This window comes from Streptomyces sp. NPDC049627, assembly GCF_044465645.1.
In the GTDB taxonomy this organism is placed as follows: domain Bacteria; phylum Actinomycetota; class Actinomycetes; order Streptomycetales; family Streptomycetaceae; genus Streptomyces.
In genome coordinates, this window is sequence record NZ_JBITLW010000004.1 from 1 (window position 1) to 115,343 (window position 115,343).

Below are 115,343 nucleotides of genomic sequence, written 5' to 3' on the forward strand. Positions count from 1 at the left end.
CGCGGCAAGGCCGGGGTCACCCGCTATGAGGTCGACAACCTGGGCCGGGTGATCGGGCAGGCGCAGTCCGATGCCGCGCAGGCCGGCTCCAATCTGGTCACCAGTATCGATGCGCGGGTGCAGCGGGTGGCGGAGTACGAGCTGAACGAGGCGATGAAGAAGGCCCGCCAGGTGTGGGACCGCAACACCAACGAGCGGTACAAGGCCGACTCGGGTGCGGTGGTGGTGATGGAGGCCAAGACCGGCCGCATCGTGGCCATGGCGTCCAACCCGACCTACGACCCCAACGCCTGGGTGGGCGGCATCTCCGCCAAGGACTACAAGAGGCTCACCGGGAAGGACTCCAACTACCCGCTGCTCAACCGCGCCATCCAGGGCCAGTCCGCGCCCGGCTCCATCTTCAAGGTCGTCCCGACGGCCGCCGCGGTCAACGCCGGCTACTCCTTCGACGGCCCCTACGAATGCTCCAGCTCCTACTCCATCGGCAACCAGGTCTTCACCAACTTCGAGTCGGAGGACCACGGCCCGATCAGCCTCGGCCGGGCCCTTGAGGTCTCCTGCGACACCGTCTTCTACCGGCTGGCCCACGAGGAGTGGAAGCGTGACGGCGGCTCCAGGCCGAAGAAGCACCCCAACGACTGGTTCTACAAGACGGCGCACCAGTTCGGCCTCGGCGCGGAGACCGGCATCGACCTGCCCAACGAGGTCTCCGGCCGCATTCCGGACCGCCAGTGGAAGCAGGCGTACTGGAAGGCCAACAAGGACGCCTGGTGCAAGTACGGCAAGAAGGACGGCAGTTATGCCGAGAAGATCGCCTACGAGAACTGCCTCGAAGGCAACCGGCTGCGCGCCGGTGACTCGGTGAACTACTCCATCGGGCAGGGTGACACCCTGGTCACCCCCATCCAGATGGCGACCATCTACGGGGCGATCTCCAACGGCGGCACCCTGTACGACCCGACCGTCGGCAAAGCCGTCATCAGCGCCGACGGCAAGTCCGTCCAGGAGATCAAACCCAAGTCGCACGGCAGACTGCCGATGACGAAGCAGACCAGGGACGCGATCGACGCAGCCCTCGCCGGGGTCGTCACCCGCGGTTCGGCCGACTGGCGCTTCGTCGGCTGGCCGCAGGACAGGATCCCGCTGCACGCCAAGACGAGCACGGCCGAGGTCTACGGCAAGCAGACGACGTCCTGGTTCGCCACGTACACCAAGGACTACGCGGTCGTCATGACGATCTCCCAGGGCGGTACCGGATCCGGCGCCTCCGCCCCGGCCGTCCGCACCATCTACAACGCGCTGTACGGCGTCCAGAAGGACGGCTCGATCGACGAGCGCAAGGCACTGCTGCCGAAGCCGCGGACGAGCCTGCCCGAGATCCGGCCGGACGGCACCATCGCCGCACCGAAGGGCTGACGGCGCGCGCACAGGACTCGTCCCCGCCCTTCACCCGCTGCTAGCCTCCCTCGGAAACCGGTTGCCGTCATGTTGCCGCCGGTTCCCCAGGGGGCAGGGCGCGGGTGCCCGGGAGAGGGACGAGGCAAGGATGACCAGGAAGAGCGAGGACGCGGGGCGCAGCACCATCCGGGACGTTGCGGCCCGAGCGGGGGTGTCCGCGTCGACCGTCTCGCGCGTGCTCGGCGGCGTGTATCCGGTGAGCTCGACGACGCGTACCCGCGTGATGCGGGCGGTGCGGGACCTCGACTACGTCGCCGACGCGCGCGCGAAGGCGATCGCGGGCGTCGGCACGCCCACGCTGGCGTTCGTGCTGGAGGACATCACCGGGCCGTCGTTCGCGCACATGGCGCACGGGGTGGAGCGCGAGGCCCGACGGCTCGGGCATCTGTGCCTGGTGTGCACGACGGAGGGCGACGTCCAGCACGAGGTGGAGTTCGTCGAGATGATGCGCGCCCAGCGCGCCGCCGCGGTGATCCTGGTCGGCGGCTCCGCCGACACCCCCGAGTACCGCGAGCGCACCCGCCGTATGGCCGACTCGCTGGCGTCGGCGGGCTCCCGGCTGGTGCTGTGCGGGCGGCCGCCGCTCGGCCCCGGGGCGCCGGTGACCGTCATCGAGTACGACAACGAGGGCGGGGCCTACGCCCTGGTCGCCCACGTCCTCTCGCAGGGCCACCAGCGGGTGCTGTTCCTCGGCGGCAAGCCCGACCACACCACCGCCCAGGGCCGTGAGCGCGGCTATCTCGCCGCCCATCGCGCCCGCGGCCTGGACCCCGACCCGGCGCTGCTCCTGCACGGCGACTTCACCCGCGACGCCGGGCACCGTCTGCTGCGCGAGGCCCTTGAGCGGGGGCTGGAGTTCACGGCCGTGGTGGCCGCCACCGACATGGTCGCCGCGGGCGCGCTCACCGCCCTGCACGAGGCCGGTCTGGACGTTCCCGGCGACGTCTCTCTGGCCGGCTACGACGACATCCCCTTCGCCCGTGACCTGCACCCGGCCCTGACGACGGTCCACGTCCCCTACGAGGAGCTCGGCCGTCTCGCGGTACGCACCGCACTCGGCCGCACTCCGGAGAGCCCGGACGAGCATCTGCTGCTGGGCACGCATGTGGTAGTGCGGAACTCCGTCGGGGTACCGAAGGTCTGACGGTTCACCCACCGCGGCCGGTCGCGGCGCTCGTGGCACCGCGACCGGCCGCGGGATCGGACCGTCCGGACCCGACCGTCCGGGTCCGATCGCCTCAGGAGACCTCGCCGTCAGGGCTGGACGGGCTTGCCCCGCCCCCAGCCCCACGCGAGCCGGTCGGCGCCGGACTGGTTGGTGGTGGCGAGCCACGGGCGGGCGGGGTCACCGATCAGGGTCTGCACCGAGTAGGTGTCGTCGGTGCGCAGGCCGGGCCAGTAGACGGAGCCCATCTTCAGCTCACGGAAGGTGTCGGTGACGGCCTGGATGAAGTTGACGGAGTTGTTGGACGGCGCCGGGTGGTTGTAGTCGAGGCCGGTCGTCATCGGGGCGCCGAACTCGTCGGCGACGGTCCGGCTCGCGCAGTCGCCGATGCGCTCCTTCAGGTCGGCCACCCACTGGTCGTAGGTGGCGTACTCCTTCCAGAACCCGTAGTGGTGCAGCGACAGGTAGGTGCCCTTCAGGCGCGGGTCGGCGCAGACGGAGGTGACGTGGTCGTTGTAGCCGGCGCCGCTGACGAAGACCCGGTCGCGGGGGACGGACGGGTAGGTGTCCAGCCACTTCGCGGCTATGTCGGCCCACTCGGTGTCGGTGTAGCCGTGCGGCTCGTTCATCGGCTCGAAGGAGACCCGGGCGTTGCCCTTGTAGGCCTTGACCACCGTGTCCCACATGGGCCAGTAGGTGGCGGTGTCGTCGATGAAACCGTCCTTGCGGTCACCGGTGCCCTCCCAGTAGGACACGATGACCTTGAAGCCCTTGGCCGTCGCCGCGTCGATCACGCCCCGGTACGACTTCCAGTAGGAGCCGTTCACGGTGTACGGGTTGATGGGCAGCCGTACGGTGTTCGCGCCGAGGTTCGCGCGGAAGGCCGAGATGATCCGGCTCGACTTGGCGTAGGTCTGGGCGTAGGTGTCGGAGGTCGACAGGCCGGACAGCTGCAGGGTGTCGTCGGCGAAGTTGTCACGGGGATCGGCCCAGTTCACGCCCTTGAACTGGGTGGTGTCGCCGCTCGGTGCGGCGGAGGCGGGACTGCCCGCGAGGGTGGTGCCGCTGATCGCGGCGATCGCGACCGCCGCGAAGGCGGCACGCAGCCGGGGGTGAAGCGGTTTCTCGAGGGGGTCTTGCGCATCAGCTGGCCTTTCGGAGATGACGGCACCCGGCATGATGTTTACGTAAACATGAGGGACACGAGGCCGCGTCCGCTCCTCGGATCAGGGAGGCTCGCTGGGGGATGTTTACGTAAACTTCAGGGCGTCGGAATCGTGGCATCCGCCCCCACGACCGTCAAGGTTTCCCCCGCGTAACATCCCTGGGCGGGCGCGGTGACGCGCACCGGGAACGAGAGGGGGGTGAGGGAACGGTGGAGCTGAGCGAGCACGAGCCGGCGGTCTCCGTGCCCGCGGGCGGGGGTGCCCAGCGGGGCGGCTCCGGAGTGCCCGGCGAGCGCCGCAAGCAGCGGGTCTCCATGGCCGACGTCGCCCGGCTCGCGGGGGTGTCGTCGCAGACGGTGTCGCGGGTGTCCAACGGTCATCCCGGCGTGATCGAGGCGACCCGTGAACAGGTGCTCGCGGCGATGCGGGAGCTGGGCTACCGGCCCAACAGCGCCGCACGCGCCCTGCGCTACGGCCAGTTCAACACCATCGGCGTGATCCTGTTCAGCCTGTCGTCGACGGGCAACAGCCGCACCGTGGAGGCCATCGCCACGCACGCCGCGGCGGAGGGGTACGCGATCACCCTCATCCCGATCGACGTGCCGACCCAGGACAACGTCCTCGGGGCGTTCACCCGGATGGGAGAACTGGCCGTCGACGCCGTGATCGTGATCATGGAGATCCATCTGCTCGACGCCGGGACGGTGCAGCTGCCCCCCGGTGTGCACGTCGTGGTCGTGGACTCCGACGCCGGGGACCGCTACAGCGTGGTCGACACCGACCAGGCCGACGGTGCACGCAAGGCCGTCCGGCATCTGCTCGACCTCGGCCATCGCACCGTCTGGCATGTGGCGGGCCCCCGGACGTCGTACGCCGGCCAGCGCCGGACCGAGGCGTGGCGCGCCGTCCTCGAGGAGGCCGGGCGCCCGGTCCCGCAGCCGCTGCGCGGTGACTGGTCGGCCGAGTCCGGCTATGCGGCCGGTCTCTCGCTGGCCGATCGACCCGACTGCACGGCCGTGTTCGTCGCCAACGACCAGATGGCCCTCGGACTGCTGCGCGCCCTGCACGAACGCGGCCGCTCCGTCCCCGAGGACATCAGTGTCGTCGGCTTCGACGACCTCCCCGAGGCCGCCTTCTTCGTGCCGCCCCTGACCACCGTCCACCAGGACTTCGCCGAGGTGGGCCGCCGCTGCGTCCAGAACGTCCTCCGGCAGGTCCGCGCCCAGGGCGGCGCCCGGCCCGGAACCGATCTCGTCCCCACCAGCCTGGCGATCAGACGCAGTACGGCGCCGCCCCGGAGCTGACTCAACGGACGGCCGCCCCTGCCCACGGCAACCGGTTTCAGAGGCGGTTCCGTCCGTTCAGTCCGTGGGAGCGAGCGAGCAGACCGCGTACACGTCGAAGGTGGATGCTCCGCCGCCGTCACCATTTCGCGCTGCTGCGCGCCGGCTTCGCGGCGCGGACGGGCCGGCCGCACCCGTCCGTGGCATCCCGTCCGAAGGTCACCGACGGAATGTCGAACACCTCACAGGCTCTGTCCGTGCCGGCGGACCGCACCGGGGAGGCGCAGACGCCGTACGACCGACCGCACTTCCGCACCCCGCGGGGGCGAACCGTCGGCCAGGGCCGGTGCGGGTGCGGACTCCTCGGGCGGGACGGCCGCGGCCCACAGGGCGAGCTCGGCGTCGCGCGGGCCGTATGCCGTACGGGTCGCGCCGTCGCCGAAGATCCGCACCGGATGCGACTCGTCCCATGCCTGCCACCCCGGGTCGCCCTCCGCCGCGAACCGCACCCACGCCCGGTGCATCTCGTCCGCCAGTTCCTGCGGGGCGCCCTCGCCGGCCAGTTTCCGGGACTCGGGAACCTCTCCGGTGTCGAAGACGAAGCCGAGCTCCAGGGCGTGGCAGGCGCCGAGGTCGGGCAGGTTGGAGGGCCAGGCGAACTCGTACACGTACGACGACCCCGGGCGGGCGTCGGCCAGGCGGTGCAGCGGGAGGCGCAGCAGGTGGTCGGTGACCATCTGGCCGACGATCTCGGCGGTGCCGGCATCGGGGTGCAGGGCGCGGTAGCCGCGGGGCACGTCGGCCCCGACGTGGCAGCGGGCCATGGCGCCGGCCAGGGCGACCGCGCCGAGCCGGTCGACGCGCTCCAGGAGACCGCCGGGGACCAGCCACAGCCGGTACTCGTCACGGGTCCAGCCCGTCATCAGGTCGACGCCCGAGGCGGCGTCGCCCTCCGTGAGCGCCTCCAGCGGGTCGCGGGGGACGAGGTCGCCGTCGACGACGATCCCGAAGGCGGGCCCGCCCACCACGGGACTGCTGAGCCGGCCCACGTCGGCCTGGGTGCGCAGGAGGAGCTCCCGGTCGACGCCGGCGAAGGCGGCGGCGGTGGCGGGGATCTTCAGCCGGTTGGCCATACGGCGCGCCATCCGCCGTACCTTGTCCCGCTCGGCGGCCTCGGGCGGCCCGCTCTGCAGGATGGCCCGCCGGACCAGGCCCTGGGCCTGCGGGGCGGCGAGCAGGGCGCCGATGCTGATCGCGCCGGCGGACTGGCCGAAGAGGGTGATGCGGTCGGGGTCGCCGCCGAAGGCCGCGATGGAGGCGTGGACCCACTCCAGGGCGGCGAGCTGGTCGCGCAGGCCGGGGTTGGCGGGGGCGTCCGGGAAGAGGCCGTAGCCCTCGATGCCGAGCCGGTAGTTGACCGAGACGCAGACGACGCCGTCACGGGCGAAGGTGCGCCCGTCGTACACGGGCACGCCCGAGGAGCCGCGGGTCAGGGCGCCGCCGTGCAGCCACACCATGACCGGGAGCCGGGCACCGGGGCCCGGCTCGGGCGTCCAGACGTTGAGGTTGAGACAGTCGTCGCCGGGCACGACGGGGTCGGACAGGTACTGCGCGAAGGCCTCGGAGTACGGGGGTTTCGGCGGGGTCGGCCCGAAGGCCCCGGCGTCGCGCACGCCGTCCCAGGGTTCCGGCGGCACGGGCGGCCGGAATCTGTTCGGACCGAACGGGGGCGCCGCGTAGGGGATGCCCCGGAACACCGCGACGCCGTGTTCGTACCGGCCCCGTACGGCACCGTACGGCGTGCTCACCTCGGGGTCTGCCTGGACTGCCGTCATACGTCCACCAGCCTCCTCACCGCGCTCGTGCACCGTGAAGATCAGAGCACCTCATTGTGGCCCGTTATTCCGGTGCACGAGCGGGTGTGAGGGCTATTTGGCGTACATCAGCGTGCCGAAGCCCAGCTGGTCGTAGCCGCCGCTGGTGGAGCCGTAGTCACCGCCGCCGCCCTCGGGGGCGACGACGTTGTAGTACATCTGCGAGATGTACCTGTCGTCCAGGTACAGGCGCCGGTTGTAGTGGAAGTGCAGCATGGCCCAGACCGGGCGGACCTGGCCGCGGCTGCCGGATCCGATGACCGTCTGCGACTGCTGGGCGCAGTTCTGGCCGCTGCCCCAGGTATAGGTGGTGTAGGGCACGTTCATGCCCAGGTTGTACTTGGCGACGTACTGGGCGGCCTTCATGAAGCGGCGGCCGTCGTAGGAGTACAGGTCGTCGCCCTGGTTCCAGGCCATCTCGCAGAGGGCGCCCATCTGGCCCATGCCCATGACGGCGTGGCCCTGGTCGCGGCCGGACTCCTGCCACTGGCCGAGGTCGTAGCCGTCCACGTTGCCGTGGAGGAACGGAACCGCGTGCCGGATGGAGCCGTTGCCCGCGCCGGTCTTGAAGTAGTTCACGGCCTGGTCGTACTTGGCGGCGTTGTCGGTGAGGATCCCGATGGCCATGATCGAGGCCATGGTGCACAGGTCCCAGTTGGCCCAGTAGTTGGTGACGCAGGCGTCGTTGTGGCCGGTGAGGAACTGGTTGTTGAGCGGGTAGAAGACCCTGACCATCATGTTTTGGGCCGCCGCGAGGTCGAACCCGCGGTAGGCGCGCATGAGTTCGCAGGCGTTGGCGAACTGCCAGCCGTAGATTCCGGCGGCGAGGAACCGGTCCGCGTTGCCGGTGATCGACCTCAGGGTCCTCGACCAGGCGTTGAGGATGGTGGCCGCGCACCGGGCGTTGGCCTCGGTGCCGCCGACCTGCCAGCGCAGGGCGTTCTGGTAGGCGGCGGCGATGTCGTGGTAGAGCAGGCCGTAGTTCTGTCCGGTGCCGCCGCGGATGACGGTGGCCTGGGCGCGGGGCGTCCAGGTGGACTGCGCATGGGAGTTGGCGGTCAGCCGCCGCCAGCCGGACAGCCAGGGGTCGTCGCCCGCGGCGACCCTGACCCTGGCCCGGTTGATGTCACCGGCGTTGTGCAGCATGCCGGGGTGGGTGAAGGTCGCGGGGGCCGCGTCCGCCGTGGTGGCGACGGCCGCCGTGGTGACGGCGGACGCAGCTCCCAGCGCGACGGCGGCGGTGAGTCCGCCGGCGGTCTTCAGCAGACCGCGGCGGCTCAACTCGGCGGGATGGTGGTGCTGGTGGGGGGAAGTGCGGCTCATGGTCGTGCACTCCAATCCGTGGGGGGATCAGTCGGTGCTGATGCTCACCTCGTCGAACTCGGTGGTGCAGCGGGCCAGCGGGTCGCGGGAGCAGACCACGAGGCCCACGTAGTAGGGGGCGTCACCGAACCCGGGGATCTCGCCGGTGGCGAGGGTGGTCCAGGTGGCGCCGTCATCGGTGGACAGGGCTGCGGTGAAGGCGGTCCCGGCGCGCTTCAGCCGCAGCAGGGCGGGAAGGGTGGCTGCCCCGTTCCCGGTGAACGCCGACCGCCCGGCGACGGTCGTACGCAGCATGAGCTGCGCGCTGGTCCCGCCGGTGACGATCGCCCCGGCGGCCTGGTCGAACGGCGACAGCGACTTGGCCATCAGCAGGCCCACCCGGTCGGCGCTCACGCCCGTGCGGGAGAGGAGCCGGGCGGTGATCTCGCAGTCTCCGGTGACCGGACGCCGTACGAACTGTCCGGTCATCGCCTGGTTGTTGACGGTCAGGTCGGCGCCCGCGCCGCGCACGGTGAAGGTGCCGTCGGCGTAGGACGTGCTGCCCGGGGTGCGGATCGCGACCACGCCGAGCGTGCCGAAGACACGGTCGTCGAGCACCGGGTCGCCGAGGTCGCCGTAGGTCCAGGGGGCGGGCGGGGGTGTGCCGACGGTGAGGGCGAGGGGGGCGGTGCCGTCGCCGGATGCGTTGCCCGCGCCGGTGGTGACCGTGAAGGTGCCCGTCTCGTGGGGTGTCCCGGATATCAGGCCGGTGCGCTTGTCGAGGCGGAGGCCGTCGGGCAGGCCGTCCGCGGTGAACCGTACGGGCTCGTGCGAGCCGCGCAGGAGGTGGCGGAAGGGGACGCCCTCGTTGCCGAACGCATCGGTGGCGGAGGTGAGTCGGGGCGGGCTCGGCGTCGGCATGGGTGCGGAGGCCGGGGCGGAGAGCGGTCCGTGGCCGGCGCGGCTCGTCTTCGCGACGGCGTAGTGGTACGTCGTCCCGGGGGCGCCGGTCGCGTCGGCGTACCGGATGCGGGCGCCGAAGCCGACGGGGCCGACGCCCGTCGCGATCGTCTCGTAGGGCCCGTCGGCGCTCGTGGCGCGCAGCACCTTGTAGCGGGCGGACAGGTCCGGGTCGGTCCAGGCCAGCTCCACGGCGTCGGCGCCGGTCGCCGCGTCCAGGCCGGTGGCGGTGCGGGCCGGGCGCGGCGCGGACCAGATCTCGCCCGCCGTCGCGGAGGTCACGCTGACGTTGTCGAAGGCGCCGGTGCCCGTCTCGGCGTAGGCCTCGTCGACGCCGAGGCAGGAGGTGAGGACCAGCCCCGCGTACGCGGTGCGGCCCAACTCGACGTCACTGCTGCCGACTTCGGTCCAGCGGATGCCGTCGGGTGAGATGGCTCCGGTGCAGCGGCGGCCCCTGCGTGTCACCCGGACCCAGTAGGGCGCCCGCAGCCGGTAGCCGTCGCCCGCGCCCTCGACGTACGGGGCCTGAAGCGGGGTCGCCGACTCGGGCAGCGTGCCGAGGTCGGAGATCGGGAAGGACGCGTCGACGGTGATCGCCTGCTGCTGGGAGGGCGGCACGGGCGTACCGCCGGTGGCGGAGATGCCGGCTCCGGCCTCCGGCCGTACGCTCCACACACCGCTCCAGGTGTGCAGCGGCAGGCCCTGGATCAGCATCGAGGCGTGCGCGGCGTCCGCGTCGAGCGAGTCGCGCAGGGTGACGCCGATCTTGGAGTACTGCGAGCTGAGCGGGAACACGATCCGCGCGGTCACCGCACCGTCGCCGGACAGCGGAAGGTGGACCGAGCGGTAGGTGTCGGCGGTGCCGGAGGCTTCCAGCACGAACCGTTCGCCGTCGAAGGCTGCGGAACCGGGGATCCGCACATCGCCGATGTCGCGGGTGGACCAGGGCTCGGGGAGGGCGGCGGTGGCGGCGACGAGGCTCGATGCGGTGCTGGTGCCCCGGGAGTTGGCGGCGGTGACCGTGTAGTAGTGGGTCCGTCCCCCGCGTACGCCGGTGTCCGTGAACTCCGGCTTGTCGCTGACGCCGATCTCCTCGTACGGCCCCTGCGGCCGCGTGGCCCGGCGGACCGTGTACGTCGTCGCCCACGCGGACGGCAGCCACGCCACGGTGACCGAGGTGCCGTCCCCCACCGCGGTGACGCCGGCCGGAGCCGTCGGCGCGGTCGGCGCGGGTGGCTTGGTCCCGGCGAAGGTGAAGGTGCCGAAGCCGGGCAGGTCGTCGTTGCTGCCCTCGACGACCCGGGCGCCGCCGGTACCGCGGAAGACGGCCGCCCTGGTGCAGGGGGTGTCGAGGCCTCGGACGCCGGCGTAGTGGGCGTAGTACATCTCGTAGGCCGGGGGCAGGGTGCCGCGGACCTTGTCGGAGACGGTGGTCTTGATGTACTTGCCGGTGCGGTCGAGGTCGGGGGTGAAGGGGACGTCGCCGCCGAGGTTGTACCCGGCCGCGTACTCGGCGTTCGCGAGGATGCGGTTGTCGTCGAAGCCCCACAGGTCGACGCCCTGGTTCCAGGCGACCTGCGCGGCGTCGCCCATCAGGCCGACGGCGAGCTGCTCGTGGCCCTGGTCGCGGCCGGACTCCTGGCCCTGGCCCGCGTCCGTGACGACGCGGCCCCGGACGCTGCCGTTGCCGGCGCCGGCCGCGGCGAAGCGCAGCGCGTCCTCGAAGAGGGTGGGCTCCTCGCAGAACACGGCGATGGCGAGGATGGACTGAATGGACGTCAGGTCCCAGTTGCCGTTGGCGTAGAGCATGTAGCCGGAGACCGCCGGATACCAGACGTTCAGGAACGACTGCTCGCAGCGGGCGATGTCCTGCTCCGCCCAGCCGTCGTAGTCGCTGTGCCGCAGCAGTTCGGCCGCGTTGACGAACTTGAAGGCCTGCAGGCCCGCGCCGAGCGGGCCGTCGGCGCCCGTGATCATCGTCAGGGAGGACGACCAGGCGTCGAGGATGTCCCGGGCCTTGTCGGCGTGGGCGCGGTTGCCGGTGACGCACCACATCAGGGCGTTCTGGTAGGCGGCGGCCGAGTCGGCGACGGCCTGGTTCTGGAAGTTGGTGGGGCCACGGCCCCAGGAGGTGATCCGGCCGGTGTTCTGGACGGCGTACGTGGACTTCGAGCGGGCGTGGGCCGCGAACGCCAGGTAGCCGTCGTAGATCGGCGACTCCTGGGCGGCGACCGCCGCCTTCATGCGGGCGAGATCGGCGGCGCTGTGCAGCAGCCCGGGGTGGGTGAAGGCGCGGAGCCGGGTCTTGCCGTCCTGGGCCCGGGCCGCCGCCGCTGAGGCGGACAGCAGCCCGCCGCCGGCCGCGGCCACGAGGGCGGCCGCTCCGAGGAAGGATCGTCTGCTGAGTGGAAGCACGGGTGACTCCATGGTTCTGAGGGGGCGCGTCACGCGTGCCGGACGGTGAGCGTGAGGGTCTGGGTGGCGGTGCCCACGCTGTTGGCGGCCGAGACGGTGACCGTGAAGGTGCCGACGTTGTCCTTGGCGGTGCCGGAGATCAGACCGGTGGCGGTGTCGATGTCCAGGCCCTTCGGCAGGCCTTCGGCGTCGAACGACGTCGGCAGCTCGGAGGCCGTGATCAGGTGGTTGAAGACCTGGTTCTTGGTGGCCGTGGCCTGGTCCGGGCTGGTGATCTCGGGCGCGGCGGTGGACGTGGCCTCGGTGGAGTTGAGGAACCGGGTGTTCAGCACATGCTCGTTGGCGTAGCCCGGCATCATGTCGGTGAACTTGTACCAGCCGGGCTTCTTCATGCCGTTGCCGATGAACCTGCCGTTGATGACGAGGTTCTGGAAGGTGACGTTCTTGATCGCGTGGTCCGCGTCGTAGCCGACGAAGACGGACGGGGCGGCGTGCGTGCCGGTGTAGGTCAGGTTGCGGATGTACACGCCGTCGATGCCCCGGCCGACCGAGGTGTTGTACGACTTGTTGAACATCACCCGCATGTTGAGCAGCTGGCCCCGGCGGAAGTCCTCCACCCGGATGTCCTGGGCGCGGACGTTGCGGACCAGGTTGCTGTCACCGGGGTTGAGCGCGATGCAGCCCTGGTAGTCCATCTGCGGTTCGCGGTGGTCGAGGATGTCGATGTTGCTGAAGACGAGGTTCTCGATCGTCTCCGGCTTGTCGGTGTTGCCGTGCGTACCGACGTTGACGGGGTGGGCGACGTCCGCCCAGAGGGTGGAGTCGCGGACGGTGACGTTGCGGCAGTCGCCGTAGTAGTCCCAGCGGTGGGCGTAGATCGCTATGCAGTCGTCGGAGTTGCGCATCCAGACGCCCTCGATGAGGACGTCCTCACTGGAGAAGACGTCGATGCCGTCGCCCCACTGGCCGTGGCTGTAGGAGTGCAGGTTGCGGATGGTGACCTGCTTCGACTGGCCGACGGTGCAGGCGTAGCCGCTGCTCGGGTTGAGCACCGTGATGCCGTCGATCTCGATGTTCCTGGAGTACTGGAGCAGGACACCGCTCGGCGAGTTGTACAGCACACCGCGGCCGGTCAGCCGGGCGTTCTCCACGCCCACGAACTCCACCCGGGAGGTCAGCACGGCGCCGCCGGCCAGGTAGACCGTCTTGCCGCTGGGCACCTTCACCACGTTGTCGGTGGTCTTGTGCAGGCCGGGACCGAAGTAGATGACGTCCGGGTCGTCGGGATCGGGGGCGTTCTCCTCGACCGGGTTGGCGTGCAGCTGCAGGTTGTCGAAGAGCTCGCCGTCGATCTCGAGGGAGAGGTTGCGCGGCTCGGTGAGGGTGAAGGTCACCGTGGCGCCGTCCACCGTGAACTCGGTGCCGTACGACAGCGGGCGGATCCGTGCGGAGCCGATGGCGCCCTTGGTCGAGGTGACGGCGACCTCGACGGTGCCCTCGAAGTCGAAGGTGGCGACGGAGGAGTTGAAGACCGGGCCGCTGCCCGTGTCCGCGTTGATCTGCTTCGCCCTGGCGCGGTAGACGGGCACCGTCTGCCATGCGCCGCCCCGTGTACGGGCCTTGACGGAGAAGCTGGAGTTGGTCGGGACCCCGCTCGGGATGGCGTGGACCAGCAGTTTGTCGGCGGAGGCGGGAGTGTCGGAGGCGGGAGCGCCGTCGGCTCTCGCGGTGCCGGTCGCGGCGCCGATCAGGGAGTACGCGGCGGCGGTGGCGCCCGCGGCCTGGAGGAGAGTGCGCCGGGACAGTCCGGTGCTCTCGGAATTGTTCATGGTGCGGTCCCTTCAGGGGCGGGCGCGTTAGCAACCGGTTGTCATGCAGTGGGGCAGAGCTTCTTCCTGTCCGGAAACCGCGTCAAGAACCTTGACGGACTTTCGAAAAGAATGGGTGACCACGGCGACTGCGCACCTGCTCGGAAGCATCACCGCTCCTGGCGACGAGCCGTTGACAGATGTCCTGGGGCCGCGGCGTGAAACCGGTTGCCGGTCGTCGACCTTGCCACCCTCAGGGTCCTCTTGATGGCGGGAAAACGCAGTAACCGATTTCGCCACCGCGCGAGTCAGGACATACGCGCCGAGGCCCAACGGGGCCGCCGTGTCGCGACTCCATGCCGTCCACGCCAGTGTCCGCGCCGGTGTCCGCGCCGCCATAACTGCCGCGTACGCGGCGGAAACGACTCCACAGAGCCTGCATGCGCACAACCCGACCAACCGATTGACCGGCCGTTCGCCGCAGATCTACGGTAGAAGGCGCTTTCTGAAAATGTTTCTGCCTGCCCCCAAGCCCGTTAGGAGAGTCATGCCCAGCCCCCTGCCACCCAGGGCCGTGTTCGCCATGGATCCAGTGCACCTCCCCCTGCTCTTCCCGGCATCGCTCATGTCCCGGCTGAGGAAGACCGCCGACCTCGACCCCGAGCTCGTCGTGCAGGACTTCGCCGACCCGGCGTCCGCGGCCGCCCTGTCCGAGGCCGAGGTGCTGATCACCGGCTGGGGCTGCCCCCACCTCGACGCCGACGCCGTAGCCGCCGCGCCCGGGCTGCGCACCGTCCTGCACGCCGCCGGCTCGGTCCGCACGCTGGTCGGAGAGGCACTGTGGCAGCGGGGCGTCACCGTCTCCAGCGCGGTGACCGGCAACGCGCTGCCGGTCGCGGAGTACACGCTGGCCATGATCCTGCTCACCGGGAAGGACACCTTCACCCACCGGGAGCGCTTCCGCACGACACACGCCTATCCGACCCACGCCGAGACCGCGGCCACCGGCAACGTCGGCCGCCGGGTCGGCGTCATCGGGGCGTCGCGGGTCGGCCGACGACTGCTGGAACTGCTACGGCCGTTCGACTTCGACGTGCTACTGCACGACCCGTACGTCAGTGCCGCCGAGGCCGCCGAGCTGGGGGCCGAACTGCTGTCGCTGGACGATCTGCTGCGGCACAGCGACATCGTCAGCCTGCATGCGCCGGACATCCCCGAGACGTACCGCATGCTCGACGGTGACCGGCTCGCCCTCATCCGGGACGGGGGCGTGCTGATCAATACGTCGCGGGGTGCGCTGGTCGATCCCGGGGCGCTGACTGATGAGCTGGTGTCCGGGCGGCTGCACGCGGTCCTTGACGTGACCGAGCCGGAGCCGCTGCCTGCCGGGTCGCCTCTGTATCACCTGCCCAACGTGTTTCTCACGCCGCATATCGCCGGGTCGCTGGGGAACGAGCTGGAGCGGCTCGGGCGGATCGTCGTGGAGGAGCTGGAGCGGCTGGTCGCGGGGGTGCCGTTGGTTCATGAGGTACGGCGGGCCGATCTGGCTCGGGTTGCGTGAACGGGATGTGGCTGCGGGGGCTTGGGGCTGGGGTGCCGAATGTCTGGCTCGGTCGCCTGCGGGGCGCCACATGCCGGTGTCGAGAGACCGATCGTGCTCAGCCCTTCGGGCCTCCGCGCGTTCGGTCTCTCGACACCGGCGCGCCCCTTCGGCTCCCTCGCGGCCGGTGTCGTCGGCCCGGTGCAGGTTGGTGGGCACTCGCCCGGCGTCCTATGAAGACGGTGCGGCCGGACGGGACCCGCCCGACGTCCCATGGAGACAGTGCCGCTGGGTGGCACCCGCCCGACGTCCCATGGAGACAATGCGGCCGGACGGGCACCCGCCCGACGTCCCATGAAGACAATGCGGCCGGACGGGCACCCGCCCGACGTCCCATGGAGACAATGCGGCCGGACGGGTACCCGCCCGGCGTCCTATGAAGACGGTGCGGCCGGACGGGACCCGCCCGGCGTCGTACGGGCACAGTGCACGGGGCGGGCACCGCCCCGCATCCCGCGGGCCCAGTACACGGGCGTGCGCACCGCCCCGAATCCCGCGGGCACCGTGGGCCGGGATGGGCATGGGATACGGTTTCCGTATCAGTGGGGGCGTGTTTTCCGGCCGTATGACTCGGCACCGGTCCCCCGGGCCAGGTGGCCGCTCCTCCGGTGAGGCAGGCGCGACGGTGAAGGAGCCGCAAGGGTGAGTCAGCGCAAGGCGTCCGGCGATGCCGGCCGGGCCACCATCCGGGATGTCGCGGAGCGCGCGGGCGTCTCCGTCGCCAGCGTGTCCCGTGTGCTGTCCGGCAACTACCCGGTGTCGGAGGACCTGCGCCGCAAGGTGATGAAGGTCGTCCGGGACCTGGACTACGTCACCAACGCCCACGCCCGCTCCCTGGCCGGCGGCGGTACGCCGACGGTCGCCATCCTCATCAACAACATCACCGGCGCCGCGTTCGCCCACGTGGCGAAGGGCGTCGAGGGTGCCGCCACGCTGCGCGGCTGGCTGTCGCTGGTGGGGACCACCGGTGACGATCCCGAGCGGGAGCTCGCCCTGGTCAACCTCATGCGGCAACAGGGTGTCGCCGCCGTGGTGCTGCTCGGCGGGGCGTACGACTACGACGAGTACCAGCTGCGCATGGCCCGGTTCGCCCGGTCGCTGGACGCGGCCGGATCCCATCTCGTGCTGGTCGGCAGGCCTCCGCTGGAGGGGGACGTGCCCGCGACGACGGTCGACTACGACAACGAGGGCGGCGCCCATGCCATGGCCAGCCATCTGCTGTCCGCCGGGCACCGCAGGGTGCTCGTGCTGCCGGGGCATGCCGAACTGACCACCGCGCAAGGGCGGTTGGCGGGAGCCCGGCGGGCCTTCGAGGCCTACGGGGTGCCGTTCGACCCGGGCATGGTGCGGCACGGGCCGTACGACTACGAGCACGGGTACGAGGCCGTCGAGGAAGTCCTGCGCGAAGGGCTCGACTTCACGGCCGTGCTCGCGGGGACGGACGTGGTCGCCGCCGGCGCCATGCAGGCGTTGCGCGCGGCGGGCCTGCGGGTGCCGGAGGACGTGTCCATCGTGGGGTACGACGACATCCCGCTCGCCTCCCAGCTCACACCCCAACTCACCACCGTGCATGTGCCGTACGAGGAGATGGGCCGGGTCGCGCTGCGCGCGGTCGCCGACCGGCGCGAGGGCAACGGAAGTCGCCGTAAGGGCAGCGACGGCGAGCATGTGGTGCTGGGCACCCATGTCGTCGTACGCAACTCCGTCCAGCCGCCTGCCCAGCGCACCTAGCACGCACAGGGCTTCGGTCTCGCTGCGGCGTCGGTCTCGCTGCGCGTGTTTTCGTAATCGGTTTCCGCGTCATTCGCCCGCCTGCGCGGGCCCCCTCAGGAAGTGCGCCTGGGGCTCCTCAATGTCAGCGAAAGCGCCTGTGACCTGCGACTTTCTGCCGCAGGTCGAGTGCGGCCGACGCCCGGCCGCCGACCACCCGACAGACACGCCGGCGTAACAAATTTCCGCGCACCTCTTGCTATGAGCCAAACCCTCGGCCTACCTTCCCTGCAACCGCTTACTACAGCTTCCGCTTGGCCGACCCCCCGCAACGCGAGCCGATGGTTTCCGGCCGCCGTTCCTGGCCCGCGCCACCGAGCCGCCGCTGTTCTCATGAACGCTCTCATTCCGAAGGATCACGGTCAGATGAACTTCACCAGCCCCCGGAGAAGGTTCGCCTCCGCCGCCGTCGCGGGAATCGCTCTGACAGGTCTGCTCACCGCCTGCGGCGGAAACGACTCCCAGGACTCGGGGTCGGGGTCCAACGGCTCCGGCCCGGTCACCCTCGACTTCTGGGGCTGGGCCAACGGGCAGGAGGCCGTCGTCAAGGCGTTCAACGCCTCGCACCAGGACGTCCGGCTCAAGTACACGAAGGTCACCGATCAGCTGACCATGCAGAAGCAGCTGACCAACGCCGTCAAGGCGGGCAACGCGCCCTGTCTGCTGCAGAACACCGGTGAATACGTGACCAGTTGGGTCTCGCAGGGTGCGCTCGCCGACATCACGCAGTACGTCGAGGGCGAGAAGGACGAGTTCAACGCCGGGTCGTGGGCCACCGGGCAGGTCCAGGGGAAGGTGTACGGCGTGCCGACCGCCTCGGCGCCCGCCTTCACCATCTACCGCACCGACATCTTCCAGAAGTACGGCCTGAAGCCGCCTGCCACCTGGGACGACTTCATCGCCGCCGGCAAGGAGCTGAAGAAGCACGACATCAAGATCACCAACTACGCCGGTGAGGACCCGAGCACCCTGGAGGTGCTGGCCATGCAGGCCGGGGCGCACTGGTACAGCATCGACGGCGACTCCTGGAAGGTGAACTTCCAGGACGCGGGCACCCTCAAGGCCGCGAAGGTGATCCAGGAGATCATCGACAATGATCTGAACTCGAAGCTGTCGTTCGCGGACTACGCCGCTGTGCAGCGCAACTACGACAACGGCGGCACCGCGACCCGGCAGATCTCCACCTGGCAGATGTCCGGCATGGTGCAGAACTTCACCAAGTCCTTCGGCGACTGGGCGCTGTCACCGTGGCCGGCCTTCGAGGGCGAGGCGGCCAAGACGCCGGCCGGGACCAATCAGAGCGGCAATCTGACGCTGGTCAGCGAGCAGTGCAAGAACAAGGAGCAGGCCGCCCGGGCGGCGCTGTGGATGTCCACCGACCCGGAACCGGTCAAGATCATGGCGAGCCCGGAGACCGGCAGCGGTGTGATGCCGGCGCTGGCCGACAGCGACTCGTACGTCTCCGAGGCGGTCTCCGAGAAGCTGCTCGGCAAGAACTACGAACCGGCGAAGAAGATCGTGACGGACAGCCTGGGCACCGTCACCACCGACTGGACCTTCGGGCCGAACTGGACCGCGATGTTCACGGAGATGCAGGACCAGTGGGCCCAGGTCGTCAGCAAGAAACAGAAGGTCACCGACCTCCTGGCGCACATGCAGGAGTGGACGGTGGGCGACCTGAAGCAGCGCGGCATCAACGTCAAGGGCTGAGGCAGAGTCGATGATTCGCTCCCAGCGCTGGAAGGGTGCCGTCTTCACGGTGCCCTTCCAGCTCGGCTTCGTCTTCCTGTATCTGCTCCCGATCGGCTACGCCGTCTACCAGTCGCTGTTTCTGCGGAAGCAGTCCGGGCTGGGGCTGAGTGGCGCGACCACGGAGTTCGTGGGTCTGGAGAACTATCAGAACGGGCTCACCGACTCGGCGTTCATGACGTCGATCCTGCGGGTCGTTCTCTTCGCCTGTGTGCAGATTCCGTTCATGCTGCTCGTCAGCCTGGTGCTGGCGCTGTTCCTGGACGCGGTCAGCGCCAGGGTGGCCGGGCGGTTCCGGATCCTGCTGCTGGTGCCGTACATGATTCCCGGCGTGGTCGCGGCCATCGTGTGGATCAACCTGTACAGCCCCGAGGTGGGTCCGCTGACGCCGATCGGTGAACTCTTCGGGTTCGACTGGAACTTCTTCGCGCCGTCCATGGTGTGGCCGGCCATCGGCAATCTGCTGACCTGGCACGGCATCGGCTACAACATGGTGATCATCTACGCGGCTCTGCAGGGCGTGCCCCGCGAGCTGTTCGAGGCCGCACGCCTTGACGGTGCGTCCGAGATGAGGATCGCGCTGAGCATCAAGATCCCGTTCGTGCGCGGGGCGCTCGTCCTGACCGCGCTGCTGTCGATCATCCAGATGCTGCAGATCTTCAATGAGCCCGCGCTCTTCCGGAACGTGACCCCGCAGACCGTCAGCGACAGCTTCACCCCGATCATGATCATCTACAACCAGGCGTTCAACGCCGGCAACTACCACTACGCCGCGGCCCTCTCGGTGCTGCTCGCCCTGATCCTCGGTGTGGCGTCCTTCCTCTTCTACCGGCTGACCTCGAGGGAGGCGGACTGATGGCGCTGACGGAAAACGTCAAGGAGAACGGCGCGGAAACGGCCGCCGTGCCGCCGCGCGGACGCACCGTGCGACGGCTCGCCGGCCCGGACCCCGCCTCCCGTTCGCGCGGCGGCCAGCGTTTCCTCCTGCTCGGTCTGGTCCTGGCCAGCGCCTACAGCCTCTTCCCCGTGTACTGGCTGATGATCGCGGCGACCAAGGACCGCGTGGGCCTGTATCAGAGCAACGGGCTGTGGTTCTCCGGCTGGCACCTGTGGGACAACCTGCAGCAGGTCTTCACCTACGAGGACGGCATCTTCCTGCGCTGGACCGCCAACTCGTTCCTGTACGCCGGTGTCGGCTCCCTCGGCGGCACGCTCATCGCGCTCGCCACCGGCTACGGACTCGCCCGCTTCGACTTCCCCGGGCGGGGCGCGGTGTTCGCGTGCGTGGTCGGCTCCTTCCTGATCCCGATCGCGCTGCTCACCCTGCCGCTGTACCTGCTCTTCTCGGCGATCGGCATGGTCGACACCCCCTGGGCGATGCTCATCCCCTGCCTGATCAACCCGTTCAGTGTCTACCTCGCCAAGGTCTACACCGAGGCCACGATCCCCTTCGAGCTGCTGGAGGCGGCCCGTATCGACGGCGCCGGTGAGGTGCGGATCTTCTTCAGCATCGTGCTGCGGATGATGACGACGGGCGGTGCGACCGTGTTCCTGCTGGCCTTCGTCAACACCTGGAACGCGTTCTTCCTGCCCCTCACCGTCCTGCGCGGCGAGGAGAACTGGACCCTCAACCTGGGTCTGTACAACTGGTCCGGCAAGCGCCTGGAATCGGGGATCGATGTCACCAGCCTCGTGCTGACCGGCGCCCTGCTGTCGATCATCCCGATGGCGATCATGATGGTGGCGATGCGGCGTTACTGGCGGACCGGTGTGACGCTGGGGGCCCTCAAGTGACCCGGCTGCACAACCCGGTGATCCGCGGCTTCGCCCCGGATCCCTCCCTGGTCCGGGCCGGCGAGTGGTACTACGTGGCGACCAGCTCTTTCGAGTGGTACCCGACGATCCCGGTCCACCGCTCCCGCGATCTGGCGCACTGGGAGTACGCGGGCCACGTCCGGGGCGCGGTCCCCGGTGACTCGCTGGCCGGTGTCCCCGACTCGGGCGGCATCTGGGCTCCGTCGCTGAGCTGGGACGGTGAGCGGTTCTGGGTGGTGTACTCGGTGGTGCGCTCGGTGGGCACGCCGTACTTCGACGCGGACACATACGTCAGTACGGCCACGACGATCGACGGCACCTGGACGGCGCCGCGCCGCCTCCCCAGCCACGGGTTCGACCCCGCGCTCTTCCACGACGAGGGGCGGCTGTGGCTCCTCAACCTCCAGAACGACCACCGCCCCGGCGGCCGCCGTTTCGCCGGGATCGTGCTGACCGAGCTCGATCGGGAGACACTGGCCCCGGCCGGCGGCACCCACCTGCTGCTCCAGCACGAACGGCTCGTCGAGGGGCCGAAGTTGGTGCGCCGGGACGGCTGGTACCACCTGCTGCTGGCGGAAGGCGGCACGGGTTTCGAGCACGGGGTGCGCATGGCGCGCAGCCGGAGCATCACCGGCCCGTACGAACTCGACGACCTGCCCCTGCTGACGTCGCGCGACGATCCGTCGCTGCCGTTGCAGAAGGCCGGTCACGGTGAGCTGGTCCGCACGCCGGCCGGCGAGTGGGTGTTGAGCCATCTCACCGCCCGTCCGTTGCACACGCCGGACGGCCCGCGCTGCACGCTCGGGCGGGAGACGGCGATCCAGGCGGTGAGGTGGGACGCGGAGGGTCGTCCGAGGTTGCGGCACGGGGGTTCGCATCCTGCGGTCGAGGTCGACGTACCGACTGCGGTCGAGGTCGACGTACCGACGCGTCCCACCGATCCGGAGACCCGCCTCGCCGACGAGGCGGAGCCATGGGGCTGGCCCTGGAGCAGCCTGCGCGGATACGCCGACCCTAGCTGGGCCGACACCACCGCCCGCCCCGGCTGGATCCGGCTGCGCGGGCGGCACGGTCCCGAGTCCCGCTGGGCGCACAGTCTGCTCGCCCAGCGCATCACCGAGCACCGTGCGGAGGCCGAGGTCACCGTGGCGGCGCGGCCGCGCACGTTCACGCAGGCCGCCGGTCTGGTGCTCTGGTACGGCACAGAGGCGTATCTGAGCCTCGACCTCACCTGGGCGGAGCCCGAGGGCGAGGAGCAGCACGGGCAGCAGTGGCGAGGGGGCGGCCGTACGGTGCTCAGCCTCGTGGAGCGGGAGGAGTCCGGCACCCGGCAGGCGGCCGTCGTCGACGTCGACGCGGAAGGGCCGCTGACGCTCGGCGTGACGATCGACGCCGGCGAGGCGCGGTTCTGGTACGTCCTCGGGGGCGTCCGGGTGCCCGTCGGGCCGCCGCTGGACTTCACCAAGCTCTCCGACGACTACGGCTCCAGGTTGCGCTTCACCGGGTCGATGGCGGGCATCCATGCCGTGGACCTCGTCGACTCGGCGTTCACGGCCGACTTCACGGGATTCCGCCTGACCTGCCGACGGCCCTGAGCCTGTTCGAGGTTTCGAAAGGCGAAGCCCGTGCGGACCGTGCGAACGCCGTCCTCTTCCGGACTCCTTGCGGTGAACCTAGGGTAGGAAGCGCTTACTGTTTCCGCGCTGGTCGAAAACTTTTCATGGCCCTCGGGCGGGCCGGAGAGGTGGTTCCCGATGGTCCGTACGGGCAGTGCGAGCGTGGCGGCCGGGCCGACCCTGGCGGTCGTGGCCCGCGAGGCCGGGGTGTCCGTGCCGACCGCGTCGAAGGTGGTCAACGGCCGTGAGGACGTGGCCCCCGAGACCCGCCGCCGGGTCACCGAGGCGCTGGACCGGCTCGGCTACGTCCGCAGACCCCGCTTCGACGCGGCGAAGACGCCGGGCCTGGTCGACCTCGTCGTGCACTCGCTGGACACCTCCTGGTCGGGCGCGGTGCTGCACGGGGTGGAGGCGGCGGCCCACGACGCGGGGCTGGAGGTCGTGGTCTCCGCCGGCCTGACCCGCACCCGGGGCGGCCGCCCGGAGCGGGGGTGGCTGGACAAGCTCACCGCGCGCGGCTCGTCCGGAGTGCTGTTCAATCTGGCCGAACTGACGGCGTCGCAGTACGCGTGGCTGGAGCAGCACCGCATCCCGTTCGTGATGATCGACCCGGTGCTGGAGCCTCCGCCGGGTGTGGTGTCGGTGGGGGCGGCGAACTGGCACGGCGGGGTGACGGCGACCGAGCACCTCCTGGCGCTCGGCCACGAACGCGTCGCCGTCGTCGCCGGTCACCAGCGCAAGATGTGCAGCAACGCCCGGGTGGCGGGCTACCGCTCCGCGCTCGCCTCGGCCGGGATACGGCACCGGCCCGAGTACGTCCGTCACGCGGGCTTCGACGAGAGTGTCGCCCACCGCCGCATGCTGGACCTTCTCGACCTGCCCGAACCGCCGACGGCCGTCTTCGTCTGCTCGGACCGGATGACCCTCGGGGTCTACCAGGCGCTGGCGGAGCGGGGGTTGAGTGTGCCGGACGACATGAGCGTCGTCGGCTTCGACGACCTGCCGGAGGCCCGCTGGATCAGCCCGGCCCTCACCACGGTCCGCCAGCCGCTGTCGGAGATGGCCGCGACGGCGCTGCGTCTGCTGGTGCGGATGATGGACGGGGACCGGCCGGAGAGCACGCGGACGGAGCTGTCGACGCGGCTGGTGGAGCGGTCGAGCACGGCCGGTCCGCGCGACCGGTCGCCCTGCTGAGTCTCCCTGGCCGCGTGTGCGTCCCGTCGTTCGACCGAGAGGGTGGTCGACGCGACGTTCGTCCCGTATGCCCTGGTAGTGACACTTTCGCCTGCTAGCTTCCCGATCTGTCAGGGGGGTCCGGGGGTACCGAGCCGAGACACCGGGTCTGGGCTGTGACGTGAGGCGAGGGTGACGGGTATGAGCGAAGAGCCGGACAGGCCGGTGGTGGCTCCGTTCAGGCGCAGGGCGTTCCTGGCGTCGGCTGCTGTGGCGGCGGGAGCTCAGGCGGCGATCGCCGGTGACGCGCAGGCTGCCGCGGTGCCGGCGGAGGGGCCGCCGGCCGCGCCCCGGCTCGGGGCCGTGGCCCGTCTGCTGGCCGTTCCCGAGCAGGATCGCGGAGTCCAGTGGATCAGGTCGGCCCTTCAGATCGCCGTGGGGCTCGAACTCGCCACCATCCCGCCGTACTTGTGCGGCTGGTGGTCAGTCAAGGACCGTCGCAGCGAGGTCGCGCGGATGATCCGGCGGATCGTCGGCGACGAGATGTACCACCTGAGCATCGTCTGCAACCTGCTCACGGCCGTGGGCGGACGGCCGCAGATCAAGGCGGCCGCGCCCGCCTTCCCGGGCCCGCTGCCCGGCGGTGTGCGGGCCGGGGTGACCGTCTATCTGGCGGGCCTGACCAAGCCCTTCGTGCGCGACGTGATGATGGCGATCGAGGCCCCGGAGGAGCCGCTGACCCGGAACGCGCAGGCCTCGCCCACCGTCGGCGAGTTCTACTCCGGGGTGTTGCAGGCGTTCCGGATGCAGGAGCCGGAACTGATGGTGCGGGGACAGTTGTCCGAGTACGTCGGTGGCGACGACCTGCGGCCGGTCGAGACCCTCGACGACGTCGAGCGGGCCATCGAGATCATCAAGGAGCAGGGCGAGGGCACCGACAGCTCCCCGGCCGATCCCTTCGAGGACGACCACCCGGCGCACTACTACGCCTTCGGCGAGATCTATCACGGCCGGGAACTGCGCGAGACCGACGACGGCTGGAGGTACGTCGGCGCCCCCGTGCCCTTCCCCGACGTGCGCCCGATGGCCCCGGTCCCGGCCGGCGGCTGGCCCAACCCGCCGGTGGCCGTGCAGCGGCTCCTGTACCGCTTCGACGCCACCTACAGCACCGTGCTGGACCGCCTCGACGACGCCTGGGCCGGCGGCGGCCACCGCACCCTGAACACGGCCGTCCACGCCATGCGCGCACTGGAACACCCCGCCGTGGAACTGATGGAGACCCCGATCGCCTACGCCCCGCACACCACTTACGGCCCGCAGTTCCGCACGCTCCGCAGGCCGCGCCACTGAACGTGGCCGGGTGAGGCCGACCATACGGGGCGAACCCCGGCGCGGGAGGAACGCGCCGGGGTTCACCACGTCCGCGGCACAGCCACCGGACGCAGCACCATGCCCGGGTCCTCCCAGGCCGCCGTCATGGCGAACGGAAACCTGTCGGCCTCGAGGCACAGCTCCACGTCTTGCGGATGGATCCCGCGATAGCCACGCCGCACCCCCTCGGCGAGGTCCTCGGCGGCGGCGGAGTTCCTCGCACGGCCGAGGAACGGGGCAGCGTCCACGGCCGGTGCGGTGACCTTCGCGGCGATGTACTGAGCGCACGCCATGTCCTCTTCGGCCCGTCCGTCGCGCCCGGTGATGACGAACGTCACCTCGTCCGGCTGCCGCTGCCGCAGAAAGCTCGCGGTCGATTCCGCCACGACGAAGCTCGCGCAGAGCAGCACCTGCGCGTCGGCGACCGCGAGTGCCCCCACGGTGCCGGCGGTGGTCTTCTGCACCACTGTGCGGCCCTGTACGTCGAGGGATCCGAGCATGGCCGGGGAGTTCGCGAGATCGAACCCCGGCACGGGCGGGCCGTCCTGGAACGCCAGCCAGCCCGGATGGCCTGCCTTCAGGTCCAGCGCCTGGGCCAGTGAATCGACGAAGACGATCTTCTCGGCCCCGCCGGCGAACGCCCAGGCCGCCACGGTGAAGGCGCGCATCACGTCGATCACCACCGCGACGGCAGGGACCTCGGTGAGCTCTGCGGTGCCGGCGAAGATCGGACGCATGTCCCCATCGTGCCGTCTCAGGGCGCGACCGCGCTCCGGCCCCGTTTCGCCGACCAGGTGATCCCGCCGAGCAGGTGCGCGCGGAAGTCCGGGTCGTCGTACGCCTCGGCGGCATGGCCGAGAGCCGTGTAGAAGACGCGTCCCGAGCCCTGCTCGCGGCACCACACCAGCGGGTGATCAGCGCCCATGCCGCCTCCGTCGTACGACGACTCGTCGGCGCGGGCCAACACCCGTACCGCACCACGCGGGTTGGTCCGGAAGTCGTACCACTCGTCGGCGAAGTCCCATACGGCGGGAAGGTGCCGGGTGGCGGGGTGGTCACGGTCCTCGACGACCGCCTTGCCGGGCTGGTACTCGGGGTGCCGGTCGAACCGCGCGCCCAACAGCTCGCCGTAGTACGGCCAGTCGTACTCGGTGCAGGCCGCCGCGTGCACGCCCACGAAGCCGCCGCCCGACTCGACGTACGCGGCGAGCCGCTCGCGCCCGGCGGCGGTGAGCACCTCGCCGCTGGTGGAGAGGAACACGACGGCCGCGTAGCCGTCGAGGGGATCCTCGAAGGCCGCGGGGTCCTCGGTGTGGTCCACCTCGAAGTCGCCGAGCGTGCGGACGGCTTCGACGCCGGCCGGGATGGATGCGTGCCGGTAGGCGGTGGTGCGGGTGCAGACGAGGAGCCGGGCGGACATGGGGTCGAGCCTAGGCGAGCCGGAGCCGGGGTCCTACGGCTGCCGGTGATCCGAAAATTTCGGCCGCCGGGTGGGCGACCCTTGCCGCTCGGGCCCGTCCCTGCGATGGTCCAACATCCCGGGCTGTTGGGTCGGTTCACCCCCGTGCGCACCCCGAACCGCCGCGACAATGCGCGCATGACCCATGACTGGCAGCAACAGATCCGCGCGCTCCACGCCGAGTTGATGCGGCGCGACGACCCCGCTGCCCTGGTGCGAGAGGCCGACGCGGTGGACGCGTCTCTGCGCTATCCCGGGTTCGCGCTGCGGGGGCCGGTGTTCGGGGTCGCCGTGCAGGATCCGGCGGTGGGGCCCGAGTGGCGGGTGCTCAAGCCGGTCGTGAACGGGATGCCGCAGATGTGCCGGGACTCGTTGAACACCTGTCTGTGGTTCCGCGCGAAGGACGACACCGACGATCCGGCCGTGCGCCGTGAACTGCTCGCCGCCGTGGACGTGCTGGACGGCAAGGCGGTGAACGAGGTCGAGGCCTGCGGGATGCGGTACCGGATCGTGCGCGGGGACGAGTTCACGCGCTGCGACGGCAACGACCGGCTGGAGCCGCCCCGGCCCACCGACCCGGAGCCCGCCGAACGCACCTGGGAGCTGCGCGCCGACCACACCCCCTCCCCCGACCTGGACCTGGTCCTCGACCCGGACCCCACGGGCGACGGGCCCATGGCGGGCGCCATGCGGGCGGGGCTGCGCGGCTTCGCGTACCACGGCGTGCGCTTCCCCGCCGACGTACGCCGTGACTCGGAGCGGGCGGTCCGCTCACACCCGCGGGTCGTGCTGCTGCCCACCTGTTTCGGCGTGGTCGAGCGCGAGCGAACCGGTTGGCAGCCGGCCCTCGCGCTCCAGGCCACTGCGCACGACGCCCGCCGCGTGCTCCATGACGCGATGGTCGAGATGTGGCCCATGCTGTACCGGTTCGACGACGGGAAGAGGGCCGTGTACGAGAAGGCGGCCGAGGAGTTCCGGGCGCTGGAGCGCGCCGACGAGGCCCGTGTGGCAGGGCGGACGTTCCGGATCTGCCGCGTCGAACGCATGGTCCGCATGGGCCCCGACGGCCCGGAGCCCCCGCGCCCCTCGGACGTCGACGAATACGGCCCCATGAAGATCCACCCGACGCTGCTGGAGGACGGAACCGTCGTCTTCGACGAGTGATCGCGGATCCATAACGGACCGTCATATCCCTTTTGACGCACAGGTGTTCCATAATCCGGGCCGCTCTGCATAGCCTCGGCAGCGATGAACGCCATCCCCCCGCTTCTCGACCATCTCGTCCTCGCTGCCCCCGACCTGACCGCCACGGTCGCCGACTTCGCCCGGCGCACCGGCGTGACCCCCGCCCCGGGCGGGGTGCATGTCGGGCTCGGCACCCGCAACTACCTGGTGTCACTGGGCGGCACAAGCTATCTGGAGATCATCGGCCCGGATCCGGAGCAGACCGCGCCCGGGCAGCCCCGCCCCTTCGACGTCGACGGGCTGACCTCCCCGCGCACGGTCACCTGGGCCATCAGCCCGCCCGACCTGGACGCCGCCATCGCGGCCGCCCGGGCCCAGGGCTACGATCCCGGGCCCGCGCAGGCCATGAGCCGCCGCAGACCCGACGGCACCCTGCTTCAGTGGCGGCTGACCGACGGCGACGACGCCCATCCCTCCGGCCTCGTCCCCTTCCTCATCGACTGGGGCACCTCGGTCCACCCCACCGCGTCGGGCCTGCCCACCACCCCCCTGCTGTCCCTCTCGGCGACCGCCCCCGAGCCGGAGGAGATCCGGCCCCTGCTGTCGGCCCTCGGCACCGACCTCGCCCTCACGACGGGACCGGTGGGGATGTCCTTCACGGTGGACACGCCGCGTGGTCCGGTGACCTTCCGCTAGGGCTCGATGCCTTCCGGGTGTCCGATTCCTTCAAGACCGGCCGCTCCCCGGCTGCCTACGGTGGCCGCATGACTCCACGATTCGACGCCATCGGCCTCGTCGTCTCCGACATGGCCGCCGCTGTCGCCTTCTACCGCCGCCTCGGCTTCGCCTTCCCCGAGGGCGCCGAGAACGAGCCGCACACCGAGGCTCCTCTGCCGGGCGGACTGCGGCTGATGCTCGACACCGAGGACACCGTGCGGTCCTTCCTCCCGCAGTGGCAGCCGCCCACGGGCAGCGGCCGGCACGCACTGGCGCTGCGCTGCGCCGACCCGTCCGAGGTCGACGCCGTGTACGAGGAGCTGGTGAGCGCCGGCCACCACGGCGAGCTCAAGCCGTGGGACGCCTTCTGGGGCCAGCGGTACGCCACCGTGCACGACCCGGACGGAAACGGCGTGGACCTCTTCGCGCCGCTAGCCGCCCCGCCGGCCGAGTAGCTCACCGAGCGGCAGGCCCGCCAACTCCTTGACGTCCCGGGCGAGATGAGCCTGGTCGGCGAACCCGGTGCGGGCCGCCGCCTCGGCGAAGGGAACTCCGCGCCGCGCCAGGGCGAGCGCGCGCTGCAGCCGCAGGATCCGGGCCAGCGTCTTGGGACCGTAGCCGAAGGCGGCGAGCGACCTGCGGTGCAGCTGGCGTGCGCCGAGCCCGAGCTCATCGGCGGTCGCGGCGACCGGGCGGCCGGCGTGGAGGGCCTCGACCAGCCCGGTCAGCAGGGGGTCCGGCGGGGCCGCGCGTTCCAGTACGACGTCTTCGAGCGCCGTCGCCGGGTCGGCTGCCGTTGCGAGACGGCCCTGCAGTCGCCGTACGTCCGCGGCGGGCCACAGCTCGGTCAGCTCCACACGCCGGTCGCGCAGTTCGTACGCCGGCACACCGAGGAACGCGGGCGCGGCGCCCGGGTGGAAACGCAGCCCCACCCAGGTACTCGGCTCGCTGTCGATGACGTACGCGCGCGTGTCGGGCCCGGCGACCAGCAGCCGTCCCTCGTTCCAGAGCAGGTCCATGCATCCGTCGGGCAGGACCCGTCCGGAGCCGGCCCCGGACAGGGTGTTCGTCCAGACGACGGCACCGGTGAGCCGGGACGGCCGCTCCGCGTACATGTAAGCCAGGCTACGTGTCACGGTCCCCCCTCCACCCGCCCCCGATGCTCCTGCGGACTCACCCCGTACACCCGCTTGAACGCACCGGACAGAGCGAACGCGCTGCCGTACCCGACCCTCCTCGCGATCGCGTCCAACGTGTCGTCGGTGTCACGTAACGCATCCGCCGCCAGCGCCAGCCGCCACCCCGTGAGGTACGTCATCGGCGGCTCGCCGACCAGTTCCGTGAAGCGCCGGCCGAGCGCGGCCCGCGACACCCCCGCCTTGGCGGCGAGGGAGGCGACCGTCCAGGGGTGCGCGGGATCGTCCTGGACCAGGCGGAGGACGCGTCCCACGACCGGGTCCGCCAGTGCCCGGTACCAGGCGGGGGCCTCCGCCTCCGGACGGGAGAACCAGGCCCTGAGCGCGGCGATGACCAGCAGGTCGAGCAGGCGGTCCAGGACGACCTCCTGGCCGGGTTCGTCGCGGACGATCTCCTCCATGAGGTACGGCGTGAGCGGGCAGTCCCACACGTCGGCGGTGAGCGACAGCAGTGGCGGCAGGGCGTTCAGCAGCCGCCCGCTGATCTCGCCCTCCCACAGATACGTACCGATGAGCATCACGGCCGAGCCGTCCAGCCGGTCGCCCCAGGTCCGCACGCCCAGGTCCATGGAGCCGTTGAGGGAGCGTCCGTCCGGGTAGCGGCATTCGGCGCCCGGCAGGATGAGGGCCTGGGGCGGGGTCGCCGGGTCGTCGGCGCACAGGTACGGGTCCGGGCCGCGCGCGATGGCGAGGTCACCGGCCCGCAGCCGCACCCGCTCCCCCGTGTCCGGGACGATCCAGGCGTCGCCGCGGACCATGACCATGATGGTGAGCGGGGCACGGTCCTCGATGCGGACGCACCAGGGCGGTTCGAAACACGCGCGGATCATGAAGGCGCCACGCGCGCGTGGACCCTCCAGCAGGCCTGCAAGGGCATCCATGGCGTCAGCGTAGACGCGTGCGCATGGGAATGAGCCGTTCAGCGATGGGCCGCCCGGCCGCGCGACCGTTGACTGGAGGCATGACGCAGAACACGACGAAGACGCAGACGACCGTGGTGGTGACCGGGGCCTCGGGGCGGACCGGGAGCCGGGTGGCGGGGGCGGCACGCGCGGCCGGGCTCACGGTACGGGCCGCCTCCCGCGCGCAGGGCTTCGACTGGGAGGACCCGACGACCTGGGCGCGGACCCTGCGGGGCGCGGACGCGGCGTACCTGATGTACCCGTCCGACGTCGGCTCCCCGGCGGCGGCCGAGGGCGTCGGCGCGCTCGCCCGGGAGGCGGTGGGGCTCGGGGTACGGCGGCTGGTGCTGCTGTCGGCGCGCGGCGAGGACCAGGCGTTGCCGACCGAGGCGGCGCTGAAGGCGTCCGGTGCGCAGTGGACGATCGTGCGGGGCACGTGGTTCTCGCAGAACTTCAGCGAGGGGCCGCTGGTGGAGGGCATGGTCAACGGCGAGCTGGTCTTCCCGGCGGCTGAGGTGAAGGAGCCCTTCGTCGACGTGCGGGACATCGCGGACGTCGTGGTGGCCGCGCTGACGTCCGGGGACCGCTATGCGGGGCGGACGCTGGAGCTGACCGGGCCGCGGCTGCTGTCCTGGCGGGAGGCGGTCGCGGAGATCTCCGGGGCGGCGGGCCGCACGATCACGTACACGCCGGTTCCGACGCGGGCGTACGGCGAGGCCCTGGCCGGGTTCGGCGTCCCGCCCGAGGAGGTCGAGCTGCTGATCGAGGTCTTCGAGACGCTGATGGACGGCCGCAATGCCCATGTCACGGATGACGTCCGCGAGGTGCTCGGCCGTGAGCCGCGGGACTTCGCCGACTTCGCGAGGGAGGCCGCGGCGGCGGGGGTGTGGCAGGCCTGAGTGTCCTCAGGGGGCTACGAGTCCTCCGGCTTGTGCGGGGGATGCGTGCTCTTCACGTGGGTGCGCAGGCGTGAGGACACGTCCTCCGGCGGCAGGAAGCGCGTCCACCGTTCGGGGAACTCCGACGGCATGTCCGGGTCGTCGGGATCGTGCTCGTGGGCGGCGGCCGTACGGGCCACGTACTCGGCGACCTGGGCCTCGCGCAGCCGCTCGTTGGCGGCGCGGGCCGCGGCCGTCGCGGCGGCCGGCCAGACGCGGTCGATCGCGGCGTTGACCGCGGCCCCGACGAGCACGGCGAACGCGGACACGCCGATCCACAGCAGCACGGCGACGGCGGCGGCGAGGGAGCCGTAGATCGTCGCGCCCTCGATCGTGTTGGTGAGGTAGATGCGGAGCAGGAAGCTGCCCAGCACCCACATGCCGAGGGCGACCAGCGCGCCGGGCACGTCCTCGATCCACGGGGAGCGGACCGGCACGGACACGTGGTACAGCGTCGTCAGGAAGGCGATCGACAGGACGATCACCACGGGCCAGTACAGGACCTGCACCACCGTCTCCGACCAGGGCACGATCCGCACCACCGCGTCCGGCCCGGCCACCATCAGCGGCAGCGCCACCGAGCCGATCAGCAGGGCCGCGAGGAACAGCAGGAAGGCCACGATCCGGGTCTTGACGATGCCCCGGACGCCGTCGAGGCCGTACATCACGGTGATGGTGTCGATGAAGACGTTCACCGCCCGCGACCCCGACCACAGGGCGAACAGGAAGCCGACGGAGATGACGTCGGGGCGGCCGCCCTTCATCACGTCGTCCAGGATCGGCTGGGCGATCTGGCGCACGCCCTTGTCGGACAGGACGGTGCGTGAGGCCTCCAGGAGGTTGGTCTCCAGGCTGGAGATGGTGTCGGTGCCGGTCCAGTCGTCCACGTAGCCGAGGAGGCCGATCATGCTGAGCAGCAGCGGTGGCACGGACAGCAGCGTGAAGAACGCGGCCTCGGCCGCGAGACCCAGGATTCGGTACTCGATGCAGGAATTGACGGTGTCCTTGAGCAACAGCCAGGCGGTCCTGCGCTTCGACACGTTCCGGTAGAGGACACGCGCCCGATGGAGACGGCCGGAGGTCGGCTGGGGGGGTTCACTTGCTGGCTGCACGACCTAAAGGTATCCGTCGTACCAAGTCGGACTCACCCCATGGGGCGCAGGGGGCGGTCCTGTGGTGGTCTGCGGCGCCGCGCGGGTAGGTTCGCAGACATGGCAGGCAGCACCCACAGCGTGACCAACCAGCCCCCGCCGCTCGTCGGACACGACGTCTTCACCACAGACCGGGCCCTGGTGGCGGCGGTGGAACGGCATGTCACCCCCGAGCTGCTGGACGAGGTCCGAAGCGAACTGGCGGCGCTCGGGCGGACCTGCGGCTCGGCGCAGGTGCAGGAGTGGGGGGCACTGGCCAACGACAACCCGCCGCGGCTGCGCACGCACGACCGCTACGGCCGTCGTATCGACGAGGTCGAGTTCCATCCGTCCTGGCACCGGCTCCTCGGCAAGGGCGTCGCGGCGGGCCTGACCGCGGCCTGGACCCGGCCGGGCGGGCACGTGCGGCGGGCGGCCGCCTTCCTGCTGTGGACGCAGGTCGAGGCGGGCAACGGCTGCCCGCTGTCCATGACCCACGCGGCGGTCCCCGCCCTGCGCACGGACCCCGAGCTGGCCGCCGAGTGGGAGCCACGGCTGACGTCCATGATCTACGACCGCGAGCTGCGGCCCGCCGGGCAGAAGGCCGGGGCGCTGTTCGGGATGGGCATGACGGAGAAGCAGGGCGGCAGCGACGTCCGCGCCAACACGACGGCCGCCGCCCCGCTCGCCGAGGACGGCACGTACGTGCTGACCGGGCACAAATGGTTCTGCTCGGCGCCGATGTCGGACGGCTTCCTGGTGCTGGCGCAGGCCCCGGGCGGGCTGACCTGCTTCCTGGTGCCGCGCGTGCTGGACGACGGCAGCCGCAACGTGTTCCTGATCCAGCGGCTCAAGGACAAGCTGGGCAACCGCTCGAACGCCTCCGGCGAGGTCGAGTTCGACGGGACGTGGGCCCGCCGGGTCGGCGAGGAGGGGCGCGGGGTGCGCACCATCATCGAGATGGTGGCGGCGACCCGGCTCGACTGCGTCCTGGGGTCGGCGGGGCTGATGCGGCAGGCCGTGGCGCAGGCGGTCCACCACTGCACGTACCGGGAGGCCTTCGGCGGCAGGCTCGTCGACAAGCCGCTCATGCGCAACGTCCTGGCCGACCTGGCCGTCGAGTCCGAGGCGGCGACCACTCTCGCGCTGCGCCTCGCGGCCGCCTACGACGACGGCGGCGAGCAGGAGCGGGCACTGCTGCGGATCGCGCTGCCGGCCGCCAAGTACTGGGTGACCAAGCGGTGCACGCCGGTGGCGGTCGAGGCGTCCGAGTGCCTGGGCGGCAACGGCTACGTGGAGGAGTCCGGGATGCCCCGGCTGGTCCGCGAGTCCCCGCTGAACTCGATCTGGGAGGGCGCGGGCAACGTCCAGGCCCTGGACGTACTGCGCGCGCTGCAGCGAGAGCCCCTGGCCCTCAACGCCTACCTCCAGGAGATCGGCAAGGCGCGCGGCGCCGACCACCGCCTGGACACCGCGATCAAGTCCCTGCTGACCGAACTCGCCGACCTGGAGGACATCGAGCCCCGGGCCCGCCGCCTGACCGAACGCCTCGCGCTGGTCCTCCAGGGCTCCCTGCTCGTCCGTTTCGCCCCACCGGAGGTGGCCGACGCATTCTGCGCGACCCGCCTGGGCAACGACGGAGGCCTGGCCTTCGGCACTCTGCCGTCAACTCTGAACCTGGCGTCGGTGGTGGATCGGTCCAGGCCGCAGGCCTGACCGAGGGGCGCGGGGAACTGCGCGACCAACCACAACCGGCCCGCAGACGCCAACGCACCTCAAGAGGCACCCCCCGACGCGCAAACGCGGCCAAGCCGCCGGAGGTGGGTGGTAGGGGGTGGTGCTGCGCCGACACGGCACCACCCCCACTGGCCCGTTCGAGGCCGCGAACGCCGCTCGGGACGGCGTCGCTCAAGTTTCAACCAGTCCGGAGCGGTTCACCAGGGTTGCAAGGGGTTGCAACTCACGGCCGTCTCTGGGCGGACTGGCCCCCTCCGCCCGAGCTGGACGGCACTATGAAACACATAGTCAGGATGAGACCCGTTCTCCCCGGAGGGACCCTTGGCGCTCTCGCCGACGGACGTGACGCAGCTGGCCGCAGTGGACTCGGCGCGGGCGGCGCGGGTACTCAGCGACGTCCGTGCCGCCAAGCTCTCCGGACAGCGCACGCCCGTCGCGCCGCGCCCGGTGATCGAGCAGTCCTGGGAACGCATGCTGCGCAGCGGAGTCGATCCGGACCATGACGTCCGGTCCGGGCTGCTCTCCCGCGAGGAGGTGCAGCGGCGCCGGGAGTCCACCGCGCTCAGACATGTGCTGCCGGTGCTGCGCGAGGGGTTGCTGTCGGTCGCGGACGTCGCCCACCACATCATGGTCGTCGCCGACGACGAGGGCCGGGTGCTGTGGCGGGAGGGCAACTCCGCCGTGCTGCGCAAGGCCGACGGACTCGGGTTCGAACTCGGCGCCGACTGGCGGGAGAGCGTCGTCGGCACGAACGGAGTGGGTACCCCGGCGGTGGTCCGCCGGCCCGTGCAGGTCTTCGCCTCCGAGCACTTCCAGCGCTCGCAGACGTCCTGGACCTGCACGGGCGCCCCGATCACGGATCCGCGGGACGGCCGGCTGATCGGTGTGGTCGACATCAGCGGGCCGCTGGAGACCATGCACCCGGCCACGCTCGCCTGGGTCGACTCGGTGGCCAAGCTCGCCGAGGCCCGGCTGCGCGAACTGCATCTGACCTCGCTGGAGCGGCTGCGCGCGGTGGCGGCGCCGGTGCTGGCCCGGCTGCCCGGGCGGGCCCTGGTGGTGGACCGGGACGGCTGGACCGCCGCGGTGACCGGAATGCCGTACCCGAACCGGATCGCGCTGCCCAAGTCCCTGGCGCCGGGCCGCCGGTGGCTGCCGCCGCTCGGCCCGTGCTCGGTGGAGCCGCTGGCGGGCGGCTGGCTGCTGCGGCCCGCCGACGAGCCGGTGCCGGCCGGGGAGACGCGGATCGTGCTGGACCTGACGCAGCCACGCCGCTGGTCGGTGACGGTGTCCGGCGGCGCGGGCTCCTGGAGCCATGAACTGAGCCCGCGGCACGCCGAGTTGCTCTACCTCCTGGCCCTGCACCGCACCGGCCGCAGCGCGGCGGGACTGGCCGGGGACATGTTCGGCGACGCGGGCCGTACGGTGACGGTGCGGGCCGAGATGTCCCGCGTACGGCGCTATCTCGGGGCGTTCCTGGAGCACCGGCCGTATCGCTTCCGCGAGGATGCGGAGGTCGAGGTACTGCTGCCGGACGACCCACGCGAGCTGCTGCCGCAGTCGACGGCGCCTGCAGTGGTGCGGGGGCGTTTTTCGGCCCAGGCCCGTTGAGGGCTGGGTGTGCTGTGACGCCTGTACGCCACAGGAGCTTTGCCGTCGGACGGCTGCGGGTCCTATGTGGCTTGTCGCGCAGTTCCCCGCGCCCCTGAAGGACGCGGCAGCGGACCGGCGTCGAAGGAACCGTCTTCCGCATATTTGCGGGGTCTTCGTCCGCGAGGCCGCCCACCTGCCGTAGCATCCCTCTACGGGCCACCCCACCTGCCCCTTTGGTCAACGCTCAGACCAATGGCGGCAGTTGGCTCGCCTCGGGAGGTTGTGATGAAGCACCGCGGCAGACACCGTCGACGCAAGCAGGGCCGTGCGGTACGCGCGTTCCTGGCCGGAACCGCCCTCGCCCTCACCGCCGCCGCCACGATGATCAGCGCCTCACAGGCGACGGTCGGCGACAACCCCGGGGCGCTGGAGCCTCTCACCAGGGCCGCCGAGATCCGTGCGCTCGGCCTCCGGGAGCAGCCGGTCCCGCAGGCCGCGCTCGACGAACTCGCCGCCGGGATGGGCAAGCCGGTCGGTGTCCGTGCCGTCCTCGAGAGCGCCGACCGCAGTCTGCGGCCCGCTTCCGGCTGTACGGCCGGCGAGCGCACGGCGCTGCCCGTCGCGCCGGCCGCCACGCGCGCGTACTGCTGGGACGCCGCGGACACCCGGGCCTGGCGGGCGGGCGCCGTCACCACGTCGGGGGACGCCGACGACGACGGCTGGTGGAACGACAACCGGGTCCTGCTGTCCGGGTGGAGCCAGGGCACCGCCGAGCGCGGCCTCGCCCGGGTCGCCTTCGTCGACGCGAACGACCTCAACCACCTGCGGTACGCCTCCGCCCTCCTCGTCGTCCCGGTGGACGGCGGACACGACTACCGCGCCCTGCCGTCCCGTCTCTCCGGCATGGTCTGGTACCAGGACAAGCTGCTGGTGACCGCCGCCGACGGGCTGTACGTGTACGACATGAACCGCGTCCAGCGCACCACGGTCGACAGCCCCGAGGTCGGCCGTGTCGCCGACGGCTGGTCGGCGCGCGGCCAGCGCTTCGTACTGCCGGCCGTCGCCTCGTACCGCCTGACGGGCGGGGGCGCCGCTCCCCGCCTCGGCACCGTCTCCCTCGACCGCAGCACGGCGCCCGACAGCCTGGTCGCGAGCGAGTGGACGCCGGCGGACAGCGACGAGCACGCCCGTCTGTGGCGCTACGACTTCAGCAAGGACCCGGCCCGCCCCGGCCTGCTCGCCACCGACGCCACCGGAGCCGTGCCCGCGGTCGAGGCGTACGAGACGGAGGCGTCCGGCATCAAGGGCCTCCTGTCGCACCGGGCGGCCGGGGCGAACCGCGCCGACTGGTACCTGGGCCGCACCCCGGGCACCACGGACCGGCAGGGCAGCCTGTGGCGCCAGGACACCGAGGGCGCCGAGGCGACCCGCTGCGGCTCGGAGAACGCCCCGCGCTGCTGGGGCGTCCAGGCGGGCACCCTGTCGTACTGGGAGGCGACCGGCGAGGTCTGGTCCCAGTCCGGCCGGATGCTGTTCGCGCTACCGCTGCGTTCGATCGACTCGGCACTCGACTGAGGCACCCCGGCTGAGGCGCCCCAAAGGGGCGCGGGGAACTGCGCGACCGGCCACGACGATCCCCGCAGACGCCGACGACACATCGCCGGCACCTTCTGTCGCGGCAATCCCAGCCACCGAGGCACCCCCAGCGGAGCGCTCGGGCACAGATCGACAGATCGGCCACCCGGATGATTCCCTGACCGACATGCCCAACATCCCCGTGACCACCTGGTCCCTGGAACAGACCTCCCCCACCGACCTCCTCCCGGCCCAAGCCCCGCAGGGCGACGTACGGATCGTCCGGGCCGAGGTACCTTCGCCCGAGTTCAGCCGGTTCCTGTACGCCTCCGTCGGCGGCGACATCCAGTGGATCGACCGGCTCGGCTGGACGTACGCGCGGTGGCAGGAGCATCTGGAGCGGCCCGGGGTGGAGACGTGGGTCGCCCACGACCGGGGGACGCCGGCCGGATACGTGGAGCTGGAGCCGCAGGACGACGGGGTCGTGGAGATCGTCTACTTCGGCCTGATTCCGGCCTTCCGCGGCCGGCGCATCGGCGGCCATCTGCTGTCGTACGGCGTCGCCCGCGCCTGGGATCTCGCGGACCGCTGGCCGGGGCTGGCGCAGACGAAGCGGGTGTGGCTGCATACGTGCAGCAAGGACGGAGAGCACGCCATGGACAACTATCTGCGGCGTGGCTTCCGGCTCTTCGACACCAAGGTGGAGGAGGAGAGCGAGGTGGCCGCGCCCGGTCCGTGGCCGGGGGCTTACCCTGGCTGACCAGGGCAGAAACGGCCGATTCGGGCCATGTGACCGACGACACCCTTGTCTCGAACTTCGGGACAAGGGTGTCCGCATGACGGACAAAGCTGGACTGTGTCCAGATCGCCATGACACGCTTCCGTCATGTCTGGAACTGGAATTGCCTTGGTGAGTCGGCGGCACGTCGACCTCGGCCGCATGTCCAGCGCCATCTGTCCGGCGCGCTGAGTGCATTCCCTCTGCGCCCGACACTCCCCCTTTTGTCTGATCCCGCGCAATGACGCGCATGTCTGCCCATGCGCCCGTACGCGCAGGTCAGAGCCGCATTCCCGCCTGTCCCGAAGGACGTAACAACCATGGCCGCCACCCCGCAGAAGCCTGCCGCCGCGACTCCCCGCCGCAAGGTGAGCCGTCACCGCGGTGAGGGTCAGTGGGCCGCGGGGCACTACACCCCGCTCAACGGCAACGAACAGTTCAAGAAGGACGACGACGGTCTCAATGTGCGGACACGCATTGAGACGATCTACTCCAAGCGCGGCTTCGACTCGATCGACCCCAACGACCTGCGCGGGCGGATGCGCTGGTGGGGGCTCTACACCCAGCGCCGCCCCGGGATCGACGGCGGCAAGACGGCCATCCTCGAGCCGGAGGAGCTGGACGACAAGTACTTCATGCTGCGGGTGCGGATCGACGGCGGTCGCCTCACCACCCAGCAACTGCGGGTGATCGGTGAGATCTCGCAGGAGTTCGCGCGCGGCAGCGCGGACGTCACCGACCGGCAGAACATCCAGCTGCACTGGATCCGCATCGAGGACGTGCCCGAGATCTGGGACCGGCTGGAGGCCGTCGGGCTGTCCACCACCGAGGCCTGCGGCGACTGCCCGCGTGTGGTCATCGGCTCGCCGGTCGCCGGTATCGCCGAGGACGAGATCGTCGACGGCTCCTGGGCCATCGACGAGATCCACGAGCGCTACATCGGCAGCAAGGAGTTCTCCAACCTGCCGCGCAAGTTCAAGACGGCGATCTCCGGCTCCCCGCTGCTCGACGTGGTGCACGAGATCAACGACGTCGCGTTCGTCGGTGTCGAGCACCCCGAGCACGGCCCCGGCTTCGACCTGTGGGTCGGCGGCGGCCTGTCCACCAACCCCAAGCTCGGCGTCCGGCTCGGCGCGTGGGTGCCGCTGGAGGAGGTCCCGGAGGTGTGGGCCGGTGTGGTCGGCATCTTCCGCGACTGGGGCTACCGCCGCCTGCGGACGCGCGCCCGGCTGAAGTTCCTCGTCGCCGACTGGGGCGCGGAGAAGTTCCGCCAGGTGCTGGAGGACGACTACCTGCAGCGCAAGCTGGCCGACGGCCCCGCGCCCGCCGAGCCCGTGGGCCGCTGGCGCGACCACGTCGGCGTGCACCGGCAGCAGGACGGCCGTTTCTACGTCGGCTTCGCCCCGCGCGTCGGCCGCGTCGACGGCGCCACCCTGACGAAGATCGCCGAGGTCGCCGAGGCGCACGGCTCGGGCCGGGTCCGGACCACCGTCGAACAGAAGATGATCATCCTCGATGTCGAGGAGGCACAGGTCGAGCCGCTGGTCGAGGCGCTGGAGGCGCTGGACCTGACCGCCAAGCCCTCCCCGTTCCGGCGCGGCACCATGGCCTGCACCGGCATCGAGTACTGCAAGCTCGCCATCGTCGAGACCAAGGCCCGCGGCTCCCAGCTGATCGACGAGCTGGAGCGCCGCATCCCGGAATTCGACGAGCCGATCACCATCAACCTCAACGGCTGCCCGAACGCCTGCGCCCGTATCCAGGTGGCGGACATCGGTCTCAAGGGACAGCTGGTCCTCAACGACCAGGGCGAGCAGGTCGAGGGCTTCCAGGTGCACCTCGGCGGCGCCCTGGGCCTTCAGGCCGGGTTCGGCCGCAAGGTGCGCGGTCTGAAGGTCACCGCGGAGGAGCTGCCGGACTACGTCGAGCGTGTGCTGAAGCGGTTCCAGGCGGAGCGCGAGGACGGCGAGCGGTTCGCCGCCTGGGCCGCGCGCGCCTCCGAGGAGGCCCTCTCATGAGCGAGCGGGCCGCCCCCTTCTACTGCCCCTACTGCGGCGATGAGGACCTGCGCCCGAGTGAGGCCCTTCAGGGCGGTCACGGCGCGTGGGAATGCGCGGCGTGCAACCGGGCCTTTCAGCTGAAGTTCCTCGGGCTGCTCGCCCGGGGTCTTCGGCACAGCGACGCAGGGGGTAACGAGATATGACGACGGCTCAGGAAGAGCGCACGACAGCGGATCTCAAGGCGCTCGCCGAGCAGGCGGGCCGTGACCTGGAGGACGCCTCCGCGCTGGAGATCCTCCAGTGGGCGGCGGACACCTTCGGCAAGCGTTTCTGTGTGACGTCCTCCATGGAGGACGCGGTGGTCGCCCACCTCGCCTCCCGTGCGCTGCCCGGTGTCGACGTCGTGTTCCTAGACACCGGCTACCACTTCGAGGAGACCATCGGCACCCGCGACGCGGTCGAGGCCGTGATGGACGTCAACGTCATCACGCTCACCCCGCTGCAGACGGTCGCCGAGCAGGACGCGCAGTACGGCCCCCGGCTGCACGACCGCGACCCCGACCTGTGCTGCAAGCTGCGCAAGGTCGAGCCGCTGGAGCGAGGGCTCAAGGGCTACGTGGCCTGGGCGACGGGTCTGCGCCGCGACGAGTCCCCGACCCGGGCGAACACCCCGGTCGTCGGCTGGGACGAGAAGCGGCAGAAGGTGAAGATCTCCCCGATCGCCCGCTGGACCCAGGACGACGTGGACGCCTACGTCGCCGAGCACGGCGTCCTGACGAACCCGCTCCTGATGGACGGCTACGCGTCCGTCGGCTGCGCCCCCTGCACCCGCCGTGTCCTGGAGGGCGAGGACGCCCGCGCCGGCCGCTGGGCGGGCCGCGGCAAGACCGAGTGCGGGCTGCACGGATGACCGCGCACGCCTTCGAGGCGGACACAGGACTTCACACGGCGTCCACAGCTCCCGCTGCTACTGCTGTGACGGAAGCGACCACTGCGACCCAGGAGAACCACGTGACGAGCGGAGCCACCGTCTGGCTCACGGGTCTGCCGAGCGCCGGCAAGACCACCATCGCCTACGAGCTGGCCGGCCGGCTGCGCGAGGAGGGCCACCGCGTCGAGGTGCTCGACGGCGACGAGATCCGCGAGTTCATCTCGGCGGGCCTCGGCTTCAGCCGCGAGGACCGGCACACCAACGTGCAGCGCATCGGCTTCGTCGCCGAACTCCTCGCCCGCAACGGCGTGCTCGCCCTCGTCCCGGTCATCGCGCCCTACACGGACAGCCGCGACGCGGTGCGCAAGCGGCACCAGCAGCACGGCACGCCGTACGTGGAGATCCATGTGGCGACGCCCGTCGACGTGTGCTCCGTACGCGATGTGAAGGGTCTGTACGCCAAGCAGGCCGCGGGCGAGCTCAAGGGGCTCACCGGGGTCGACGACCCGTACGAGGAGCCCGAGTCGCCCGATCTGCGCATCGAGTCCCAGAACCAGACCGTGCAGGAGTCCGCGGCGTCCGTGTACGCCCTGCTCAGCGAAAGGGGTTTGGCATGACGACCACCGTCGCCACGGTGAAGGGGGGCGAAGGGGGCACGGATTCCCCGTACGCCCTCTCGCACCTGGACGCGCTGGAGTCCGAGGCCGTGCACATCTTCCGCGAGGTCGCGGGCGAGTTCGAGCGGCCGGTGATCCTGTTCTCCGGCGGCAAGGACTCCATCGTCATGCTGCACCTGGCGCTGAAGGCGTTCGCTCCGGCGGCGATCCCCTTCTCGCTGCTGCACGTCGACACCGGGCACAACTTCCCCGAGGTCATCGAGTACCGGGACCGCACGGTCGCCAAGCACAACCTGCGGCTGCATGTCGCGTCGGTGCAGGACTACATCGACCGCGGGGTGCTCAAGGAGCGCCCGGACGGCACCCGCAACCCGCTGCAGACGCTGCCGCTGACCGAGAAGATCCAGAGCGAGAAGTTCGACGCGGTCTTCGGCGGCGGGCGGCGCGACGAGGAGAAGGCGCGGGCCAAGGAGCGCGTCTTCTCGCTGCGGGACGAGTTCTCGCAGTGGGACCCGCGCCGGCAGCGGCCCGAGCTGTGGAACCTGTACAACGGCCGCCACGCGCCCGGCGAGCACGTCCGTGTCTTCCCGCTGTCCAACTGGACCGAGCTGGACGTCTGGCAGTACATCGCCCGCGAGGGCATCGAGCTGCCGGAGATCTACTTCGCGCACGAGCGTGAGGTCTTCAAGCGCGCCGGTATGTGGCTGACGGCCGGCGAGTGGGGCGGGCCGAAGGACGGCGAGAGCGTCGAGAAGCGGCTCGTCCGCTACCGGACCGTGGGCGACATGTCCTGCACGGGTGCCGTGGACTCCGACGCGGTGACGCTGGAGCAGGTCATCACCGAGATCGCCGCGTCCCGGCTCACCGAGCGCGGCGCCACCCGCGCCGACGACAAGCTCTCCGAGGCCGCGATGGAAGACCGTAAGCGCGAGGGGTACTTCTAAGCATGAGCACGACGACGACCGAGGAGCTCTCGGCCACCACCCTGCTGCGGTTCGCCACCGCGGGCTCCGTCGACGACGGCAAGTCCACCCTTGTCGGCCGGCTGCTGCACGACTCCAAGTCGGTGCTGGTCGACCAGCTGGAGGCCGTGGAGCGCGCCTCGGCGAGCCGCGGACAGGACGCCCCCGACCTCGCGCTGCTGACGGACGGCCTGCGGGCCGAGCGGGAGCAGGGCATCACGATCGACGTGGCGTACCGTTACTTCGCCACGCCCCGGCGCCGGTTCATCCTCGCCGACACGCCGGGCCATGTGCAGTACACGCGCAACATGGTCACGGGCGCCTCGACGGCCGAGCTGACGGTGATCCTGGTCGACGCCCGCAACGGCGTCGTCGAGCAGACCCGCCGGCACGCGGCGATCGCCGCGCTGCTGCGCGTGCCGCACGTCGTCCTCGCCGTGAACAAGATGGACCTGGTCGAGTACCAGGAGTCCGTCTTCGCGGCCATCGCCGAGGAGTTCACGGCGTACGCCACCGAGCTGGGCGTCCCGGAGGTCACCGCGATCCCGATCTCGGCGCTCGCCGGTGACAACGTCGTGGAGCCGTCCGCCAACATGGACTGGTACGGCGGCCCGACCGTCCTGGAGCACCTGGAGACGGTGCCGGTCACCCACGACCTGCGCCACTGCCACGCCCGGCTGCCCGTGCAGTACGTGATCCGCCCGCAGACCGCCGAGCACCCGGACTACCGGGGCTACGCCGGCCAGATCGCGGCCGGTTCCTTCCGCGTCGGCGAGTCGGTGACCGTGCTGCCGTCGGGCCGTACGTCGAAGATCTCCGGCATCGACGTGCTGGGCAAGCCGGTCGACGTCGCCTGGACCACCCAGTCGGTGACCGTCCTGCTGGAGGACGACATCGACATCTCGCGCGGTGACCTGCTCGTGCCGACCAAGGACGCTCCCGCGACCACGCAGGACATCGAGGCCACGGTCTGCCATGTCGCCGACGCCCCGCTGACCGTCAACCACCGGGTGCTGCTCAAGCACGGCACCCGCACGGTCAAGGCGATCGTCAAGGACATCCCGTCCCGGCTCACGCTCGACGACCTGTCCCTGCACCCGCACCCGGGCCAGCTCGTCGCCAACGACATCGGCCGCGTGAAGATCCGCACCGCCGAGCCGCTGCCCGTCGACTCCTACGCCGACTCCCGCCGCACCGGCTCGTTCATCCTGATCGACCCGGGTGACGGCACCACGCTCACCGCGGGCATGGTCGGCGAGTCGTTCGCCTCGCCGGAGCCGGTCAAGGACGAGGCCGAGGACGACGGGTGGGACTTCTGACATGACGTCCCACGACTACTACTCCACGTTCGCGAAGGAGGGCGGCCGCGTCGGCAGCGGCGCCCTCGGGAGCGGGCAGGGCGGAGTGCCGCGATGTGTGCGCTGACCCGCGCGCACCGCATGCGCGCCGCTCCGCACGAACCTGCCGACTCCCCGGCCACGACCTGACACGGGCGTGCGAGCCGGGCCACCGAGAGGAACACCTCCCGTGCCTGCCACCCCCGCCGTGCGACGGCTCCTCGCCGTCCTGGTCTCGCTCCCGCTGCTCGCCCTCGCGGCGTGCGGCTACGGCTCCCAGGCCAGGGAGAACACCGAGCAGGCCATCGCCGGGGCGCCCAAGGTGGACGGGCTGGACTCGGTGAGGATCGGCTACTTCGGGAACCTCACCCACGCCACCGCGCTGGTCGGCCGGCAGGAGGGGATGTTCCAGAAGGAACTGGGCGGGACGAAGGCGGAGTACGCGACGTTCAGCGCCGGTCCCTCCGAGATCGAGGCGCTGAACTCCAAGTCCATCGACATCGGCTGGATCGGCCCCTCCCCCGCCATCAACGGCTACATCAAGTCGAACGGCCAGAACCTGCGCATCATCTCCGGTTCGGCCTCGGGCGGGGTGAAGCTGGTCGTCAACCCGGAGAAGATCAAGTCCCTGAAGGACGTCAAGGGCAAGAAGATCGCCACGCCGCAGCTCGGCAACACCCAGGACGTGGCGTTCCTCAACTGGGTCTCCGAGCAGGGCTGGAAGGTCGACGCGGAGAGCGGCCAGGGTGACGTCTCCGTAGTCCGCACCGACAACAAGATCACGCCCGACGCCTACAAGTCCGGCTCGATCGACGGCGCGTGGGTGCCGGAGCCGACCGCGTCCAAGCTGGTCGCCGAGGGCGGCAAGGTGCTGCTCGACGAGGCCGACCTGTGGCCCGACAAGAAGTTCGTGATCACGAACGTCATCGTGTCGCAGAGCTTCCTGAAGGAGCACCCGAAGGCCGTGGAGGCCGTGCTGCGGGCCTCGGTGAAGACCAACAAGTGGATCGCCGACCACCCGGAGCAGGCGAAGACCGCGGCCAACGCGCAGCTGAAGGCCGACACGGGCAAGCCGCTGCCGGCTGACGTCATCGATCCGGCGTGGAAGTCGATCCAGGTCACCGACGACCCGCTGGCGGCCACGCTCGGCACGGAGGCGGAGCACGCGGTCAAGGCCGGTCTGCTGCAGAAGCCGGACCTGACCGGCATCTACGACCTGGCACCGCTGAACAAGGTCCTCAAGGCCGAGGGCGAACCCGAGGTCGACGACGCCGGTCTCGGCGCGAAGTAAGGCACCGATTCCGATGAGTTCCCAGGAGGTGACGACCGTGGCAACCGCCCTCGCCAAGGCCGCCGACACGGATGCGTCCGTGGAGCACGCCGCGCGCATCGAGCATGTCTCGAAGTCCTTCGCCGGCCCCGCCGGGCAGCAGCTCGTCCTCGACGACATCACGCTCGATGTCGCGCCCGGCGAGTTCGTCACCCTCCTCGGGGCGTCCGGCTGCGGCAAGTCGACCCTGCTGAACCTGGTGGCCGGTCTCGACCGGCCCAGCGCGGGCAGCATCACCACCGACGGCCGGCCGGCGCTGATGTTCCAGGAGCACGCCCTCTTCCCGTGGCTGACCGCGGGCAAGAACATCGAACTCGCGCTCAAGCTCAGGGGCGTCCCCAAGGCGGAGCGACGCGGCCGGGCCGAGGAGCTGCTGGAACTCGTCCGGCTGAAGGGCGCGTACGGCAAGCGGGTGCACGAACTCTCCGGCGGTATGCGCCAGCGCGTCGCCATGGCGCGGGCCCTCGCCCAGGACAGCAAGCTGCTGCTGATGGACGAGCCGTTCGCCGCGCTCGACGCGATCACGCGGGACGTGCTGCACGACGAGCTGACCCGTATCTGGCGGGAGACGCAGCTGTCCGTCCTGTTCGTCACGCACAACGTGCGTGAGGCCGTCCGGCTCGCGCAGCGCGTCGTGCTGCTGTCCTCCCGTCCGGGCCGGGTCGCCCGCGAGTGGACGGTCGGCATTCCGCAGCCGCGTCGCATCGAGGACGCCGCGGTGGCGGAGCTGTCCCGGGAGATCACCGAAGAACTGCGTGGGGAGATCCGCCGTCATGGCCAGCACTGAGACGAACGCCGCCCCGAAGGACGGCAACGATCTCGCCGGACTCGAAGCCGGGCTGGACGCCCTGGAGACGGTCCAGACGAGCCGTACGCCGTTCCGCAGGACGCTGACGCAGAAGATCCTGCCGCCGGTCGTCGCCATCGCCCTGGTGCTGGCCGTCTGGCAGTTCCTGGTGTCGTCCGGGGTCGCCGACGACCCGACCAAGCTGCCCGCGCCGGCCGACGTGTGGGGCGAGCTGCGCACGGCGTGGCTTGAGGGCACGCTCCACGAATACGTCTGGACGTCCGTCTCACGCGGTCTGCTCGGCTTCCTGTTCGCGCTGGCGATCGGCACGCCGCTGGGTCTGCTGGTGGCGCGTGTCCGTTTCGTGCGGGCGGCGATCGGGCCGATCCTGTCGGGTCTGCAGTCGCTGCCGTCCGTCGCGTGGGTGCCGCCGGCCGTGATCTGGCTGGGCCTGAACGACCGGATGATGTTCGCGGTGATTCTGCTCGGGGCGGTCCCCTCGATCGCCAACGGCCTGGTGTCGGGCGTGGACCAGGTTCCGCCGCTGTTCCTGCGAGCGGGCCGCACGCTGGGCGCGACCGGGCTGAAGGGCACCTGGCACATCGTGATGCCGGCCGCGCTGCCGGGCTATCTGGCCGGTCTGAAGCAGGGCTGGGCCTTCTCCTGGCGGTCCCTGATGGCCGCGGAGATCATCGCCTCCTCCCCCGACCTGGGTGTGGGCCTGGGCCAGCTCCTCGAGAACGGCCGCAACACCAGCTCCATGTCCATGGTCTTCTTCGCCATCCTGCTCATCCTGATCGTCGGCATCGCCATCGACCTGCTGATCTTCAGCCCGCTGGAGCGGTGGGTGCTGCGCAGCCGCGGTCTGCTGGCAAGGAGCTGAAGTCCTGTGTCCACGAAGCCGGTTCTCCTCGTCATCGCCCACGGCAGCCGTGATCCGCGGCATGCCGCGACGGTGCATGCCCTCGTACGCCGGGTGCGGTCGCTGCGGCCGGACGTGCGGGTGGAGACCGGCTTCCTGGACTTCAACATCCCGTCGGTGCAGGGGGTGCTGGAGTCGCTGGCGGCGGAGGGTGTCCGGGACGTCGTGGCTCTCCCCCTGCTGCTGACACGCGCGTTCCACGCGAAGGCCGACATCCCGGCGGTCCTGCGGGCGGCACCGCCGCAGCTCCGCATCCGCCAGGCCGAGGTGCTGGGACCGTCGCCGCTGCTCCTGTCCGCGCTGGAACGGCGGCTGTACGAGGCGGGCTTGACGCCCGCCGACAAGTCCTCGACCGGGGTCGTGCTGGCCTCGGCGGGGTCCACCGACCCGGAGGCGATCGCAGTGATCGCAGAAATCGCGCGGGAGTGGCGGCACACCGGTTGGTGCGCCGTGCGGCCTGCGTTCGCCTCCGCTGGTTCTCCCGCGGGGTTCCCCCGCACCGAGGACGCGGTGCGTGCGCTCCGCGAACTCGGCTGCGAGCGGGTGGCTGTGGCGCCGTACGTGCTGGCTCCCGGCTTCCTGCCGGACCGCATCGCGCGCGGGGCGGCCGAGGCGGATGTGCTGGCGGATGTGCTGGGGGCGGCGCCCGAGGTGGCGCGGGTACTGCTGGAACGGTACGAGGCTGCCGGGGTGCCGGTGCTGGCGGCGGTGGGGGCCTAGTACCTCCGGCGGTTGGGTGCGGGTGCGCCTCTCGGCGCCGGTCCGCATCAACCGACGCCGCGCCGGGGCCACGCCGGCGGCAGCCAGGTCGCGGCTGGTCAGCGCCCGCTTCGATTCGGAAAAACCGCCTCCCCCAGGCGTAGGGATCTGCTGGGATGGTCCCTCGAAGAGCTATCGGGGGAGCGGCGCACGTGGCGGGACGCGAGTTCGGGCATCACCTGGGGCTGCCACGGGCACTGTCCGGGCTGCCGTTGAGCCCGCTCGTCCCGGGTTACGCCGAGCTCGCCACCGCGCAGCACGCGGCCGGGTTACGGCACCTGGGCGAAGCGCTGCTGCCACCGGGCAGCGGAGGGTTACGCGTGCTCGACGGGCTGTACATACCGTCCGGGCCGCGCGGTCGGCGGCGCGTGGACGGCACGCTGCTGGACGACCTCGCCCGCGCCGGCACCCCGACGGCCCCCGTCGCGGCGCTGCTCGCCGAGCTGCACCGCCGTGATCCGCAGGCGCCTCGCAGGGTCGTGCTGTATCAGTTGATCGGTCTGCTGCAGGAGCGGGATCAGGGTGAACGCCCACGTCTCGCCCTGGAGTCGGGGGTGCACCCGGACGAGGTGGCGGGGTTGGTGGCGGCGGCACGGCTGCGGTCCACCCTCAGCCGGCAGCAGCGCGACGCCGCCGAATCCCTCGCCGATGCCTGGGCACGGCACCGGCTGCACCGGACCCGGGCCTTGCTGGACCGGTTGCCGCAGGAGCGTACCGATCCGGCGCTGGAGGCGCTGCGGGGCGCGCTGGCCGTCCGGATGGGCGCTGTTGAGGCTGCCCTGCGTGCGGCCCGGGAGGCCGAGGGACGCGGGGACTCCGAGCGGGCGGCCGAGGAGTTGCTGCGCGCACTGTACGAGGCCGTCGACGACCGGCGGGCCCTGCGCGGGCTGGTCCGGCACCACGGGGGCCGGTCCGGGCGGCGGACTCCCCTGCGCGCCGAACTCGGCGCGGACCACGTCGCGTTGACCTGGCCGAAAACGGAAGCGGAAACGGATCCGGATACGGGCACCGGCACGCGCACGGGTACCGGTACGGACACGGGAGGCGACGGCGACTGGCTCGTTCTGTGCCTGTACCGGGACGGGCGCGGTGTCCCCAAGGTCCGCGAGGTGGCGAGGCACAGTGGCGGGACCGGGACCGCGCGGGACGCCGCCGTCGCACTCGGCGCCGTCGTTCGGTACGCCGCCCTCCCGCTGCGCGACGGACGCGTGGCCGGGCCGCCGCTCGTCTCGCGCCGGGTGCTCGTCGCCCCGGAGGTGGAGGGGCTGACGCTCAGGGACGGGCCCGAGCGGATCGAGGGCTCCTGGCGGCGGCCGAGCGGCGCCGCGGAGGTGACGGTCGAGCGGACCGGGCCGGACGGGAGCAGCGAGCAACTGCCGTGTCGGGAGGACGGGTTCACGGCCACCGGGCTCGCCGTCGGCGACCACGCCATCCGCGTCGTCTGCCACTACCGGGCGCCCGGTGGGGCCCTGGTCCCCTCCCCCGGCGTCCGCGCCACCCGTACCGTCCACCCCTGGCCCGAACCCGTCCGGACCCTCACCGCGCGCCCCGACGGCACGGCCCTGCGGTTCGACTGGACCGGCGCGCGGGGCGCCGACGTCCACCTGGTCCGGTGGCCCGGCGAGGCACCGGCCCCCGGCAGCGAACTGCGCACCGACCGGCTCCCCGCCCGGCTCGACCGGGCCGGCGTGCTGGATCCGCCGCCCGCCGGGTTCACGCGGGTTGCCGCCGTCGCCGTGGTCGGTGAGCGTGCGCTCGCCGGTCCCGTCGTCGACGTCGAGGTGCTGCGCCCGGTGACCGGGCTCACCGCCCAGCGGCTCCCGGAGGGGCAGGCCGCGGTCACGCTCGACTGGCCCGACGAGATCGGTCATCTGCTCGTGAGCTGGGAGGCCCCGCACGGGCAGGCGGGTGCCGGTGGGCGGCGTACCGTCACCGCCCACGCCTACCGTCGCGGCGGACTGCGGCTGCCCGTCGGCCCGGGCGGCGTACTGATCCGGGCCTCGACCGCTCCGCAGGCGACCGGCGCCGTCGTCGTACCGGCCGTGGCAGCCGAGGTCGTACTGCCGCCGGACACCACGATCGGGTACCAACTCGTGCGCCCGCCACGCCGGTTCCTCGGCCGTGGCCGTGCCGTGCTGCGCGTCACGCTCTCCGCCCCCTGCGGCCATACGGGCGTCCCCGAGTTCGTGTGCGTCGCGCGCAGCGGCACCCTCCGCCCGCGCAGCGCGACCGACGGCACCACCGTGCTGCGCGTCCCCGCCACCGATCTGACCCGCCACGGCACGGTCGAGCAGGAGCTGCCGGCCGCGCCCTGCCCGGCCCCGTACACCCTGCGCGGCTTCCTGCTGGGTGAGCACGCGGGCGCCGTACGCCTCGAAGAACCGTCCCCCGCGACCCTGGTGGTGCGCTGAGTCATGACGACCGTGATCTGCCCCTACTGCTTCGACCGCGCGTCCGCGGCCAAGCTGCCCTACCGCTGTCTGATGACGCCGAGCGGCGTGCGGGGCGGCACCCCGTGCGGCCCCCGACGCGACGACATATGGGCGGGGTTCATGGGGCCCGGCGTGCCCCCGGCGGCCCGGATGCGCGGCCCTGTCTTCACCCCGGCCCGCAGGATCCCCGCGCTGGGCGGCGGGCGGCGCGGCGGCAGCAGCGTGCCGTGCCCGGACTGCGGGGTGCCCACGCCGGTGCGGGTCTGCCGGGCCTGTCACAGCGATCTGCCGAGCGACTACTGCGACCAGGACAGCCGGATCATCGCGCTGGTCGGCGCGAAGGCCTCCGGCAAGAGCACCTATGTGTCCGTACTGGTCAACGAGTTGAACCAGCGTGTGGGGCAGGCCTTTCACGCCTCGCTGGCCGCGATGGGGCAGACCACCCAGCAGCGGGACAAGGAGATGGCCGAGGACCTGTACGAGCGGCTGCGGCTGCCGGACGCCACCCGCCCGGCCGCCCTCGGCTTCAACGACCCGCTGCTGTACCGGCTCAGCGTGCCCAGACGCGGCCGGCCGGGCTCCGGCACCCGGCACACCACGCTGGTGTTCTTCGACGCGGCGGGCGAGGACCTCGCGGGCGCCGAGGCGATGGACCGCTACACCCGCTATCTCAGCGCCGCCGACGGCATCGTCCTGCTCGTAGATCCGCTCCAACTCGGGTCGGTGCGGGACCGGTTGCCCGTGCACGACGGTCCTCCGCTGCCCGTCGTCGAGACCCCGCCGCAGCAGATCGCAGCCGACCTGGCCGCCCAGCTGCGCGCCCACGGCAAGGGCGGCTCCCGCGGCCGGGTGTCCACGCCGATCGCGGTCGCCGTCACCAAGACGGACATGCTCAAGTCGCTGCTCGATCCGCACTCGCCGGTGCTGCGCAACGCACCGCACACCGACGGCCGGTTCGACGAGGACGACCGGCTCGCCGTGCACGAGGAGATCCGCTCGTTGATGGCCGACTGGGACTCGGGCGCACTCGTACGGCAACTGGAGCTGGACTTCGCCGAGTTGTCGCTGTTCGGGCTGTCGGCGCTCGGTGCGCCGCCGCCCGCCGAGGCGCCCGCGGACGTACCGAAGTCGGGGCCGCAGCCGGTGCGGGTGGAGGACCCGCTGCTGTGGCTGCTGGCCCGCCGGGGGCTGCTGCCCGTGCGGTCCACCGCGAAGGGACGCGCGGGGAAGGGACGTGCCAAGTGACCCTCGCCCAACTGCACTACACCTCGGCGCCCCCCGGACCCGACGGTTCGGGGTTCCGGTTCACCGCGGTCAGTGCCGGCCTCCCGCAGGGGCTGCTGCGGGAGGCCGAGCAGCTCATCGGCTACGAGCCCCCGCGCGACTTCCCGGCCCGCCCTGATGCCGAGCAGCTCAAGAGCTTCCCGAAGGCCTTCGGCTTCTCCGAACTCGCCGACGGCAGCCGCCTGTTGAGCCGTGCGGTCTACACCGGGGCGGACTACAGCGGTCGTTGGGGCAACTTCCACGCACACGCGCTGCATCTGCCGCCGGGGGCCCGGCTGCCGGACGGTGCGCTGCCGATCACGGCCTGGGAGTCGCCGCGCTGGGCCGACAGCACGCCGCCGGGCGGCCGTCCCGTTCCGATCGACCGCTTCGAGCCGTCCGGGCTGCTCCGCAGGGACGGCCTGATCGCGTTCGCCGTGTCCCGGTCCGACCGCCTGGCCGCGTTCTTCGCCGATCTGCGGGCGCTGACGGAGGACCCCGACGCCGCCCAGATCGTCCTCGTCGAGCACGACAGCGCGGACGTCGCCCAGTGGATCGCGCTCGCCTGCACGGTCCTGCCGCGCGAGCAGGCCCACCGGCTGACGTTCACCACCTACACCCGCCGTCCACAGCAGGCCCGCCAGCAGATCATCGGCGTCCTGCCGTCCTGCGAGCCGGTCGCCCACGACCACCGCTACCGGGTCCACGACTGTACGGCCGGGTCGGCGCCGGAACGGGTGGCACAGCCGGACACGGACGCGTGGGCCGGGATCTGCGCGCAGATCTGGTGCGCCGGGCGCCCCGACCTGTTCCGCGACACCTCCGCGGAGACCGGGCCACTGGCGGTGGCCGCGCTGGTGGCGGGCGTCGAGCTGGACACGGCAGGGCGTACGGCGGCTGCGCGGTGGGCGGTCGACCACGCGGCCACGCTCGCGGACGACAGGGTGACGGCGCTGGTGGGGGCCTTGTGCGAGGGGGGCGCGCACATCAGCGACCGGGAGGCGCCCGCCGGTGGCGAACCGGCCGCGCTCGCCGCCCTGTTGGCCCGGCTGGAGGGCCGGCTGCCGAGCGTCGTGACCGCGCCCCTCGCGGCGCGGGTGCTGGTCTCGGCCGTACGGGAGCGCGGGCCGATGCCCGCGTTGCGTGCCGGGTCGCTGACGGCGGAGGCCCAGGCGAGGCTGGCCCGGGAGCTGGCGCCCGCGCTGCGGGCCGGGATCGCCGACGAGCGGGAACCGGCCACCGGCCGCCCCCTGGCCCTGCTGCGGACAGCGGACCTGCTGGACATCGACTGCCAGGACCTGCTTCCGGAACTGGCGGGACGACTGGCCCGGGGCCTGGTCGCGGAGCCCTCCGCGGGCACGTCGGGTGGGCCGGCCGAAGGAACTGCCGGGAACGGGGCGGGCGACGCGTCGTGGTACGGCGCTCGGCCCCCTCTGACCGACGGCTCCGCCCGGACTCCCGGCGGCAGTTCCGGCCGCGGCGGCCCCGCCGACCGCGCGGATCGCACGTCGGCCACCGGCGCCGGTCGTCCCACGGGCGACGTCTGGTGGAGCCAGGCTCCGCACGACGGCGCCGGCAGGACGCCGGCCGGCGGTTCGGGCCGCACTCGGTCCGACCATGTCGGTGGTACCCACGCCGACAGTCAGGGCCGTGCCTCCGCCGACGGCCCGGGCCACCCGACAGCCGACAGCCTCCACCCCGCCGCCACCCTGGCGGGCGACCCGCCCGCGCACCCCCCGTCGCCCTGTCCTCCCGCTCTGCTCGACGCCGTGCAGGAGCACCCGGCCCTGCGCATCGCCCTGTTCGGCGCCCTGAACGCGCTGGCCGCGGCCGATCCTCCCCGTGTGGCGCGGACGCTGGCCGGGGTGGGGCTGCCCGTGGAGGGGGAGACCACGTTCCCGCATCTGCGGATGTGCGTCATGGCCGGCGAGCCCGGGGGCGGGCCGGGCGGTGACCGGCTCGGCCGGTTCCACGGTGTCCTGCGCACCGCGGGCGTGTCACCGCACGCCGACACGGCGGTCCTGCGCACCGCGCTCGGGCTGGTGTGGTCCGGCGAGCTGCCGACGGGCCAGGAGGGGAGCCTGCTCCTCAACCAGCTCGGGTCGGACATCCACCGCGCGGCCGGCACCCGGGACATACTGATCGACACCGCGCTCGCCGCGCCCCCGGACGACCCCGACGTCCCCGTGCTCGCCGTCGACCTGCTGCGCTGCTTCCCCACGGAGCTGCGGCCCGGGCAGCGCGCGGCCCTGCTCCTGCTGGAGTTCGCCGGTCTGCTCGGCACCGACGGTGAGGGCGAGGACTGGGTCGGCCGGGCGCTGGCGCTGCGGGACGGCGCGGCCGAACCCGTTCCGGAGACGGTGATGGAGCGGGTGTTCGACGCCCTGGCGCGGCGGCTCGTCCTGGGGCCGGGGCCCGAGAGCGAGCTGTACCCGTTGGCCAGGGCGGCCGAGCCGCGGCTGCTCGCGGCGTACGAGCGGGTGGGCCGCTCGGACCGGGTGGGCGACCGGCTGCGGACGGTGCCGTCGTATGCCGCCGCCTGCTTCAGTGCGTGGAGCGCCTTCGCGGGGACCCGCCCGGAGTGGGACGAGACGCGGACGGCCCTGCTGACGAAGGTGCTGCGGCCGATCGTGCGGGCGCTGCCCGCCGAGGACGTCACCGCGATCGAGGAGGCCCTCGGCCGCACGGGCCGCGGCAGGCTGGACGCGTTCCGCACCTGGAACCGGCCCGGCGCCCTGGGCCGTCTCGCCGGCCGCCTGTCCGGGCGCGGCCGCCGCGGCACGGACCATCCGCAGGTGTGGTCCGGGGACGTGGAACCGCCGGCAGAAGGGCCGCGCCGATGAGTCCCGTGAACACGCTCACTCTGTCTCTCCCGCTGTTCCTCCTGCTCGGTTCGTCCCTCGCCCTCGCCGTCGGACTCTGCCTCTTCCGCCTGCTGTGGCATTTCCTCGGCAGGGGCGTCGGGGCCGTCTGGCGGGGGCTCGGGCCGTGGCACGCGGGGCAGCGGGACCAGCGGGTGCCGGGGGTGGGGGCCGGGGAGCCCGCGCATCCGGGGTACTGGTGGCGGCAGATGTGGGTGGACGCCGTCTCGGCCGCCGGGTACGGGATGCGGGTCGTCTGGACCGCTGTCCGCGACCCCTGGATGGGGCGCTTCGTACGGAACCTGTTCCACGGGCGGCGCCCTTCGGGACTGCGCGGCAGCTCGCCGGTGTCCCGGTTCCTGCTGGTCGTGTCCGTCGCCCCCGGCGTCGCCCTGGGCGCGCTGCTCGGGGCCGCGCTCGCCACCGTCGTCCTCGGCGTCGTCCATGCCGTGTTCGCGCTGCTGCTCGGGCTGGTCTGGCTCGGCTGCGCGGCGGCGGTGCCGGTGCTGCGGGGTGTGGAGCGGGGGTGGCTGCTGGTGCGCGGGGTGCGCGTCAAGTGTCCGTATCCCGGCTGCTATCGGGCGGTGCCGCTGGCCGTGCACCGATGCCCGAACTGCCGGGCCGAGCATCGTCTGCTGCGGCCGGGACGGTACGGCGTCCTGCGGCATGTGTGCGGATGCGGGCACCGGCTGCCGGCGGCCCGGCTCTCGGGCCGCGGGAAGCTGACCGCGCTGTGCCCGCACTGCGCCCGGCCCCTGCCGAAGACGGCCGGTACCACCCGGGTCGTGCACGCGCCGCTGGTCGGCGGGACGTCGTCGGGCAAGACGATGCTGATGGCGGCGATGGTGGAGGGCCTGCACGCGTGGGCGCGGCGCGGCGATCTGACCGTCGCGTACGCCTCCGCCGAGGACAAGCGCACGGCCACCGACCTCAACCAGGAGCTGAGGCAGGCGGGCTGGGCCCACGCCACAACCGGGGGCCAGCCGCGTGCCCTGATGCTCACCGTGACGCGCGGGCGGCAGCGCCGGCTGCTGTACCTGTACGACCCGATGGGCGAGTCGGTGAGCGACGCCGAACGCGTCCGCGCCCAGCAGTACTTGGCGCACGCGGACGGCATCGTGCTGGTCGCCGATGTGCTGGCCGACCCCAAGGTGCGCGGCAGGCTGAGTGACGAGGACGCCCGGCGGGCCGGGGACGCCCGCCCCTCGCCGCAGGGGCCCTGGGAGACGTATCAGCGGCTGATCGGCGAGCTCACGGCGCTGGCCGGCCGGCGCGGGCGGCTGTCGGTGGCGGCGGTCGTCACCAAACGGGACGTGCTGGACCAGCTGAGCTCGCTGCCCGTGGCCGGTGCGCGGATCGACGGCTGGCTGGAGGAGATCGGCCTGGGCGGCCTCGTACGCGCCCTCGGGCACGATTTCCGCTCGGCGCGCTACTGGGCCGTCAGCGCCCATGCCGCCACCGGGACCGGCCCGCTGGAGCCCGAGCAGCGCAGGGCCGCCGAGCCGGTGCTGTGGCTGCTCGCGGCCTCGGGGCTGCGGACCGGGGCGCTGATCGGGCCGGACGGCGGGACGGGCGGCAAGGAGCGCAGGCTGCGGCTGCGCGGCACCGGCGAGAAGGAGAGGAAGTACAGCACGGCATGAACCAGGTGACCGGACCGATCGGGCGGGGACGGCGCATGGCGGCGGGCCTGTTCGTCGCCTCGCTCGTCCTGACGGCGGCCGCCGTGGCCCTGCTCGCGCTGTGGCTGCTGCCCTGATCGACCATCAAGAACATCAAGGGATATCGACCACAGGAAAGGACAAGCTTCAGTGAGTGACATTCCCGGCGGGCCCATGGCGAACCGGCCGGTCCACTTCATCTGGCTGCTCGACTGCTCGTACTCGATGCAGGGCGAGAAGATCGCCAGACTCAACTACGCGATCAGGGAAGCGATTCCCGAGATGCGTTCGGTGGCCCACGACAACCCTGCCGCCCAACTGCTGCTGCGCACCGTGACGTTCTCCACGACGGCCCAGTGGCACCACCCGACGCCGGTGCCGGTCGACGACTTCACCTGGCAGGACGTCGAGGTGGACGGCATGACCAACCTCGGCGAGGCACTGACCCTGGTCTCGCGGGAGCTGCAGAGCCCGCCGATGCCGCAGCGGGCGCTGAAGCCGGTGCTGGCGCTGGTGTCGGACGGGGTGCCCACGGACGACTGGAAGGCGGGGCTCAAGGCGATCGACGCGACGCCGTGGGGCCGTAAGGCGGTGCGGGTCGCCATCGCGATCGGCGCCGACGCGGACCGCTCGGTGCTGCAGGAGTTCCTCGGCAACCCCGAACTGCAGCCGCTGGACGCCAACAGCCCCAAGCAGCTGGCGGCGGCGATCCGCTGGGCGTCGACCGCGGCGGTGAAGGCGGCCTCGCAGCAGATGGCGGCTTCGGCCGACTCGGCCGTGAAGCAGCCGTACGCGCCGCCGGTCCTCGACGACGACGATGACGACGACGTGTGGTGACACTCGGGGTGCGGCGCTGGGAGACGCTCGGCGACAGCGTCCAGGGGGTCAACAAGCAGCACAACCAGGACTGGTACGACTGCGCGGGCACCGGCTGCGGCGACGACCCGCTGGTGCTGGCGGTGGCCGACGGGCACGGGTCGGCCGTGCACGCGCGCAGTGGGCTCGGTGCGCGGTTCGCCGTGGACCGGTTCCTGCTGCGGGCGGCCGAGTTCGGGCGGGCCGCCCGGGACTGTCACGAGCCGGGGCGCCTCGCGCGCCTGATGACGTACGCCCGGGACGACTTCCCGCGCGCACTGGTGCACGACTGGCGTCAGGCGGCCCTCGGGCACTGGGACCGGCACCGCCCGGTCGCCGACGACGGGGCGCGGGAGCCGGAGCAGGACGAGAAGCTGGAGCTGTACGGCACCACGCTGATCGGCGCGGTGCTCACGCCGTGGCTGTTCGTGGCGTGGCAGATCGGCGACGGGGACCTGGCGGTCGTCGAGCACGACGGGGCGCTGCGCCGGCCGCTGGCGACCGGCGAGGAGGACCTCGGCGACGAGACGGAGTCGCTGTGCGGTCATGAGGCCTGGCGTGCGGTGCGGATGCACTGGGCGCCGGTGTTCGACGAGGCGCGGGTGCCGCGGCTGGTGGTGCTGTCGACGGACGGGCTGTCGAAGAGCTTCGCCTCGGCGGACGGTTACCGGGAGTTCGTCGCGGGCCTGGACGGGCGCCTGGCGGCCGAGGGCAGCGACGGGGTGCGGGGCTCGCTGCCCGGGTGGCTGCGGCAGGCCTCGCAGTACTCGGGCGACGACACGACGCTGGCGGCGGCGCTGCGGCCCGTCGGTCCGGTGGGCGAGAGCACCGGGCCCATGGAAACGGAACGGAAGACGGAGACGTAGAAGATGAGCGGCATGCTCGACAGCGGGACGCGGCTGGCTGCGGAGAACGGCGACCAGGTCGAGATCATCGACATGCTGGGCGCCGGCGGCCAGGGCGAGGTGTACCGGGTGCGGACTCCGGGCGGCGACAAGGCGCTCAAGTGGTACTACCCGACGTGTGCGACGCCCGAGCAGGAGGCGATCGTCCAGGAACTGGTCAGCCGGGACTTCGACGACGACCGGTTCCTGTGGCCTGAGGCGTACGTCAGCGCGCACCGGGGGTCGTTCGGCTATCTGATGGCGCTGCGCCCGGAGCGCTTCAAGGGGCTGCCGGACCTGTTCCGGCGCCAACTGCGCACCAGCACACGGGCGTTGCTGACGGCGTGCCTGTACACCGTGGAGGCGTATCAGGCGCTGCACTCGCGCGGTATCGCCTACCGGGACATCTCCTGGGGGAACGTCTTCTTCGATCCGGCCACGGGTGACGTGCTGGTCTGCGACAACGACAACGCGGTCGTGGAGGGCGACGTCAGCGGCATCTCGGGGACGATGAAGTTCATGGCGCCGGAGCTGGTGCGCGCCGAGCCGGGTGCGCGCCCGGGCACACAGTCCGATCTGCACTCGCTGGCCGTGCTGCTGTTCATGCTGCTGATGAACCACCATCCGCTGGAAGGCAGGCGGGAGTTGGGCATCCACTGCTTCGACGAGGCGGCGGAGAAGCGGCTGTACGGCAAGAGCCCGCTGTTCGTCTTCGACCCGGCCGACGACTCCAACGCGCCGGATCCGATGGAGCACGCGACGGTGCTCGCGACGTGGGGCGCTGCGGCGGGCACGCTCCAGGAGCTGTTCCGCCGCAGCTTCACCACCGGCCTGCACGACCCGGCGGCCCGGGTGCGCGAGTCGGAGTGGCGCAACGCGCTGCGGGCGGTGCTGGACTCGGTGGTGGAGTGCGCGTCCTGCGGCCGGCAGAACATGACGGAGCCGGGCGAGAAGCCTGCGCCGCGCGCCTGCTGGGGGTGCCGGACGCAGCTGGTGCTGCCGCCGCGCCTGACGGTGACCACGCCCCCGCCGCGCACGGAGCACCACATCCGCCTGCGTCGCGCGGCCCGCGTCCAGGCGCACCATCTGCTGCCGGAGCCGGCGCGGCACGACTGCTCGGACGCGAGCCTGGTCGCCGAACTGGTCGAACACCCCAGCAAACCGGGCCGCTTCGGCATCAAGAACCACTCGAAGGAGACCTGGACGGGCACCCGTTCCGACGGCACCCCGCAGCGGATCGGCCCCGGCCAGACGGTCCCCCTGCGCTCGGGCCTGGAGCTGGACCTCGGGGGCGGGGTGCGGGCGGTCGTACGGGCCAAGTGACGTCGGGGTACGGGTGAGGCGCCCCGCGAAGATGGGTGTGCGGGGCGCCCAGGGCCCACACCGACGCCGAGCGACGCCCAAGCCGACGGCAAGCAGGTCGCGGCTGGTCAGCGCCCGCTGTCACAACCCGAGGACGCGGCCGAGTTCCTGGACCAGGGCGAGGCTGCCGCTGCCTGCCGCCACGCCGATGCCGATGGTCTCCAGGGCGGAGCGGATACGGCCGCGGTTGGCGGGCTGGCCGTCCTGTTCGGCGCCCAGCAGCTCGCCCTGGATGATCTGCGCCTGCGGAAGGAGCGCCGGATTGTCGATCCGCAGCCGCTCGACGAGCCGCTCCGCGAGGTGCAGGACAGCGGCCGGGTCGGGGCCGTTGTTGACCTCGATGTGTCCGTGGTCGCCGATGTTGGCCGGACCGTTGATGTTGCGAATGTTGTACGTGCTCATGTCCCACCTCCTGTGATGTGCGCGGTTCAGGGCCTGGCCGGTGGCATGCCGCCGGCCGGTTGCCCGGAAGGACCGCTCCCCTGTGGTCCGGCCGGCTGGTTGATCGTGCCGCCGGCGCCGATGTTGCTGGGGCCGTTGACGTTGTTGATGTTGTAGGTCTGCGTGATGATCTGCTGCGCCTTGTCGAACGAGCTGGTGTCGATGTGGTGGTCCTTCAGGAACCGCTCGGTCGCCGTGAGCACACCCTGCTGGAGCCGGTTGAGGAAGTCCGCCGCGTCGCTGAGTTCGTTGTGCCCCGCCAGGTCCCAGTCGCCGTACCGTTCACGCAGGCTGTCGGGGGCGCCGTAGTCGTAGATGACGTGCTGCCTGCTGATGTCCCTGCGCAGCTTCCTCAGGAACTTCGCGGCACGGCGCCGCTGCCGGCTCCGCTCGCTCATGCGCCCCGGGGCGCCCTTCAGCTCGGGCCACAGGCGCAGCGTCGCATACGCGACCAGGCTCCTCCAGCGGTCGAACGGGGCCACCGGCAGCCGGTCCACCCGGTGAAAGCGGGGGCCGAGCGGCGGGATGGCGTAGACGGCGACCTCCCAGCTCAGGCTGGGCCGGTTGAGGATGGCCCGCACATACATGGACACCACCATCCGTCCGCCTTCGCCGACCCGCTCCAGGCACAGATGGGTCCGCATGGCCGCGCCGGGCTGCTGCAGGCCCGCCTGGACGAGTTGCTTGGGAATCTGGGCCCGGGGCCGCATCGTACGGTCGGGCACCAGGTCCTTGAGGAGGTAGGCGTGGCTGCCGAGGACGTAGAGCCGGTTCCGGGCGCGCAGTCCGTCCAGGCCGGAGATGCGCTCCATCTCCCGCGCCACGTAGGTGTGGAGGTCGATGGCGTCGAAGGGCCGGATCTGCAGGGTGCCGCCGCCCGGTGCCTCGGCGGGCTTGCTGACGTCGATGGGCTGCCAGACGACGACCTTCCCGAGCTGCATGTGACCGCTGCCGACGAACGGTTTGTCGAGCGCGGCGTCGTCGGTGTACGGCAGGACGTTGGCACGCTTGAGGTCGTGCAGCCAGGCCTCCGCCTCGGGTTCCACGGGCGGGGCGAGCGTCTCGGCCTTCTCCTGGCCGTGGAACACCTTCTGCGCCGTGGCACGCGCCCGGGACTCCGCGTGGTGAACCAGCCACCACGTGGCCACGAGAACGCCGATCACGCCGTAGTACCCGGCCTGGACGACCGTCCCGTGACCGCCGATCAGTCCCGACAGGACCGCGCCCAGGCTGATCACCAGCAGGGATCCGAGCGCGGCCAGTTGGCGGTCCAGGGCCTCCCGTCGCCGCGCCGCCACGCGTGCGTGCCGGGCGAGCGCCACGAAGTTGACGCCGAGGGTCAGCCCGATCGCGTTCAGCCGGTCCCCGGTCAGGTCGCGGTCGACCTCGAAGGCGAGGTCGTCGTCCAGATGAACCGAGGCACACAGCCGCCGGGTCACCCCGTCCTTGCGGTACTGCGGCAACACCGGCAACGCTCTGCCCGCCACGGTGACCTGCCCTTCCTGCCGAACTCGCGGGCTTCACCTTAGGGACAACGACTCCTGGATGTCTCGGAGTTCGGAAAGTCACGCCGAGCTGGTCAGCGCCCCACTAGTCGAAGGACAGTCCGCCCGTGCGGGTCCGCTTGAGTTCGAAGAAGTCGGGGTCGTTCGCCAGCACCCGGAAACCGTCGAAGAGTTCGGCGGCCCGGGCACCGCGCGGAACGGCCCGGAGCACCGGCCCGAACCACACCGTTCCGTCGACATGGACGGTGGGCGTGCCGACATAGCTGCCCGGGCCGTCGGTCGACGGCTCGGCGCCGGCCTCGTGGCTGCGGCGTACGGCGTCGTCGTACGCCGGGTCGTGGGCGGCGTCGGCGAGGTCGCCCGGCAGGCCGACCTCGGCGAGCGACGCGGCGATCACGGCGTCGAAGTCGTCCTCCTTGCGCTCATGGATGCGCGTGCCGAACGCGGTGTACAGGTCGCGCAGGACCTTCTCTCCGTGCCGTCCGGCGGCGGCCACGGCCACCCGCACCGGGCCGATCGACTTGTCCACCAACGCGCGGTACCAGTCGGGCAGTTCGTTGCCGGTGTTGTGCAGGTAGAGGCTCATGGCGTGGAAGCGGAGGTCGAGCGGGCGCAGGCGCTCGACCTCCAGCAGCCAGCGGGAGGTGATCCAGGCGAAGGGGCAGGCGGGGTCGAACCAGAAGTCGACGCGGGTGGGTGCGGTGTCGGTCATGGCGTCGACGGTACGAGGCGATTGGGGCGGAGTCCCGGCCCAATCACCCGCCTCTTCAGTGGTCCAATTCCAATGGGCCGTCTGCCGCCGCAACCGCCTCGTCGGCCCTCCGCACCAGCTCCTCCACGGGCATCGACCCCGCCTCCCGCCGCTCGCGCGCAAAGGTGTTGGCGAGGTGCTGGAGGAGTTCGTTCAGCGGTGTGGGTACGCCGTTCAGGCGGCCCAGGAGGGCGATCTCGCCGTTGAGGTAGTCGGCCTCGATGGTGCCGGTGCCGCGGGTGAGGGACTGCCAGGAGGAGCCGCCCCCGCGCGGGACGCCGTCGAGGGGGACGAGGGTGACCTTGTCGCCCCGTACCGCCTGCTGTTCCTCGGCGCTCGCGTAAGCGATTCCGGCGGCGTCGAGCACGGCCTCGCCCTCTGCCCGCACGCGCCGCAGCAGCGCCAGGGACTCCTCGCCGACGAGGGGGCCGGTCACCGCCTCCAGCGCGTTGGCGAGGTTGCCCAGGAGCTTGGCGTACTGCCAGCGCGCCACGTCCGCTACGACCGGCGCCTCGAAGGACGACTTCTCCAGGTCGGCGGCGACGTGGTGGGCGGTCTCGTCGGTGCCGTGCGGGTGCCGGCCCAGGTGCAGGATGCCGGTGAGGGGGCTGCCGGCGGCGGAGACGACGCCGGGTTCGACGTACGTCGACGGCAGCCAGACGCAGACGCCGTACACCCGCCGGAAGAGCCGCAGGGCGAGCCGCTGGCTCTCGACGCCGTTCTGCGCGCAGAACAGGGGGAGGCGTTCGGCGGCCGTCCCGCCGCCCGCGACCGGTATCGGGGCCCACGTCTGCAGCGCGGCCACGCTGTCCTGCGTCTTGACGGCGAGGACGAGGACGTCGTCGGGGCGCAGTTCCCCGAGCGCGGCCGGCCCGTCGACAACGGGCAGCCGGTGGGTCAGCTCGCCCTCCGGCACCCTGAGCCGCAGCCCGCTGTCCCGCAGCGCCTGGTAGTGCGCGCCCCGCGCGACCAGAACGACCTCGTGTCCCGAGCCCGCGAGCCGGCCGCCGATGACGCCGCCGACCGCTCCTGCCCCGATGATGATGTAGCGCATACGAGGTCACTCCCCTTCGGTGCTGAACGGCGTCGCCTGGTGGAAGTACATCTGCCACCCGTCGTCCGTCCGCCGCCACAGCGAACTGCGGTGGGCCCGGCGGCCGTTGTTCTCCGAGTCGAAGGTGAGGTGGACGACGTCCGGGGCGAGCCGGACGCCCTCCATCCGCGAAACGACGACGGGCCGGGGCCCTGGGGCCTCGCCCGCGAGCAGCGACTCGATGATCGACGTCCGGTCCCAGGAGCGCCCGGACGCGCCGAACTCCCGGAACTCGGGATGCAGCAGTTCTCCGAGCAGATCCGGGCTGGACCGGACCTCCGGATCGAGAAGCCGTAGTTCGCCCTCGACGGCGGCCTCCACGGCTGTGTTGCGGACGTCAGTCACCAGTCATCTCCACGAGTTTCACCACGGTGTTCCAGTTACGGCTGGTGGCAATCAAACCCTTGTTGATCCGTGGTCTCGACAGGATTTCGGCGAGCTTGGAGCGACCCAGGCCGTTCGGCGCGTACAGGTACAACGCCCGGTCGCCGAGCCGGAACTCCTCCGGAAGGTAGGCGGCCTGGTCGATCTCGGCGAAGCGGTCGGCGTGGACCGGGGCGGAGAAGTAGGTGACGTGGAGCTGTTTGGGCTCCAACTCGGCTGCGGGAAACGGGCAGTTGTCGGCGATGGCCTTGAGGTAGGCGTGATCGCGCACGATCACGTCCACGGCGAAGCCGAACTGCTTCTCGATCGCCGTCGCGAGCTCCGCTGCCAGGGACTCCTCGTCGCCGTGGTCGGCGGCGAAGACCGCTTGGCCGCTCTGCAGGTAGGTGCGTACGCCGCCGTGACCGAGACCGGTCATCAGGGTGCGCAGGTCGGCCATCGGGACTTTTCTGCTGCCGCCCACGTTGATCCCGCGCAGGAGTGCCGCATACGTCGTCGTCATCCGGCCACCCTACGGCGAGCCCGCAGCCCAGGGGCGGTCGTCGTGCCCCGTGGGGGTGGGCACGACGACCGCCCGGCCCCCGTAACTTACTTACCGGTCAGCATGCGGCACAAGGTCCGCATCCCTGATCGTCCTCCCCGACGCCGCCGGATAGATGTAAGGGGCCACCGTCCTACCCAGTGGGGAGGGCTCAGGGGCCGAGGGGATGAGTTCCGGCCGCCGCACTTCACCGGGCAGCACGACGAGATGCCTTTATCCGGCTCATACCTTCGAAACGAAAGGTGGCGGCAGGGGGCCGGCACCGCAATCAAGGGGGCAAGCCCGTCATGGGGAACGGAGATTCGCGGGTGCGGGGCCTCGCCGCCCGGGCCGGCGGCTGGAGCGCCCGCCACCGGTGGGCGGCGGTCGGCATCTGGGTGCTGTTCGTCGTCCTGGCGATGGGGCTCGGTTCGGCGGCGGGCCGGGTCGACGTCAAGGACAGCGACCAGCTGAAGGGCGAGACCCACACCGCGGCGAGGATCATCGAGGACGCCGGGATCGAGGAGCCTGCCAGTGAGAGCGTCCTGATCCAGGCCAGGAACGGTTCGCTCAAGGCCACCGACAGCGAGTTCCGGGCCGCGGTCACCGCGGTCGTGAAGGCCGTCGAGGGCACCGGCAAGGTCACGGACGTGACGTCGCCGTACGACACACGGACGATTTCCAAGGACGGCCTCAGCGCGCTGGTGCAGTTCGACATGCGCGGCGACTCCGACACCGCGGGCGAGCGCGTGGAGCCGGTACTGAAGGCCGTGGAGGGCGTACAGAAGGACCACGGCTCGCTGCGGATCGAGGAGATCGGCGGCGCGAGCATGATGAAGACGTTCGACGACGCGTTCGGGGACGACTTCCAGAAGGCCGAGTACTCCGCGGTGCCGGTGGCCCTCGGCATTCTGCTCATCGCCTTCGGCGCGCTGGTGGCGGCCCTGCTGCCGGTGCTGCTGGCGGTCACCGCGATCATGGCGACGATGGGCCTGATGGGCATCGTCAGCCATGTGATGCCGATGAGCGACACCGCGAACTCCGTGATGCTGCTGGTCGGTCTGGCCGTCGGCGTCGACTACTGCCTGTTCTACCTGCGCCGTGAGCGCGAGGAGCGCCAGGCCGGGCGGGACCCGCAGACCGCCCTCAGGGTCGCCGCCGCCACCAGTGGCCGCGCGATCATCGTCTCCGGTGTCACGGTGTGCGTGGCGATGGCGGGCATGCTGTTCACCGGTCTCGCCGAGTTCGAGGCGATGGGCCTGGCCTCGCTGATGGTCGTCGCGGTCGCCATGGTCGGTTCGGTCACCGTGCTGCCTGCGCTGCTGTCGCTGCTGGGCGAGCGGGTCGAGAAGGGCAAGATCCCCTTCCTGCACCCGGAGAGCCGGCTGCGCCGCAACCGTGGGCGCGGCAACCGCGAGAGCCGGTTCTGGACGGCCGTACTGAAGGGCGTGCTGGCCAAGCCCGTCGTCTCGGTCGTCGTCGCGGCCGGTGCGCTGCTCGCCATCACGGCTCCCGCGGTCGGCATGAAGACCCAGCAGCTCACGCTGGACCAGGAGTTCGGCGACTCGCTGCCCATCGTGCAGACGTACAACCGGCTCAACGAGGCCTTCCCGGGCGGTTCCGAGCCGGCCGAGGTGGTCGTCAAGGCCGACGACATCAACGCTCCCGAGGTGAAGTCCGCGCTCGCCGACTTCCGGGAGCGGGCCATCAGTTCGGGTGCCTCGCGCGGCCCGGTCGACATCAAGCTGCACGACGAGCAGAACGTGGCCTTCGTCTACGTCCCGCTGGTCGGCGGCTCCGACCTCGACAAGGCGGGCGCCAGCCTGGACAAGCTGCGCGACGAGGTGCGGCCCGCCACGCTGGGCAAGGTCGACGGTGTCGAGGCGCCGATCACCGGACAGGTCGCCGGTTCGAAGGACTTCAACGACCAGCTGGGCGGAGCGGTCGTCCCGGTCTTCGCGTTCGTCGTGGTCTTCGCCTTCGGGCTGATGCTGCTGTCCTTCCGCTCGCTGACGATCGCGATCACGTCGATCGTGCTGAACCTGCTGTCGGTGGGCGCGGCGTACGGCATCCTCGTCGCCGTCTTCCAGCACGGCTGGGGCGCGTCCCTGGTGGGGGCGGAGGGCGTCGGCGCCATCATCACCTGGCTGCCGCTGTTCCTCTTCGTGATCCTGTTCGGCCTGTCGATGGACTACCACGTGTTCGTGGTCTCGCGGATCCGCGAGGCGCGCCTTCGGGGCCGCACGACGAAGGACGCGATCCAGCACGGTGTGGTCACCACGGCCGGTGTCGTCACCAGCGCCGCGGTCATCATGGTCGCCGTGTTCGCGATCTTCGGCACGCTGTCCATGCAGTCCATGAAGCAGATGGGCGTGGGCCTTGCGGCCGCGGTCCTCATCGACGCGACGATCATCCGGGGCGTGCTGCTCCCGGCGGTGATGGCGCTGCTGGGCGAGCGCAACTGGTATCTGCCGAAGTGGCTGAACCGGCTGCCGGACCTGACGCACGACGAGGCGCCTCAGGCCGTGACGCGGGGCGCGGCTCGCGATGACGAAGGTGAGCCGGTGAGGGTCTGACCTCACCCTGAGCGCGAGAGGGCCCGTCGGCTGCCGGGGAGCCGACGGGCCCTCTCGCGCTCACTTGCGGGGGAGCTCCGCCTCGATGAGGTCGGCCGCCCGCCGCGTACCGCCCTCCTGGGCCATGTCGGCCTGGATGTCCTCCAGACGCCGGGCGACCTCAGGGTCGTCGGCGAGCGCGAGGACGGCTGTGCGCAGGGCCTCGGCGGTCGCCTCCTCCGTGGGGAGGTGGCGGGCGACGCCGAGGGACTGCAGTACGTCCGCGTTGCCGAACTGGTCGGCGGCCTGCGGTACGGCGACCATCGGTGTGGCGGTCGCGAGCCCCTCCTGACTGCCGCCGGCACCCGCGTGCGTGATGAAGGCGTCGGCCTGCTTCAGGATGGCCAACTGCGGTACCCAGTCCCTCACTTCCACGTTGGAGGGGATCTCGCCCAGCTCGGCCGGGTCGACGTGCCTGCCGATCTGGAGCACCATGTGCCAGCCGGGCAGGTCACCGAAGGCCTTGACGCACTCGCGGTAGAAGCCGGGTTGCTTGGTGAAGGCGGAGCCGAGGGAGACGAGGAGCACCTTGTCCGCGCCGGCCGGTCGCCGCCAGTCGCCCTGGGCCGAGCGGTCGCCCTGGCAGGCGCCGACGAAGGTGTAGCGGCTCGCGTCGACCCGGTCGGCGTTCCACTGCAGCGCCTTGGGGATGAGGACGAGCGAGCGGTCGGGCCGGCCGCCGAAGGTGTCGGGATCCTGGTCGATGCCGTTCTCGTCCAGCCAGGCCTGGAAGCGGGCGTAGTACGCCTTGCCGCGCTCGGTCTTCTTCGGCTCGGCCCACATGGGCTCGGCGACCTCCTTCTCGTAGCCCTCCCAGGCGACCATGTGCGGGGCGAGGGAGATCGCCTTGACGCCCCAGCGGTGGGCGAGGACCCGGCCCGGGTAGGAGGCCGTGTCGTGCAGCACGAGGTCGGGTGCGTCGCCCTCGTACGCCTCGGTCAGCTGGGGCAGCGCCTGGATCGCGTCGTCCAGGAACGGCTCGACGTTGTCCAGCAGTGTGCTGCCCCAGGCCTCCGGGTCGGCGTCGGGCTCGGGCAGGGTCGAGTTCCAGGGCTTCGGCTCGGCTCCGGTCTCGGCGACCTTCTCGGCGAACGCGGGCGGAATCGCGTACGTCACCCGATGGCCGCGGGCGACGAGTTCGCGGATCACCTCCAGGTTGGGGTTCACATGGCCGTGGGCGGCGATGGAGAACATGGCGATGTGGGCGGGGCGGGTTGTGCGAGCGGGACTGGTCATGCCGTCGACCGTAAACGAGACGAGACGTCTCGTACAACCTAATTCCATGGGTCCGCATGTCGTGTGTCATGAACCCAGCACCTCATGCAGCCCGAGCCACGCCCCCGGCGGCACCTCGCCGACAAGGACCCCCGTGTCGAGGCCGGCCACGCGGAACGCCGCATCGACCCGCCGCCTCGGATGCGCTCGCCGCAGCGAGGCGTGCAGCGAGCCGCCGACCCCGGAGAAGCCGAGCTCGACCAGGCGCCGCCAGCTGTCATGGGCGCCGGCGTCGAGCAAGGGGCTGCGGCGCCGCTCGATCCGTACGATCCCGGCGTCCACACGCGGCACGGGCCGGAAGCTGCGCCGCCCGACCCTGCCGACCAGCCGCCATTCGTACCTGGGCCACGTCAGGACCGTCAGCCGGCTCCAGCTGCCGTAGTCCCCGGTGCGTTTACGGGCGTACTCGAGCTGGGTGAGGAGCGTGGCCTCGGTGAGGGCTGGTGCGCGCAGGCACCAGTCGACGATGGCGGCGGTGCGGGAGAAGGGCACATTGCCGGCGACGGAGAACGGGGTGCGCGGGGGTCGTGCGGCGAGGAAGTCACCGGCGGCCACCCGGACTTGGGGCATGCCGGCGAAGCGGGCGCGCAGCCCGGGCACCAGGCGGGGGTCGATCTCGTACGCGATCAGCTCCCGGCAGCGCGGCGCGAGCGGATGCGTCAACGCGCCTTGGCCGGCGCCGACTTCGAGGAGCAGAGGGGTGCGCCGCGGGTTCGGTACGGCGAGGTGGGCGATGCGTTCCGCGGCGGCTCGGTCGGCGAGGAAGTTCTGGGAGAGCGCGCGGGATACGCGGGTGGGGCGGGCCATGGCCTGCGGTCCTTGTCTTCCGTGGAGAGGGAAAAGGGCAGACGAAGGCCCTGACCGGAAGACAGGAGAAAGCAGCGGGAGAAGCGGGCCCGCGAAGGATCAGCGGGCGTGGTTCCCCGGGCCGGTCAGGGCTCCGGGGCCGCGGCGCCTCCGTACGGAGTGCGCGTAGCCCCGGCCGTGACCGGTGATGGTGATCGCGTTGTTCGCTGCCACGGACCGCACGTTAGGTGCGCCCGGGCGGCGCGGACAACCGATTTACGTCGGCCCCCGGTCAGCGCTGGTAGCGCGCCAGGACCAGGTTCCCGTCCTCCTCCAGCCGTTCGCGCAGTTCGGCGAGGTCGATGGCGCCGCTGTAGTACTCCTGGAAGGCGGGTGTGGCGACCTTGTCCTTCCACTCCGGGTAACCGCGCACCGACTGCGCGGGCGCCGAGCGCAGATGGCCGGCGAGGGCGGTGCCGGTGGCCCAGTCGTTCTCGGTGGCGTGCAGGGCCGGGTCCTTCAGTGCCTCGGTTCCGGTCGGCAGCATCCAGTCCCCCAGCGCGAGACGCACCATGTTCTCGGGCCGGAGCAGGAAGTCGATGAACTCGGCCGCCTCCCGCTGGTGCGGGCTGTCCGCGGCGATGGACAGCGTCTGCGGGCTCACGCCCTGGGTGAGCCCGTCGGCGCCCTCCGGGGCGGGCAGCACCTGCCAGTCGAAGCCCTTGGGTGCCTGCTGCACGATCTGCTGCCGGTAGGAGAAGCCGAGCGGCACCATCGCGTACCGGCCGCCGAAGAAGCCCGGCAGCGTGTCGGAGCCGCCGCTGCCGAGGGTCGTGGGTGAGGCGCTGTGGTCGGTGTTCGCCTGGTCGTGGATCGTGCGCGGCACGACCTGGTCGCCCGCCGCGAAACGGATCGCCACCTTGCCGTCGGTGCCCCGGTGGAACAGTTGTCCGCCGGCCGACAGCGACAGGTTGAGGGTGGCGGAGACGGGTTCCTTGAGCGGCCAGGCGACGCCGTACTTGCCGTCTCCGCTCAGCTGCTCGGTGATCTTCCGGAACTCCGGCCAGCTCCACGGCCGTTCGGGGGTGGGGATGCGGACGCCCGCCTCCTTCAGCCACCTGGCGTTGGCGATGATCACCCGCGGCTCCTGGAGGAACGGCACGCCGTACACACCGTCCCCGAAGGTGGCCGTGTCCCAACTGCGCTGCGGAATATCGGACTTCAGCCGCTGCGGCAGCAGGTCGGTCAGATCGGCGAGGTAGCCGCCGTACGCGAAGTCCGCGAGGTCGTCCGAGGCGTCATGGATGACGTCCGGGGCCTCACCGCCCTCGAAGGAGGTGAGCAGCTGGTCGTGGACACCGTCCCAACTTCCCTGGATGTACTCGACCTTGACGTCCGGATGGGTCGCGTTCCACTCCTTCACCAGCTCCTTGTTGACCTCGACGGACTCCTCCTGCCAGGCCAGAGACTGAAAACGCAGGGTGACGCGCCCGTCGGAGCCGCCGTCGCCGCCGCATCCGGCGAGCAGCAGGGCGAGGACGACGACCAGGGCCGCCGGCAGTCTCGTACGCATCAGTTCTTCACCGCCCCGGCGAGCATGCCGCCCGTGATCCGCCGCTGGATGACCGCGAACACGACCAGCGAGGGCAGCGTCGCGAGGAACGCGGCGGCGGCCAGCGGGCCGAGGTCCGCCACGCCCTCCGCGCCGATGAAGTGGGTGAGGACGACCGGCAGGGTCTGCTTCTCGGGTGTCTTGAGCAGAACGAGCGCGAAGAAGAACTCGTTCCATGCGGTAACGAAGGCGAAGAGCCCCGTCGCCACGATCCCCGGCGCCAGCAGCGGCGCGATCACGGACACCAGCGTCCGTACCCGCCCCGCCCCGTCGACGGCCGCCGCCTCCTCCAGCTCGGGCGGCACCGCGCGGACGTACCCGACGAGCATCCACAGCGCGAACGGCAGCGCCCACACCACGTACACCATGACCAGCCCCGGCACCGAGTCGATCAGCCGCAGGTTCTTCAGCACCAGGAACAGCGGGATGATCATCAGCACGAGCGGAAACGCCTGGCTGACGACCACCCAGGCGGTCGCCGCACGCGCGAGCCGGGTGCGCCGTCGGGCCATGACGTAGGCCATCGGGGTCGCGAGCAGTACGGCGATCAGGGCGGCGCCGAGCGCGGCGATCAGGGAGTTGAGGGCGGCGTGCAGCAGGGGTTGTTCGTCGAAGGCCCGGCGGAAGTTGGCGAAGGTGGGGTCCTTCGGGATCCACGTGGGGTGCAGGCTGCCGAGCTCGCGGGGCGGTTTGAAGGCGGTGGAGACCAGCCAGAGGAAGGGAAAGGCGAGGAAGACGAGGTAGGCGAGCAGGGCGGCGTACTGGCCGATGCGGCCCGGGGTGCCGGTCCTCATGACTCGTCACCTCCCCTGAGGCGGTCCGCCAGGAAGACGGCGAGGAGGATCGAGATCACCGCGACCATCACACATCCCATCGCCGCCGCGTAGCCGAACTGGCCGTAGCGGAAGGCCTCTTCGTAGGCGAACAGCATGGGCAGCCGGGTGCGGCCGCCGGGGCCGCCGCTGGTGAGCACGTAGACCAGGGCGAAGGAGTTGAAGTTCCAGATCAGGTTGAGGGCCGTGATGGAGAGGGCGACGGGCCGCAGGGCGGGCCAGGTGACCGTGCGGAAGCGGCGCCAGGCTCCGGCCCCGTCGACGGCCGCGGCCTCGTGGAGTTCGCGCGGGGTGTTCTGCAGACCGGCGAGCAGGGTGACGGTGGTGACGGGCATGCCGGCCCAGATGCCGACGACGATGACGGCGGGCAGGGCGGTGCCGAGCCCGCTGAGCCAGTCGCGGCCGTCGCCGAGGCCCAGGTCGCGGAGTGTCTCGTTGAGGATGCCCGCGTCGGGGTTGTAGACCAGCCGCCACATGACGCCGACGACGACCTCGGGCATCGCCCACGGGACGATGGCGAGGGCGCGGGCCAGCCACCGCAGCCGTAAGTCCTGGTTGAGGAGGAGCGCCAGACCCAGCGCCAGCAGGAACTGCGGCACGGTAACGCCGACCGCCCAGACCAGTCCGATCCGGAACGACTCCCAGAACAGCGTGTCGTGCAGCAGGTCCCGGAAGTTGAGGGCGCCGATCCACTGCGTGGGCTCGGTCCGTCCCGACTGGGCGTCGGTGAAGGCCAGCAGGATTCCGTAGAGCAGCGGTCCGACGCTCAGGACGAGGATGGGGATCAGCGCGGGGAGTACGAGGAACCAGGCGCCGCGATCCGTGACGCGTCGCTGCCCCCTGGGCCTTCCGCTGCCCGGCGCACGTCTCACCGGCCTCTCCGCCTCGGTCACCGATGTCACGGAATCAGCCCCTTTGCGCGGCTCGGATGGGCCCCGTCATGGTCGTGAAGGCGCCGTACCCCGTCAAGACCGCGCGCACGCGGTCCGACCTGTGGAAATGCGAGACTGAGCGCGGATGGCGGGAATCCGACGCCGTTCACGCGGGCGTACGAGGACACGGAGGCGGACGATGGACGAGGCACGGGCGCGGGACGTACTGGCCGCGGCGGGAGTACTGCCGCTTCCGGCGCGGGACGTGCAGCTGCTCGCCCTGGGGGAGAACGCGGTGTTCGCCGCCGGTGACCTGGTCGTCAAGGTCGGCCGCGACGCGGAACTCCTCGACCGGGCGCGGCGCGAACTCGACATCGCGGTGTGGCTGGCCGAGGCGGGTGTGCCGGCGGTGCGGGCGGCCACCGCCGAGGCGGTGCTCGTCGAGGGGCATCCGGTGACCGTGTGGCATCGGCTGCCCGAGCCGGTACGGCCCGCCGAGCCCCGGGATTTGGCCGAACTGCTACGGGTGGTCCACGCGCTGCCGGCGCCCCCTTTCGTGTTGCCTCCGCGGGAGTTGCTGGGGGGCGTGGAGCGGTGGCTGCGGCTGGCGGGGGACGCGATCGATCCGGCGGACGCGGCGTATCTGCGGGAGCGGCGGGACCGGTTCGCCGTGGCCGCGGGACGGCTTGCGCCGCATCTGGCGCCGGGGCCCATTCACGGGGACGCGTTGCCCCGCAATGTCCATGTCGGTCCCGAGGGGCCTGTGCTGGTCGATCTGGAGACCTTCTCGTCGGACCTGCGGGAGCACGATCTGGTGGTGATGACGCTGTCCCGGGACCGGTACGGGGTGCCTGCGGCGGCTTATGACGCGTTTGTCGAGGCGTACGGCTGGGATGTGCGGGAGTGGGAGGGGTGTTCGGTGCTGCGGGGGGCTCGGGAGACGGCGAGTTGTGCGTGGGTGGCTCAGCATGCGCCGAGCAATCCGAAGGCGTTGGTCGAGTTCCGGCGGCGAGTGGCGTCTTTGCGGGAGGGCGATGAGACGGTGCGGTGGTATTCGTTCTGAGCGCCTGCGAACTCGGGGCTGCACGGAGTACGGCGACTGCGGGTGGCTTGTGGCTGGTCGCGCTCACGCGGCGGCAGCCGCATATTCAGCACGGCCCCGCGCCCCTTTAGGGCGTGACCTCGCCGTCGTTTTCCCTGTCCCGGACGCTGCGCGCGGCATGGCGTAGCTCGGTCAGGATCGCGCGTACCGCCTTGCGGGCTGTGCGTTCGGGGCGGTACAGGGCATCGATGTGACGTCGCGCCTGCACTCCGCTGAGCGGTCGGAGCACCAGTGCCGGATGCGGACGCATCGTCCAGCGTGGCATCAGGGCGATGCCGCCTCCGGCCGCCACCACCTCGGCCACCACCGCGAACTCGTTGATGCGGTGGGCCAGGTGGAGGCGGCGGCCGGCCGCTGCCGCGATGGCCTCGATGACCGCGAGGACCGGGAAGCCGTCGTGCACGGTGATCCACGGCTCCTCGGCCACGTCACGCGGGGTGACGCGGCGCTTGGCGGCGAGGGGGTGGTCGGCGGGCATGGCCACGTCCAGCGGCTCGCGCAGCAGCGTCGTGCCGGCCACCGTGTCCGGCCAGGGCGGGGCGTGGTCCAGGCGGTGGGCGAGGACGATGTCGTAGTCCCGGGTGAGCCGGGGGAAGTCCTCCTGCGGTACGTCCTCGTCGACCAGCCTGGGCACCGGCCTGCCCGGACCGGCCAGCGCGTGGAGCAGGAGCGGGAAGAACGCCGTGGCCGCGCTGTGGAACGCCGCGACGGACACCTCGCCGTCCGGTCGCCCGACGAACTCCTCGACCGTGTGCCGTGCCCGCGCGAGAGCCGTCTCCACCTCGACGGCCGCGCCCGCCAGCGCCTGTCCGGCGTCGGTGAGCACGAGGCGGCGCCCCTGACGCTCGGTGAGCGGTACCGGGATCGCGCGCTGCAGCAGCCGTAGCTGCTGGGAGATCGCCGACGGCGTCACCAGCAGGGCCTCGGCGACCGCCGTGACACTGCCCAGTTCGCCGAGCTCCCGCAGGATCCTCAGTTGTCGTTCGTCCATCGCCTCAGTCCAGGAACCATGTAGAGCTTCTAAATGATCCTTTTAGAAGGTGGTACTGGGCTACAGGGTAGCTTCCGGTGCACCGTAGGCCCGTGTCCGACGTCCGCCGTACCGATGCGGTACTCCTCCTGGTCGCGCTCGTCTGGGGATCCAGTTATCTGTCCGCCCAGACGGCGACGGCCGCGCTCCCCGTCCTTCTGGTGCTGTTCGCCCGCTACGCCCTGTCCGCCGTCACCTGCCTCGGCGTCGTCGCCTCACGGCCGCGCGGATCGCGCCGGTGGACGCGGGACGAACTGCGGGCCGGTGTGCCCCTGGGCGTGACGCAGGCCGCGGTCCTGGTCGTGGAGACGTACGGCGTCGCCCACACCAGCGCCGCCAACGCCGGGCTCATCATCAGCCTGACCATCGTCCTCACCCCGCTCCTCGACCGCGCCGGCCACCGCGGCGGGCTGCCCGGCTCCTTCTTCGCCGCGACCGGCGTGTGCGTCCTCGCCGTCGGGCTGCTGATGTCCGGCAACGGCTTCCACGCGCCGCGCCTCGGTGACCTGCTGATGCTCGGCGCCGCGCTGATCCGGGCCGGGCATGTCGTGCTCGTCGGCCGATTCACGGCGGGGCGGCCGATCCGCCCGGTGCAGCTGACGACCGTGCAGACCCTGGTCGGCACGGCGCTGTTCCTGCCGGTCACGGCCCACGACCTGCCCACGCTGGTCCACGCGGACCCGGCGACCTGGGCCCAGCTGGCCTATCTCGCCCTGTTCTGCAGCGTGTTCGCCTTCCTGGCCCAGACCTGGGCCGTGCAGCGCACCTCCGCGAGCCGGGCCAGCCTGCTGCTGGGCACCGAGCCGGTCTGGGCCGTCGCGGTGGGCATCGTCCTCGGCGGCGACCACCTCACACCGCTCACCGGCTTCGGGGCGGCCCTGATGGTCACCGGTACGTACTGGGGGCAGGCCGTGGAACGGGCACACCGCAGCACACCAGAGCCCCGGATTCCCTCCTCCCCTGCACTCGACAAGGACCCGGCATGCCCGACCGAACCCTCCACACCACTTACGACCACCTGATCTCCCTGCTCGACTCCTCCTCCGTCGGCTACCGCCTCATCGACCACGCGCCCGAAGGGGCCACCGAGGCCGTCTGCGCGTTGCGCGGGCACCCGGCCTCGGAGGCCGCGAAGTGCATCGTGCTGCGGGTCAAGGTCGACCGGCGCACGACACGTCATGTCCTCGCGGTCGTCCCCGGGGACCGCCGGGTCGATCTGGACGCCGTCCGGGCGCTGTTCGGCGCACGCTATGCCGGCTTCAGCGACCCGGAGACCGCCGAGCGGCTGGCGCGTGCCGTGCCCGGTACCGTCCTGCCGTTCAGCTTCGATCCCGACCTGGAACTGGTCGCCGATCCGGACGTCGTGGCCCAGCCGAAGCTGTACTTCAACGCGGCCCGGCTCGACCGCTCGCTGTGCATCTCGGGCAGCGACTACGAGCGGGTGGCCAAACCACGCTTGGAGCGCATCGCGAGCCCGGCGGCCGCGTGAGGCGTGTCGGGTGCGGGGTGGGGCTCGGTGCCGGCCGGAATCGGAGTGCCCGCGCACAAGGGGGAGCTGTTCCACCCCATGGCCGACCGTGCGGTCTGCGAGGCCGTTGCTTCAATGGTGTTCCCGGTGCAACCTGCTCACCGCGGTGCGCGTATGGACCAAGTCCCGTCCGGCCTCACACCCTCTCGTCGGCAGGCTCCCGCAAGGGCCACGTCCCGTCGACCACCGCGGTGGCGTCGCCCTTGCGGCGCAGGAAGCTCTGGAAGTCCGCCGCCCACTCGGCGTACCACTCGATCTGGCGGCGGTGCAGTTCCGCCGGGCCGAGGGCCGCGATCTTGGGGTGGCGGACGGCTATCGCGCAGGCCAGGCGGGCCGCGGCGAGGGCGTCGGCGGAGGCGTCGTGCGCGGAGTCCAGTGAGATGCCGTACTCCCGGCAGACCGCTTCGAGGTTGCGCTTGCCGCGGCGGTAGCGGTCGGCCCAGCGGTCGATGGTGTACGGGTCGATGACCGGGGCGGGGGCGATGCCGCCCAGGCGGTCGCGCAGGGACGGCAGGTCATACCGCCGCAGTTCGGCGGAGAGCAGGCTGAGGTCGAAGGCCGCGTTGTAGGCGACGACCGGCACGCCCGTCTTCCAGTGGGCCACGAGGACGTCCGCGACGGCGTCGGCCACCTGGTCGGCCGGGCGGCCCTCGGCGGAGGCGCGTTCATTGCTGATCCCGTGGACAGCGACCGCGTCCGCCGGGATCTCCACGCCCGGGTCCGCCAGCCATTCCTTGTGCCCCATGGGCTGCCCGTCCCTGACCTCGATGACGGCCGCCGTGACGATGCGCGCCTCGCGCGGATCCGTCCCGGTCGTCTCCAGGTCGAACCCGATCAGCAGCTCCCGGTGCCAGCCCATGGGCGGTCCCCCTTCTTGGTGGTGCGTTCCCCCAGTGGTCTCCACCTTCCCATGTGCCACTGACAATCAGAGGACCGCATTCCGCTTCCGCGGCGGGACAGGTCAGGACACGGGTCGCGAATCCGCCCACATGAGCTCGAACTCCTCGCGATACGTGGGGAAAAGCCCGCCTTCGTCGATCTCGTCCGACTTGACCACCTTGCTGCCGTTGCGCAGCACCAGGACCGGCGCCTCCAGCCCGCGCGTCCGCCGCAGATAGGACTGGACGACCGCGATGCCGTCGGAGCCGTCGCCGTCCACGAGGTACGCCGTGAAGCGGGGTGTCTCGTCGAAGACCTGGATCTCGAAGGCGCCCGGGTCGCGCAGCCGGGAACGGACCCGGCGCATGTGCAGGATGTTCATCTCGACCGCGCGGCTCAGCTCACCGCGCTTGATGCCCAGTTCGCGCTCGCGCCGCTTGACCGCGCTGGAGGCCGGGTTCAGGAACAGCAGCCGCACCCGGCAGCCGGATTCGCCGAGCCGCACCAGGCGACGCCCGGAGAAGTTCTGCACGAGCAGATTGAGGCCGATACCGATGGCGTCGAGCCTGCGCGCGCCGCCGAAGATGTCCTCGGCCGGGAACTGACGCAGCAGCCGTACCCGGTCGGGGTGCACGGCGACCACGTCGGCGTACCGGTCGCCCACCAGGTCCTCGACCGCGTCGATGGGCAGCCGGCGCGCGGACGGCACGTCCCCGCCCGTGCCGAGGATCTCGAGCAGCCGCGCCGAGGCGCGTTCGGCCTGGTTCAGGACCGCCTCGGACAGGGCCCGGTTGCGCGAGACGACGTTCCGCGTGACTTCGAGTTCGTCCAGGGCGAGTTCGACGTCCCGGCGGTCGTCGACGTACGGCTCGAAGCAGGGCCAGTGCTGCACCATCAGTTCGCGCAGCTGCGGCAGCGTGAGGAAGCTGAGGACGTTGTCGTCGGCAGGGTCGAGCAAGTAGCCCTTGCGGCGGCTGACTTCGCGGACGGCGACCGCGCGCTGCACCCACTCCTGCCCGGCCGGTCCGGCCGCCGCCACGACCCAGTCGTCGCCGTGGACGGGTTCGTAGATGGGGCGCAGAACAGCGGCCACCACGGCGCGCAGCCGCTGTTCGACGAGGTTCAGCCAGATGTAGGCCCGGCCGGCTCGCTGGGCGCGCGTACGCACCTCGCGCCAGGCGTCGGTGCCCCAGTCGAGCTCCGGGCCGATGGCGTTGGTCTCCATCGGCCGGGCCAGGGACACCGCGCCGGGTGGGACGTCTGTGGAGTTCCCCTCGTGACCCTCGTCACCAGGGGGCAACTCCAGCCCTCCCGAGCCCACCCGCGCACCGCCTTCCGCTCCCCCGAGCACTCCCCGTATCAACGATCAAGGAAGGTTACTCCGGGAGCGGTCGACGGTGCAGCCGGATGGACAGGGTCGTTTCTCAACTACGGGGCCGCCAGTGCCCGTTCTGCCAGGCGAGCTCGCTCGGAGTGAGCGGATTCATAGCCGTCACGTCCCGCGGAACGATGGAGAATCCCTGCCAGTGGACCGGCATGGGCTGCTGGTCCTCGTCGCGGGCGATGTGGTGGAAGCCCACGTTCATCCAGACGATGGGATGCGTGAGGTTCTGGCCACCGACCCACTTGTCGACGGACTTGGGGTGACCGTTGCCGCAGCCGGGGTTGTTCGTGGCGAACTTCTCGCACTTGTTGTACTCGGTGAAGTACATGTCGTGCTTGGTGAAGTTGCGGCCCGGGTACTTGGTGGTGGCGCCGGGGACGATCTCGTACGAGCGCGCGTGGTTGTCCTTGTTCTTGCCGGTCGCGCTGACCACCCGCCACCAGCGGTAGGCCTTGGCGTCGCCCGCGAGTTCCTTGGCGACCTTGGTGCGGGTGGTCTTGGTCCTCGGGGCCTGGTCACCGGCGGCGGGCGCGGTCACGGCCGAGTCGTACTGCTCGACCCGGTTCTTGGTGGAGCCGTCGAGGCCGAAGTCGAGCCGCCAGAAGACGTTGTGACTGTGGCTGGTGGCCTTGGCCGCATCTCCCTTGCCGATGGGCCAGCCGCGGCCGTCACCGGCGTCGTAGTCGTCGTAGGAGAGGCTGCCGGTGGCGCCGACGTTCATGGTGACCGTGCCGTCGTCCTGGAAACGCCACTCGGTCATGTACTCGTACCAGCCGACCTGGTTGACCGTGTAGACGAGCAGGTCCTTGCTCTGGGCCTGGTAGACCTTGTTCGCGGTGTCGCCCTGCATGCGGTACGCGTGGCCGCGCGCGCGGGTGGTGGTGCACAGGCCCTTGACGTTGGGGTCCTGCCAGGCCTCCGGGACCTTGACGGTCTTGATGGTGCCGCCGGGGCACTCGCCGGGGTCGAGGTTCATCAGGCCCTGGGCGAAGCCGAAGCCCGTCAGGTCGTCGTACTCGACGCTTCCGTCGTCGTACGGGACATGGATCTGGCCGAGCCTCGCGCTGTTGAGGACCTTGATCGGTTTGGTCTCGCCCTTGGGCTGGTAGGAGATGTTCTCCAGGACGAGCCCGGCCTTGCCGTCGTAGCGCCAGCACATCCGCCAGGTCGTGCCGCCGGTGAGCTTCTGCTCGATGCGGTAGTTGGCGCTGCACTCGGCGGCCGCCGCGGCGGCGGTTCTCGGCTGGGCGGAGGCGGGGCCCGCGCCGGTCGTGGCGCCGGCGGCCAGCGCGGCCACGGACAGGCCCACGGCAGCGCCCTTGCGGGCACGGCTGATTCTGTTCACGCGCATGAAGAGGTGACTCCCTTACAGGAGGTGCAGTACGTGGGTGCGAGTTGGAAAAGCGAACGGAGGGCGGCTCAGCCGAGCTTGCCCACCTTGCGGGCGCTCAGGTCGACCACGAAGGACCGGGCGTCGATCCAGGGCCCGTTCTTGACCTTCGGGAACAGCCGTACGCACCGGTGTTCGCCGCACTTGTCGAGTACGGCGGGCTGGGCGCCCGGGGCGGCCCGGTACACGGCGCCGTTGAGCAGCAGCTGGTCCGGGGAGGTGAGCTCCTTGCCGGTGGCGTCCTTGTAGTCCGCCTTCATGCCCGCGCCCAGCGGGTCGGCGATCAGCAGCTTGGCCGCCTCGGCGTACTCGTCACGGCTCAGCGGCGGCTGCACACCGTGCTCGGTGGTGGTCTGTTCGACCTTCCCGGTGTCGAGGTTGACCGTCCGGGTGACGAGCGCGTCGGTCTTGTAGTCGTAGAACGTCACCTCGGCGCGGCGCGGCGCGCCCTGGTCGTCCAGCTCGTCGGCCTCCGGCTCGGCGAGGTCGACGCCGACGCGCTGCGGGCCGCGGTCGCCTTCGACGTCCTCGCCGGCGCTGCGCAGCTGCGGGCTCGCCGCGAGCCCCGCGGCCCGTTCCATCTCGTCGTCGGTCAGCGGGTCGTTGCCCGTGCCCTTGTCGCCCTCGCTCGGCGCCTGTTCGACGACGCCCGGCGGTACCGCGCCGGACCCCTGCCCCTGGGCCGCCTGCTGGGCGGACTGACCGCCGTCGGTTCCCCCCGTGTCGTCGGCCCCCGCCGTCCCCGGCAGAGTGATCCCGACCATCACGGCTGTTCCGGCCACCGCAATGGCCGCACCCGCCACCACTTTGCCCAGATGGCGGTGCACTATCTTGCGCACATCTTCCCCCACTCCCCGTACGTCCCCGGGAGTACGTGTTGCCCCACTGGTTCGGCATACCGCGTATGCACTGGTCGACCGGTAAGAGGGACGTAAGTCATAGGAGGTTCCATCACTTTCGGGGAGACTCGACACCAAGGCTGCCCCGACGGCGCGCTAGAGCTGAAAGAGTCGTATCCATGCAGGTCTGGCCTGGAGAGGCGTATCCACTCGGTGCCACCTACGACGGCGCCGGCACCAACTTCGCGGTCTTCACGGAGGCCGCGGACCGAGTAGAGCTGTGTCTGCTGCACGACGACGGCTCGGAGACGGCGGTGGAACTGCGGGAGAGCGACGCATTCGTACGGCACGCGTACGTGCCGGGCGTCATGCCGGGACAGCGGTACGGGTTCCGCGTGCACGGCCCGTACGCGCCCGAGCGCGGCCTGCGCTGCAACTCCGCGAAGCTGCTGCTCGACCCGTATGCCAAGGCGGTCAGCGGCGCGATCCGCTGGGGCGAGGAAGTGTACGGCTATCACTTCGACAAACCCGACAAACGCAACGACCTGGACTCGGCGCCGCACACGATGTCGTCGGTCGTGGTCAACCCGTACTTCGACTGGGGCGACGACCGGCGCCCGCGCACCGAGTACCACCACACGGTGATCTACGAGGCCCATGTGAAGGGCCTCACCATGCGGCACCCCGGGCTGCCCGAGGAACTCCGCGGCACCTACGCCGCCCTCGCGCACCCCGCGGTCATCGAGCACCTCACCGAGCTGGGCGTGACGGCACTGGAGCTGATGCCCGTACACCAGTTCGTGAACGACCACCGTCTGGTCGACATGGGCCTGAACAACTACTGGGGCTACAACACGATCGGCTTCTTCGCCCCGCACAACGCGTACGCCTCCTGGGGCGACCGCGGCCAGCAGGTCCTGGAGTTCAAGTCGGCGGTGCGGGCCCTGCACGAGGCCGGCATCGAGGTCATCCTGGACGTGGTCTACAACCACACGGCGGAGGGCAACCACCTGGGCCCCACGCTGTCCTTCCGGGGCCTGGACAACCCGCGCTACTACCGCCTCACGGACGACCCGCGCTACTACATGGACACCACGGGCACCGGGAACTCCCTGCTCATGCGGTCCCCGCACGTCCTGCAGCTGATCATGGACTCGCTGCGTTACTGGGTCACCGAGATGCACGTGGACGGCTTCCGCTTCGACCTCGCGGCCACCCTGGCACGGCAGTTCCACGAGGTGGACCGGCTGTCGTCGTTCTTCGACCTGGTGCAGCAGGACCCGGTGGTCTCCCAGGTGAAGCTGATCGCCGAGCCGTGGGACGTGGGCGAGGGCGGCTACCAGGTGGGCAACTTCCCGCCCCTGTGGACCGAGTGGAACGGCAAGTACCGTGACACCGTGCGGGACCTGTGGCGCGGCGAGCCGCGGGCGCTGGCGGAGTTCGCCTCCCGGCTGACCGGCTCGTCCGACCTCTACCAGGACGACGGGCGGCGTCCCCTGGCCTCCATCAACTTCGTCACCTGCCACGACGGGTTCACGCTGCACGATCTCGTCTCGTACAACGAGAAGCACAACCACGCCAACGGTGAGGACAACCGGGACGGCGAGAGCCACAACCGGTCCTGGAACTGCGGGGCGGAGGGCGAGACCGACGACCCGGCCGTCCTGGAGCTGCGCGCACGCCAGATGCGCAACTTCATCGCCACGCTGATGCTGTCCCAGGGCGTGCCCATGATCAGCCACGGCGACGAGTTCGCGCGCACGCAGCGGGGCAACAACAACGCGTACTGCCAGGACAGCGAGCTGGCGTGGGTCGACTGGCCGGGGGACGACGAGAACGGCGGCCTGCCACCCGAGATGCTCGCCTTCACGCGCGCGATGGTGTGGCTGCGCCGGGACCATCCGGTCTTCCGTCGGCGGCGCTTCTTCCACGGGCGGCCGGTGCACGGCACCCACGACGACCTGTCGGACATCGCCTGGTTCACCCCGCAGGGCAAGGAGATGACCCAGCGGGACTGGGACCGGGCGCAGGCGTCGGCGCTGACGGTGTTCCTCAACGGCAACGCGATCTCGGAACCGGGTGCGCGCGGGGAGCGCATCACCGACGACTCGTTCCTGCTCATGTTCAACGCCTCCCCCAAGCCCCTCGAATTCGTCGTGCCGGTCAACCACGGCCGCCAGTGGCAGATCGTCGTCGACACCGCCCGCACGGACGGAGTGCCGCCGGAGACGGGAGCGAAGGTGCAGGCCGGGGACCGGTTGACGCTGGTGGACCGGAGCCTGACGGTGTTGCAGCGGCCGGTCTAGGACGGCGTGTCGGCGCGTCCGGTGTACGACGCCGGGCGCGCCGTCAGCGCGATCGCGCAGGCGAGTGCGCCGGCCAGGCTCGCCGCCGCGAAGGCCGCCCGGGGGCCGTACGACTCGGCCAGGCGGCCGGTGAGGGCGAGCGCGAGAGCCTGCCCGCCGACCAGCGCACTCGTCGCGAACGCCATCGCCTCGGAGAGCCGGGCGGGCGGCACCACGCGCTCGGTCAGCCCGAACACCGTGATGAGGTGCGGGGCGTAGGCGATGCCGAGGACGGTGACGGTGGCGTAGAGGGCGGGGAGACCGTCCGTCCACAGCAGGGGGACCGAGAGCACGGCGGCGGCTGCGGTGGCCGACCGCCAGCGGGTGGTCAGTCCGACGCGGACGGGCAGTGCGGCCATGGAGAGCCCCGCGACAGCGCTCATCACTCCCATGGCGGCGTACACGAGCCCTGCCTGGTCCGGTTGGGCGAGTCGCTGCGTGAGGGCGGTGATGCCGGCCTGGCAGGCGCCGAACATGGCGCCTTGGAGGGCCAGGGCGGCCCGGAGGGCGTGGACGGAGCGGGGGATGGGGGCGGGGGCGGGACTGGTGCGGCGTGTCGGGGGCGTGGGCGCGAGCCCCGGCCGTGTGACCGCCGCCGTCCTATGCAGCGCGAAACCACTGCCGCACGAGGCGACCAGCACCGCCGCACCGCCCACGGCATACCCCGGATGCGCCGTCACCGCCGCCAGACCGACCAGCGCCGGCCCCAGAACGAAGGAGATCTCGTCCAGGGTGCTCTCGAAGGAGAGCGCGGCGCCGACCGTGGTCTCACGGACGCCGGCCCCGCGGGCGAGCGCGACAAGACGCGCTCGTGCCATGGGCCCGATCTGCGGCACGGTGGCGCCGGCCGACGCCCCGAGCACGGCCAGCGCCGGCGTCGGCAGTCCGGCGAGTGCCGCGGCGACCAGGCCGGCGATCGCGAGCGCGTTGGCGAGGGAGAAGGCGAGCACGACCGTCCGCTGGCCGTGCCGGTCGGCGAGGCGGCCCACGAGCGGGCCGCAGGCCACCTGCCCGACGGCGAGCGCGCCACCGGTCAGTCCCGCGGCCGCCAGGGAGCCGCTCGTCCGGGCGACCAGCAGCACACTGCCGAACTGGATGGTGGCGGTCGGCAGCCGCGCCAGGAAGGACATGACCGGCAGCAGCGGCCCGGTCAGGCCGATCACGTGACGGTAGGTCTCCAGCGTGCCGCGTCGCCCCTGCGTCCCCGTCTGTCCCATCGCTCGAAGCTAGGCACGCGCGTGGGCCCACGTGGAGGGGACGATGACACGAAGCGCGGCGGGGCGGGTACGTAGCTTTCCATGACACCTGAGCGACCTGACCCGATGGTGCCGACCGCCACCTACCGGCTGCAGCTGCAGCCCGCGTTCCCGTTCGGGGCCGCGGCGGCGGCCGTGCCGTACCTGGCCTCGCTCGGCGTCTCGCATCTGCACCTGTCCCCCGTCCTGGAGGCGGTTCCGGGGTCGGGGCACGGCTATGACGTCGTGGACCACGCGCGCGTGCGCGAGGAACTGGGCGGCGAGGAAGGACTGCGCGCGCTGGCGCGTACCGCGCGCGAGCACGGTCTGGGCCTCGTGGTGGACATCGTGCCGAACCACATGGCCATGGCCCCGCGCCACAACCGCGCGCTGTGGGAGGTGCTGCGCGAGGGCCCCAAGTCGCCGTACGCGCGATGGTTCGACATCGACTGGGAGGCGCAGGGCGGCCAGGTGCTGCTGCCGGTGCTCGGCCACCCGCTGGGCGACGAGCTCGGCCACCTGCGGGTCGACGGCGACGTCCTGCGCTACTACGACCATGTGTTCCCGCTGCGCGAGGGCACCGAGGACCTGCCGCTGCCGCAGCTTGTGGACGCCCAGTGGTACCGGCCGGTGTGGTGGCGGCTGGCCCGCACCGAGCTCAACTACCGGAGGTTCTTCAGCATCTCGGAGCTGATCGGCGTACGGGTCGAGGACCCCGAGGTGTTCGAGGCCACCCACGCCAAGATCCTCCAGCTGCTCCACGACGGCGTGATCGACGGGCTGCGCATCGACCACCCCGACGGCCTCGCCGACCCCGACGCGTACCTGCAGCGCCTTGACGAGGCGACCGGCGGGCGCTGGACGGTGGTGGAGAAGATCCTGTCGGACGGGGAGCATCTGCCGGCCTCCTGGCCCGTCGCGGGCACCACCGGCTACGACGCCCTGCGGTACATCGACGGCCTGTTCACCGACCCGGGGGGGTTCGGGGAACTCCTGGGCCAGTACCGGCGGTTCGCTGCCCCGCAGACGGACCGGGGCGGCGACTGGGAGGCGACGGTGCGGCGGGCGGCGTACAAGGTGCTCACGCACGAGCTGGCCACGGAGATCGACCGGCTGACGCGCGTGGCGCACCGCGTGTGTGCCAGGTCCCCGGAGCCCATGCTGCGTGACCGCGCGCCCTGGGCGCTGCGCACCGCGCTGCAGGAACTCCTCGTGCGGCTGGAGGTCTACCGGCCGTACGCCTCCGGTGACGCGGCCCGTGTGGTCACCGAGGAGGCCGCGGCCGAGGCCCGGCTCGCCTTCGTCGTGCCCGAGGAGGCGGGCGCGGTCGACGTCGTGCGCGACCTGGTGCTCGGGCGGGCCGGTGAGGGGCCGGAGCACACGGAGTTCCGGACGCGGTTCGCGCAGACGGCGTCGGCGCTGCGGGCCAAGTCCGTGGAGGACACGGCGTTCTACCGCTATGTGCCGCTGCTGTCGGCGACCGAGGTGGGCGGGAACCCGGGCAGACCCGCGGTCGCGCCCGACGAGTTCCACGCCTACTGCGCGCGCGTGCAGCGCGACTGGCCCCTGACCGGGACGGTCGCCTCGACGCACGACACCAAGCGCAGTGCGGACGTACGGGCCGCGCTGGCCGTGCTCACCGAGTGCCCGGAACGCTGGGCGGACGTCCTGACCGAGGTGACGCGCGACGGCGAGGGCGTACCGGACGCGCAACTGGCGTGGGCCGCCTGGCAGACGGTGTTCGGGCTGGGCGAGGCGGCCGTGGAGCGCGTTCAGGGGGCCCTGCTGAAGCATGTGCGCGAGGCGGGGCTGTTCACCGGCTGGACGGAGCAGGAGCCGCCGTACGAGGAGGCGGTGGCGGCGTTCGTCGCGGCGGGCCCGTGCGGGGCGCCGGGCGAGCGCGTGGCGGCCTTCCGGGGCAGCCTGGAGCCGCACGTCCGGGCGAACATGCTCGGGATGGCCCTGGCCCAGCTGACGATGCCGGGCGTCCCGGACGTCTATCAGGGCACCGAGGGCGAGTACCGGGCGCTGGTGGATCCGGACAACCGGCGGGCCGTGCGGTTCCCGCACGAGGAGCCGGGCGACAAGGGTGCGGTGACGGCGGCCGCGCTGCGGCTGCGCAGGCGGCGCCCCGAGGTGTTCGGTGACTCGGCGTCGTACGCGCCGTTGGCCGCCGAGGGCCCGGCGGCCGCCCACTGTGTGGCCTTCGTGCGCTCCGGAGAGGTGCTCACCGCCGTGACGCGCCTTTCGCTGCGGCTGGCCCGGGCGGGCGGCTGGCGTGACACGCTGCTTCCGCTGCCGCCGGGGCGGTGGGCCGATGTGCTGGTCCCGGAGCGGGAGTTCACCGGGCACGCGCGCGTGGCGGAGCTCTTCGGGCGGCTGCCGGTGGCCTTGCTGGAGCGGGTCGGCCCTCCGTCGCCGTAGCCGGGGAAGGGCTCGCCCGGCGCGTACGGCTTCAGTGCGCGCCGCGGCGTCCTGTCGACGACCGGCTCGTACCCGCGCACGCTCCCAGGGTGCGGGCCCGATGACCGGCGCGTGGTGACGAGCGGCGGCGCCCGCCGCACGCCGGGCTGATGGCGCCCCCTGGGGGCCGGTGGGAGGTGACCGGCGGGGCCTACGCCTCGTTCCATCACTCCTGAGGCGCACAGGTCGCCCTCGTCGAGCGGCGGGCTCGGGCCTCGCATACCCGTTGCCTCGGACAGACCCGGCCTGCCGGAGGCAAATGCAACTGGGCGCCCCCTGGAGCCTCCCCCGTGAGGTCCTTGACACCTAAACCAGACCATGGGGTACTGCGGATTGCGAAGCCGGGCGGACGTGACGGGGGTGAGTCTCCTGCCGGAGCTGCGCTACCCCACCCTTACCGAACTGAACCTGTCCGCCCACGCGTTGGCCGCCCACCGACCCGACCTGTGCGCGCTCAGACAGGTGGGGGCCTCCCGCGCGGGCAGACCCCTCCACCTGCTGTCGGTCGGTCACGCCCGGCGCGCCGTCCTCGTGGTCGCGGGCGCGCATTCCAACGAACCGACGGGCGGCCCCGCCCTCCTCGCGGTCGCCGAACGCGTCCTGCACGAGCCGGGCCTACGGGCCGACATCTCCTGGCACTTCCTGCTGTGCGCGGACCCCGACGGGGCGAGCCTGCACGTCACCCCGGCGCCCCGCAGCCTGTTCGACTACCACCGCGGCTTCTTCCGGCCCGCGGCCACCGAGCAGCCGGAGTGGGCACCGGCCACACTGCCGCCCGACCGGCTGCCGCCCGAGACACGCGCGCTGACCCGGGTCATCGACGAACTGCGCCCCTACCTCCAGGTCACCTTGCACGGCACCGATCTGGGAGGCAGCTGGGTGCAGTTGACGAAGGACGTCCCCGGGCTCGCCGAGCCGTTCGCGAAGTCCGCGGCGGAGCTGCACATTCCGGTGGAGACCGGCGCCTCGGACGCGGCGGGCTGGCCCGCGGCCGGACCCGGGGTGCATGTGATGCCGGCGCCGGGCGCGGGAGCGGCGTACCCGAGCATGCCGGACGACGCGCGCAGCAGCACCTGGTACCACGTGCACCGGTACGGCGGTCTCACCGCGGTCGTCGAGGTGCCCATGTGGGCGAGCGACCTGGTGGACGACCCGGCGCCGCATCCGGACCCGGCCAGGGCGATGCGGCGGCTGGGGGCCCGGCTGCGGCGGGACGGGCTGGAGGTGGAGCGGGTGCTGGCCGAGGCGCTCCCCCGCCTGGACGGCGTCGACGGTCCCCTGCTGCGGGCCGCGAAGTGGGCGCTGGAGCTGGTGCCGGGACTGGCCGCCGACTGGATGCACACGCCGCCCGCCGACGACACCATGGCGTACGTCGGCAGCGTGGACGCCTTCGGGCGCCGGCTGCCGCTGCGGGCGGCGGCCATGCTGCTGCGGGTCCTGCAGGAGGCCGACGACCGCGCGGCACCGCGCCTCGAACATCTCGTGGCGACCTGGAGCGACGCCTTCGCCGAACGCTTCCGCGCCCGCTGGGTGCCCCTGGAGCACCAGGTCGAGCACCAGTCCCGCACGGTCGTCGCGGCGGCGCTGCACGCCCGGGACCGTGCCGTGTGAGGCACTACGGCGGCTGGAGCGGCCGTATCAGCCGTCCATGGTGAACACCGAGCCCGTCCGCGCGGTCAGCGCGCAGGAGTTGGCGAAGGTCTCCTGGTACTCGACAGGTCGTCCGGCCCACGTCCCGCGCGCGTGGGCGGTGACCGGGGCGTAGATCATCGGGCAGAACGTGTCGTCGGGCTGGAGCCGGGCGAGTCGGCTGATGTCGCCGCCCGCCTTCTCCAGCTGCGCGCAGGCCTCGGCCGCATGTCCGTGGCCCTGCGGCGGGTCGCAGCTGAGGAGGACGCCCCGGCTGTGCCCGCCGTCGCCGTGGCTGCCGTCGTGTCCCCCGTCCCCCCGCACGTCGCCCTGCCCGCCGTCGCCGGGGGTGAGTGTGAGGAAGAGCCAGTTGGTCGGCCCCGGTTCCAGGAGCGGCTCCACGAGCGGTTCGTGAGCCGCCGCGGTAGCCGGAACCGTGCCGAGGACGAGGAGCGCGGCAGCCGCCGACAGGCCGGTCCGTACCGCTTTCGCCGCGCGCGGATGTTCGGTGAGGCAGCGCCTCGTGAGGGATTGCGTCATTCCCGATGCATCGGCACGGTGGCACCGGCATTCCACCCCGACTCACCCGAACGGGAACACGCGGGCGCGTGCCGGCCGGCGAGGTCGAACGTGGCGAGCACCACCCGTGACTGGTACTCCACCTGGCGCGCGACCGGTATCCAGCGCGCCCCGCAGCCGTCGCGGTAGTCGTCGCACCACTCGTCGAGCAGCCCGTCCAGTTCCGGCATGACGCCGGCCGGGTCGCGCCCGGCGGCCGTCACGAGCTGGTGCAGCAGCCCGGCCGTCCGCAGGGCGAGGCGCCGCCCGGCGATGCGCAGGGCGGCCAGATGGGCGGTGCTGAGCGGCGGGAGGGGGCGGGTGCCGCCGGGGTCCGGGACGTCGGGGTCCCAGGTGTCGGCGAGCCCGGGGCAGACCAGTAAATAGTCGTCCACCGGGGCGAGCAGCCGGGCCGTCTCCGGTCCGGCGGGCAGGTGCGGCCGCAGGCGCTCCAGCAGCCGCTGCAGGAGGCGGGCGTCGTGGCGCAGGGTGTGGCTCACCCTGCGCAGGACCGTTTCCTCATCTGCGGGCGGAGTACCGTCCTCCACCGCCGCCACACCCCACATGGGCGCCTCGACGACCGCCGTGACCGTGCCGTGCCGGTGCGGATGGAACCACGTCGACTCGACAGCCGCCTCGGTGATGGCGGCGGCCAGATCGCCCCGGCGCGGCCGCGGGATCCGGTAGACCGCGGGTCCCAGTTCCGGCCAGTACAGGGTGTCGTAGGGGCCGAGCTCGCGCGGGATGCCCAGGCGGGCGGCGGAGTGCGCGACGCGCTGCGCGAGACCGGGCAGGTCGTGGGTCAGCTCGACGAAGCCGCCGCCGACGTCGACGCCGTGCAGGGAGCACTGCAGGAAGGGCCGCAGTTCGTCCTGGAGGTCGAGCAGGGCGCGGGTCTCCGGCAGCGTCGCGGCGTCCGCGCCGTCGGGCAGCCATTCGGGCTGTTCCAGGAAGCCGGGCCGGAAGAAGTGCCGGAAGTAGCCGCCGAGGGCGTACGGCCCGTGCAGCCACCCCTCGTTCCGGCGCAGGCCGTCGGGGTCCAGGCACAGCAGCAGGTTCCAGGTGGCGTCGGCGCCCTCGTGCAGCCGGGGGTCGGCGAGTGCCCGTTCGGCCAGCCGCAGTACGGTCGCGCCGCCCACCGGTTCGTTGGCGTGCGGCCCGGCCACGACGAGGGCCTGACGGCTGCCGTGGCCGACGGACAGCAGCCACAGGGGTGTGCCCGCGCGAGACGTCCCCACTCGGCGCAGCCGTGCGTCACGGGGGCGGCGGGCGACGAGCGCGGCCGCCCGGGCGCCCAGCTCGTCGACGGTCGGGTAGCGGAGGAGTGGCGGCAGGGCACACCTCCACAATGTGGTGCCGTCGATTCACCTGGTGTGCATGGTGTACGCACAGTCAGTCACGAGTTGACGAGTACGTCAACACCGTAGAGCGCAAAGGGATTTCACTGGTCCGGCGACCAACGCATCACGTAAAAGCAAGGCCAGAGCTAAGGTTCGGCTCAGTTCGCGGCGAGCCGGAACGACATCCGGCCGAAGCCGACCTGGTCGCCCTCGCGGACCACGACGGCCCCGATGACGCGTCGGCCGTTCACCGTGGTGCCGTTGGTGGAGCCGAGGTCGCGCAGGACCCACAGGCCGGCCTGGTGGCTCAGCTCGGCGTGCACCCGGGACACCGTCTCGTGGGTCAGCCGCAGCCCGTTGGCGGGATCGCGCCCTATGCGCAGCGGATGACCGGCCGCGGGGTGCGGCAGCAGCAGCTTGGGCAGCCGCTCGGCCTGCCATGCCCGGCGCAGCCGTACGGTGAAGCCGGAGATCGCCTCGACGGTGCCGAACACCAGGCGCGACACACGGCTCTCGACGGGCAGGTCGGCGGTGAGCACGGCGAGCTCGTCCACCCGGCGGGCGGCGAGGGCGAGCTCCATGCGCCGCACGAACGTGTCGTGCGACAGCCGGCCCATGGCGACGCCGTCACGGAGCACCTTCAGCGCCTTGTCGCGCTCCGCGTCGGAGAGCCGCGCGGGGTACGTGTTGAACTCGAAGGACGACGTCACGGTGCTGATTGTCGGTCAGTGAACCCCCGGTGTCCAGAAAACCCGGAAACGGCGGCCGCACGCGCGTGCTCGGCGGGACCGAGCGCGACACCCGCCGCAAAAGGGAAGATTCAAAAGCGGATTGATCTCGTTTGAAGCACCATGGACGGGCTACATCACGGTGAGCAGACGAAGGGGAACCGTCCGTGCAGTTCGAGGTGTGGGCACCGCAGGCCGACCGTGTGACGCTCCATTGCGAGGACGTCACGCGTGCGTTGGAGCGCGATCCCGATCGCGCGGGATGGTGGTGGGGGGAGGCGGAGGCGGCGGACGGGACCCGGTACGGCTTCGCGCTGGACGACGGTCCCGTGCTGCCCGACCCGCGCTCCCGCCGCCAGCCGGACGGCCCGGACGGGCCGAGCGCGGTCGTCGACCACGGCCGGTACGAGTGGCGTACCGAGTGGGCGGGCAAGCCGCTGCCCGGTGCGGTGCTGTACGAGCTGCACGTGGGCACGTACACACGCGAGGGCACGCTGGACGCGGCCGCCGAGCGGCTCGGACATCTCGCTGAACTGGGCGTCACCCACGTCGAGTTGATGCCTCTGTGTCCCTTCCCCGGGCGGCACGGCTGGGGCTACGAGGGGGTCTCGCTGTGGGCCGTGCACGAGCCGTACGGCGGGCCCGAGGCGCTGAAACGCTTCGTCGACCGGGCGCACGAGCTGGGCCTGGGCGTGGTCCTGGACGTCGTGCACAACCACTTCGGCCCGTCCGGCAACTACCTGCCCGTCTTCGGCCCCTACCTCACGGACACGCACCACACCCCCTGGGGTTCCGCCGTCAACCTGGACGCGCCCGGTTCGGACGAGGTGCGCGCGTATCTCGTGGAGAGCTCGCTGGCCTGGCTGCGGGACTACCGGATCGACGGGCTGCGCCTCGACGCGGTGCACGCGCTGGTGGACACGCGCGCGTGCCACTTCCTGGAGGAACTGTCGACGGCCGTCGACGCCCTCTCCGCCGACCTCGGCCGGCCGCTGTACCTGATCGCCGAGTCCGACCTCAACGACCCCCGGCTCATCACCGCGCGCGAGGAGGGCGGTCTCGGGCTGCACGCCCAGTGGAACGACGACTTCCACCACACCGTGCACGCCGCGCTGACCGGGGAGTCCCAGGGCTACTACGCCGACTTCGCCCGCGCCCCCATGGCGGGCCTCGCCAAGACCCTCACCGGCGGGTACTTCCACGACGGCACCTACTCGAGCTTCCGGGGCCGGCGCCACGGGCGCCCCCTGGACCGCACGCGCGTGGCGGCGCACCGTCTCCTCGGCTACAGCCAGACCCACGACCAGGTCGGCAACCGGGCCCAGGGCGACCGGCTCGCGGCCGCGTTCCTGCCGGACTCCCCCGGGCTCGTGGCCTGCGCGGCCACACTGACGCTGACCGCGCCGTTCACGCCGATGCTGTTCATGGGCGAGGAGTGGGCCGCGAGCACCCCCTGGCAGTTCTTCACCGACCACACCGACCCGGAGCTCGCCGAGGCCGTACGACGGGGCAGACGGCGTGAGTTCGCGGCGCACGGCTGGGCCGAGGAGGACGTGCCCGACCCGCAGGACCCGGCGACCCGGGACCGGTCCTGCCTCGACTGGTCCGAGCTCGACAGCGAGCCCCACGCGCGCGTGCTCGCCTGGTACCACCGCCTCATCGCCCTGCGCCACGAGCAGCCCGACCTCACGGATCCCGACCTCGCCGACACCAAGGTGGCCTACGACGAGCAGGGGCGCTGGCTCGCCTTCCGCCGCGGCGACGTGCGGGTGGCCGTCAATCTCGCCAAGGACCCGGCGGCGATCCCCCTGGGCCCCCGTCAGGCGGTCGTACTGGCGGCTTGGGAGCCCGTGGAGGCGCCGGGCGCGGACGGGGTGCTGCATGTGCCCGGGGAGTCGGGTGTGGTGCTGTTGCAGGGGTGAGCCGGGGGCCGCCGGGGTGCGTGCGCGGCAGCGGGCGGGCCGTTCTGCGATCGGCGCTCCCATTCCCCTGGCCGGGGGGCAGCACATGGCGGCGGTCGGCTGTCCGACCGAGTGGGCCCGGCCCGGGTACTGACCGGCTCGCCGGCCGCGGTCGTGGCCAGAGCGGTCGTGCGGTTGTTCACCTCGACCCCGGCGTCCGTGAGTACGATCGCCTTCCTCGCCATGGCCCCCGCGTCCGCCCGGGCACCGGAACGACCTTCACCCTGTTGGCCCGGCCGCCCCCGGCCGGCAGGCGGCCGACAGGCGCGGCTCCGCCGGTCTGCCCGCCATCGGCGACCCGTCGCGGGGCTGTACGGCGCATGCACACTCGTCGCCCCGCCGGAGCCCGCCCTGCACAACCGGCCGGAGCGCCGTCGCCTCCGGCGGGGGAAGAGAGCCCGCGCCCTTTGAGGGTCCCCACGCGCGCGGGTCCTTCACTACAGCGCGTCCTGGCGGGCAGGACAGCCCCACATGCTCGGAGGGTCCCCGCGTGCGGCACGTCCTCCCGCGCAAGAGAGCGCCGTGTGCTCCCGGCAGGACAGCCCCGCATCCTCGGAAGATCCGCGTCCGCGCGGGGCACCCACACGCACAGCACCCCACCCACACAAGAGAGCCCCACGTGCTCCCGGCAGGACAACCCCGCATCCTCGAAGGATCCCCCTGCACGCGGGGCACCCACACGCACAGCACCCCACCCACACAAGAGTCCCGCGTGCCCGGGGTTCCCCGCGCGCAATTACGCCAGCTCGTGTGCCCGCCTCCGCGCAAGAGAGCCCGCGTCCTCGGAGGCGCCCCGCGCGCGGGGAACCCCCCGTGCCTACGGCACCTCCTCGCCGTGCTAGAGCTCCTCGTCGCCGTCGTCCTCCCTGAGTTCCGTCACGCGCTCCAGCAGGATCGCCTCCCACGCGTGCCGGAGCTGGGTTCTCAGTAGCGGGAGTGGGGTTTCGCCCTCGCCGTCGAGGCGGGCCGCGAGGTGGAGGACCGCGTCGCAGCGGGCGAGCCAGAGGCCGCGCAGGCAGGGGCGGGCGCCGTAGCCGGCGAGGGTGGCGGCGCGGACGGCGGCCGGGGAGCCGACGGCGAGGGCGAGGCCGGCGATGTCCTCGGCGGGGTCGCCGAGAACGGTGTCGGCCCAGCCGAGGACGCCGCGCACCCGGCCGTCGGCGCTGACGACGAGGTGGTCGCCGGTGAGGGCGTGGTGGACGAGGACGGCGGTGCCCGGCTGGGCCGCGAGCTGCACGGCGGCCGGCGGGGTGAGCTGGCGAAGGCGGGCGGCGTCGAACTCGTCGGCTTCGGCGAGGCGTCCGGCGGCACGTTCGGCGGACCTTCGCAGGGCCTCCAGCGAGCGCGGGGCGGCGCGCGGCACGCCGAGCGTCTCGGCCTGCCGTACGGGGACTTCCCGCAGCCCTGTGAGCAGCCCGGCCAGATCGGCCTCGCCGACGGCGGACACGTCGTGCTGTGCGCCCGACCCGCCGGGCACCTTGGTGTCCAGGGTGTAGGTCAGCCCGGGCGCCCACTCCCCGTACGCGACGCTCGTCGGCACCGCGACCGGGACGTGCGTCCGGACCAGGTCCCGCAGGCGCAGTTCGCGGCGCTGGCGGGCGGCTGCGTCACGGTCGGGGGCGAGGCGCAGCACATGGCGGGTGCCGACCAGCCAGGTGGCGGGTTCGGCGCCCGGGGAGGCAGGCCGGACCTCGGGGCCCGCCGAGTCGTCCACGCCCTCCTTGAGCAGGGAACGGACCAGTCGGCGGACGGTGTCCGCGGTGGGTGTCGGTGCCTGGGTCATGGTCGCGCCGTTGTCGCTCGGGGGTCTACGGGGGCTCCTTGCTCCGGGATCGGTCGCCGGGTCAGTCCACTATGACCATCTCTCGGGTCGTGTCGTTGAGGCGCCGGCCGCCGTCCTCGGTGACCGTGACGATGTCCTCGATGCGCACTCCGAAGCGGCCGGGCAGGTAGACGCCGGGCTCCACGGAGAAGCACATGCCGGGCACCAGGGGCTGCTCCTCGCCCTCGATCATGTACGGCGGCTCGTGCGTGGTGACACCGATGCCGTGCCCGGTGCGATGGATGAAGTACTCGCCGTAGCCGGCGTCCGCGATGACCGCGCGGGCGGCCCGGTCGACCTCCTGGCAGGCGGCGCCGGGCCGTACGGCCCGGTAGCCCGCTTCCTGGGCCTCGCGCACCAGGTCGTGGACGCGGCGTTCCTCGTCGGTGGGTTCCCCGACGTGGACCGTGCGGGAGGTGTCGGAGCCGTAGCCGTCCCGCAGGCCGCCGAAGTCGAGGACGACCATGTCGCCGCTCCCGATCACGCGGTCGCCCGCCTCGTGGTGCGGGTTGGCGCCGTTGGGGCCGGAGGCGACGATGGTGAAGTCGACCTGGGAGTGGCCGAAGCTCCGCAGCAGGTCGGCGAGGTCGGCGGCGACGTCGGACTCCCGGCGACCGCCGAAGGGAACCTTCCGGATCTCCTCGAACGTTGCGTCTGCGGCCGCACCCGCGGCCGCCAGCAGCTCCACCTCGGGGGCGTCCTTGACGGCCCGCAGCATCGGCAGGGCGTCGGTGAGGGAGGCGTAGGAGGTGCCGGGCAGCGCCCGCTGCAGGGCCAGCAGATGCATCGCCCACGCGTTGTCGCTGATGCCGAACCGGCCGCTCGCGTCGAGGAGACCGGCGGCGGCTGCGTAGGGGTCCTGGCCGTCGGTCCAGTCACGCAGGGTCAGACCGGGCGCGCCGGAGGCCTTGGCGGCGTCCGGGGCCTCCAGGGCGGGGACGACGAGGACGGGGTCTCGGCCGGGGACGAGCACCAGCAGGGTGAGCCGCTCGGTCTCCGCGGGCGGCGCGTAGCCGGTGAGCCACACCATGTCCGGGCCGGGGGCCACCAGCAGCCCGGCCAGCCCGGCGTCCACGGCCGTCCGCGCGGCGCGTTCCATCCGGGCCCGGTAGTCGTCGGCGGTGAAGGGCGCGGGTGCGGTGCCGGTCATCCGGGCCTCCCTGGGCGCTGATAAGGACCACGGGCAGCATCCTGCCCGTAGGGAAGGGGCGGCGCGAGCCGGTCGGCGGGTCTTTCGACGGGTCTTTCGGCGGGTCTTCCGTACGGCCGGTCGGCCATGGCGTCAGCCGTCCAGTGCCATACGGACGCCGAGGAGCAGCAGGACGCCCCCGGAGACCTGCTCCAGACGCCGGCGCACACCCGCGCGGGACAGCACGGCCTTCATCCGGCCGACGAACCACACGTACAGGCCGTAGTAGCCGACCTCGTACACCGCCCAGAGCGCGGCCAGGCCGATCATGGCCGGGAGATGCGGGGCGCCCTCGGGCACGAACTGCGGGAGGAAGGACAGGGCGAAGACGGCCGCCTTGGGGTTGGCGAGGTTGAGCAGCAGTCCGCCGCGGTAGGAGGCCCAGCCACTCTTGTGGGTGGCCTCCCAAGTGCCCTCCTCCGCGCCGCTGCCGCGGCGCGCCTGCCGCAGCGCCTGGACGCCGAAGCCGACGAGGACGACGGCGCCGACGATCCGCATCACGTCGTACGCCACCTCCGAGGCCGTCAGCAGCGCGGTCAGGCCGAAGGCGGCGACGACGCCCCAGATGAAGACGCCGGTCTCGTTGCCGAGCACGGTCAGGAAGCCGGAGCGTCTGCTGTGGAGGGACTGCTTGATGATCAGGACGGTGCTGGGCCCGGGCGAGGCGGCGACGAGGGTACAGGCCCCCAGGAAGGCGATGAGGCTGGTCGGCATGGGCTCATCGTGGCCTTGTCGGCGGAGGGCGACCAGTGGTTTTCCCGTACTCCCTCTCGGGAGGCGGTCCCTCAGGTGACGACGGCGGGGACCACCGTCAGCTGCTGGAAGCCGCCGCTGCGGTGGCGCACCGTCAGGACGGCCCCGCTGCCGGGGCGGGATGCGGCGACGGCGCGCGCGAGGTCGGCGGCCGAGTCGGTGCGGGTCCCGTCGAACGCGAGGATCACATCGCCCCGGACGAGGCCGGCCGTGTATCCCGGTCCGGGCACATGAACGCCGACGACCAGCGCGCCCGGCTTCCCTGCGTCCACGGCTTCCACACCGAGGGTGGCTACGGCGGCGGCAGCGGGCGGGGAGGCCGGCGACGGGGACGCGGGGCGTGCGGAGGGGGCCGGGTTTGCGGTGGGGCCCGGCCCTGCCCGGCGCTGCAGTTCGGCGAGCTTGTCCATGCCGATCACCGTGGCCCCCATCGCGCCGAGCCCGGCCCCGGACAGGACCAGGACCATCCCGACGAGCAGGGCGACCACGAGGGTCGCGAGCCGCCGCCCGCACCGGCGGGGCGCGGCGTGCGGGCGCCGTGCGCCGGGGCCGGGCTCGGCGCCGCCGTCGTCGCCGGGCCCCTGACCTGGCATGGGCTTGGGTCGCAACGCAGTCTGGTCCATCGATCGCCTCCGCCTGGTGACTACCCTGCGCACCGGCGCCCAACGAGCCACGATCGAGTGAGACTGACCCGTGGTCAAGAACGGGAAGCATAGGCGTCACGGCAGAGAACGGGACGTCAGGGACGGTGACGCGGGGGGCGGGCCGCCGCCTCACGGCCGTTCGGCAAGCACCTGCGCGACCGCCGCCGCGGCTCCCCCGAGCACTCCCGTGTGCACCAGTTCCGTCCGGTGCACGACGCGCGGTTCCGTCACCGGTACGGCGACCGTGCCGGGTACGCCGGTGGCGGCCGGGCGTGGCAGCAGGGTCAGGCCGTGACCCGCGGCGGCCAGGGTGATGAGGGTGCGGACGTCGGTGCCGTCGTAGCGCAGGGCTCTGCGGAAGCCGTGGCCGCCGTTCGCGGCGCGGAGGTGGGCGAGCGGCAGGCCCGCGTCGGGGGCGTCCAGCCAGCGGGCGGCGGCCAGGTCACCGAGCCGCAGGCTCGCGCGTAGGGCGAGCGGGTGGGTGTCGGGCAGGAGGACGCAGACCGGCTCCTCCCCCACGCCGTACGTGGTCAGGGGTGCCACGTCGGGCAGTCGCAACGGGTCGCTGGGGGCGGCCAGACCGTCCACGAGGCCGAGGTCCGCCGAGCCCGTGGCGACGGCCGCGGTGACCTCGTCACGCGGCAGGACGCGCAGGGTCACTCCGGAGGCCGGAAGCGCGGCGAGCACGCGTGGTCCGAGGGCGGTCGGCGCGGTCGCGAGCGTCAGCCCGTGGTCCGGCGCGGCCACCATGCGTACGACGTCCGCGCGGGCGGCCTCCAGACGCAGCAGCAGCGGCCCCGTGTGTTCGAGGAGCCGCTCGCCGGCCGCGGTGGGCGCGACGGGGCGGCGGGTGAGCAGCGGGGCGCCGAGGTCCTGTTCGAGCGCGGCGATGTGCTGGGACACCGCCGACTGGGTGTAGCCCAGTTCGCGGGCGGCCTCGGAGAACGAGGCGAGGCGGGCGACGGTGGCGTAGGTGCGCAGGAGGTGCGGGTCCATGCCGGACAGCATCCCTCACGCCATCGGCTCTGCCATCAGATCTGCTTATCGACGATGCACTAATCATCGTTGGACGTGAACAACCCGGCGCGCCCAGGATGAGGGCCATGACCGACACCACGATGCCCGTCGCCAAGGTCGCCCTCGTCGGCGACCGGTCCCCCGACGTCGTCTCGCACACCCGTATCCCCCACCTGCTCGACGCGCTCGCCGCACACGACCGGCTGGTCCTGGACGCCTACTGGATCCCGTCCGAGGACGCCGTGGCCGAGGGTGCCGTGCGCGGGTTCGACGCCGTGTGGGTGGTGCCGGGCAGCCCGTACCGCAGCGAGGCGGGTGTCCTCGCCGCGATCCGCGCCGCGCGCACGGAAGGCATCCCGTTCCTCGGCACCTGCGGCGGCTTCCAGCACGCGCTGCTGGAGTTCGCCCGGGGCGCCTGCGGGCTGACGAAGGTGGCGCACGCGGAGAACGACCCCGATGCCGAGGACTTCCTCATCGAACCGCTGGCCTGCTCACTGGCCGGCCACGAGGACACCGTCGTACTGGAAGCGGGGTCGCTCGCCCAGTCGGTGATCGGTGCCGAACGGACCGTGGAGCGCTACTCCTGCCACTACGGTCCTTCCCGCCACCTCGACACGCTGCGGGAACACGGTCTGCGCTTCAGCGGGCAGGACACTCAGGGGCAGGTCCGGATGGCCGAACTGCCGGGCCACCCCTTCTTCCTCGCGTCCCTGTTCCAGCCGGAACTGTCCGGCGACGGCTCGCGCCCGCACCCGATGGTCCGGGGGCTGGCGCGAGCCGCGGTGGAGCACGCGGCGCGGAAGGTCACCGCGCGCGCCTGACCCGCCACGCGCGCGTGCGTGGATGTCAGCCCGAGTGCCCCTCCCCGTGGCCGCCGTGGGCGCCTGAGTGGTCGAACTTCAGCGCCTCCGCGGGCATGACGACGAAGGGCCGCATCATGCCCATGTCCTCGTGTTCGAGGAGGTGGCAGTGGTACATGAACCGGCCGTACGCGCCGTCGAACCTGCCCATGACGCGCAGCATCTGGTTCCCCGGGACCTGGAAGACGTCCTTGTATCCGAGTTCGTTGGGCGCCAGCGGGATCCGGGTGCCGGCGTCGAACCGGATCGGGCCGCGGGTGCCGCCCACCGCCGGGTCGAAGCCGGAGACGTCGTAGGCGTCCCGGCCCAGCAGCTGGAAGTCGGCCAGGTGGATGTGCATGGGGTGGACGATCGGGGCGAGGTTGAGGAAGCTCCACTGCTCGTGGCTGCCCTCGGCGATGGTGAAGCCCAGGCCGTCGTTGAACGTCCGGGCCGTGCGCCGGTACGTCCGCGTCCTCCCGTCGGAGCCGGTGACCTGGATGACGCCCTCGGTGGGCACCTGGATGTCACCCGGGTCCTCGACCTCCGCCATCTCCCAGATCTCCGGGTGACCGCCGGCGCCCTTGGTGGCGGGCGGGGTGAGCACGATGAGGCGGTGGCCGTGCCGGATGTCGTGCGTGAGCCGGCGGAAGGAGCCGGAGAGCACCTCGGGCAGTTCGAAGCCGTCCGTCTCGCAGCTCTCCCCGACCCGGAACTCCATGACCGCCGGGTAGCGCACGTCACCGGCCGGGTCGGGTACGCCGGGCGGCTGGTTGCGGCCCTTGTTGACCAGGCGGAGCGTCCGGCCCGCGAGGCCGCGGAAGTCGACGAGCAGGTCGAAGCGCTCGGCCGGCGCCGCGCTCAGCACGGGCAGCGCACCGTCGAAGTCGATCGGTACCGGGCGCGGCAGCAGTCCGCCGTCGCTGCCGATCTGGTGCACGACGCCCGGGACCGGGTTGTCGTCCTCGTCGACCAGGACCAGGTTGTAGATGCGCGCGTTGGACGCGTTGACCAGCCGGAAGCGGTACCAGGCGTCGTCCACCTCGGCGTACGGCCAGATGCGGCCGTTGACCGTGGTGTACGGGCCGGTGAACGGGATGGAGACCGGCTTGCCCGTCTCCGGGTTCTTCTGCTGGACGATCACCGTCTTGTGCAGCAGCCTGCCGTTGAGCCGGCCGTCCTCGTCGGTGTCGAGATTGCGGTCGGCCAGCAGCAGCGGGATCTCCCGCTCCCCGCAGGGGAGACGGAGGGCGTCCTCCTCGTCGTCACGGACGAGGTAGGTGCCGTACAGGCCGGCCATCACGTTCCACCGCGTGATGTTCATGGCGTGGTCGTGGTACCACCACTGCACCGCCTGATGGTCGTTCGGATACTCCGACAGCTGGGCGTCGCCGTGACCGACCGCGTTGTCCGCCCACCCGTCGTTGCCGCCGCCCGTCTGGGCGCCGTGCAGGTGGGTCACCGACCAGGCGGGCAGGGCGGCGACGTCCTTGTTCGGCTCGACGCCCTCACGGCCGGGCTCGGTCGTGGCCTGGGGACGGCCGTCGGTGCGCAGTGGCACCTCCACCGAAGTGACCGGGTACTCGCTGTCCTTGGGGATGCGGTTGGTCCAGGCGATGCGGACGCGCTGTCCGCGCCGCACCTCGATGGTGGGGCCCGGCACCTGGCCGTCGTACCCCCACATCAGGGTCGGCGGCAGCTGCGGGTGCAGACGCACCCAGGCCGGGCGCAGGGCGATCTCGGTCTCGCGCAGGACATCGTCGGGCGCGGGCCGCAGGACGGGAGGGACGGGCAGCGGGGCCACGTACGGCGTGAGCTCGACGGTGTCGAGCGGCTGCTCCGCCTGTTCGGTCTCCGTGTCGCTGTCCGTGAACCTCTCGATGATGTCGGTCAAGGTCGAACACCCCCGTTGTGTTCTTGTCGTCTGTTCCCCTTCATCCCGGAAGACTCCCGGCGCATCGTCGAAGTTCCAGGAATGTCCCGTTCCGGCCGAAAAGTTTCGATGCCCGCGTTCGGAGGCCGGAAGTCCGTTGTCAGTGGCCGCTGTTACGTTCTGTGACATGACCGATCGTGCGCTGCGGCTGCTCCGAGAGAACCCCCGGCTGGCCGGACTGGCGGCCTTTCCCTTCGCCTTCGACATCGACCGTGCGGCCCATGGTCACGTCGAGGAGGTCCGCCTCGCCTCGGGCGGACCGCTCGACATAGTGGCGGGGGACGACACCGGTGGTACGTACTTCGTGTGCGCGGACGGCTCGGTGCTGTACGCCGACTCGGAGGGCTCGGCCGGGATCGTCGGCTCCAGCGTCGACGAGGCGCTCGAGATCATGATCGGACTGGCGGAGGTCGAGGAGGACGAGGAGGACGAGGAGGAGGTTCAGCAGAGTCGTCACCTCGAAAAGGCGCGGGCAGAACTGCGCGCCGCGCTGGGCTTTCCGGAGCGCTCCAGCGCAGAGCTCGAAGCCATGCTGCAGGCCGCGCTCCTGCGCACCGAGCCCGACTTCCTGCTGCTGAACGCGGTCGAGCACAACGCCTATCAGCTGCTCGACTCGTATCCGCGCCCACCCCTGTGGGAGCCGGTGCTCGCGAGCGGCCGTGCCGATCTGGCGCTGCTGCGTGCGGGCGACGTCGCCGTCCGGGACGCCCTGGCCGACGATCCCGTACGGCGCCGACTCGCCCTGCGGGCCGCGCAGTTCGACCGGGCGGGAGGCGATCTCGAGATCCTGCGCCACCTGCTGCGGCACGAGGCGAAGTCCTCCATGACGGACGAACTGCGGCTCGCCGCCACGCTGGTGGGCCTGCGCGGGGACACCGGCGACCTGCCCCTGCTGCACGAGGTGCGGGAGACGGACTTCGACACCGCGTGCGGCCTCGGCGGCATGCCGGAACCGGGCGCGAGTGCGGACGCGTTGCGGGAGTGGGCGCAGGAGCTCGACGACACGTTCTTCGGTGCGGACCCCGCGGACGAGCCCCTGCACACCTGGACCGACCTGGCCCGCGACCAGGGCATGACCGAACTGGCCCGGGTCGCTCTGATCCGCGAGCTGGACGAGATCGTCATGGACCAGAGCCGACTCCGCCGGACCGACACGCCGCAGGCCTTGACCACGGCCCCGTTGGGCGCGCTGGCCCGCCACTTCGAGGAGCTCGGCGACCACACCCAGGCTCTGCGCGCCCAGCGTCTGTACACCGCCTTGCAGGAGACGGCATGGGACCGGGTCTCCGCCCTCCGCGACCAGGCACGCCTGGAGCGTGCCGCCACCCGACTCCAGGCTGCCGTACGGACCTTGGCTGCTCTCCGCGGCATCCTGGAGGACCCCGCAGACGACTCCCTGCGTGACTGGCAGCGTGTGAACCTCGGCCGTTTCATCGCCGAGGAGCACTACGCGCTGACACGTGCCCTCGCCGAGGCCGGGCTTTCGGAGCAGGCCCGCGCGCTCCTCACGGCCGCCCACGCGATACTCGGCGAGCTCGCGGGGAACGCCGCGAAGGGCGTACGAGGGCTCGCCGAGGCCGCTGCGTGCGTGCGGGAGGTCAGCTGAGGACGGGTACGGCCGGCGGGCGGGCCGGCAGGAAGCCGTGGGCGCGGCGGGCCAGGAATTCGGGCTTGTAACGGTCGACCGACCGATGCCAGTTCAGGATGCCCGCCATGTAGTTGCGCAGGTCCTCCACATACGCCCCCATGGCCCGCCGCGCCTCGTCCGAGAGGTCGAAGTCGGCGTACACGACCGGCAGTTCGTGCGCGGCCACATGCTCGAACTGGCGCATTCGCTGGGTCATCAGGTCATGGACGACTCCTAGCGCGGTCGGATAGTCGACGCCGAAGAAGTTCTGGACGACGAGGATCGCGTTGTGGATCTCCCCCTCGTACTCGATCTCCTTCTGGTAGGAGAACACGTCGTTGATGAGCATGGAGTAGTCGACGGCCGCGTTCTCCAGAGAGCGCACGGGCCCGCTGCGGTAGACCTCCGGCGGGACGGCGGGGCCGCAGCCGGTGCGGCACAGGTTGAGCGTGAGGTCGGCGCCGAAGGTGGCGCGCCGCATCTCCAGGTAGTCGACCGGGTCGGGGATGCGGTTCTGGAGCTGGTTGGCCAGCTCCCACACCCAGCTCTCGGTCATCTTGTTGATCGCGTCCTTCAGGGAGCGCCGCTGGGCCGCGGTCATCCCCGCCGTCGTGCGCGTCCAGAGGTCGACGAGACCGCACTCCATGCCGCCCAGCGGAGTGACGGCCGCCTCGCCCTCGAGGGGCATGCAGTCCGACAGGCGCCGGGTGGTCAGACGCGCGGCGGCCAGGTCGCGGCGGTGGCCGAAGACCAGCGGGTAGTAGTCGTCGCCGTACGTCCCCCAGGCCAGCCACTGCGCGCTGAGGTCGAGGGCCTCCGGTGTGGCGTCGGGGTCGAGGCCGGCGGAGCACAGGGCGAGGTCGTAGGCGGCGAGCTTGTCCTCGTCCCAAACGCCCTCCCGGAGCATCCCCATGCGGTGCATCCACTCGGTGAGGCGGGTGCGGGCGCCGGGCAGGTGCGGGCTGAGCTCCACGGCGAACGGCATGAAGAAGTCGGGCAGGCGGGAAGGGCCGACCTTCTGGAAGGGCACGTGCGTGTACGCGCGCAGGCGTTCGGCGCCGGCCGCGGCGAGCAGTGCGCCGACGTCGGCCGCGGAGGTGCCGGGTCCGGTGAGCGTCTGCCACGGCGCCGCGGACTGCGCGCGCTCGTTCATGTAGCGGCTGGAACGCATGTGCCATTCGTGGCCGCCCGACTGCCAGTCCTGCAGGCCCTTGGTGTACGCGGCGACGGCGGCGATCTCCTGCGGCGTGAGCCCCTTCTCCAGGGCCACGGCCGGGACTTCGGTGAGGGCGGTGTGCTCGAACTGGTGGAGCCGGGAGGTGAGGACGTCGTTGACGGTGTCGGCGGCTTCCTGGGTGGTGCAGCCGAAGAAGGTCTCCAGCACCAGCACTCCGTTGCTGAGTTCGCCTTCGTCCTCGACCTCGCGCTGGTAGGAGAACAGGTCGTTGCGCAGGTGCACGGCGTCCGAGAACGTCTCCATCAGGACCCTCAGCGGCCTCGACTCAGCGACGGACGCGGGCACTTCGGCCGTCGCGTACTCCACGAGGCCCGACGACCAGGGGGCGCCACCCACCTTGCGGCGCATCTCGATGTACTCGACGGGGTTGGCGACACGCCCCTCGTTGATGTTGGACAGCTCCCACAAGGACTCGTTGAGAAGGTGCTCGGTGGCGACGGCGAACCGGCGGCGCCAGTCGACCGACATCGAGGGCACCGTACGGGTCCACAGGTCGGCGAGCCCCGCCTCGACCGGGTTCTGCGGCTCGGGCATCGGGGTCGCCAGGTCCATCGGCATGAACAGCGACAGCCGGTCCAGGTAGGCCTTGCCGCCGGCGCGGTCCTGGGTGCGCTTGAAGGTCTCCAGGAAGTGGTCGTCGAAGAAGAAGACCCACACGTACCAGTCCGTGATGAGGGAGAGGGCCGGGCCGTCGCAGTCGGGGTGGGTGTACGCACAGAGCAGGCCGTAGTCGTGCGCGTCCAGGTCGGCCTGTTCCCAGACCCCGGACCCCTCCAGCATGCCCATCTCGCGCGCCCACCGGGTCGAATGGGCGCGCGCCTCGTCGACGTGCGGGTTCAGCCGCGCGGGATACGGCATGTAGAAGTGCGGGAGTTCGAAGGGCTGCTGCGTCATGGCCCGGCCCTACCCCCGGGGCCCAACAGGCATCCGCGGCGCGGGACATGATCACACCATCGCGTGAATCAGGTGAATCGGGGGTGAATCCGGGAGTTCTCCCCGGGCCTTGTGGCGTTCATCTCTACGCGCGCAGACTTTTCGAGCTCGCTCTGTCCCCCTGTGCTCCCTGTCCCCCCTCACCGGAGTCGCGATGAACCACACCGGATCCCTCTCCCGCCGCACCGCGCTCGCCTCCCTAGCCGGGGCGGCGTTGGCCACGACCGCGGCGTTCCCGGCCCCGGCGGCCGAGCGGCACGGCCGCCGGCCGGTACGGTTCGCCACCTTCAACGCCTCCCTGAACCGCTCCGCCCAAGGCGCACTGATCAGCGACCTGTCCACGCCGGACAACGCCCAGGCGCGCAACGTCGCCGAGACCATCCAGCGGGTCGACCCGGACATCCTTCTGATCAACGAGTTCGACTACGACGAGCAGGGCACGGCGGTCCGCCTGTTCCTGCGCAACTACCTGTCCGTCGGCCAGAGCGGGGCGCGGCCGATCCGCTTCCCTTACCGCTTCACCGGTCCGGTGAACACGGGCGTCGCCACCGGTGTGGACCTCGACGGGAAGAACGGCGCGGTCACGACACCCGGTTCGGACGCGTACGGGCAGGACGCGTACGGCTACGGCTGGTTCCCCGGGCAGTACGGCATGGTCGTGCTGTCGAAGTATCCGATCGACACGCGCGCGGTGCGGACCTTCCAGCACTTCCTGTGGAAGGACATGCCCGGCCACCTCATGCCCCCGGGCTACTACAGCGACGAGGCCCGCTCGATCCTGCGGCTGTCGTCGAAGAGCCACTGGGACGTGCCGGTGTGCATCGGGCACTCCACCGTGCACTTCCTGGTCTCGCACCCGACGCCGCCCACCTTCGACGGCACAGAGGACCGCAACGGGCGGCGCAACCACGACGAGATCCGCCTGTGGGCGGACTACATCGGCGGGCGCGGGCGCAGTTCCTACCTCTACGACGACAGGGGCGTGCGCGGCGGGCTGCGGCCCGGGGCGCGGTTCGTGATCGCCGGCGACAACAACGCCGATCCGTACGACGGCGACAGTTATGGCCATGCGATACGGCAGTTGCTCGACCACCCGGCGGTGAACGTTCCGGCGACTCCGCCGGCCAGCGCGGGCGGGGTGGAGGCCGCGAAGCTTCAGGGCGGCGCCAATGCCTCGCACACCGGCAACCCGGCGTACGACACCGGCGACTTCGGCGATGGCGCTCCCGGGAACCTGCGAGTGGACTATGTCCTGCCGTCCAAGGGGCTGATACCGGGCGCGAACGGGGTGTTCTGGCCGACGTCCGACGATCCGCTGTACCGGCTGGTGGGCGACGGGAGGACGGTGCCGACCTCCGATCACCGGCTGGTGTGGCAGGACGTGCGCCTGGGCTGAGGGCGGGGCGGGGGCAACGGGCGGGCGGCTTCTCGCCCCGCCGCCCCTACCGTCCGGCTGAATGGCCTGGACCGGCGCCGAGAGGCGGAGCTCCCGCACGACGGAGTCACCGGCGCTCCCTGTTGCGCACCGCCCGCCCCACCTCCGACCTCAGTGTGACGAACTCCGCGAGGCCCCGGGTCGTGATCTGGTCCCGGGGGGCGGGGAGTTCGACCGGCAGGTCCAGGACGACCTTGGTGCCGGGCCCCGGCGAGAGGGCGACGACGCGGTCTCCCAGGTACACGCTCTCGTCGATGTCGTGGGTGACGAAGACGATCGTCGCGCCGTCCGTGCGGTGGACCTCCAGGAGAAGGTCCTCCAGGTCCTCGCGGGTCTGGGCGTCCAGGGAGCCGAAGGGCTCGTCCATGAGGAGCAGGGAGGGGCGGCAGACCAGGGCGCGGGCGATCGCCACACGTTGCTGCATGCCGCCGGAGAGCTGCCAGGGGTGGCGCCGGGCCGTGTCGGTGAGGCCGACCCGGGCGAGGATGCGGTCGGCCTCGGCCCGGCGTTCCGCTCTCGGCAGGCCTCTGCGGCGCAGCGGGAGCGCCACGTTCTCGCGGACCGTGAGCCAGGGGTAGAGGGAGCGGGCGTAGTCCTGGAAGACCACGGCCAGGTTGTGGGGGACGCCCCGCACGGGTGTGCCGTCCAGGGTGATCGTGCCGTCGTACGCCGGCAGCAGGCCCGCGATCGTGCGCAGCAGCGTGGATTTGCCGCAGCCGGACGGGCCCACGACGCACAGGAGTTGACCGTCGGGCACGGTGAGGGTGATGTCGTGCAGCACCTGGTGGTCGCCGAAGTGCCGGCCGACCGCGTCCAATCGGAGCATGGCTGTCCCTGCGCAGAGGTTGGGGGCGTGGTGGGGGTCATCCGGCCGTCGTTCTCCCTCTTCCGACGATCCGCTTCTCGACCGCCATCAGGCCGGTGTTGAGGAGGTGGCCGAGGACGCCGAGGAGGGCCAGCGCGGCCCAGACGGTGAGCAGGTCGGAGCGGGACTGGGCGTCGGTGAGCGTGAAGCCGATGCCGTTCGCGGTGCCGGGCAGCAGTTCCGAGAACACCATGAGGATGAGGGAGAGCGAAAGGCTCAGACGCAGGCCGGCGAAGATGCGGGGCAGGGCGGAGGGCAGGATCAGGAAGCGGAGCCGTTCGGCCGGGGTGAGGCGCAGCACGGCGGCGACCTCGAGACGCAGCGGGTCGGTGTTCCGGGCGCCCTCCGCCGTGTTGATCAGTACCGGCCAGACGGCGCTGAAGACGATCGACGCGATCTGCATCGGCGTACCGAAGTCGAAGATCACGACGAAGACGGGGACCAGAGCCGGCGGCGGCACGGCGCGGGCGAACTGCAGGACGGGGTTGCAGAGGGCGTACGCACGTCGCGAGCGGCCGACCGCTACGCCGAGGGCGATCCCGGCGACGGCGGCGAGCGTGAACCCGGCGGCCATGCGGCCGAGGCTCGGGAGGACGTCGGCGACGGCGTCCTCGGTCAGGAACGCGTGCCGTGCGGGCCCCGAGAACCACAGGTCACGGGCGTGCCGCGCGATCTCGGCGGGCGGCGGGAAGTAAACACTGCCCTGCGCTCGGGCGACCACCTGCCAGACGGCCACGGCGAGCGCGAGGACAAGCCAGCGCAGCAGCGCGTGACGCGCGGTGGCAGAGGCGGAGGCGCGGCGTTCGAGCGCCGGGCGGGGGGCGCGGCGGCGTAGGGCTGCAGGCCGTCGGTCAGGCGGTCCAGACGGCCCAGGGGGCCCGGGGGGCCCAGGGGGCTCCGGTGCGGTGGGGCGCTGGCGGTTCATCGGCACTCACCGCGATGCGAGCGGACTGCCGGGGCGGCTGCGGGTGCGGATGTGCATGATGCGGCGCGGCTCGACCCACCCACGCCCACCCTTCCCTCCCCTCCCGGCCTCTCCGCCCTGATCAGCTCGTCACCCCCCATGCCGGCTCCCCGGCGTCCAGGGAAACAACCGCCGTTCCCCCCACACGAGCACCCCATTGACGACCAGCCCCAGAGCGCCCGCCCACACCACCCCCGCCAGCACATCCCGCGTCCCGTCCGTCGCCAGCCCCGCCTGGGCGATGAAGATGCCGAGGCCTTCGCCGAAGCCGGAGAGGATCTCCGTGGCGACGGCCAGGATGAGGGCGACCGCGGCCGAGATGCGGATGCCGGCTGCGATGAAGGGGGCCGTGCCCGGCAGTTCGACGCGGAGGAGGACGGCGAGGCGGCCGAAGCCGAAGGCGCGGAGGGTGTCCTTGGCCAGGGGATCGGTCTCGCCGAGGCCGTAGACGGTGTTGAAGAGGATCGGCCAGACCGACGCGTACGTCACCAGCGCGACCTCGGTCTCGGTGCCCGAGCCGAGGAGGAGGGAGACCAGAGGGATCAGCGCGACGGACGGCAGCGGCCGCAGAAACTCGATGATCGCGCGGACGGCGGCGTCGACGACCGGCACACTGCCCAGCACCAGACCGACCGGCACCGCGAGGGCACAGGCGAGGCCGAGCCCGAGCGCCCACGCCCGCAGGGTGGCGCCGAGGCCGTCCAGGAAGGCCGCGTCGCCCGCCAACTCCACTGCGCGGACCAGGACTTCGGAGGCGGGCGGCAGATAGCTGCTCCGCACGAGACCGGCGCGGGAGACGGCCTCGCAGGCACCGAACATCAGCACGACGCCCCACGTGCCCAGCAGGAGCTGCTCCCGACGGCCCTTCACGTCGCGTATCACTCGACCATCAGGGTCGCCGCGTCGATCGGCTTCTTCAGCATCCCCTGCTTCTCCATGAGGTCGGTGAGCCGGGTGAGCTGCGCGGCGTCCATCGTGGGGGGAAAGACGGGCAGGTCGATGGACTCGGCCTGTTTCTCGGTGACCTTGGTGTACGTCGGAAGGACGTCGCGCACGACGGACGGGTCCTTCTCGGCGATCCGCACGGCGGCCCTGATGGCCCGCTGGAAGGCGGCCAGCGTCTTGCCGTTCCCGTCGGCGTACTCGCGGGTGCTGATGTATCCGCTGAGGGGGATGGCCTCCACCGGCGCGGAAGAGCCGTCGACGAGGACCCTGGCCTTCAACTCGTCCTGGATGGACGTGTCGTAGGGCTCGACGGCGTGCACGGCGTCGACCTGTCCCTTGTCCAGAGCCGCGCCCATCTGCGGGAAGGGAATCGCCCGGTAGACAGGACGGCCGACGCCCTGTTTCGCCAGGATCTCGTTGAAGGTGAGCGACTGGACGTTGTTCAGGGTGTTGACCGCGAGCTTCTTGCCCTCGAGGTCGGCGAGGGTCTTGATGTCCGAGTCCTCGGGCACCAGGACCTCCATCATGCGCGGCGCGGCCCTGATCGCCTCGGCGACGATCCGGATGTCGAGCGTGCCCTGCTCCTGGGCCTGGAGATAGGTGACGTAGTTCGCGCTCGCGACCATGTCGATCTGGCCCTTGGCCAGGGCCGGCAGGGCCTGGAGGCTCTGTTGGACCTGCTGGATGCGGACGTCGAGACCCTCCTTCTCGAACAGGCCGCGGTCCCGTGCGATGTAGAGGGCGGCGCAGTCGATCAAGGGCAGGGCGGCCACGGTGACCGTGTCACGCCCGTCCGCCGAGGACGAGGAGTCCCCGTCGTCGCCGCAGGCCGTGAGCGCCACCAGCATGAAGGTGATCGTGGCGGCCGCGACTCTCCCCGTTCCCGCGCGCAATTGACGTAACGGCATGTCGACATGACTACCAAGAATTTGTCATGATCACCACATAGCCAGGGGCGTGGAGCAGATCAACGTCGCTGTGGCAATCTGTCGGCCTTCACCGAAAGGCGCCACCTTGGTCGCATGACCTCCAACATGAACTCCTACACGCTCCCGCACGAGCTGCACGGCGACGGCCCCCACAAGGTGTTCGCCGTGCACGGCTGGTTCGCCGATCGGTCCGCCTACGCGGGCGTCCTCCCCGACCTCGACCGCACGGAGTTCACCTACGCCCTCGTCGATCTGCGCGGCTACGGCGGCGCGAAGCACGCCGTCGGCGCCTACACGACCGGCGAAGCGGCCCTCGATCTGGTGGAACTGGCCGACCGGCTCGGCTGGGAGCGGTTCTCGGTGGTCGGTCACTCGATGGGCGGCGCGGTCGGCCAGCGCCTCCTCGCCGTGGCCCCGCACCGGCTGCGCAGACTGGTCGGGGTCTCACCGGTGCCGGCCTCGGGGCTGGCGTTGCCGCCGGAGCTGGGGGTCCCCCCGCTCGAGCGAAGTCGAGAGTGGGGGAGGGAGCTGTTCGCGGACGCGGCGCACAAGCCGGAGAACCGGCGCGCCATCATCGACATCACCACGGGTGGCCGCCGCCCGGCCGCCTGGCTCGACCGCATGGTGACCCGTTCGCTCGCGGTGAGCGACCAGAAGGCGTTCCGCGCCTGGCTGGACTCCTGGGCCGGGGAAGACTTCCACCTCCAGGTCGAGGGATCCCCGGTGCCCGCACTCGCGGTCACCGGCGCCCTCGACCCGGCCCTGTCCGCCGACCTGCTCCGCCGGACCTGGATGGCCTGGTACCCCCGAGCCGACCTGCACGAACTCCCCGCCGCCGGCCACTACGCAATGGACGAGACCCCCCTGGAGCTGATCGGAGTGGTGGAGGACTTCCTGCGGGCCGACGAGAGCGAGCAGGCGTGACGGTCCACCACGCTCCCCCCGTCCCCGACGTCTTCGACCCCCGCCAGTACGCGACCGGCGTGCCGTACGCCGCCTACCGGATCCTGCGCGATCACCACCCCGTGGCCCGTCAGGACGAGCCCGAGGTGCTGGGCTGGCCGGCCGGGCCCGGGTTCTGGGCGGTGACCCGGCACGCGGACGTGGTGCGCGTGCTCAAGGACTCGGCGACGTACTCCTCGTACATCGGCGCGACCCAGATCCGCGATCCCGAGCCGGACGACCTGCCGTTCATCCGGCGCATGATGCTCAACCAGGATCCGCCGGGCCACGGCCGTCTGAGACGGCTGGTCAGCCGTGCCTTCACGCCCGGACGCATCGACCGCTTCGCCAAGGTCGCGCAGGACCGGGCCCGCCTGCTCCTCGCGCGCGCCCTGCAGGAGGCCCGCGCTGCCGACGGCACCGTCGACCTGGTCACCGCGGTCACCGACGACTACGCCCTGCTCAACCTGGCCGACCTGCTCGGCGTGCCGGAGGCCGACCGCAGGCTGCTGCTGCACTGGACGCAGCGGGTGATCGGATACCAGGACCCGGACGAGTCCGGGCCGGCGGTGCGGGACGCGGCCGGCCGGCCGGTCAATCCGCGTTCGCCCGCGATGCTGCGGGACATGTTCGGGTACGCCCAGCAACTGGCCGCGCACAAACGGCGGTTCCCCGACGACGACGTGATGACCACCCTCGCCCACGACGCCGAACTGGCAGGACCCGAACTGGAGATGTTCTTCTTCCTGCTCACCGTCGCGGGCAACGACACCGTCCGCAGCGCCGCACCCGGCGGGCTGCTCGCCCTGGCCGAGCACCCGAAGGCGTACGAGCAGCTCCGCGACGGCCGCGTCGAACTCGCCTCGGCCGTCGACGAGTTGCTGCGCTGGCATCCACCCGTCCTCACCTTCCGCCGCACCGCCACCCAGGACACCGAGCTGGCCGGCCGCCGGATTGGCGCGGGTGACAAGGTGGTCGTCTTCCACGCCTCCGCCAACCGCGACGAACGGGTCTTCACCGACCCGGACCGGCTGGATCTGGCCCGCAGCCCGAACCCGCACGTCTCTTTCGGCGACGGTCCGCACGTCTGCCTGGGCGCGCACTTCGCGCGGCTGCAGCTGCGCGTGCTCTACCGGGAGGCCCTGCGGGTCCTGCCGGTTCTGCGGACGGCGGGGCCGCCGCGGCGACTGGTGTCGAACTTCATCAACGGTCTCAAATCGCTGCCCGTGCAGGTCACTTGAACCGGGGTGTGCCCGATCACGTCCGCACCTGAATCAGCGCATGCGTCCCGCCGGTCCGCCACTTCTGTCCCTCGGTCTCGTCCAGCACCGCCTCCGTGCGGGCGTCCAGGCCGGTGATGACGTCGGACTTCAGGGTGCGCAGGGCGGCGACCGGGCCGGGGAAGTGGGCGGTGACGTCGGTGAACGGCGTGGTCGGTGGCCAGAGCCGGTCGCCGACGAGGCGGCGGTAGTTGAGGTCGCCCTTGACGAGGGTGAGGGTGGCCGTGGACAGCTCCTCACGGAGGTCGCCGGGCAGCGCCGCGAAAGGGAGCGGGGCGCTGGAGAAGGGATGGGCGCGTACGGTGAGGCGGCCATCGGTCATGGCCGACCAGAGGGTGTGCCCGTACGTCGCGGCCGCGCCCGGTGCCGCCCTCAGCCGTCGCAGGGCGTCGAGTACGTCGGCGTGCGTGGCGTCGGAGACGTAGTACGGGTACGGCTTGACGTGGAGGACGGCCCGCCGGACGCGCCCCTGGGTGAGGAGGCGGGCGATGAGGAGCAGGTCGGGGACGAGTTCGCGGCCGGCGTTGTCGGCGATCAGGACCAAAGTGGCCGAGCCGGTGGGCGGGAGCAGGGACCAGAGGGCCGCGCTGTCGTCGGCGACCAGCGGCTGGGTGTCCGCGGAGGACTCGTCGTGCGGGGCCGACAGCCGGAAGCCGAGGTCGGCGCGGTTGCCCCACAGGGAGCCGTGCAGCAGCGCCCGGTCCTGCTCGTCGGCGGGCCGGTCCGCGAGGTCGTCGAGGGCGGCCAGTTCCTCGTCCGTCTCCGGAGCGTCGAGTTCGGCCAGCTTGGAGGGGCGGAAGGGGTCGATGCCCTGCCAGGGGCCGGGGGCGAAGTAGCCGACGGCTTCGAGCAGTCGGCGGTAGAAGTAGCTCTCCGACCACAGCCACGGTACGTCGAACCAGGACCGGCCGGTGTACAGGTCGGCGCCCCAGGCCGTCCAGCGGTCCCGGTCGTGGGCGTCGGCGGGGAGCGGTTCGATCACGCCCTCGGTGCAGCTCGCGTGGAGCGCGTCCAGTGCGCGGTGCTGCTCGGGGCCGTAGGGGAAGGACTCCCGTACCTGGCGGATGATCGCGGGATGCCGTTCGGCGAGGACGCTGTGCGGGAACGAGCCGGGTTCGTTGCCGAGGAGTACCGGCGCGAGCGGGGTGTCGGACCTGTCGGGCATGCGCCTCACCGTATCGCGGGCGTCATACGGCTCTGATCTCCCGCTCCAGCTGTGTCGCGAGCGCGAGATAGGGGGCCCGGCGCGGCACCGGGACCAGGCCCCGGATCATGAGGCGCCACATCTCGGCCACTCTGCGCGGCTGGCGTGCCACGGGTTCGAGGGAGCGGCCGACGACGCGGGTGCCGACGAAGAAGCAGACCAGGGAGTGGGCCGCGGCCTCCACGTCGACGTCCGGGTGGATGTCGGACTCCTTGGCGGCGCCGTGGAGTTTGCGGGTGGCGATGTCCAGCAGCTCGTTGAAGGGATGCCGCAGCGGCGGCCGTATCACCACTCCCCCGGTGGCCAGGCGCAGGCCGGCCCGGGGTATCGGGCCCTCGACGGTCAGGCGTGTGATGCCGAACGTCGTGCGCATCAGGGTCTCCAGCGAGGAGTGGCCCCGGGCGTCCATCTCGTTCGCCACCTGACGGGAGGCCCTGGACTGGAGCTCCATGATCGCCTGGGCGAGGTCGTCCTTCGCCGCGAAGTGGAAGTACAGGGCGCCCTTGGTGACTTGGGCGTGCTCGACGATGTCACTGAGGCTGGTCGACTCGTAGCCGTGACGGTCGAACAGCTCGGCGGCGGCTGTGAGGATCGTGGTGCGGGTCTGCTCGGCACGTAACTGCCTGACCATCGACTGGACCCTCCTGGCCTGAAAAGAACGGGACATGCCGTTTGTTTCTTACTCCCTGTACAAGATAGCTCACCTCTCCTCGGTTCCCACCGCGCATTCGAAGACCGCCGACTCCCCCTGCTGCCCCACGACATGGACGTCGGTGTCGTACGCCCCCTGTTTGTCGAGCGCCTCTATCCAGACGGGCCGGTCGAGTTCGGCGTACTGATGGAAGAGGGTGTGGAACGACACAGGCGTCCGGCGGCCGGTGCGGGTCCGGGCCCGTACGGCCTGGCGGACGGCCTCCAGCAGCAGCATGCCGGGCACATGATCGAGTGGATGATCGAAGAAAACAGCATGAGCGGTATCGACTCGCAGCTGCCAGCGGTCGGGGTGGTCGGACGCGGCGAGGACGACGTCAGCGGGCAGGGCGCGGCCCACGACGGCGGGCGGCAGACCGGGCGGGACGGGAAGTGCGGACACGGTGGCCGCGGTACGGCCGCCGCGCAGGCGTCGGTAGACGGCCTCGCTCGTCCAGGTGGCGGCCACGTGCGCGGTCGCCACGCGGTCGCCGCCGAGCCGTATGTCCGCGTCGTAGCGGAATCCGGCCGGGCGCCCGCCGCGGTGGTCGACGTCGGACACGGCGATGTGGAGGGCTGGTTCGGCGGGTGCGGGGCCGATGGCCAGATGCTCGGGGCGGGTGGTGATCCGCATCTCCTTGAGCACGAACTTGTGACCCAGGGGGACTTGGTAGACGGTGTGCGCTATGAGGGTGCCGGCCTGGCGGACGGTTTCCGCGACGAGCAGCGGCTCGTACGCGGTTCGGTCCGGAGACACGTGTAACTGATGGGCGCGCGGCCATTGGGCGAAGACGGTGAACCGGTCGGTGTCGGTGCCGGTCCCACCGGTGATCAGCGTTTCGGCCACCGAGGCACGGTGGACGAGCTGGCGGGGTACGGTGGCGGTCAGGCCATCCGGCACCGCCGATATCTCGGCGAGCGGGTTCGTGGCGTGCTGCCGCGGATGAGGCATGTCCCCTCCTGTGGGTCCCCCGTGTGTGCGTTGACATACGGCGAGATGCCCGTGCCGCGAGCGTTAGAGTACGAGGCGACCGGTTTGTTTTCAATGCGGCCTCGGGTCGCCCGGCCGTGCCCGAATCGCTCCGGCGCACGCCGGGCGCACAGGTCAACGTGGCGCAACAGTAGGGTGCGCCGGTGTCGAGGGGCTCTCGGCACCCGGCCTGGAGTGCCCCGGAGGCGACGGACTATACGGAGGGGCGGTTATGGCGAGGCAGGAGCGCGCCATCAGAACGCGGCGGGTGATCCTTGAGGCCGCGGGTGCGGTCTTCGACGAGCACGGGTACACCGCGACCACCATCTCGATGGTCCTGGAGCGGGCAGAGGTGACCAAGGGCGCCCTGTATTTCCACTTCCCCTCCAAGGAATCCCTGGCCCAGGCCGTGCTGGACGAGCAGTTGTCGCTCGGAGCGGTGCCCCCGCAGCCGTGCAAGCTGCAGGAACTGGTCGACATGACCTTCGTGTTCGGGCAGCGGCTGCTCAGCAACTCCCTGCTCAAGGGAAGTGTGCGGCTGGCGGTGGACCAGAGCGCACCGCCCGGCGTGGACCACTCGGGGCCGTTCAGGCAGTGGGCGGACCATGTGGGGGCGGTGCTGGAACAGGCCCGTGACCAGGGCGAGTTGCTGCCCACGGTGCGGCCCGCGCAGACGGCGGGGCTGCTGGTCGGGGCGTTCGCCGGCATCCAGTTGATGTCCCGGGCGCTGACCGACCGGGACGATCTGGCGGAGCGGATCTCGGTCCTGTGGGGGCACTTGCTGCCGAGCATCGCCGTACCGGCTCTGCTGACCGGCATCGACTGGGAACCCGACCGCGGGGCCCGGGTTCTGGCCACCCTCGACACGGCGGACGCCGACGAGGTCGCCATGGGCCTGTCCGCACGCTGAGTGAACGACACCGACCGGAGCGACGGTTTCCGTCGCTCCGGTCGGTGGGTGAGAACGACGGGCCGGCCGATGCCCCATCCGCACCGGTCGGCCCGCCCGTTTGTGGTACGCGCCTGTCCGGCGCGCCCGTTCAGTTGTCCGCCGTGGCTGTCACCCCTGGCCGTCGTCCTCTTCCGCTCAGAAGGTCAGCTTCCAGCTGTTGAGCGTGCCCGTGTCCTGAGCCGCCACGTCCTGGACGCGCAGCTTCCAGGTGCCGTTGGCGACCTCGCTGGAGGCGTTCACCGTGTAGGTGGTCTTGACGTTGTCCGCGGAGTCCGAGGAGCTGGAGGACTTGAGGCGGTACGTCGTACCGTCCGGGGCGACCAGATCGACGACCAGGTCACCGCGGTAGGTGTGGGTGATGTCCACGCCGACCTGGAGGG

General features: G+C 71.6%; 95 protein-coding genes and 1 pseudogene (1 of these 96 running past the window's edge). 51 read left to right on the forward strand and 45 right to left on the reverse strand.

What is annotated here, in order from left to right:
- The coding region (locus ACIBU0_RS12015) for a penicillin-binding transpeptidase domain-containing protein (protein ID WP_398815586.1) at positions 1–1,416 on the forward strand (1,416 nt) is incomplete at its 5' end.
- 130 nt (positions 1,417–1,546) lie between these two features.
- Positions 1,547–2,602 (forward strand): LacI family DNA-binding transcriptional regulator, encoded by a 1,056-nt coding sequence (locus ACIBU0_RS12020; RefSeq protein WP_398815589.1) that lies wholly within the window; start codon positions 1,547–1,549, stop codon positions 2,600–2,602.
- A gap of 110 nt (positions 2,603–2,712) precedes the next feature.
- On the opposite strand, the gene ACIBU0_RS12025 is transcribed toward ACIBU0_RS12020, so the two are convergent.
- Entirely contained in the window at positions 2,713–3,801 is a 1,089-nt protein-coding gene (locus ACIBU0_RS12025; protein WP_398815592.1) for a glycoside hydrolase family 5 protein, read from the reverse strand.
- A 302-nt stretch (positions 3,802–4,103) separates the two neighbouring features.
- Between ACIBU0_RS12025 and ACIBU0_RS12030 the strand changes: the two genes are divergently transcribed.
- Complete coding sequence (locus ACIBU0_RS12030) at positions 4,104–5,093, forward strand: LacI family DNA-binding transcriptional regulator (RefSeq protein WP_398816874.1); 990 nt, start codon at positions 4,104–4,106, stop codon at positions 5,091–5,093.
- Positions 5,094–5,314: 221 nt separating this feature from the next.
- Here the strand turns inward: ACIBU0_RS12030 and ACIBU0_RS12035 are convergent, their stop codons facing one another.
- The 4 genes from ACIBU0_RS12035 to ACIBU0_RS12050 all read right to left on the reverse strand — a co-directional run bounded on the left by ACIBU0_RS12035 (position 5,315) and on the right by ACIBU0_RS12050 (position 13,452).
- Positions 5,315–6,907 carry a carboxylesterase/lipase family protein gene (locus ACIBU0_RS12035; protein WP_398815595.1) on the reverse strand — a complete coding sequence of 531 codons (1,593 nt, stop codon included), beginning with the start codon at positions 6,905–6,907 and terminating at the stop codon, positions 5,315–5,317.
- A gap of 93 nt (positions 6,908–7,000) precedes the next feature.
- The gene (locus tag ACIBU0_RS12040) at positions 7,001–8,269 is read right to left on the reverse strand and encodes an alginate lyase family protein (RefSeq protein ID WP_398815597.1); all 1,269 of its coding nucleotides are present in this window, start codon (positions 8,267–8,269) and stop codon (positions 7,001–7,003) included.
- 27 nt (positions 8,270–8,296) lie between these two features.
- Positions 8,297–11,623 carry an alginate lyase family protein gene (locus ACIBU0_RS12045; protein ID WP_398815600.1) on the reverse strand — a complete coding sequence of 1,109 codons (3,327 nt, stop codon included), beginning with the start codon at positions 11,621–11,623 and terminating at the stop codon, positions 8,297–8,299.
- A 29-nt stretch (positions 11,624–11,652) separates the two neighbouring features.
- The gene (locus ACIBU0_RS12050; RefSeq protein WP_398815603.1) at positions 11,653–13,452 is read right to left on the reverse strand and encodes a glycosyl hydrolase family 28 protein; all 1,800 of its coding nucleotides are present in this window, start codon (positions 13,450–13,452) and stop codon (positions 11,653–11,655) included.
- A 526-nt stretch (positions 13,453–13,978) separates the two neighbouring features.
- On the opposite strand from ACIBU0_RS12050, the gene ACIBU0_RS12055 reads away from it, so the two are divergent.
- The 8 genes from ACIBU0_RS12055 to ACIBU0_RS12090 all read left to right on the forward strand — a co-directional run bounded on the left by ACIBU0_RS12055 (position 13,979) and on the right by ACIBU0_RS12090 (position 24,504).
- A complete protein-coding gene (locus ACIBU0_RS12055) occupies positions 13,979–14,992 on the forward strand; it encodes a hydroxyacid dehydrogenase (protein ID WP_398815606.1) in 1,014 nt (337 codons plus the stop codon).
- Between the two features lie 681 nt (positions 14,993–15,673).
- Complete coding sequence (locus ACIBU0_RS12060; protein WP_398815609.1) at positions 15,674–16,762, forward strand: LacI family DNA-binding transcriptional regulator; 1,089 nt, start codon at positions 15,674–15,676, stop codon at positions 16,760–16,762.
- 405 nt (positions 16,763–17,167) lie between these two features.
- On the forward strand, positions 17,168–18,511 hold the full coding sequence (locus ACIBU0_RS12065) for an ABC transporter substrate-binding protein (protein ID WP_398815612.1): 1,344 nt from the start codon (positions 17,168–17,170) through the stop codon (positions 18,509–18,511).
- Between the two features lie 10 nt (positions 18,512–18,521).
- Entirely contained in the window at positions 18,522–19,406 is an 885-nt protein-coding gene (locus tag ACIBU0_RS12070) for a carbohydrate ABC transporter permease (RefSeq protein WP_398815615.1), read from the forward strand.
- Positions 19,406–20,344 (forward strand): carbohydrate ABC transporter permease, encoded by a 939-nt coding sequence (locus ACIBU0_RS12075; protein WP_398815618.1) that lies wholly within the window; start codon positions 19,406–19,408, stop codon positions 20,342–20,344. Before ACIBU0_RS12070 ends, ACIBU0_RS12075 begins: the two co-directional genes overlap by 1 nt.
- A complete protein-coding gene (locus ACIBU0_RS12080) occupies positions 20,341–21,960 on the forward strand; it encodes a family 43 glycosylhydrolase (RefSeq protein WP_398815621.1) in 1,620 nt (539 codons plus the stop codon). Before ACIBU0_RS12075 ends, ACIBU0_RS12080 begins: the two co-directional genes overlap by 4 nt.
- 159 nt (positions 21,961–22,119) lie before the next feature.
- Positions 22,120–23,175, forward strand: coding sequence for a LacI family DNA-binding transcriptional regulator (locus ACIBU0_RS12085; RefSeq protein WP_398815624.1), 1,056 nt, complete (start codon positions 22,120–22,122; stop codon positions 23,173–23,175).
- A gap of 180 nt (positions 23,176–23,355) precedes the next feature.
- Positions 23,356–24,504 (forward strand): ferritin-like protein, encoded by a 1,149-nt coding sequence (locus tag ACIBU0_RS12090; RefSeq protein ID WP_398815627.1) that lies wholly within the window; start codon positions 23,356–23,358, stop codon positions 24,502–24,504.
- Positions 24,505–24,566: 62 nt separating this feature from the next.
- Here ACIBU0_RS12090 and ACIBU0_RS12095 read toward each other — a convergent pair whose 3' ends face one another.
- On the reverse strand, positions 24,567–25,262 hold the full coding sequence (locus ACIBU0_RS12095; protein WP_398815630.1) for a 2-phosphosulfolactate phosphatase: 696 nt from the start codon (positions 25,260–25,262) through the stop codon (positions 24,567–24,569).
- 17 nt (positions 25,263–25,279) lie between these two features.
- Positions 25,280–25,945: a ThuA domain-containing protein gene (locus ACIBU0_RS12100; protein ID WP_398815633.1), complete on the reverse strand. Its 666-nt coding sequence runs from the start codon at positions 25,943–25,945 to the stop codon at positions 25,280–25,282.
- A 177-nt stretch (positions 25,946–26,122) separates the two neighbouring features.
- On the opposite strand from ACIBU0_RS12100, the gene ACIBU0_RS12105 reads away from it, so the two are divergent.
- The 3 genes from ACIBU0_RS12105 to ACIBU0_RS12115 all read left to right on the forward strand — a co-directional run bounded on the left by ACIBU0_RS12105 (position 26,123) and on the right by ACIBU0_RS12115 (position 28,341).
- On the forward strand, positions 26,123–27,148 hold the full coding sequence (locus ACIBU0_RS12105; RefSeq protein ID WP_398815636.1) for a DUF5954 family protein: 1,026 nt from the start codon (positions 26,123–26,125) through the stop codon (positions 27,146–27,148).
- Between the two features lie 84 nt (positions 27,149–27,232).
- Positions 27,233–27,865, forward strand: a complete 633-nt coding sequence (locus ACIBU0_RS12110; RefSeq protein WP_398815639.1) for a VOC family protein — start codon at positions 27,233–27,235, stop codon at positions 27,863–27,865.
- A gap of 68 nt (positions 27,866–27,933) precedes the next feature.
- Positions 27,934–28,341, forward strand: a complete 408-nt coding sequence (locus ACIBU0_RS12115) for a VOC family protein (protein ID WP_398815642.1) — start codon at positions 27,934–27,936, stop codon at positions 28,339–28,341.
- On the opposite strand, the gene ACIBU0_RS12120 is transcribed toward ACIBU0_RS12115, so the two are convergent.
- Both ACIBU0_RS12120 and ACIBU0_RS12125 read right to left on the reverse strand, forming a co-directional pair.
- Entirely contained in the window at positions 28,318–29,001 is a 684-nt protein-coding gene (locus ACIBU0_RS12120) for a DUF6597 domain-containing transcriptional factor (RefSeq protein ID WP_398816877.1), read from the reverse strand. The two genes, ACIBU0_RS12115 and ACIBU0_RS12120, sit on opposite strands and share 24 nt — an antisense overlap.
- A gap of 17 nt (positions 29,002–29,018) precedes the next feature.
- On the reverse strand, positions 29,019–29,963 hold the full coding sequence (locus ACIBU0_RS12125) for an AraC family transcriptional regulator (RefSeq protein ID WP_398815645.1): 945 nt from the start codon (positions 29,961–29,963) through the stop codon (positions 29,019–29,021).
- A gap of 80 nt (positions 29,964–30,043) precedes the next feature.
- Between ACIBU0_RS12125 and ACIBU0_RS12130 the strand changes: the two genes are divergently transcribed.
- Positions 30,044–30,883, forward strand: coding sequence for an NmrA family NAD(P)-binding protein (locus ACIBU0_RS12130; protein ID WP_398815648.1), 840 nt, complete (start codon positions 30,044–30,046; stop codon positions 30,881–30,883).
- Positions 30,884–30,897: 14 nt separating this feature from the next.
- On the opposite strand, the gene ACIBU0_RS12135 is transcribed toward ACIBU0_RS12130, so the two are convergent.
- Complete coding sequence (locus ACIBU0_RS12135; RefSeq protein WP_398815651.1) at positions 30,898–32,034, reverse strand: YihY/virulence factor BrkB family protein; 1,137 nt, start codon at positions 32,032–32,034, stop codon at positions 30,898–30,900.
- Between the two features lie 99 nt (positions 32,035–32,133).
- Between ACIBU0_RS12135 and ACIBU0_RS12140 the strand changes: the two genes are divergently transcribed.
- From ACIBU0_RS12140 to ACIBU0_RS12245, 22 genes are all read left to right on the forward strand, one after another.
- Entirely contained in the window at positions 32,134–33,768 is a 1,635-nt protein-coding gene (locus tag ACIBU0_RS12140) for an acyl-CoA dehydrogenase family protein (protein ID WP_398815654.1), read from the forward strand.
- Between the two features lie 342 nt (positions 33,769–34,110).
- Positions 34,111–35,400, forward strand: coding sequence for a GAF domain-containing protein (locus ACIBU0_RS12145; RefSeq protein WP_398815656.1), 1,290 nt, complete (start codon positions 34,111–34,113; stop codon positions 35,398–35,400).
- Between the two features lie 267 nt (positions 35,401–35,667).
- Positions 35,668–36,957 carry a hypothetical protein gene (locus tag ACIBU0_RS12150; RefSeq protein WP_398815659.1) on the forward strand — a complete coding sequence of 430 codons (1,290 nt, stop codon included), beginning with the start codon at positions 35,668–35,670 and terminating at the stop codon, positions 36,955–36,957.
- 187 nt (positions 36,958–37,144) lie between these two features.
- On the forward strand, positions 37,145–37,717 hold the full coding sequence (locus ACIBU0_RS12155) for a GNAT family N-acetyltransferase (RefSeq protein WP_398815662.1): 573 nt from the start codon (positions 37,145–37,147) through the stop codon (positions 37,715–37,717).
- Positions 37,718–37,843: 126 nt separating this feature from the next.
- A complete protein-coding gene (locus ACIBU0_RS12160; RefSeq protein WP_310591794.1) occupies positions 37,844–37,927 on the forward strand; it encodes a putative leader peptide in 84 nt (27 codons plus the stop codon).
- 128 nt (positions 37,928–38,055) lie between these two features.
- Entirely contained in the window at positions 38,056–39,753 is a 1,698-nt protein-coding gene (locus ACIBU0_RS12165; RefSeq protein WP_398815665.1) for a nitrite/sulfite reductase, read from the forward strand.
- Positions 39,750–39,938: a hypothetical protein gene (locus tag ACIBU0_RS12170; protein WP_398815668.1), complete on the forward strand. Its 189-nt coding sequence runs from the start codon at positions 39,750–39,752 to the stop codon at positions 39,936–39,938. Before ACIBU0_RS12165 ends, ACIBU0_RS12170 begins: the two co-directional genes overlap by 4 nt.
- Positions 39,935–40,645 carry a phosphoadenylyl-sulfate reductase gene (locus tag ACIBU0_RS12175; RefSeq protein WP_398815671.1) on the forward strand — a complete coding sequence of 237 codons (711 nt, stop codon included), beginning with the start codon at positions 39,935–39,937 and terminating at the stop codon, positions 40,643–40,645. The genes ACIBU0_RS12170 and ACIBU0_RS12175 overlap by 4 nt, the downstream gene beginning before the upstream one ends.
- Complete coding sequence (cysC, locus tag ACIBU0_RS12180; protein WP_398815674.1) at positions 40,642–41,283, forward strand: adenylyl-sulfate kinase; 642 nt, start codon at positions 40,642–40,644, stop codon at positions 41,281–41,283. The genes ACIBU0_RS12175 and cysC overlap by 4 nt, the downstream gene beginning before the upstream one ends.
- Positions 41,280–42,227 (forward strand): sulfate adenylyltransferase subunit CysD, encoded by a 948-nt coding sequence (cysD, locus tag ACIBU0_RS12185; protein ID WP_398815677.1) that lies wholly within the window; start codon positions 41,280–41,282, stop codon positions 42,225–42,227. Before cysC ends, cysD begins: the two co-directional genes overlap by 4 nt.
- A gap of 2 nt (positions 42,228–42,229) precedes the next feature.
- Entirely contained in the window at positions 42,230–43,564 is a 1,335-nt protein-coding gene (locus ACIBU0_RS12190; RefSeq protein ID WP_398815680.1) for a sulfate adenylyltransferase subunit 1, read from the forward strand.
- A gap of 208 nt (positions 43,565–43,772) precedes the next feature.
- Entirely contained in the window at positions 43,773–44,873 is a 1,101-nt protein-coding gene (locus ACIBU0_RS12195; protein ID WP_398815683.1) for an aliphatic sulfonate ABC transporter substrate-binding protein, read from the forward strand.
- 13 nt (positions 44,874–44,886) lie between these two features.
- Positions 44,887–45,699, forward strand: coding sequence for an ABC transporter ATP-binding protein (locus ACIBU0_RS12200; protein WP_398815686.1), 813 nt, complete (start codon positions 44,887–44,889; stop codon positions 45,697–45,699).
- Positions 45,686–46,582, forward strand: coding sequence for an ABC transporter permease (locus tag ACIBU0_RS12205; protein WP_398815689.1), 897 nt, complete (start codon positions 45,686–45,688; stop codon positions 46,580–46,582). Before ACIBU0_RS12200 ends, ACIBU0_RS12205 begins: the two co-directional genes overlap by 14 nt.
- A 6-nt stretch (positions 46,583–46,588) precedes the next feature.
- Complete coding sequence (locus ACIBU0_RS12210) at positions 46,589–47,341, forward strand: sirohydrochlorin chelatase (protein ID WP_398815692.1); 753 nt, start codon at positions 46,589–46,591, stop codon at positions 47,339–47,341.
- A 191-nt stretch (positions 47,342–47,532) separates the two neighbouring features.
- Positions 47,533–49,791 carry a hypothetical protein gene (locus ACIBU0_RS12215; protein ID WP_398815695.1) on the forward strand — a complete coding sequence of 753 codons (2,259 nt, stop codon included), beginning with the start codon at positions 47,533–47,535 and terminating at the stop codon, positions 49,789–49,791.
- A 3-nt stretch (positions 49,792–49,794) separates the two neighbouring features.
- Positions 49,795–51,057 (forward strand): hypothetical protein, encoded by a 1,263-nt coding sequence (locus ACIBU0_RS12220; RefSeq protein ID WP_398815698.1) that lies wholly within the window; start codon positions 49,795–49,797, stop codon positions 51,055–51,057.
- Positions 51,054–53,918 carry a GTPase-associated protein 1-related protein gene (locus tag ACIBU0_RS12225; protein WP_398815701.1) on the forward strand — a complete coding sequence of 955 codons (2,865 nt, stop codon included), beginning with the start codon at positions 51,054–51,056 and terminating at the stop codon, positions 53,916–53,918. The genes ACIBU0_RS12220 and ACIBU0_RS12225 overlap by 4 nt, the downstream gene beginning before the upstream one ends.
- Complete coding sequence (locus ACIBU0_RS12230; RefSeq protein WP_398815704.1) at positions 53,915–55,576, forward strand: hypothetical protein; 1,662 nt, start codon at positions 53,915–53,917, stop codon at positions 55,574–55,576. The genes ACIBU0_RS12225 and ACIBU0_RS12230 overlap by 4 nt, the downstream gene beginning before the upstream one ends.
- A 192-nt stretch (positions 55,577–55,768) precedes the next feature.
- Positions 55,769–56,431: a tellurium resistance protein gene (locus tag ACIBU0_RS12235; protein WP_398816880.1), complete on the forward strand. Its 663-nt coding sequence runs from the start codon at positions 55,769–55,771 to the stop codon at positions 56,429–56,431.
- On the forward strand, positions 56,425–57,315 hold the full coding sequence (locus ACIBU0_RS12240; protein ID WP_398815707.1) for a protein phosphatase 2C domain-containing protein: 891 nt from the start codon (positions 56,425–56,427) through the stop codon (positions 57,313–57,315). Before ACIBU0_RS12235 ends, ACIBU0_RS12240 begins: the two co-directional genes overlap by 7 nt.
- 3 nt (positions 57,316–57,318) lie before the next feature.
- Complete coding sequence (locus tag ACIBU0_RS12245; protein ID WP_398815711.1) at positions 57,319–58,656, forward strand: protein kinase; 1,338 nt, start codon at positions 57,319–57,321, stop codon at positions 58,654–58,656.
- Between the two features lie 120 nt (positions 58,657–58,776).
- Here ACIBU0_RS12245 and ACIBU0_RS12250 read toward each other — a convergent pair whose 3' ends face one another.
- From ACIBU0_RS12250 to ACIBU0_RS12275, 6 genes are all read right to left on the reverse strand, one after another.
- Entirely contained in the window at positions 58,777–59,097 is a 321-nt protein-coding gene (locus tag ACIBU0_RS12250; protein ID WP_398815714.1) for a hypothetical protein, read from the reverse strand.
- A gap of 26 nt (positions 59,098–59,123) precedes the next feature.
- Complete coding sequence (locus tag ACIBU0_RS12255; RefSeq protein ID WP_398815717.1) at positions 59,124–60,623, reverse strand: hypothetical protein; 1,500 nt, start codon at positions 60,621–60,623, stop codon at positions 59,124–59,126.
- 103 nt (positions 60,624–60,726) lie between these two features.
- Entirely contained in the window at positions 60,727–61,353 is a 627-nt protein-coding gene (locus tag ACIBU0_RS12260; RefSeq protein ID WP_398815720.1) for a DsbA family protein, read from the reverse strand.
- 55 nt (positions 61,354–61,408) lie between these two features.
- Positions 61,409–62,446 carry a ketopantoate reductase family protein gene (locus ACIBU0_RS12265; protein WP_398815722.1) on the reverse strand — a complete coding sequence of 346 codons (1,038 nt, stop codon included), beginning with the start codon at positions 62,444–62,446 and terminating at the stop codon, positions 61,409–61,411.
- Positions 62,447–62,452: 6 nt separating this feature from the next.
- Complete coding sequence (locus ACIBU0_RS12270; RefSeq protein WP_398815724.1) at positions 62,453–62,830, reverse strand: DUF4440 domain-containing protein; 378 nt, start codon at positions 62,828–62,830, stop codon at positions 62,453–62,455.
- A complete protein-coding gene (locus ACIBU0_RS12275; protein WP_398815727.1) occupies positions 62,823–63,371 on the reverse strand; it encodes a DUF1697 domain-containing protein in 549 nt (182 codons plus the stop codon). The genes ACIBU0_RS12270 and ACIBU0_RS12275 overlap by 8 nt, the downstream gene beginning before the upstream one ends.
- A gap of 326 nt (positions 63,372–63,697) precedes the next feature.
- Between ACIBU0_RS12275 and ACIBU0_RS12280 the strand changes: the two genes are divergently transcribed.
- Positions 63,698–65,965: an MMPL family transporter gene (locus ACIBU0_RS12280; protein WP_398815730.1), complete on the forward strand. Its 2,268-nt coding sequence runs from the start codon at positions 63,698–63,700 to the stop codon at positions 65,963–65,965.
- 60 nt (positions 65,966–66,025) lie between these two features.
- On the opposite strand, the pseudogene mgt reads toward ACIBU0_RS12280, so the two are convergent.
- The 5 genes and pseudogenes from mgt to ACIBU0_RS12305 all read right to left on the reverse strand — a co-directional run bounded on the left by mgt (position 66,026) and on the right by ACIBU0_RS12305 (position 71,412).
- Positions 66,026–67,298, reverse strand: a pseudogene (gene mgt, locus ACIBU0_RS12285) (macrolide-inactivating glycosyltransferase).
- A gap of 8 nt (positions 67,299–67,306) precedes the next feature.
- Positions 67,307–68,086 (reverse strand): ErmE/ErmH/ErmO/ErmR family 23S rRNA (adenine(2058)-N(6))-methyltransferase, encoded by a 780-nt coding sequence (erm, locus tag ACIBU0_RS12290; RefSeq protein ID WP_398815733.1) that lies wholly within the window; start codon positions 68,084–68,086, stop codon positions 67,307–67,309.
- A gap of 271 nt (positions 68,087–68,357) precedes the next feature.
- Positions 68,358–69,638: an ABC transporter substrate-binding protein gene (locus tag ACIBU0_RS12295; RefSeq protein ID WP_398815735.1), complete on the reverse strand. Its 1,281-nt coding sequence runs from the start codon at positions 69,636–69,638 to the stop codon at positions 68,358–68,360.
- The gene (locus ACIBU0_RS12300; RefSeq protein ID WP_398815738.1) at positions 69,638–70,471 is read right to left on the reverse strand and encodes a carbohydrate ABC transporter permease; all 834 of its coding nucleotides are present in this window, start codon (positions 70,469–70,471) and stop codon (positions 69,638–69,640) included. The genes ACIBU0_RS12295 and ACIBU0_RS12300 overlap by 1 nt, the downstream gene beginning before the upstream one ends.
- Positions 70,468–71,412, reverse strand: a complete 945-nt coding sequence (locus ACIBU0_RS12305; protein ID WP_398815741.1) for a carbohydrate ABC transporter permease — start codon at positions 71,410–71,412, stop codon at positions 70,468–70,470. Before ACIBU0_RS12305 ends, ACIBU0_RS12300 begins: the two co-directional genes overlap by 4 nt.
- A gap of 169 nt (positions 71,413–71,581) precedes the next feature.
- Between ACIBU0_RS12305 and ACIBU0_RS12310 the strand changes: the two genes are divergently transcribed.
- The gene (locus ACIBU0_RS12310) at positions 71,582–72,445 is read left to right on the forward strand and encodes a phosphotransferase enzyme family protein (RefSeq protein WP_398815744.1); all 864 of its coding nucleotides are present in this window, start codon (positions 71,582–71,584) and stop codon (positions 72,443–72,445) included.
- Between the two features lie 106 nt (positions 72,446–72,551).
- Here the strand turns inward: ACIBU0_RS12310 and ACIBU0_RS12315 are convergent, their stop codons facing one another.
- Positions 72,552–73,475 carry a LysR family transcriptional regulator gene (locus ACIBU0_RS12315; RefSeq protein ID WP_398815747.1) on the reverse strand — a complete coding sequence of 308 codons (924 nt, stop codon included), beginning with the start codon at positions 73,473–73,475 and terminating at the stop codon, positions 72,552–72,554.
- A 92-nt stretch (positions 73,476–73,567) separates the two neighbouring features.
- Between ACIBU0_RS12315 and ACIBU0_RS12320 the strand changes: the two genes are divergently transcribed.
- A complete protein-coding gene (locus tag ACIBU0_RS12320; protein WP_398815750.1) occupies positions 73,568–74,536 on the forward strand; it encodes a DMT family transporter in 969 nt (322 codons plus the stop codon).
- The gene (locus ACIBU0_RS12325; protein ID WP_398815752.1) at positions 74,497–75,003 is read left to right on the forward strand and encodes a YbaK/EbsC family protein; all 507 of its coding nucleotides are present in this window, start codon (positions 74,497–74,499) and stop codon (positions 75,001–75,003) included. The genes ACIBU0_RS12320 and ACIBU0_RS12325 overlap by 40 nt, the downstream gene beginning before the upstream one ends.
- A 175-nt stretch (positions 75,004–75,178) precedes the next feature.
- Here the strand turns inward: ACIBU0_RS12325 and ACIBU0_RS12330 are convergent, their stop codons facing one another.
- The 4 genes from ACIBU0_RS12330 to ACIBU0_RS12345 form a co-directional block, all read right to left on the reverse strand.
- Positions 75,179–75,901, reverse strand: a complete 723-nt coding sequence (locus ACIBU0_RS12330; protein WP_398815755.1) for a 3'-5' exonuclease — start codon at positions 75,899–75,901, stop codon at positions 75,179–75,181.
- A gap of 102 nt (positions 75,902–76,003) precedes the next feature.
- Positions 76,004–77,272, reverse strand: a complete 1,269-nt coding sequence (locus ACIBU0_RS12335; RefSeq protein WP_398816883.1) for an SAV2148 family HEPN domain-containing protein — start codon at positions 77,270–77,272, stop codon at positions 76,004–76,006.
- 73 nt (positions 77,273–77,345) lie between these two features.
- Positions 77,346–78,656 (reverse strand): copper amine oxidase, encoded by a 1,311-nt coding sequence (locus tag ACIBU0_RS12340; protein ID WP_398815758.1) that lies wholly within the window; start codon positions 78,654–78,656, stop codon positions 77,346–77,348.
- A 68-nt stretch (positions 78,657–78,724) separates the two neighbouring features.
- Positions 78,725–79,534 carry a Tat pathway signal sequence domain protein gene (locus ACIBU0_RS12345; protein ID WP_398815761.1) on the reverse strand — a complete coding sequence of 270 codons (810 nt, stop codon included), beginning with the start codon at positions 79,532–79,534 and terminating at the stop codon, positions 78,725–78,727.
- A 179-nt stretch (positions 79,535–79,713) separates the two neighbouring features.
- Between ACIBU0_RS12345 and glgX the strand changes: the two genes are divergently transcribed.
- On the forward strand, positions 79,714–81,840 hold the full coding sequence (gene glgX, locus ACIBU0_RS12350; protein WP_398815764.1) for a glycogen debranching protein GlgX: 2,127 nt from the start codon (positions 79,714–79,716) through the stop codon (positions 81,838–81,840).
- Here glgX and ACIBU0_RS12355 read toward each other — a convergent pair.
- Positions 81,837–83,096 carry an MFS transporter gene (locus ACIBU0_RS12355; protein WP_398815767.1) on the reverse strand — a complete coding sequence of 420 codons (1,260 nt, stop codon included), beginning with the start codon at positions 83,094–83,096 and terminating at the stop codon, positions 81,837–81,839. The two genes, glgX and ACIBU0_RS12355, sit on opposite strands and share 4 nt — an antisense overlap.
- Before the next feature lie 81 nt (positions 83,097–83,177).
- Between ACIBU0_RS12355 and treY the strand changes: the two genes are divergently transcribed.
- Positions 83,178–85,538, forward strand: a complete 2,361-nt coding sequence (gene treY, locus ACIBU0_RS12360) for a malto-oligosyltrehalose synthase (RefSeq protein WP_398815770.1) — start codon at positions 83,178–83,180, stop codon at positions 85,536–85,538.
- Positions 85,539–85,937: 399 nt separating this feature from the next.
- A complete protein-coding gene (locus tag ACIBU0_RS12365; RefSeq protein WP_398815773.1) occupies positions 85,938–87,188 on the forward strand; it encodes a M14 family zinc carboxypeptidase in 1,251 nt (416 codons plus the stop codon).
- A gap of 27 nt (positions 87,189–87,215) precedes the next feature.
- On the opposite strand, the gene ACIBU0_RS12370 is transcribed toward ACIBU0_RS12365, so the two are convergent.
- From ACIBU0_RS12370 to ACIBU0_RS12380, 3 genes are all read right to left on the reverse strand, one after another.
- The gene (locus ACIBU0_RS12370) at positions 87,216–87,746 is read right to left on the reverse strand and encodes an SSI family serine proteinase inhibitor (RefSeq protein WP_398815776.1); all 531 of its coding nucleotides are present in this window, start codon (positions 87,744–87,746) and stop codon (positions 87,216–87,218) included.
- Positions 87,743–89,113: a M14 family zinc carboxypeptidase gene (locus ACIBU0_RS12375; RefSeq protein ID WP_398815779.1), complete on the reverse strand. Its 1,371-nt coding sequence runs from the start codon at positions 89,111–89,113 to the stop codon at positions 87,743–87,745. The genes ACIBU0_RS12370 and ACIBU0_RS12375 overlap by 4 nt, the downstream gene beginning before the upstream one ends.
- A 149-nt stretch (positions 89,114–89,262) precedes the next feature.
- Positions 89,263–89,814, reverse strand: coding sequence for an FHA domain-containing protein (locus ACIBU0_RS12380; RefSeq protein WP_398815782.1), 552 nt, complete (start codon positions 89,812–89,814; stop codon positions 89,263–89,265).
- Between the two features lie 185 nt (positions 89,815–89,999).
- On the opposite strand from ACIBU0_RS12380, the gene treZ reads away from it, so the two are divergent.
- Positions 90,000–91,754, forward strand: coding sequence for a malto-oligosyltrehalose trehalohydrolase (treZ, locus tag ACIBU0_RS12385; protein WP_398815785.1), 1,755 nt, complete (start codon positions 90,000–90,002; stop codon positions 91,752–91,754).
- An 877-nt stretch (positions 91,755–92,631) separates the two neighbouring features.
- On the opposite strand, the gene ACIBU0_RS12390 is transcribed toward treZ, so the two are convergent.
- The 5 genes from ACIBU0_RS12390 to ACIBU0_RS12410 all read right to left on the reverse strand — a co-directional run bounded on the left by ACIBU0_RS12390 (position 92,632) and on the right by ACIBU0_RS12410 (position 97,197).
- Positions 92,632–93,576, reverse strand: a complete 945-nt coding sequence (locus ACIBU0_RS12390; protein WP_398815787.1) for an aminoglycoside phosphotransferase family protein — start codon at positions 93,574–93,576, stop codon at positions 92,632–92,634.
- 61 nt (positions 93,577–93,637) lie between these two features.
- Complete coding sequence (locus ACIBU0_RS12395; RefSeq protein ID WP_398815790.1) at positions 93,638–94,765, reverse strand: aminopeptidase P family protein; 1,128 nt, start codon at positions 94,763–94,765, stop codon at positions 93,638–93,640.
- A 132-nt stretch (positions 94,766–94,897) separates the two neighbouring features.
- A complete protein-coding gene (locus tag ACIBU0_RS12400) occupies positions 94,898–95,518 on the reverse strand; it encodes a LysE family translocator (protein WP_398815793.1) in 621 nt (206 codons plus the stop codon).
- Positions 95,519–95,589: 71 nt separating this feature from the next.
- On the reverse strand, positions 95,590–96,180 hold the full coding sequence (locus tag ACIBU0_RS12405) for a PDZ domain-containing protein (RefSeq protein ID WP_398815795.1): 591 nt from the start codon (positions 96,178–96,180) through the stop codon (positions 95,590–95,592).
- Between the two features lie 150 nt (positions 96,181–96,330).
- Complete coding sequence (locus tag ACIBU0_RS12410; protein WP_398815798.1) at positions 96,331–97,197, reverse strand: LysR family transcriptional regulator; 867 nt, start codon at positions 97,195–97,197, stop codon at positions 96,331–96,333.
- A gap of 107 nt (positions 97,198–97,304) precedes the next feature.
- Between ACIBU0_RS12410 and ACIBU0_RS12415 the strand changes: the two genes are divergently transcribed.
- Positions 97,305–98,039, forward strand: coding sequence for a hypothetical protein (locus tag ACIBU0_RS12415; protein WP_398815800.1), 735 nt, complete (start codon positions 97,305–97,307; stop codon positions 98,037–98,039).
- Positions 98,040–98,064: 25 nt separating this feature from the next.
- Here the strand turns inward: ACIBU0_RS12415 and phsA are convergent, their stop codons facing one another.
- Positions 98,065–99,951 carry an O-aminophenol oxidase PhsA gene (phsA, locus tag ACIBU0_RS12420; protein ID WP_398815803.1) on the reverse strand — a complete coding sequence of 629 codons (1,887 nt, stop codon included), beginning with the start codon at positions 99,949–99,951 and terminating at the stop codon, positions 98,065–98,067.
- Positions 99,952–100,117: 166 nt separating this feature from the next.
- Here phsA and ACIBU0_RS12425 point away from each other — a divergent pair, with 166 nt between their 5' ends.
- A complete protein-coding gene (locus ACIBU0_RS12425; protein WP_398815805.1) occupies positions 100,118–101,596 on the forward strand; it encodes a hypothetical protein in 1,479 nt (492 codons plus the stop codon).
- On the opposite strand, the gene cyc2 is transcribed toward ACIBU0_RS12425, so the two are convergent.
- Complete coding sequence (gene cyc2 / locus ACIBU0_RS12430) at positions 101,589–103,748, reverse strand: germacradienol/geosmin synthase Cyc2 (RefSeq protein ID WP_398815808.1); 2,160 nt, start codon at positions 103,746–103,748, stop codon at positions 101,589–101,591. The genes ACIBU0_RS12425 and cyc2 overlap by 8 nt on opposite strands.
- A gap of 193 nt (positions 103,749–103,941) precedes the next feature.
- Between cyc2 and ACIBU0_RS12435 the strand changes: the two genes are divergently transcribed.
- Positions 103,942–105,183 (forward strand): endonuclease/exonuclease/phosphatase family protein, encoded by a 1,242-nt coding sequence (locus ACIBU0_RS12435; RefSeq protein WP_398815811.1) that lies wholly within the window; start codon positions 103,942–103,944, stop codon positions 105,181–105,183.
- A 106-nt stretch (positions 105,184–105,289) separates the two neighbouring features.
- Here ACIBU0_RS12435 and ACIBU0_RS12440 read toward each other — a convergent pair whose 3' ends face one another.
- The 4 genes from ACIBU0_RS12440 to ACIBU0_RS12455 all read right to left on the reverse strand — a co-directional run bounded on the left by ACIBU0_RS12440 (position 105,290) and on the right by ACIBU0_RS12455 (position 108,844).
- Complete coding sequence (locus tag ACIBU0_RS12440; RefSeq protein WP_398815814.1) at positions 105,290–106,048, reverse strand: ABC transporter ATP-binding protein; 759 nt, start codon at positions 106,046–106,048, stop codon at positions 105,290–105,292.
- A gap of 37 nt (positions 106,049–106,085) precedes the next feature.
- Positions 106,086–106,823, reverse strand: coding sequence for an ABC transporter permease (locus tag ACIBU0_RS12445; protein ID WP_398815816.1), 738 nt, complete (start codon positions 106,821–106,823; stop codon positions 106,086–106,088).
- Positions 106,824–107,141: 318 nt separating this feature from the next.
- A complete protein-coding gene (locus tag ACIBU0_RS12450) occupies positions 107,142–107,933 on the reverse strand; it encodes an ABC transporter permease (RefSeq protein WP_398815819.1) in 792 nt (263 codons plus the stop codon).
- Entirely contained in the window at positions 107,930–108,844 is a 915-nt protein-coding gene (locus ACIBU0_RS12455) for an ABC transporter substrate-binding protein (RefSeq protein WP_398815821.1), read from the reverse strand. Before ACIBU0_RS12455 ends, ACIBU0_RS12450 begins: the two co-directional genes overlap by 4 nt.
- Positions 108,845–109,030: 186 nt before the next feature.
- Between ACIBU0_RS12455 and ACIBU0_RS12460 the strand changes: the two genes are divergently transcribed.
- The gene (locus tag ACIBU0_RS12460) at positions 109,031–109,849 is read left to right on the forward strand and encodes an alpha/beta fold hydrolase (RefSeq protein ID WP_398816886.1); all 819 of its coding nucleotides are present in this window, start codon (positions 109,031–109,033) and stop codon (positions 109,847–109,849) included.
- Positions 109,846–111,108: a cytochrome P450 gene (locus ACIBU0_RS12465; protein ID WP_398815824.1), complete on the forward strand. Its 1,263-nt coding sequence runs from the start codon at positions 109,846–109,848 to the stop codon at positions 111,106–111,108. Before ACIBU0_RS12460 ends, ACIBU0_RS12465 begins: the two co-directional genes overlap by 4 nt.
- Positions 111,109–111,124: 16 nt before the next feature.
- Here the strand turns inward: ACIBU0_RS12465 and ACIBU0_RS12470 are convergent, their stop codons facing one another.
- The 3 genes from ACIBU0_RS12470 to ACIBU0_RS12480 form a co-directional block, all read right to left on the reverse strand.
- A complete protein-coding gene (locus ACIBU0_RS12470; protein WP_398815827.1) occupies positions 111,125–112,312 on the reverse strand; it encodes a damage-control phosphatase ARMT1 family protein in 1,188 nt (395 codons plus the stop codon).
- A gap of 22 nt (positions 112,313–112,334) precedes the next feature.
- Positions 112,335–112,982: a ScbR family autoregulator-binding transcription factor gene (locus ACIBU0_RS12475; protein WP_398815830.1), complete on the reverse strand. Its 648-nt coding sequence runs from the start codon at positions 112,980–112,982 to the stop codon at positions 112,335–112,337.
- Positions 112,983–113,051: 69 nt separating this feature from the next.
- On the reverse strand, positions 113,052–113,993 hold the full coding sequence (locus ACIBU0_RS12480) for a ScbA/BarX family gamma-butyrolactone biosynthesis protein (RefSeq protein WP_398815832.1): 942 nt from the start codon (positions 113,991–113,993) through the stop codon (positions 113,052–113,054).
- A gap of 250 nt (positions 113,994–114,243) precedes the next feature.
- Between ACIBU0_RS12480 and ACIBU0_RS12485 the strand changes: the two genes are divergently transcribed.
- A complete protein-coding gene (locus ACIBU0_RS12485; protein ID WP_398815835.1) occupies positions 114,244–114,921 on the forward strand; it encodes a ScbR family autoregulator-binding transcription factor in 678 nt (225 codons plus the stop codon).
- A gap of 177 nt (positions 114,922–115,098) precedes the next feature.
- Here the strand turns inward: ACIBU0_RS12485 and ACIBU0_RS12490 are convergent, their stop codons facing one another.
- A protein-coding gene (locus tag ACIBU0_RS12490; RefSeq protein WP_398815838.1) for a S8 family peptidase crosses the window boundary here: on the reverse strand, positions 115,099–115,343 show its end. The gene runs 1,573 nt beyond the window's last position; 245 of the gene's 1,818 nt are visible here — the last part of the coding sequence; its start codon lies off the right edge, out of view; the stop codon is at positions 115,099–115,101.

Bases quoted from the DNA above. Each gene is read 5' to 3' on its own strand.
- ACIBU0_RS12085 (WP_398815624.1), top strand. From the start codon at position 22,120: ATGGTCCGTACGGGCAGTGCGAGCGTGGCGGCCGGGCCGACCCTGGCG.
- ACIBU0_RS12410 (WP_398815798.1), bottom strand. From the start codon at position 97,197: ATGGACCCGCACCTCCTGCGCACCTACGCCACCGTCGCCCGCCTCGCC.
- ACIBU0_RS12460 (WP_398816886.1), top strand. From the start codon at position 109,031: ATGAACTCCTACACGCTCCCGCACGAGCTGCACGGCGACGGCCCCCAC.
- ACIBU0_RS12100 (WP_398815633.1), bottom strand. From the start codon at position 25,945: ATGTCCGCCCGGCTCCTCGTCTGCACCCGCACCACCGCCTACCGGCAC.
- ACIBU0_RS12070 (WP_398815615.1), top strand. From the start codon at position 18,522: ATGATTCGCTCCCAGCGCTGGAAGGGTGCCGTCTTCACGGTGCCCTTC.
- ACIBU0_RS12105 (WP_398815636.1), top strand. From the start codon at position 26,123: ATGACCCATGACTGGCAGCAACAGATCCGCGCGCTCCACGCCGAGTTG.
- ACIBU0_RS12160 (WP_310591794.1), top strand. From the start codon at position 37,844: ATGTCTGGAACTGGAATTGCCTTGGTGAGTCGGCGGCACGTCGACCTC.
- ACIBU0_RS12455 (WP_398815821.1), bottom strand. From the start codon at position 108,844: ATGCTGGTGGCGCTCACGGCCTGCGGCGACGACGGGGACTCCTCGTCC.
- ACIBU0_RS12260 (WP_398815720.1), bottom strand. From the start codon at position 61,353: ATGACCGACACCGCACCCACCCGCGTCGACTTCTGGTTCGACCCCGCC.
- ACIBU0_RS12110 (WP_398815639.1), top strand. From the start codon at position 27,233: ATGAACGCCATCCCCCCGCTTCTCGACCATCTCGTCCTCGCTGCCCCC.
- ACIBU0_RS12075 (WP_398815618.1), top strand. From the start codon at position 19,406: ATGGCGCTGACGGAAAACGTCAAGGAGAACGGCGCGGAAACGGCCGCC.
- ACIBU0_RS12230 (WP_398815704.1), top strand. From the start codon at position 53,915: ATGAGTCCCGTGAACACGCTCACTCTGTCTCTCCCGCTGTTCCTCCTG.
- ACIBU0_RS12140 (WP_398815654.1), top strand. From the start codon at position 32,134: ATGGCAGGCAGCACCCACAGCGTGACCAACCAGCCCCCGCCGCTCGTC.
- ACIBU0_RS12325 (WP_398815752.1), top strand. From the start codon at position 74,497: ATGCCCGACCGAACCCTCCACACCACTTACGACCACCTGATCTCCCTG.
- ACIBU0_RS12235 (WP_398816880.1), top strand. From the start codon at position 55,769: ATGGCGAACCGGCCGGTCCACTTCATCTGGCTGCTCGACTGCTCGTAC.
- ACIBU0_RS12150 (WP_398815659.1), top strand. From the start codon at position 35,668: ATGAAGCACCGCGGCAGACACCGTCGACGCAAGCAGGGCCGTGCGGTA.
- ACIBU0_RS12025 (WP_398815592.1), bottom strand. From the start codon at position 3,801: ATGCCGGGTGCCGTCATCTCCGAAAGGCCAGCTGATGCGCAAGACCCC.
- ACIBU0_RS12050 (WP_398815603.1), bottom strand. From the start codon at position 13,452: ATGAACAATTCCGAGAGCACCGGACTGTCCCGGCGCACTCTCCTCCAG.
- ACIBU0_RS12435 (WP_398815811.1), top strand. From the start codon at position 103,942: ATGAACCACACCGGATCCCTCTCCCGCCGCACCGCGCTCGCCTCCCTA.
- ACIBU0_RS12355 (WP_398815767.1), bottom strand. From the start codon at position 83,096: ATGGGACAGACGGGGACGCAGGGGCGACGCGGCACGCTGGAGACCTAC.
- ACIBU0_RS12220 (WP_398815698.1), top strand. From the start codon at position 49,795: ATGACGACCGTGATCTGCCCCTACTGCTTCGACCGCGCGTCCGCGGCC.
- ACIBU0_RS12265 (WP_398815722.1), bottom strand. From the start codon at position 62,446: ATGCGCTACATCATCATCGGGGCAGGAGCGGTCGGCGGCGTCATCGGC.
- ACIBU0_RS12155 (WP_398815662.1), top strand. From the start codon at position 37,145: ATGCCCAACATCCCCGTGACCACCTGGTCCCTGGAACAGACCTCCCCC.
- ACIBU0_RS12115 (WP_398815642.1), top strand. From the start codon at position 27,934: ATGACTCCACGATTCGACGCCATCGGCCTCGTCGTCTCCGACATGGCC.
- ACIBU0_RS12120 (WP_398816877.1), bottom strand. From the start codon at position 29,001: ATGTACGCGGAGCGGCCGTCCCGGCTCACCGGTGCCGTCGTCTGGACG.
- ACIBU0_RS12295 (WP_398815735.1), bottom strand. From the start codon at position 69,638: ATGCGTACGAGACTGCCGGCGGCCCTGGTCGTCGTCCTCGCCCTGCTG.
- ACIBU0_RS12300 (WP_398815738.1), bottom strand. From the start codon at position 70,471: ATGAGGACCGGCACCCCGGGCCGCATCGGCCAGTACGCCGCCCTGCTC.
- ACIBU0_RS12125 (WP_398815645.1), bottom strand. From the start codon at position 29,963: ATGGATGCCCTTGCAGGCCTGCTGGAGGGTCCACGCGCGCGTGGCGCC.
- ACIBU0_RS12425 (WP_398815805.1), top strand. From the start codon at position 100,118: ATGACCGATCGTGCGCTGCGGCTGCTCCGAGAGAACCCCCGGCTGGCC.
- ACIBU0_RS12315 (WP_398815747.1), bottom strand. From the start codon at position 73,475: ATGGACGAACGACAACTGAGGATCCTGCGGGAGCTCGGCGAACTGGGC.
- ACIBU0_RS12175 (WP_398815671.1), top strand. From the start codon at position 39,935: ATGACGACGGCTCAGGAAGAGCGCACGACAGCGGATCTCAAGGCGCTC.
- ACIBU0_RS12190 (WP_398815680.1), top strand. From the start codon at position 42,230: ATGAGCACGACGACGACCGAGGAGCTCTCGGCCACCACCCTGCTGCGG.
- ACIBU0_RS12055 (WP_398815606.1), top strand. From the start codon at position 13,979: ATGCCCAGCCCCCTGCCACCCAGGGCCGTGTTCGCCATGGATCCAGTG.
- cysC (WP_398815674.1), top strand. From the start codon at position 40,642: ATGACCGCGCACGCCTTCGAGGCGGACACAGGACTTCACACGGCGTCC.
- ACIBU0_RS12275 (WP_398815727.1), bottom strand. From the start codon at position 63,371: ATGACGACGACGTATGCGGCACTCCTGCGCGGGATCAACGTGGGCGGC.
- cysD (WP_398815677.1), top strand. From the start codon at position 41,280: ATGACGACCACCGTCGCCACGGTGAAGGGGGGCGAAGGGGGCACGGAT.
- ACIBU0_RS12475 (WP_398815830.1), bottom strand. From the start codon at position 112,982: ATGGTCAGGCAGTTACGTGCCGAGCAGACCCGCACCACGATCCTCACA.
- treY (WP_398815770.1), top strand. From the start codon at position 83,178: ATGACACCTGAGCGACCTGACCCGATGGTGCCGACCGCCACCTACCGG.
- ACIBU0_RS12065 (WP_398815612.1), top strand. From the start codon at position 17,168: ATGAACTTCACCAGCCCCCGGAGAAGGTTCGCCTCCGCCGCCGTCGCG.
- ACIBU0_RS12340 (WP_398815758.1), bottom strand. From the start codon at position 78,656: ATGCGCGTGAACAGAATCAGCCGTGCCCGCAAGGGCGCTGCCGTGGGC.
- glgX (WP_398815764.1), top strand. From the start codon at position 79,714: ATGCAGGTCTGGCCTGGAGAGGCGTATCCACTCGGTGCCACCTACGAC.
- ACIBU0_RS12020 (WP_398815589.1), top strand. From the start codon at position 1,547: ATGACCAGGAAGAGCGAGGACGCGGGGCGCAGCACCATCCGGGACGTT.
- ACIBU0_RS12405 (WP_398815795.1), bottom strand. From the start codon at position 96,180: ATGGACCAGACTGCGTTGCGACCCAAGCCCATGCCAGGTCAGGGGCCC.
- ACIBU0_RS12040 (WP_398815597.1), bottom strand. From the start codon at position 8,269: ATGAGCCGCACTTCCCCCCACCAGCACCACCATCCCGCCGAGTTGAGC.
- ACIBU0_RS12480 (WP_398815832.1), bottom strand. From the start codon at position 113,993: ATGCCTCATCCGCGGCAGCACGCCACGAACCCGCTCGCCGAGATATCG.
- ACIBU0_RS12250 (WP_398815714.1), bottom strand. From the start codon at position 59,097: ATGAGCACGTACAACATTCGCAACATCAACGGTCCGGCCAACATCGGC.
- ACIBU0_RS12440 (WP_398815814.1), bottom strand. From the start codon at position 106,048: ATGCTCCGATTGGACGCGGTCGGCCGGCACTTCGGCGACCACCAGGTG.
- ACIBU0_RS12035 (WP_398815595.1), bottom strand. From the start codon at position 6,907: ATGACGGCAGTCCAGGCAGACCCCGAGGTGAGCACGCCGTACGGTGCC.
- ACIBU0_RS12030 (WP_398816874.1), top strand. From the start codon at position 4,104: ATGGCCGACGTCGCCCGGCTCGCGGGGGTGTCGTCGCAGACGGTGTCG.
- ACIBU0_RS12415 (WP_398815800.1), top strand. From the start codon at position 97,305: ATGACCGACACCACGATGCCCGTCGCCAAGGTCGCCCTCGTCGGCGAC.
- ACIBU0_RS12090 (WP_398815627.1), top strand. From the start codon at position 23,356: ATGAGCGAAGAGCCGGACAGGCCGGTGGTGGCTCCGTTCAGGCGCAGG.
- ACIBU0_RS12170 (WP_398815668.1), top strand. From the start codon at position 39,750: ATGAGCGAGCGGGCCGCCCCCTTCTACTGCCCCTACTGCGGCGATGAG.
- ACIBU0_RS12130 (WP_398815648.1), top strand. From the start codon at position 30,044: ATGACGCAGAACACGACGAAGACGCAGACGACCGTGGTGGTGACCGGG.
- ACIBU0_RS12310 (WP_398815744.1), top strand. From the start codon at position 71,582: ATGGACGAGGCACGGGCGCGGGACGTACTGGCCGCGGCGGGAGTACTG.
- ACIBU0_RS12395 (WP_398815790.1), bottom strand. From the start codon at position 94,765: ATGACCGGCACCGCACCCGCGCCCTTCACCGCCGACGACTACCGGGCC.
- ACIBU0_RS12280 (WP_398815730.1), top strand. From the start codon at position 63,698: ATGGGGAACGGAGATTCGCGGGTGCGGGGCCTCGCCGCCCGGGCCGGC.
- erm (WP_398815733.1), bottom strand. From the start codon at position 68,086: ATGGCCCGCCCCACCCGCGTATCCCGCGCGCTCTCCCAGAACTTCCTC.
- ACIBU0_RS12390 (WP_398815787.1), bottom strand. From the start codon at position 93,576: ATGACCCAGGCACCGACACCCACCGCGGACACCGTCCGCCGACTGGTC.
- cyc2 (WP_398815808.1), bottom strand. From the start codon at position 103,748: ATGACGCAGCAGCCCTTCGAACTCCCGCACTTCTACATGCCGTATCCC.
- ACIBU0_RS12470 (WP_398815827.1), bottom strand. From the start codon at position 112,312: ATGCCCGACAGGTCCGACACCCCGCTCGCGCCGGTACTCCTCGGCAAC.
- ACIBU0_RS12485 (WP_398815835.1), top strand. From the start codon at position 114,244: ATGGCGAGGCAGGAGCGCGCCATCAGAACGCGGCGGGTGATCCTTGAG.
- ACIBU0_RS12370 (WP_398815776.1), bottom strand. From the start codon at position 87,746: ATGACGCAATCCCTCACGAGGCGCTGCCTCACCGAACATCCGCGCGCG.
- ACIBU0_RS12330 (WP_398815755.1), bottom strand. From the start codon at position 75,901: ATGGGCTGGCACCGGGAGCTGCTGATCGGGTTCGACCTGGAGACGACC.
- ACIBU0_RS12165 (WP_398815665.1), top strand. From the start codon at position 38,056: ATGGCCGCCACCCCGCAGAAGCCTGCCGCCGCGACTCCCCGCCGCAAG.
- ACIBU0_RS12200 (WP_398815686.1), top strand. From the start codon at position 44,887: ATGAGTTCCCAGGAGGTGACGACCGTGGCAACCGCCCTCGCCAAGGCC.
- ACIBU0_RS12205 (WP_398815689.1), top strand. From the start codon at position 45,686: ATGGCCAGCACTGAGACGAACGCCGCCCCGAAGGACGGCAACGATCTC.
- ACIBU0_RS12245 (WP_398815711.1), top strand. From the start codon at position 57,319: ATGAGCGGCATGCTCGACAGCGGGACGCGGCTGGCTGCGGAGAACGGC.
- ACIBU0_RS12400 (WP_398815793.1), bottom strand. From the start codon at position 95,518: ATGCCGACCAGCCTCATCGCCTTCCTGGGGGCCTGTACCCTCGTCGCC.
- ACIBU0_RS12095 (WP_398815630.1), bottom strand. From the start codon at position 25,262: ATGCGTCCGATCTTCGCCGGCACCGCAGAGCTCACCGAGGTCCCTGCC.